Origin of the sequence: Xenorhabdus beddingii, assembly GCF_002127545.1 — a bacterium.
Classification (GTDB): Bacteria; Pseudomonadota; Gammaproteobacteria; order Enterobacterales; family Enterobacteriaceae; genus Xenorhabdus; species Xenorhabdus beddingii.
Genome location: NZ_MUBK01000020.1, coordinates 1 through 89,247 on the forward strand (window position 1 = coordinate 1; position 89,247 = coordinate 89,247).

Below are 89,247 nucleotides of genomic sequence, written 5' to 3' on the forward strand. Positions count from 1 at the left end.
TTAAAAGCCAATGAATAATCACGCTGAGTGCGTTTACTTTCTGATTTCATAACACTCTCCTAAAGAGATGAAGGAAAGTGTCAACTTTATTTAGGACGGGACATTCGAAACAAAAAAGCACTCCCTCAAAAAGAGAAAGTGCTTCTATAACAACATGATCTAAGACTAGGATCAGTTCATGCCGTATTTTTTCAGTTTCTTACGCAGAGTACCACGGTTGATTCCCATCATCAGTGCTGCGCGGGTCTGGTTGCCACGGGTGTATTGCATCACCATGTCCAACAGTGGTTGCTCTACTTCAGCCAATACCAGCTCATACAGGTCATTAACATCTTGACCGTTCAGTTGAGCAAAATAGTTCTTCAGTGCTTGTTTAACTGAGTCACGCAGAGGTTTTTGAGTTACCTGATCTTGTGAATTTACAGTAGCAACGGTTAGTACATCAGAATTTACGCGTTGTTCGAACATAGTTCTGTCAGCTCTTTTCTTTATTTACGCAAAAATTTTCGAAGTATGCCTCCAACGCCTCCAGCTGTTCGCTGGCATCCTCAATGGCGTTGAATGTGCGCCGAAACTGGTCAGCAGGCGCATGTTCCTTGAGATACCAAGATACATGCTTACGTGCAATACGAACTCCTTTGCCTAGACCGTAAAAGTCGTGCAATTCTCGTACATGCTCGCTTATTAAATGCTGCACGTCGCCAAAGGGCATCGGTGGCAGCAATTCTCCTGTTTCCAGATAATGCTGGATTTCCCGAAAGATCCAGGGTCTTCCCTGAGCAGCACGGCCTATCATTAGGGCATCAGCCCCAGTGTATTCAAGCACTGCTCTGGCTTTTAGCGGGTCAGTGATGTCGCCATTGGCAATAATTGGAATGGCAACAGTCTGCTTAACTGTCCGTATATTGTCGTATTCCGCCTCTCCGTTAAACAGGCAGGCTCGTGTCCTGCCATGTATCGTCAGAGCCTGAATACCACAACGCTCGGCCAATTGGGCAATATCTACACAGTTACGTTCTTCCGGTGACCATCCAGTACGGATCTTCAGAGTAACAGGCACGTCAACTGCATTGACTACCGCAGAAAGGATTTTTTCAACCAATTCTGGATAACGCAGTAATGCCGAACCTGCCAGCTTCCGATTCACCTTTTTGGCCGGACACCCCATATTGATATCGATGATTTGAGCGCCATTGTCGACGTTGATTTTCGCCGCTGCCGCCATCTCATCGGGATCACTACCGGCAATTTGTACAGAACGCACTCCGGGTTCGTCGCGATGAACCATACGCAGCCGGGATTTGTCCGTCTTCCAAACCTGTGGGTTAGAAGAAAGCATTTCTGAGACTGTCATTCCTGCTCCCATATGATAGCAAAGAGATCGAAACGGACGATCTGTTATGCCTGCCATAGGAGCTGCAATAAGACAGTTTTTCAACTGGTATTGTCCGATACGCATAGGCGAAGAAAGAGTGGTCAACTGTGACTAAGGGCGCGTATATTACGCATTTTTCACAAGATATGAAAGGCCAAACTTTGAGCGAATCGATATTTATAACGGATTTTTTCCAGTTGATTTTTTAAAAATAGGGTTATTATTGTTAAATAACAATTGGTTACGTGTTATTGATGAAATTTATTATTACCTGTATTTCTAATCACAAAGAGAGCGGATTACCACCAATTGACCTCCTCGGTGATCATTTTAGTGGATAATCTCGCTTTTCAATAGACATTAAGTGATTATTTTTTAATCCCTGTGATACGGCACCACTCTTCTTGTTCCGCTATCGGATCGATAATGAATTCATCGTCATAGGCTTGAGCCACTCCTTCAGCCTGACTTGCCAGAACACCAGACAAGCCCAATAATCCACCCGATTTAGGCAGTGAACCGATGATCGGTGCCAGTTCACGCAGTGGACCTGCCAAGATATTGGCAATCACGATGTCACATTCGAGGTCGCTCGGTTGATCTTTAGACAGGTAGAGGGTCAGTTGGTCAGAGACTCCGTTGCGTTCGGCGTTATCCCGGCTGGCCTGAATTGCCTGCGGGTCGATATCAATCCCGATGGCCTGTTTCGCTCCCAGTTTCAGGGCTGCGATAGCTAAGATGCCTGAACCACACCCGAAATCGATAAGGGTTTTTCCTGCCAGATCCAAGCCATCAAGCCATTGCAGGCACAGGGAAGTGGTCGGGTGAGTCCCCGTCCCGAACGCCAGGCCAGGGTCAAGCATGACATTGACGGCATCGGGTTCCGGCACTTCGCGCCAGCTAGGGCAAATCCACAGGCGCTTGCCAAAACACATTGGGTGGAAGTTGTCCATCCACTCACGTTCCCAGTCTTTATCTTCCAACTGCTCAATTTTGTGGATGAAGTTCTGGCCCAGTTGTGGAACCTGTTCCAATTGGCTCACAACGGCCTTCATATCCATTTCAGCATCGTACAGGCCGATAACGTCGGTATCCCCCCATAAACGGGTTTCGCCCGGCAGAGGCTCAAATATTGGGGTATCGTGGCTATCCTGAAAGGTCACTGATACTGCGCCACTTTCCATTAGCTCATCGCCCAATGCTTCTGCTTGTTGTCCCGTGGTGTTTAATCTTAATTGTATCCAAGGCATAAAAATTCTCTTTTGGTGAATCACTGTATTGTGGTGATAAAACATTGTGGTGATAAAACGTGGAGATAAAATCACGCTGCGATTTTTTGTGTGTATTTATTACCCAGCATATTCCCTATTCCAAATGCCAGTAAACTCAATAACAGTGATGGCACAATGGGATGGAAACCGAGAAGCTGGATCTTGAAAGTCGCCAGCAGCGTATAGCTTGCGGCACCCATCAGCATCGAACTGACAGCTCCGTGGGCATTGGCTTTTTCCCAGTATAACCCCAGCACCAGCGGCCAAAGGAAAACGGCTTGCAGCCCACCAAATGCCAACAGGTTTAGCCAGATGATCATCTCCGGCGGACGCCATGCTGCCAGCAGCAATAATGCGCCCAAAAATAGGGTGGAGTAGCTGGAAATGCGTGAGAGTTTTTTCTCTTGTCTGATCTGGTGTGGAAACAGGTTCAAATAGAGATCTTTGACGATAGTAGCCGAAGATTGCAGCAGTTGGGCATTAATTGTCGACATAATCGCCGCCATGGGCGCAGCCAAAAAAATCCCGGCAGCGACAGGAGGCAGTACGGTAATCATCAGCGTAGGGATCACCTGATCGGGGATGGTCAGATCAGGAATGATCGCCCGTCCCAAGGCACCGGCAAGGTGCATACCGAACATCAGGATTGCCATGACGATTGTGCCAAGAATAATGCCGCGATGAACCGCCTTGCTGTCTTTGTAGGAAATGCAGCGTATGGCGGTATGTGGCAGCCCAATGACACCAAAGCAGACCAGTACCCAGAAAGACGCCATAAATGGCCCGGTGAGGATATTATCAGCCCCTTGGGGAGAAATCAGATTCGGGTCAATAGCGCGCAACGTGGTGACCGCCGCTGACAATCCTCCGGCCTTGTAGATAATGCCTGCCAGCAATAACACGGTTCCCAGCAACATCACCAGCCCTTGTAAGGCATCATTGAGAACGCTGGCCCTAAAACCGCCAAATGCGGTGTAAAGGGCAATCGAAACACCAAAAATCAGCAACCCCGTATCGTAGGGGATACCCGCAGCGGTTTCCAGCAACCGCGCCCCGCCAATGAATTGCACTGTCATGGCACCGACAAAGGCGACCAGCAGGCTTATACTGGCAAACCAGACCAGAAAACGGCTCTGATAGCGCGCATAGAGCATATCATTGAGTGTGACCGCGTTATAACGGCGGGCGAGGATGGCAAATTTTTTACCCAGTACGCTAAGGGAAAGCCATATCGCGGGCAGTTGGATCAGTGATAACAGCACCCAACCGATACCGTATTTATAAGCAGCACCGGGGCCACCAATAAATGAGCTGGCACTGATATAGGTTGCTGTAATGGTCATTGCCAGCACAAAACCGCCCATGGAGCGATTGCCGAGAAAATATTCATTCAGGAATTCGCCGGTTTGTCGGCGGCGATAAGCATAGATTGACAGTATGAAAACTAATGCCAGATATCCGACGAGAGGCAGGATCACTTCACTTTGCATCAACGTCCTCCAGCGGGATGTCCTTGAATATAAACTTCACCATCAGCCAGCAGAGGATGATAAATAAGGCTGGCAGTAGCAGGCAAGCCAGTTCAAACCAGCGGGGTAATCCAGTTAATCCAATGGAATTACTGGGTAAATAGGCACACAGTAGCCAACCCACAAGATAAGCCAGCGTCAGGAATACTGCCCAGCGTGCTTCTTTGTGGGATTGAACAAATCGTCTGTCCATCCGTTCTCCGGGTAACTTACATGAAACAATATGGGGGGAATTGTACGGTAATGCGTGGATTTATTCAGGGAAAAATGTGCCGTGGAAAATGACAATACCGCCCGTGCGGTCACTGAATTCAGGTCTAAATAAAAATCCCATCGACAAAAGATGGGATTTCATTTATTCAAACGCTGAACAAGCGTCAAAAAACCTTACTTCTCATGCAAGCCCAGTTTTTTCTCCAGATAGTGGATATTGGTTCCACCTTGCTGGAAGTGCTCGTCATTCATGATCGCCAGTTGCAGATCAATATTGGTTTTGATGCCATCAATGATCAACTCTGCCAGCGCATTCTTCATACGGGCAATCGCCACTTCACGGGTTTCTCCGTAAGTGATCAGTTTACCAATCATGGAATCATAGTAAGGCGGCACGGTGTATCCTGCATAGATATGGGATTCCCAACGCACGCCAAACCCACCCGGTGAGTGGAAATGGGTGATCTTGCCCGGACTTGGCAGGAAGGTTTTCGCATCTTCCGCATTAATGCGGCATTCGATCGCATGGCCTTTGATTTCGACATCTTCCTGCCTGATGGACAGCGGCATACCTGCGGCAATGCGTAATTGCTCTTTGATCAAGTCAACGCCGGTGATCATTTCAGTCACGGGATGTTCGACCTGAATACGGGTATTCATTTCAATGAAATAGAATTCGCCGTTTTCGTACAGGAATTCGAATGTACCTGCACCACGATAGCCGATTTCAACACACGCATTGGCACAACGTTCACCGATTTTGCGGCGCAGGTCTGTCGAAATACCCGGTGCCGGTGCTTCTTCCACCACTTTCTGGTGACGGCGCTGCATGGAGCAGTCACGTTCAGCCAGATAGAGCGCATTGCCCTGACCATCAGCCAAAACCTGAATTTCAACGTGACGTGGGTTCTCAAGGAATTTCTCCATATAGACCATGTCGTTGTTGAAAGCTGCCTTGGCTTCTGCGCGGGTCATGGCGATGGATTGTTCCAGATCTTTATCGCTGCGCACAACACGCATACCACGACCGCCGCCGCCGCCCGATGCCTTAATGATCACCGGATAGCCGATGCGGTTTGCGATCGTTTTGTTTTTCTCAGCATCATCACCCAATGGGCCATCAGAGCCGGGAACACAAGGTACACCGGCTTTTTTCATGGCACTGATGGCGGAAACTTTATCCCCCATCAAACGGATGGTATCCGCTTTCGGGCCAATGAAAATAAAGCCGGAACGCTCTACCTGTTCAGCAAAATCAGCGTTTTCAGACAGGAAGCCATAACCAGGATGGATGGCCTGTGCACAAGTGATTTCAGCCGCAGAAATAATGGCGGGAATGTTCAGGTAACTTTTTGCTGAAGCCGCCGGGCCGATGCAGACGGTTTCATCTGCCAGCAGGACGTGTTTCAGGTCACGGTCTGCCGCAGAGTGCACCGCAACAGTTTTGATCCCAAGTTCCTTGCAGGCTCTCAGGATACGCAGTGCTATTTCACCACGGTTAGCAATGACAATTTTTTCAAGCATGGGGACGCCTCGTTATTCGATGATGACCAGTGGCTCGTCGAATTCAACAGGTTGACCGTCTTGAACCAGAATCGCTTTCACGATGCCCGTTTTATCCGCTTCGATCTGGTTCATCATTTTCATGGCTTCAACGATGCACAGGCTTTCACCCTGATTGACGTGCTGGCCGATTTCAATGAAAGGTTTCGCATCTGGGCTTGGAGAGCGGTAGAACGTACCCACCATTGGGGAGCGAACAATATGGCCGCTGATTTCTGCCGGTTTTTCAGCGGCGGCTGGCGCAGCCGGAGCGGTTTGTACAGGCTGATGAACTGGCGCAGAAATATATTGCTGTGTGACTGGCATCGCGGGGGCTGCCATCGTGCGGCTGATGCGTACTGACTCTTCACCTTCAGAAATTTCCAGTTCAGAAATGCCTGATTCTTCAACCAGCTCGATCAATTTTTTTATCTTACGAATATCCATGAGTGTGATTCCGTACTCTTATATAAATTAGTTGGATGTTGACAAACGGTTGACCGCTGCCTGTAATGCGAAACTATAACCATCTGCACCTAATCCGCAGATTACGCCGACTGCAATATCGGAAAGATATGAGTGATGGCGGAATGGCTCGCGGGCATGCACATTGGAGAGGTGGATCTCAATGAATGGGATATTCACCGCCAGAAGTGCATCGCGTAGTGCTACACTGGTATGCGTGTATGCCGCAGGGTTAATCAAAATAAAATCAGTGTTGCCCCGCGCCGAATGAATTCTTTCAATCAGTTCAGATTCTGCATTGGATTGCAGATGGGATAATTCGGCTCCCGATTGGTGAGCTTCTTTTGACAGTGTGTTAACGATATCATCAAGCGTTAACTTGCCGTAGGTCTCTGGCTCTCGTGTTCCCAACAGGTTCAGGTTGGGGCCATTCAAGAGTAAAATGCGAAACTTGTCTGCCATTGTGCGGGTATCTCCGGCAATCTGTCAACAATCGACCAAGATAACTCGATGTCAACAGTTTGTCATCTCTTTCTGAACGCTAGATTTGTAAATTTGACGATAAAGCCCGACATTATAAACATATCGTGGCATTTAGCAGCTAAATACTGGTCTTATCAGCACACCTTCACCACGGTTCTGCCGGTAGACTGGTTGTTAATCAACTTATTGGCATGTGCGATCACGTGGTCTAATGCGATCTCATTGGCTGCCTGTTGATAAAAGGAATCCGGCAACAGCGTTTGCAATCGCTGCCAGATAGCAGGCCGTTTCGAAGCCGGCACGGTCACGGATTCCACGCCCTGCAAGCGAATGTTGCGCAGGATAAAAGGCATTACGGTCGTAGGCAACTGGCTGTCACCCGCCATACCACACGCGGCAACGGTGCCGTTATAGTTCACCTGAGCCAGCAAGGTCGCCAATACCGTTCCACCCACAGTATCAATGACACCTGCCCAGCGCTGTTTTTCCAATGGACGCGATGTTTGGTTAAAATGACTGACGGGCAGCACGTCTTTTGCACCCAGCGAAAGCAGGTAATCCTGATTGTCGGGTTTGCTGCTAATCGCGACGACTGAATAACCCAGTTGTGACAGCAGGGTAATCGCCGTACTGCCAACCCCGCCGCTGGCTCCTGTCACGGCGATGTCTCCGCTTTCAGGCGTTACCCCGCCTTGTTCCAGGGCCATGACGCATAACATGGCCGTAAAGCCAGCCGTACCGATGATCATGGCTTGCCGGGAGCTGAGTCCTTGCGGCAATGGCGTCAACCAATCACCAGACACTCTCGCTTGCTCTGCCAACCCGCCCCAGTGTGTTTCTCCCACTCCCCAGCCAGTCAGCAAAACATGTTGACCAATGTGAAAGCGGGGATCTTCGGAATGATGAACCACCCCGGCAAAATCAATGCCCGGCACCATGGGAAATTGGCGGATGATCTTACCCTTACCGGTAATGGCCAGGGCATCTTTGTAATTGAGGGTTGACCAATGGACATCAACAGTGACATCACCGGAGGGTAATTGGGACGCATCAATATCCTGAATGGACGCGGATAATGTGTCGTGTTGGTCAAGCAATAAGGCTTTCATGATCATTTTCCTTTGCTGGGTATCTCGTTGATACGACTCACCTGTTTGGCATCATCGCGATCTTGTTTCATCGCGATCTTGTTTTAACACGATCTTGTTTCAACAGAATATAGATAAAATCGAATAAGCTGAAACGGGTAGGCAACGATATTGTGATAGAGAGTGGAAAAACTGTGATGACTTATTTTTTATTCAGGGTGGCACGGTAAAAGATCATAATATACAGGACAACAATAAGGAGCGTGTGTTTGATAACCGGCTCAGAATAATCCTTATTTTCATCACTTGCCATTGAGGGGAATTGATATTTTTTCATATCCGACTCCTTATCTTGCCAATTATCGATTACTTTTAACTTAGAAAACGGTATATACCCAAAATAATTCGAGTTGCATCGCGGCGGCAAGGGAGCGAATCCCTGGGAGCATAGATAACTATGTGACCGGGGTGAGTGAGCGTAGCCAACAAAGAGGCAACTTGAAGTATGACGGGTATAGAAGCTAGAAAGCGGGATAGCAGCCCCACATATGCACTATAATGTTGGTTTTTTGGTGCATTAGGTGATTTGGGGATGCTGTGATGAGGTTATCGGTGAAATTAACCTATTTTTATGCAGTTTTTTTCTGCTCCGTTAGAGAAAAGTAACGTAGAATATCGTGTTTCTGATGTGAATAACGTAGCCACTTTTATTGAAGTAGTAAAAGTAGTTAATTATGCGCCTTGTCGCTGCTTCATGTGGTTGGTAGAGTAGACGGACAATCTCCGTCCCCAGCTTGCAGGATTATCCTTTCGTTATGTTAAAGAAATTTCGTGGCATGTTTTCCAACGATTTGTCCATTGACTTGGGTACTGCCAATACCCTTATTTATGTCAAAGGTCAGGGAATAGTATTGGATCAACCCTCTGTTGTGGCTATTCGTCAGGACAGAGCCGGTTCACCAAAAAGCGTTGCAGCCGTAGGGCTGGAAGCAAAACAGATGCTGGGACGAACTCCGGGTAATATCGCAGCTATCCGCCCTATGAAGGATGGGGTTATTGCTGATTTTTATGTCACGGAAAAGATGTTGCAGCATTTTATCAAGCAGGTCCACAATAACAGTTTCATGCGCCCAAGTCCGCGCGTGTTGGTTTGTGTGCCAGTTGGGGCGACTCAGGTTGAACGTCGCGCCATTCGTGAATCTGCCCAAAGTGCAGGTGCCCGTGAAGTCTTTTTGATTGAAGAGCCAATGGCGGCGGCAATCGGTGCGGGTTTGCCTGTGTCCGAAGCAACAGGCTCAATGGTCGTCGATATTGGCGGTGGAACCACTGAGGTTGCGGTTATCTCCCTGAACGGTGTTGTTTATTCCTCTTCTGTGCGCATTGGGGGTGACCGTTTTGATGAAGCCGTCATTAATTATGTTCGTCGTAACTATGGCTCCCTGATTGGGGAAGCAACGGCAGAACGTATCAAGCATGAAATTGGTTCTGCTTACCCAACGGATGAAGTCCGCGAAATTGAAGTCCGTGGCCGTAACCTTGCGGAAGGTGTACCACGCAGCTTTACCCTGAATTCCAATGAAATTCTTGAAGCCCTGCAAGAGCCGCTGACTGGCATTGTCAGTGCTGTCATGGTCGCTCTGGAGCAGTGTCCACCGGAATTGGCTTCTGATATTTCTGAGCGTGGTATGGTGCTGACGGGAGGGGGGGCGTTACTGCGCAATCTTGACCGTTTGCTGATGGAAGAAACCGGCATTCCTGTCATTGTAGCTGAAGATCCACTCACCTGTGTTGCCCGTGGCGGCGGCAAGGCGCTGGAAATGATCGACATGCATGGTGGCGATCTGTTCAGCGAAGACTGAAAGTAACTCTGCAAGCTGGGAGGCAAACCGCCTTGATTGACGCCTCCTTGCTGATGGTGCCGGAGTTTTACCATTAATGAGACAACACAACTCAAAAATGCGCAATTTATGAAGCCGATTTTCAGCAGAGGGCCTTCTCTGCAACTACGACTCTTTTTTGCTGTTATTATTGCCATTATTTTGATTGTGGTAGACAGCCGCCTTGGTGTATTCAATAAAGTCCGTAGCTATATGGATACGGCTGTGAGTCCTTTTTATTTTCTTGCCAATGGACCGCGCCAATTTTTGGACAGTATCTCGGAGTCCCTGACTAGCCGCAACCGCCTTGAACTAGAGAATCAAACCCTGCGTAATGAGTTGCGATTGCAGAGCAGTAAGTTGTTGCTGTTGGAGCAACTGAAACAGGAAAACGCCCGTTTGCGGGAATTATTGGGGTCGCCCCTGCGCCGTGATGAACACATGATGGTCTCGCAGGTGATTTCAGGAGGTATGGAGCCTTACCGTGATCAAGTTGTCATAGATAAAGGCGCTAAAGATGGGGTCTATGAAGGGCAGCCCGTGATCAGTGATCGGGGGGTTGTGGGGCAGGTGGTTTCGGTGAGTCAACTGAGCAGCCGGATATTGCTGATTTGTGATCCCACTCATGCACTGCCTGTGCAGGTATTGCGCAATGATACCCGCGTTATTGCGGGTGGCTCTGGGTGTACGGATGATCTCCAACTGGAACCTCTGCCAAGTGATACTGACATTCGCGTGGGTGATGTTTTGGTGACATCGGGTCTGGGAGGACGTTTCCCGGAAGGTTATCCTGTGGCGGTGGTCTCTTCCGTCAAAATCGACAATCGGCGGGCTCATGCCGTTATTCAGGCACGTCCCTTGGCTGAATTGCGCCGCTTGCGCTATCTGTTGTTGTTATGGGGAGCGGATAATAATCCCTCAGAGCCATTACCCCCTTCGGCAGTATACCGTGCTGCCAATGAACGGTTGAAGCATATGCTACCCCAGGTATTGCCAAATCCATCAGAGGAGAAGCCGCAATTGCTGACACCGACATCAGACGAAGCGAAAAATGAACGCCGGGCATTATCATCTGCAACGAAGCCAGCAGATAAGCCAACAGATAAGCCAGCAGAAAAATCAGCACCAAAACCCTCATCAGCCGCTATAGGAAATCGTTAATGAGTCAGTACCATAGCCGAAGAGGTTGGATTATTTGGTTATCTTTCCTGATTGCGATAGTGTTGCAAATTATGCCGTGGCCGGAGCAGTTCTTTATGTTTCGGCCCACCTTATTGATGCTGTGCTTAATTTACTGGTTACTGGCGCTTCCCCACCGTGTCAGTGTGGGGACTGGATTTGTATTGGGTGTGATTACGGATTTATTGCATGGAAGCATTCTGGGAGCTCATGCCCTGGCGTTTAGCGTCATCAGTTTTCTGGTCGCCTTCAAATTCCAGCTCATTCGCAATATGACACTCTGGCAGCAAGCCTTGGTTGTGATGGGGCTTTCAACCCTGATGAACCTCTGCGTTTTTTTAGCCCACATTTTATTGCCGAAGACGGCATTCCACCCAGACGTGTTCTGGAATGGGGTGGTCAATGGTATTCTCTGGCCCTGGCTGTTCTTATTATTGCGGAAAATCCGCCGCCAATTTTCTGTTCGTTAAAGCGGGCGAAACGATGACAAATTAAAATCGCCTGCTGAGATAGACCCTAAGGATGACTCACAATGAAAACCCTTTATTTATCTTCTGGCTCGCCAAGACGACGTGAGCTGGTGGAATTGTTAAATTTTAATTTTGAGATCCTGACCCCTCAGGTCGAAGAGAAATGGCGTGAGGGGGAGTCTCCCGGGCAATATGTCACGCGATTGGCCAGAGAAAAATCACAGGCTGGCGTCGCCATTGCCCCTCATGATTACCCCGTTCTGGGGGCAGATACCATTGTCGTATTGAATAACCGCATCTTGGAAAAACCACGTGATCAACAACACGCCGCTGAAATACTGAGCACGTTGTCAGGCCAGAGCCATCAGGTTATGACGGCTGTCGCTTTATCAAACAGTCAACATACCTTGTGTGAGAAAGTCATTACAGATGTGATATTCCGCCAGTTATCCCAACAAGAAATACAGGAATATATTGCTACTGGGGAGCCAATGGATAAAGCCGGGGCTTATGGCATTCAAGGTAAAGGCGGTTGCTTTGTTAGAAAAATTAATGGCAGTTACCATGCTGTTGTCGGCTTGCCACTGGTGGAAACGCATGAACTAATCACACGATTTTTAGCGTTAGCTGATGGGAAGGACTATTCATGACAGCAGAGTTATTAATCAATGTAACACCATCCGAAACGCGGGTTGCTTATATTGACGGCGGTATTTTGCAAGAAATCCATATTGAACGGGAAGCCAGAAGGGGCCTGGTCGGGAATATTTACAAAGGGCGTGTGAGCCGGGTGTTACCCGGTATGCAGGCGGCTTTTGTGGATATCGGTTTGGAGAAAGCCGCTTTTCTACATGCTTCGGACATCATGCCGCATACTGAGTGTATCGCAGGTGACGAGCGGAAAAATTTCCGTGTCAAGGACATCGCTGAACTGGTACACCAAGGACAGGATTTAATTGTCCAGGTGGTGAAAGATCCCTTGGGTACAAAAGGCGCCCGTTTGACAACGGATATTACGTTACCATCACGCTATCTGGTCTTTATGCCGGGGGCATCGCATGTGGGGGTTTCACAGCGGATAGCAAGCGAAGAAGAGCGTGAACGCCTGAAAAGCATTGTCATGGATTATTGTGATGAGCATGGCGGGTTTATTATCCGTACTGCCGCTGAAGGGGTGGGAACCGAAGAACTGGCACAGGATGCGGCCTTTTTGAAGCGTCTGTGGAGTAAGGTGATTGAACGTAAGAAACGCAATATCACCAAAAATAAAGTCTACGGTGAAGTGGCACTGGCTCAACGTATCTTGCGTGATTTTGTGGGAGCTTCCCTTGCTCGCATTCGGGTCGATTCCCGCCAGACATTTATGCAGTTACAGGAATTTATTGAAGAATACATTCCTGAAATGACCGCCAAACTGGAACATTATCAGGGTAATCAGCCGATATTTGATCTGTATAGCGTGGAAAATGAAATTCAGCGGGCGCTGGAACGTAAGGTGGAATTAAAGTCGGGGGGCTATCTGATTATTGATCAAACGGAAGCCATGACAACCATTGATATTAATACCGGCGCTTTTGTTGGACATCGTAATCTGGATGAGACTATCTTTAATACCAATATCGAAGCAACACAAGCGATCGCCCGGCAATTAAGATTACGTAATTTGGGTGGCATCATTATCATTGATTTCATTGATATGGCTAATGAAGAGCACCGTCGCCGCGTATTGGCTTCCCTGGAGCAGGCATTGGGTCAAGATCGTGTCAAAACCACCCTCAATGGTTTTTCCCAATTGGGTTTGGTGGAGATGACGCGCAAGCGTACACGGGAAAGCATCGAACATATTCTGTGTAATAACTGTCCAACCTGTCAGGGACGTGGCACGGTAAAATCCATTGAAACCGTGTGCTATGAAATTCTGCGTGAAATTGTGCGGGTTAACCGTGCCATTGAGGCAAATCGTTTTCTGGTTTACGCCTCTCCTGCCGTAAGTGAAGCCCTGAAAGGGGATGAGTCCCACTCATTGGCGGAAGTGGAAATTTTTGTGGGCAAACAGGTCAAAGTGCAGACAGAACAACGCTACAGTCAGGAACAATTTGACGTTGTTATGATGTAAAGCGCCCGTTTGCAAAAAGCCTGTTTGTAGAACCCGTTCCGGAACTATTTCCAGAGCTATGCTCAGAGTTCAGAACAATGTTCAAAACAATGTTCAAAACAATGTTCAAAACAATGTTCAAAACAATGTTCAGAACAATAACGCTGACAGTTGACAACCAAGGAGAAATGCGTGAGGCGACTGCCGGGGATATTATTAGCGACAGCCGCAATAGTCATTATCATGGTGGCTTTGCTTGTCAGCGGGTTACGTTTATTCCTGCCACATCTCAACGAATACCGTCAGCCATTGATAGAAAAAATGGCTGGCGTGACGAATATCCCTATCGATATTGGCTACATCACGGGTCATTGGGGATCCTTTGGCCCTAGTCTGGAAATCCGTGATATCAGTGCGAAAGCGGAGCATATCGACATTCATGCCAAAGAGATCAGGCTCTCTCTGGATGTCTGGCGTTCCCTTTTGCAGGGGCGATGGTATTTTCGGGAGTTGTCCTTTTATCAGCTTCAAATGAACTATGACCAGACTCCGTTTGGGCAGGATGGTGAAAGTGCACTATCTGAACCCAATAGCCTCTCTTCCCTGTTTCTGGAACAATTCAATCATTTTGATTTGCATGATAGCCGTTTGACTTTTCCGACGCCATCAGGTGAACAGGCTGAACTGCAATTACCACAAATGACCTGGTTGAATAACAACCATCGGCACCGGGCACAAGGCAGTGTGAATCTGTCTTCGCTTAATGGTCAGGAAGGGGTTGTACAGGTCAAACTTGACCTGAAAGATATCAATGGCGTGCTGGATAGTGGCGTCATTTACTTACAGGCCGATAATATCGATATGCGGCTGTGGTTGAGCCGTTGGTTAAAAGAGAATACCGGGCTGGAAAACGCCCGTTTCAGTTTGGCGAGTTGGATCACCTTGAAGAAAGGGCGAATTGACAGTGGGCGTCTGCAGCTTAAGCAGGGGGAGGCCCACTGGCATATCGGGAGTGAAAAACAGCAGCTTGCAGTGAGTGATTTACGCTTGCAAATGCGCCGTCAGGATGAAGGATGGCTGTTTGATGCCGCCAATCTGGCAAACCTGAAAACTAACGGTCAGCAGTGGCCCGCAGGGAATATCTCGGCCCTGTATCTTAAGGAAGCCCGGCAATATCAGGGCAAAGACCATTGGCGGGTACGGGCTGAGAATATTCAGCTTGAGCGCCTGAGTGGAATATTGCCCCTGCTCTCCTTTGTGACACCCGATATCATCAAGCATTGGCAGCACCTGCAACCGACAGGCATGCTGAATCGCTTTGCCTTCGATATCACACCCGCGCTGCCCGATGACATGGAAATTCGCATGCAATGGCAGGATGTGAGCTGGTTGCGCGGGGAAGCGCTGCCCTCTGTCAGCCATTTCAGTGGCAGATTAGACGGCAGTAAGTCGTCGGGAAATCTCACGTTTGGCCTGAAAAACAGCACCATTGACTATGGCAGCGTGTTTCAGGCTCCGTTTGATATTGCCAGCAGCGAAGGGCAAGTTGCTTGGAAACATGATCAGAATGGCATGGAAATCTGGAGCCAGGGGCTGGACTTACAAGCAAAATCGCTATGGCTGAATGGAAATTTTCATTATCTGCAACCCCACGATGCCCCGCCGGTGCTGAAAATGCTCGCCGGAATTCAGGTGAATGATATCGGTGAGGCATGGCGTTATTTCCCCCGGCCATTGATGGGAAACGCCCTGACAAACTATTTAACGGCGTCTTTGGTCAAGGGAAAAGTTGAGAATGCCACTTTGATTTTTCAGGGCAATCCGCATGACTTTCCCTTCAAACACAACAACGGCCAATTCCAAATCGCTGTTCCCCTGCGTCATGCCACTTTTCAATATCAACCCGACTGGCCGGCTCTATTCGATCTGGATATTGACCTGAATTTCCAGAATAACGGATTACAGATGCAGGCAGCGAAAGTGCGGCTTGGAAAAGTGGACGTCACCCGGGTTTCAGCCGTGATCCCCGATTATGGCAAGCAAAAACTGTTGATTGATGCCAAGTTATCCGGGGACGGGAAGAATATCCACGATTATTTTAATCACAGCCCACTGGCGGATTCAGTCGGCAGTGCACTGGATAATTTGCAACTTGATGGCAGGGTGGATGGCAAACTGCACATGGACATCCCTTTGGCAGAGGGCGAAGTGAATGTAAAGGGAGAGGTCGAGCTAAAAGATACCCAGCTCTTCATCACGCCATTGGATAGCAAAATGGAACACCTTAGCGGCAAATTTCACTTTAAAAATGGGGAACTAAAAAGTGACCGCCTATCTGCCAACTGGTTCGGCAACCCGGTGTCCCTGCGGTTTTCCACTCAGGAGTCAGCAAAACATTATCAGGTTGATGTGGACTTGGATGCACGTTGGCCGGCGAAGACATTACCGGCACTTCCGGCAGAGATCCGCCGTCAGTTGTCCGGAACGCTGAATTGGCGGAGTAACGTGAATATTGCAATACCCCCCAATGATCATTCTTCAAAGAGTGAGGTGAAATATCGTGTTGCTGTCGATGCAGATTTGTCACCTATCAACAGTACATTGCCAGTAAACAGCATATTTCCCGTATCAGACACTAAATTCCTGCAAGCATGGGATAAGATTAATATCCTGGCACAAGGCAATACAAAACAACTCCAGATAAAAGGCTCAATAGGGAAAGGATACCTGTTCAATAGCCAATGGGCGTTGGAAAAAAATCATATCCGATTGCAACGAGGTATTTTGCATCCGGATACGGATACGGATAGCGATAGTGATAGAAATAGTGATAGAAATAGCGATGGGGTTCCGGCCCTGCCGGAAAAATCGTTATTGGCATTAAAATTGCCTGCCATTGACGGTGAAAAATTATTGGCGTTGATCAAGCCCCTGAGTTGGGATTCATCGGGTGACAATAGTTTATTGTGGCCCGGCGAATTCGAGGTTTCATTGCCTTCACTGGATCTGGCCGGGCAGCGCTGGGATAAACCCACCTTCAATATTGTCCAACAGGCTGATGGCATTAAGGTCAATGTAGCGGGACAGCAGATTAATGGCAGCTTATTGATTCGAGACAATAAACAGATTCAGGCATCGATTGACTATCTTTATTACGATCCCTTGTTGACGGCGGGGTCGTCCGTTGAGGCGAAGAAGTTAACGCCGGACCCTGCTTCATCTTCCCACGATCCCTTGAGAAGTTGGTCCCTGAGACGCTGGCCGGAATTGGATATCGCGTGTGCAGAATGCTGGATTTCCGGACTGAAACTCGGCAAAGTATCGGCATCGCTCATACCGCAAGGTGACTCACTGATTCTGACTGATGGGAAAGTGGAAAATAGCGCCGGGAAACTGACCTTGTCTGGCCGTTGGCATGAAAATGGCGCACAAAATGATACCCGGATCAAAGGGCAATTATCGGGGAAAAAATTCGATGATATGGCGGCCTATCTCGGGTTTATCGTCCCGATTGTGGATGCCCCCTTCAAATTTGATTTCAATTTAAAATGGCACGATGTTCCGTGGCAACCCGACTTCAAGACACTGAATGGGACGTTGGCCGGGGACATGAAAAAAGGTGCGATTGCCAAATTGGGGGGTGGCAGAGCCGGGCAATTATTCAGGCTGATCAGTTTTGATGCTTTATTGCGTAAGTTACAATTGGATTTCAGAGACACATTCAGTGATGATTTCAGCTTCGATTCCATCCGTAGCCATGCAACGATAAAAAACGGCATCATGCATACCGATCACTTTCTGATTGATGGATTAGCTGCGGACATCCATGCCTCAGGGATAACTGACTTGGTTCATCGCCAGATCAATATGGAGCTGGTCATTACGCCGGAAATTTCAGCGACGGTAGGGGTAGCGACCGCCTTTGCGGTCAACCCTGTGGCGGGTGCTGCGGTTTTTGCGGCGACAAAAGTGCTGAGGCCGCTCTGGAGCAAAATATCGGTGATTCGTTATCGGCTAACAGGCAGCTTCGAACAACCTAAAATTGATGAAGTTTTACGTCAGCTTAAGGAGAATAAAGAGCCATGAGAAACGACAATGTAGCACTCTTACAGTTATGCAGTGGTGCAAATGTTAAACATAATTTAGCGCAAATTGAACAACAGATTAAGCCATTGTCAGACACAGTGAAACTGGTGCTGACTCCGGAAAACGCTTTATTGTTTGCAGATGTCGAGAGTTATCGTGAACATGCCGAAGTGCAGGGAACTGGCCCATTGCAGCAGGCAGTCAGTGAAATGGCACAACGTTACGGCATCTGGTTGTTGATTGGCTCCATGCCGCTGATCAGTCGGGAAGATCCTTCCCGCATCACAAATAGTAGCTTATTGTTTGATGATCAGGGCGAAATCCGTGCCCGTTACGATAAAATCCACATGTTTGATGTCGATATCAACGATGAACATGGTCCCTATAATGAATCCGCTATTTACCAGCGTGGGGAACACATTACCGTTGTCGATACCCCTGTTGGTCGTTTGGGGATGACTATCTGTTATGATCTGCGTTTTCCGGGGATATTTCAGGCATTGCGCGAACAAGGTGCAGAACTGATCTCTGTGCCGGCGGCTTTTACCCGCCTGACAGGTAAGTCACATTGGGAACCCCTGCTGAAAGCCCGTGCCATCGAGAATCAATGTATTATTTTGGCCCCTGCGCAGGTTGGCGTACATGGCACTTGCAGAACATGGGGACACACAATGGCGGTGAGTGGTTGGGGAGAAATCATCAAGAAAAACCCTCTGACTGTCAGCGCATTACCGCTTAATATCCGGCGGGATAGTTTGATTCTCATACGTGAGCAAATCAAAGTGGTGAAACACAATCGCTTCCGTCCACAACTGACTTCTTTGATAAAAAAGAATACAAATCAAGGTAAAGAGTAATTACTATGAGTTTAACTTACGTCAGTGAACACTTACTGACTGCCAATAATCTGAGTCATCAGGATTTATCTTCTGTTCTGGAGCAATTGGCGGAGCGCCGTCTGGACTATGCCGATCTCTATTTTCAATCCAGTTACCATGAAACATGGGTATTAGAAGACCGCATCATTAAAGATGGCTCCTATAATATTGATCAGGGTGTGGGCGTTCGTGCGGTGAGTGGCGAAAAAACCGGATTTGCTTACGCTGACCAAATCACATTGAATGCACTACAGCAAAGCGCTCAGGCGGCGCGCAGCATCGTTCGGGAAACGGGCAATGGCATTGCGCATACGTTAGGTGCCGTGACACATCAGGCACTTTATCCGGCGGTCGATCCTTTGCAGAGCATGAGCCGGGAAGAAAAAATTGCCTTGCTGCACCGGGTTGATCACATCGCACGGGCGGAAGATCCCCGGGTACAGGAAGTGAATGCCAGCCTGACGGGGGTTTATGAGCAAGTGTTGGTGGCGGCAACCGACGGGACATTGGCGGCAGACATCCGCCCATTGGTACGCCTGTCTGTCAGTGTGTTAGTGGAAGAAGATGGCAAGCGTGAACGTGGTGGCAGTGGTGGCGGTGCCCGTTATGGTTACGAATATTTCCTGCGCACTGAAGAGGGTCAGACGCTGGCAGAGCAATTTGCCCGTGAAGCGGTTCGCATGGCGCTGATCAACTTGTCGGCGGTTGCCGCCCCTGCGGGCACCATGCCGGTCGTATTGGGTGCTGGCTGGCCGGGCGTCCTGCTGCATGAAGCCGTGGGTCACGGTTTGGAAGGCGACTTCAATCGTCGGGGAACGTCGGTCTTCTCCGGTCAGATGGGGCAAAAAGTCGCGTCTGAATTGTGCACGGTCGTGGATGATGGCACGATTGAAGGACGTCGTGGTTCATTGGCCATTGATGATGAAGGCGTTCCGGGACAATACAACGTGCTGATTGAAAATGGCATCCTGAAAGGCTATATGCAGGATAAACTCAATGCCCGCCTGATGGGTGTGGCACCGACGGGTAATGGCCGGCGCGAATCCTATGCACATTTGCCCATGCCACGTATGACAAACACGTATATGCTGGCGGGTCACTCCACGCCAGAAGAGATTATCGCCAGCGTTGATCGCGGGCTATATGCTCCGAACTTCGGTGGTGGTCAGGTGGATATTACGTCCGGTAAATTTGTTTTCTCAACATCGGAAGCGTATTTGATTGAAAACGGCAAAATCACCAAGCCAGTAAAAGGGGCGACCTTGATTGGTTCCGGTATTGAAGCCATGCAGCAGATTTCAATGGTTGGAAATGATTTGGCGCTCGACAAAGGCGTCGGAGTCTGTGGTAAGGAAGGCCAAAGTGTCCCTGTGGGTGTTGGGCAGCCAACCTTGAAGCTGGAGAGCCTGACCGTAGGTGGAACAGCCTGATAATCTCTTAGGCAATCGCCCGCCGTCTTGGCGGGCATAATGAAGAGCTTGAGGTTATCATGAAAAAAAACATATTGGCGGCCGTATGCTTATTTTTGGCCGTTGTCTATATCTTCTTTGCCAAAGGAATTGCACCATTTGGCACGGAGACAACGGGAAAAAGCCCCCTTGTTTCAGAGAAGGTCACCCCACAACAGATTGATGTTCTGACTGAACAGCACCGGGTTGCGGACTACCTTCGTCAACATCACCAATTGCCGGATTATTACATTACGAAAAAACAAGCCCGTCGCCTTGGTTGGAATGCCCGTGAAGGTAACTTATGTCAAGTGTTGCCGGGACGGGCCATTGGCGGCGATCGGTTCTCCAACCGAGAAAAGAAATTGCCGACAGAATCGGGGCGTCACTGGTTTGAAGCGGATGTGAATTATCGGTGTGGGCACCGGGGAAGTGACCGGTTACTCTATTCGAACGATGGCCTGATTTATCTGACGGTTGATCACTACAACAGTTTTACCCGGCTGGAGTAATGACATGAAAAAAGTGGAATTCGATTTTGACCAGATCCCTGATTTAGCGACTTTCTACCGTGAATTCAAGCAGCGTTTTGATCTTGGGGATGATTTTGGCGCTAACCTGGACGCGCTGTGGGATGCCGTAACGGGGGGAATTCAGTTACCTGTTGAAATTAACTTTATCCACTTAACGTCACAGAAACGGATACGTTTTGCATCATTAGTGCTGCTGTTTGAAGAAGCGGAAGAAGAGCTGGAAGGGGAATTACGGTTTAATGTCATAGGCCAGAATTTTTCTGGCGGTTGAAATTTTTTAAGCCACCTGCCTATCAGGTGGCTTTTCAGTCATTATTGATTAATTACATGGCTTTCATCACCGGAAAAATATTTCTCAATATTGTTAAATGCACTTGCAAAATAAATGTCATAACAGCTTTTGGTGACATAGCCGATATGGGGGCTGCAAAGCACGTTATCCCGTTTTAATAAAGCGTGATGGGTATCCCAAATGGGTTCAATATCAAAAACATCCAATGCAGCGAATCCCGGAGTTCCCAAGTCGAGGGCTTTTTCCAGTGCGCCAGTTTCGATCAACCCAGAGCGAGCGGTATTCACCAATAGCGCGGTAGATTTCATGCTGGTGAGATCCGCAAATGTGATACCCCCCAGGGTTTCTGGGACTAACCGTTGATGCAAGGTGATAACATCTGAAGTCCGGAAAAACGCTTCTCTGGAGGCGGGAACGATTAACCTTTCCTGACGGGCTTGATTCTGGGCACGCGGTGATCCCCAAATCTGTACTTTCATGTCAAATGCCTGCGCGTATTTGGCAACAAGCTGGCCTATTTTTCCATAGCCGACTATGCCAAGTGTTTTACCCGCCACGGTATCGCCAAATTCAGTCTGCCAATGGCCTTGTTTCAGCCTGTTTACAGCGGGCACAAATCTGCGTATGGCGCTTTGAATCAATAGCCAGGTTAACTCGGCTGCGGCAATGGGAGAGCCTGCGCCTTCAACGACCGCAATTCCTCGTTGTTGACATAATTCCAGATCGATATTGTAAGCCACTTTACCCGTCTGGCTGATGAGTTTCAGATTGGGTGTCTTGGATAAAAACGCCTCATCAATGAGGGTTCTTTCACGGATCAGTATTAGAGCATCAGCTCTGGATAATAGCGCTTCTGCGTTAGGATCCCGGTCCAGGGCACCAAGACAAACCACTTCAAAGTCACTGTTTTGATGTAAAGCCTGAATGTGTTTTGTGGCATGTTGATAATCATCAGGAATAACAACTAACGGCATTTGCGACATCCTTTGTTCGGGTTGGGTTAACAAAGTAAGGGGGCATAATGGAAATTATTCACACTGCGCTTTCACAATTGAATAACATTAAAGTAAACTTATTAACTTAAGTCAATCTAATAGAATAGAGTGACCTCTTTTCCAATGTTATGATCATCCCTTTGCCACGTAATTATAAAAAACATCACGTACTTACAAAAAATAGAGTCATAAAAAATAGTGAGATAGGTTTATTTTATCTTTTAGGCAGCTATTCTTCTTGATTTAACCAGAAACCGGTTAATTAAAAGATAAAGTTAAATGTTTTACCTACTCTAAAAACTATTTTATATGGAGATTATAATGGCAATTACTTATATATCTAATAGTGATGCTCGATATAATACTTTGAAGAAAGGATTTAATCTTCGTTGGCCTGATAAAAATAATGATGTTTCCGGTGTTTTTATTTGTAATCATGAGCACGAGGTTATTATTGCTGCCCGAAAAGCCGCCGATGAAGGGAAAAGAATTACGGTCCGTAGTGGTGGTCATTGTTATGAAGGGTTTGTTAGCAACAATAACTTCAATAAAAATAAAACATTACAAAAAACGGTGATCATTGATGTTGGCTTGATGACGGGGATTGAATATGAAAAAGATCAAACAATCACCTCTGAGTATGACAAAGATCAAATGAAGTACCGTTTTAAGATTGCCGCAGGAAATCAAAATTGGGAAAGTTATGTGAGACTCTATAAAATATCGGGAAAAACCCTGCCCGGAGGCTCTTGCTATTCTGTGGGTTTAGGGGGGCATATCACCGGCGGAGGGTATGGGTTGCTTTCCCGGAAACAAGGCTTAACGGTTGATTGGCTTTCGGGTATTGATATCATCGTACCTGATTATAATAATTTCTTTAAAACTATCCATGTCAGTCGATATAGTCAAGACACCCATCACAGAAAGCTATTCAAGGCGTGTTGTGGCGCAGGAGGCGGTAATTTTGGCATAATCTTGAATTACTACTTTGAAGATCTGCCTGATGCGCCAAGCAGTGCGGGTTTTATAAAATTAACGTATCCGTGGGAAAATATCCCTAATCCCAGTGCGTTAAAGAAATTTTTGGATGCCTATTTTGCATGGTTTAAAGAAAACGATCAATATTGGGATGATAAAGATGAATCTAAATGCAATGGGGGATTGTTTGCATTGCTAAAAATGCATCATAAAAATAAGGGAAATATCGAGCTGACGATTCAGTATACAGGTAAAAATGGTGATTATAAAAAAGGCGTCAATGATGCACCCTTGTTAGATTTTATCAATACCATGAATCAAGCCTCAAATAATCGTATTTGTACTTATAAGTCAATGGAATTATCTTCTATACATGGCCTGTCAACGCCACAAGTGGATCGGGTTTTATTGGATGATTTTTGTGAAGCGGATAGTCAGCAAATAGATCCTCCCGTCACTACCATGGATTGGTTGCATCTGACACAAAGTATTAATGGTTCTGGTGATAATCAGTATGGGAAATATAAATCAGTTTATCAGAAGGGTGATATTTCAGATGATACTGTCTCACATATTTACCAGTGCTTAACTGAACCTCTTCATCATATCGTGTCACCCAATGCTTTAATCCAGATCAATTCTTATGGTGGCTTTATCAATCAGGCGGATAAAAATAACGAAACTTCAGTATATCAACGGGATTCTTTACTGAAATGGCAGTTCCAGATTTATTGGAAAGATCCCAAGGATGCGGATGCGTGCATTCAATGGATAAGGTTATTGTATTCAGGGTGTTTTCGTCATTATGGCAATAAACCGTATGAGGAATATAATCATATCCAGACCCCATTTCAGGGGTGTTATATCAACTACCCCGATATTGATATGAAATACACTGATGATTCACATAATACTATCGACCCCAGATGGATGGAGCTTTATTATGGGAAAGAACTCTCAAAGGAATTAATTGAGGTGAAAAAGCGATTTGACAGGAATAATATATTCCGACACGAAATGTCAATTCCCGTGGAATAACCTCATGGAATGAACCGCCCTAAAAGGGCGGTGATAAATGGACTATCATATGTGAACCGCTCCTTGGCAGTTCGTCACACTATTTCAGATAGCTCTTTCAGATATTGGAAAATCTGCCGGTAAGATTTCGGTGGTTTGTTGGCCGCCTTCTCTTTCCTGGCATTGCGAACCAGTGCACGAAGCTGCTGGCGATCGGTATGTGGATACAGCGCCACGACTTCTTCAAAGGCATCATCGCCTTCAACCAATTTGTCACGCAGCTCTTCCAGCTTATGCAGAATAACAACTTGCTGGTTGTGACGGTTTTTCAGTTTATCCAACGCCGTGGTGATCGGTTCAGGATCACGGGCACGCAGTAATTTGCCAATCAACTGTAATTGACGGCGTCGGCCTTCACGTTTGATTTTCTGTGCCAGTTCAATGGCTGCCAGTAAATCCTCATCCAGTGGGATCCGCTCCAGTTGGTTTTTGCTGAGTTCAACCAGCTCTAATCCCAACTTTTTCAGTATCTCAGCATCCCGCTTGATTTCACTTTTACTGACCCAGATTATCTCTTCGTCTTCCTCTTCAGCAGGATAATTGTCGAGCCAATCTTCAGGCTGCTTTGCCATAATCGTTTTCCTTCTAAAAAGGCCGGATAAGGTGCATTTTGGAACATGACCTAGCGTCCGGTGGGTGTTAACATCCTAATATTGTGTATTGTAACTGGGAAAATTGCCTGATTGCCACTCGACATTCATGTCATGAACCGGACGAAGGCATTTTTCCTGACTCATTCTCTTTTTAATTCATTGGATTACGGTTAATTAATGATAGTCACCAATCAACAAATCGCAGAGCAGCGTAAGCAACTGGAAAACGCGGTTGCCCATGCTCTGGAATTAGCGAAAGCCGGTTGTGATGCTGCGGAAGTCGCGGTCAATAAAACCACGGGGATTAGCGTCAGCACCCGTTTCAGTGAAGTCGAAAATGTTGAGTTTAACAGCGATGGCGCACTGGGGATCACCGTTTATCACCAACAGCGCAAAGGCAGTGCTTCTTCTACCGATCTCAGCCCAGAGGCGATTGCCCGTACTGTTCAGGCTGCAATTGATATCGCGCGTTATACGTCTCCTGATCCCTGCGCCGGCCCGGCGGATAAGGCATTGTTGGCATTTGAGGCTCCGGATCTGGATCTTTTCCATCCTGCGGATCTGGATGCAGAGACGGCCATTGAGTTAGCGGCTCGTGCCGAGCAAGCCTCATTGCAGGCAGATGGACGCATTACCAATACCGAGGGCGGTAGTTTCAACAGTCATTATGGTATTCGGGTGTTTGGTAATAGTCATGGCATGTTGCAAAGCTACTGTTCAAGCCGTCATTCTATGTCGAGCTGTGTGATTGCTGAACAAGATGGCAATATGGAACGCGATTATGCTTATACCGTGAGTCGCCATTTTGACGACCTGAAATCACCTGAGTGGGTTGGGCAGGAGTGTGCCCGCCGCACGCTTTCCCGTTTGGGCGCACGTAAACTGCCCACGATGAAAGCCCCGGTTATCTTTTCTGCGGAAGTGGCAACCGGATTATTCGGTCATTTGGTGGGCGCGATCAGCGGTAGCAGCATTTATCGTAAGTCTTCTTTCTTGCTGGATAGTCTGGGCAAACAGATTTTGCCTTCGTGGTTAACCATTGAAGAGCATCCTCACCTGCTGCGCGGGATGGCTTCAACGCCATTTGACAGTGAAGGTGTGCGTACAACGCCACGAGATATCATCAAAGAGGGGGTTTTACAGACTTGGCTGCTGACGTCCTATTCTGCCCGTAAGTTGGGGATAGTGAATACAGGCCATGCGGGTGGAATTCATAACTGGCAGATTGCGGGGCAAGGTCTGGATTTTGCGGGCTTGTTGCGTGAAATGGGAACCGGCCTGATCGTGACCGAACTGATGGGGCAAGGTGTGAGTGCCATTACCGGGGATTATTCCCGTGGGGCATCCGGTTTCTGGGTCGAAAATGGCGAAATTCAATATCCGGTCAGCGAGATCACCATCGCAGGCAATTTGAAAGATATGTGGGCGAATATGGTGACAATCGGTAATGATATCGAAACACGCAGTAATATTCAGTGTGGTTCGGTGTTGTTGCCGGAAATGAGTATCGCCGGTCAATAAGGGATACTCAATCAACAACAGCCAGTTCAGTATCACTGGGCTGGCTGTGAGTTAGCGGTGATATTCACCTGCGGCTTCGGGTTGGTAAAGTATTTCCAACACTTTTATCCGGGTTTTCTCGCCGTTAGGTAATTCCCAGGTGATTTCATCATTCACCCGCAAACCCAGAAGAGCAGCCCCCAAAGGCGCCATGACGGACAGATGCTTGGTGCTGTCTTTTAGGGAAGCAGGATAGACCAGTGTGCGAACCCGCTCTTCATTGCTGCCCAGATCAATAAAGCGAATTTCGCTGTTCATGGTGACAACATCGGCTGGGATATCCACCGGAGCCACGATGTCGGCTCTATCCAACTCTTCGTTCAAAGCATCCGCAATGCTGGTATTCGCAAATGCAGGTTGTTCCAACAAGGAATCTAAACGTTCGGCATCCAGCTCATTAATAATGATTTTAGGTTTTTTCATACCACGCTCCAAATTAGGCTCAATACAAAATAACACCCCCGCATCGCAAGGAGGGGGGTGTTATTTTCAAGGTGATTAAAATGATATTAGGCTGTTCTGCCGTGAAAATAAAGAGATCATGATCACGAACTGTTTTGCGTTGTTAATGAAGCAAGGCTTATCCACCGGGGGAAAAAGCACCGTCTGCCATTATATTGAGCCGCAAATTATGCGTCTGTGGTCACGATACGCGGGTTAGTTTCTCCCCAAATGGAAGACAGTTCAACAACATGCATTCCGCCCCATTTCTGAATATCAGACTGGGTGATTTCGTCGTGGCCTTGTTTACCGAAGATAACCACTTCATCGCCACTCTTCACTTCTGGCAGGTCGGTGACATCGACCATGACCGTGTTCATGGAAACGCTGCCGACAACAGGTGCACGGTGACCGTTGATCAGGACATAGGCTTTGTTTGACATGGCAGAGCTAAAACCATCAGAGAAACCCACTGGCAAATTAGCGAGTTTGGAATCACGTTTCAGAATGTAAGTGTTATCGTAGCCGACACCATTACCTTTCGGATAGGACTTAACAGAAGCAACGCGGGTTTTCATCTGAATCAATGGCTTGAATTCTGGGTGGCTGGTGGTCAAAATGCCGTACAGCGCACTCCCAACGCGCACCATGTCGAACTGAGCTTCAGGAACGCTGAGTGATGCAAAAGAGCTTGATGCGTGTAGTGTGATCTCATCCCTTTTCAGGTTGGCGGTTTTGATCAACCAAGAAGTTTGTTCTTTGAAGTTCTTAATGCTATCACGGATCGCATTCAAATCAGTGAATGCATGGTGGCTCATCATGCCGGCCAGTTTCAGGTTCGGTAACTGAGCGATTTTCAGGGCTTCTTGTTTGCCCTGTTCCGTTTTCATTTCCAATCCATTGCGGCTCATGAGGCCGGTGTTCAACATGAGATGGACGCGAATTTCTTTACCGTGTTTTTTAGCCAGGGCAGCAATGGTCTTAGCATGATCCAGATCGCCGATCATCTCTTCCATGTCATAGCCCAGCGTACTTTCGATTTCAGTTACATCAGCGGTACGGACACGTATCAGTTGCCCTTTAAAACCGCTTTCACGCACGATGCGAGCTTCTTCATTACTGGTAATCCCTACGCACGGCACGTTAGTTTTAATGATAGATGGCATCAACAGGTCGATACCATGACCATAGGCATCACCTTTCAGAATCGCACACATTTTAGTGCCTTGATTCAGGTTTTTTTGCACTGTGTGGATATTTTTTTCAAACGTGGTGGTATTGATTTCAACCCAAGCGTTGTTGTTAGTGGCAATACGTTCTGCCTGAGAGTTATCTAAAGAGAGCGCAGGCGCTGCGTGAGCAACACTTTGAAACAGGCTCAGTCCAAGAAGAATTGCCAGTGTAGTTTTATTAAAACGCATGAAGTTCATCTCCAAATTAGGATTTGTGCGTGCAATGCACTGTGTGTAAATGCGTTTTAATGATAAGTTTTTTCTAAATTGATTTCATTAACTCAACTTATTGAAAAGTAACATTTATTGTATATTGCATACTATTTATAAATAGTCAGAATAATTAACTTAGTTAATGATTTTATTTGATAGGTTTTGTTGTCGTTGAAGGATTTGTGTGCGGAATATATGAAGGTTTTTTTATCTTTTGGCAGTCTTAACGACTGATTTTATTTTTTACCGACGTATTTCGGTGTCAATAGGTGGTGATACGGGGAACAATAAATAGCAAGACAGACTGCTGTTTAATATTTTCTGTCTTGATTGAACTCAACATTTTATTGGGTGTCAGTTTGATAGGAAGAGGGTGGTCGATACGGGTACTGTGTGCAATGGAAGTGTATAAGAGGTTGGAACCGCTTTTATGTTTCGTCAAAGCCGGAACTAAATAGCGCAATGATGGCCGCCATGGCTTGCTGTTCATCAGGCCCTGTGGCCTCAACTTCAATATAGCTGCCTTGTTCGGAATCCAGCATCAGCATGGCAATGACGCTGTGGGCTTCGGCTTGGATATGACTGCTATTGCGCAGAATGACCTGCGATTGAAATTGCTGCACAAGATCATGCAGTTTCATCGCAGGCCGGGCATGCATTCCCAGTCGGTTTTTTATTTCGAGTTGCTGTTTGACGGTCATGCTTTTCTTTATGGGTTGATTGATCGCGTTATTTGGGTTGTTCCCTATTTGCGTTTTTCCAGTGTACGGTGGCGAGATTGCACGTTCTTGCCACGGGAACGGAAATAATCAGCCAATTGTTCAGCAACGTAAACGGAACGGTGTTTACCCCCGGTACAGCCGATGGCGACGGTCAGGTAACTGCGGTTATTGGTTTCCAGCATCGGTAGCCAGAGTTCGAGATAGCTGCGCGTTTGGTAAATGAAGTTATGCACTTCTGTATGACGATCCAAAAATGCGGCAACAGGACGATCTAATCCCGTCATTGGGCGCAGTTTAGGGTCCCAGTGGGGGTTTGGCAGGAAACGCACGTCGAAAACATAGTCTGCGTCAATCGGGATGCCATGTTTGAAGCCAAAAGATTCAAATACCATGGTCAGTTCCCGTTCCCGTTTGCCCAATAAACGTGTCCTGAGCATCTCTGCCAGTTCATGGACCGACATTTCAGAAGTATCGATGATCAAATCGGCGCGTGAACGCAGGGGTTCAAGGAGATCACTTTCCTGATCAATCGCACTTTCCAGGGACAGGTTTTTGCTTGATAGCGGGTGTAAACGGCGAGTGTCACTATAGCGACGGATCAGGGTATTACGATCCGCATCAAGAAACAGTAATTGTGGTGAAAAGCTATCCGGTAGTTGCGTCAGGGCTTGTTCGAAAACTTCCGGCGATTCCGGCATGTTTCTGACATCAATGCTAACCGCTGCCGAAATATCGCGTTCAACCAGCGTGTTTGCCAGTTCTGGCAGCAACACGACCGGTAGGTTATCCACGCAATAGAAGCCCATATCTTCCAGCGCACGCAGAGCAACGGATTTTCCAGAACCTGAACGACCACTGACTATCATCAGCACCATGAGGAGACTCCCCTAAATGTTTATAATTGTAATCGCTATTTATTCAGTAATGATATTGTATAGTTCTTCGTCACTCTGTGCGGAGCGCAGACGACGGCAGAGACTTTTATCTGCAAGGCGCTTTGCAATCAATGATAGTGAGTGTAAATGGGTTTGACACTGGTCTGATGGCACCAATAAAGCGAACAGTAAGTCAACAGGTTGATTATCTATAGCATCAAAGGTGATGGGGTGTTCCAGATGTAAAAATACGCCAACGGCATTTTTTGCACATTCTTTGTCCAATTTTCCGTGTGGGATTGCAATTCCATTGCCAATACCCGTTGTCCCCACTTTTTCGCGGGAAAGGATAGCTTCGAATACGGTGTTTTCCGGTAATCCAAGCTGTTTTGATGCCAGCTCACTGATAATCTCTAAAGCTCGCTTTTTACTCGAACAGGGAACGTTGTTACGTGTACATTCGGGTGAAAGCACTGAGCTTAGTGGTAAATCTGTTTCGTTGTTCATTTCTTTATTCACTTAGGGCCTTGTTATACCAGATGCCTGAGTGCGGCATCCGGTATTGATGCACTGTTTCTAGATAGAACAGCCGTAATTCTATAACGGCCCCGTTGCCTGAAAGCTGTTAATGTTGTTTCAATTTACTTTTGTGTTTGGTCAATTGACGTGCCAGCTTATCTGCCAGTGCATCAATTGCCGCATACATGTCTTCATGCTCTGAGGTAGCATGCAACTCACCTCCATTAATATGAACGGTGGCTTCGGCAATTTTCTGTACCTTTTCCACCCGGAGGATGACCTGAATGAGATTAATCTTATCGAAATATTGATCCAGTTTGCCGCATTTGGTGTTCACCATGTTGCGCAATGCTTCTGTGATTTCAATATTGTGGCCTGTAACGTTGAGTTGCATGGTGTTTTCCTTCTCTATGTTGTTCAAACCAGTTCTTTACGTTGGTTTGAAGGCGGGATGGATAACGACTCTCTATATTTTGCGACAGTCCGACGCGCCACCTGAATGCCCTGTTCAGCCAATATACTGGTTAATTTACTGTCACTCAGTGGCTTGGCCGGGTTTTCTGCCGCGACCAGTTTTTTCACCAGGGCACGTATTGCGGTAGAAGAAGCCTCGCCTCCGCTATCGGTATTGACGTGACTGGAGAAAAAATATTTAAGTTCAAAAATTCCTCGTGGGCTATACAGATATTTCTGTGTTGTCACACGGGAAATGGTGGATTCATGCATGTCAACCTGATAGGCGATATCAGCCAGTACCAGCGGTTTCATGTGTTCTTCACCCTGTTCAAAAAAATCTTGTTGCCGTTCGACAATGCAGCTTGCGACTTTCAATAATGTCTCATTGCGGCTTTCGAGACTTTTTATCAGCCACTTGGCCTCTTGCAAATTATTGCGAATGAACAGACTGTCGCTCTCATTATGGGCCTGCTGCCCCAAGGCCGCATAGTGCTGGTTGATGCGCAGACGGGGGATGCTATCGGTATTTAGCCTGACTTGCCAGTTTTCATTTTCTTTTTGCACCAACACATCCGGAATAACATACTCGGATTCACCGGTGTTGACGATCAGCCCGGGTTTCGGCTCCAGTGACTGAATAATATCAATGGCACCTTTTAAGCTGCTTTCTTTTAATTTGCTCCGACGCAATAAGTTACGAAAGTCCCGGTTACCCAGTAATTCAAGGTACTTGCTGACAACGAGTCTGGCGTCGTTCAGGTGGGCGGTCTCTGACGGTAGCATGGAAAGCTGGATAAGCAGGCATTCACGTAGGTCACGGGCAGCGACCCCGATGGGGTCAAAATGCTGTATGCGCTTGAGAACGGTTTCAACTTCTTCCAGAGTGAGCTGATCCTCATCCATACCTATGCTGGCAAGAATTTCTTCGGTAGAAACGGTCAGGTAACCCGTATCATCAATCGCATCAATAATTGAAGTGGCAATGGCGGAATCTGTTTCGGTAAACGGCGTTAATCCGGCCTGCCACATCAGATAATCTTGCAGTGTCTCGGTGGTTTCTCCCTGATAAACGGGAGAGTCATCAATCCCGTAGTCACCGCTGGTTCCGGAAAGTGCGCCAGCGGTGTAAATTTCATCCCAGTGAGTATCCAGAGGCAGATCTTCAGGCATGTTATTTTGTTCAAGTGCTTCACGGGTATCCATTGCTGCTGTTTCAACATCGGATGCATGAAGCTCCTGACTCTCCATTTGCTGGTGATCCATTTGCTGGCTATCCATTTCCTGAATATCCACTTCCTGATGCAGATCATCCTGTTCAAGCAGAGGGTTGGTTTCCAGCGCCTGCTGGATCTCCTGCTGAAGATCAAGCGTGGAAAGTTGCAACAAACGGATGGCTTGCTGGAGCTGGGGCGTCATCGCCAATTGCTGACTGAGCCTGAGTTGCAAACTTTGCTTCATAGCGTTACTGCTTTCTCCTTACCTGGCTTGAAGGGTTCCCTGCACGGCGTCTGGCTGACAAAAGCATGAGGATTAAAGGCGGAAACCTTCACCCAGATAGACGCGCTTGACCTGTTCGTTATTCAGGATTTCATCAGGAGTACCGTGGGCAATCAAGTGGCCTTGACTAACAATATAAGCACGCTCGCAAACATCCAATGTTTCACGGACATTGTGATCCGTGATCAGGACACCCAATCCGCAATCCCGCAGGTGTTGAATAATCTTTTTAATATCCAGTACGGAAATGGGATCAACACCTGCGAAAGGTTCGTCCAACAGGATGAATTTGGGGTCGGCTGCCAGCGCACGGGCTATTTCCACACGGCGGCGTTCACCGCCGGAGAGTGATTGCCCAAGGCTATCACGCAGGTGAGCGATATGAAATTCTTCCATCAACTCTTCTGCCCGCGCTTTGCGTTGTTCCTGATTGAGATCTTTGCGGATCTCAAGGACGGCCATCAAATTGTCCAATACACTCAGACGACGGAAAATCGAGGCTTCCTGCGGCAGGTAGCCGATCCCGCGACGGGCGCGTTCATGCAGGGGCAGCAGACTGATGTCCTCTCCATCAATGGTAATGGAACCCGCATCACGCGGAACAATGCCGACCACCATGTAGAACGTGGTGGTTTTACCTGCGCCATTGGGGCCAAGCAAGCCCACAATTTCGCCTGATTTTACTTTTAGGCTGACATCCTCAACGACCTTACGGCCCTTATAGGCTTTTGCCAGATTTTCTGCGTTCAGTATTGCCATATCTGTGTTTAGTGTAGACATCATAGTATTGCCATAAGTCGTTATTTATGCTTTTTAGGAACATCAGCGCCAGGGGCTTTTTCCTGTAGCTGGGCAGGCAACAGGACAGTGGTGACACGTTTACCTTTATCACTAAAGGCTTCCATCTGTTGTGTTGGTACCAGATAGGTGATCTTATCGCCCTTGATGTTACTGTCTAGCTGTTCAAGATAGGCGTTACCGGTCAATGTAATCAGCTCGTTATCCATCTCATAGCGCATCTTTGATGCGTGCCCTTTGATGGGCTTGCCATCATCCTGCAATTGGTAGAAAGTCGCCGGGTTACCGTAAGCCTCCATCACCGTCTTATTCGAGTCCCCGTTCGGGCGGGTGACAACGACTTTGTCAGCATGAATATCGATCGAGCCTTGTTTTACAACAACACTGTCCGTAAATGTGGCAACATTTCCCGTTAAATCCAGAGACTGTCTCGCCGAGTCGATGGTAATCGGTTTTTTCGTATCATCTTTCAAGGCCAATACCGGCAAGCTAACGGCAAAAAGTGTACTGGCAATAGCGGTATTACGGATTAGGTTGTTCATGTGGAATCTCATAGTGAGTAGTCACCTTTTCAATCAGTTCAGCAGTTTTATTTCTCAGATTGCCACGCATTTTCATGCCAACAGATTTTATCCCGACACCGGTGAGGGTGACTTGGTCATCGGATGCGACATCTTGTGTTGTGAGATTGACGGTCGCATTATCTGTTGTGATCCGTTGCAATTGTGACGCGTCGGTCAGGCTATCCACTTGGACATCCCCATACAGGTAGAGCATTTTGTCATTGGTTAGTTTGGCTTGATTGGCTCGTACTGTCCATGTGTCTACTGGGGTTCCTGGGTGGCTATTGGGATCAAATGTTGTCAATACGGGATTGGTAAACCAGGTCAGTTTCGTTGTTGCATAGTTTTTGACATCATCCGCAACCAGCTTGTAAACCAGTTTACCTTCCGGATCATAAACAAAAGTCGTGGCCTCCCGTGTTTGATAAGTGGGATAACCATCATCTACGACGGGGGATGAAGTATCATCATTGACATGCGATAAATTCCAGCCAATCAGCGCAAGCGCGATCAGTACCAGTATTGCGATCAGCCAGGATTGAATTTTGCTCATTCTTTTTTCAATTTTAATTTATATGGATAACCCTTTGGCACCTTCCAGCTTATTCTGAGCGAAGAGCACCAAATCACAAAGTTCCCTGACTGCACCACGACCACCGGCAATCCGGGTGACATAATCAGCCTTTGGCAACAGCAGTGGATGAGCATCAGCAACCGCGGCAGATAACCCAACCTGCACCATGACAGGCCAGTCAATCAGGTCATCACCTATATAGGCAACTTGATCTGGCTGTAACGCTAGTTTATCCAACAGTTCCTGATACGCCAAAATCTTATCGTTCTGGCCTTGGTAAAGATAGGTAATGCCTAATGTTTTTGCGCGATCCTCCAGCAATTTTGCTTTGCGGCCAGTAATGATGGCAACTTCAATGCCGGAAGTGATTAAACAACGAATGCCATAGCCATCACGGACATTAAAGGTTTTCAGCTCTTCCCCTTCGTTGCCCATATAAATCAGCCCATCAGACATCACGCCATCAACATCACAAATCAGAAGACGAATGTGACTGGCTTTTTCGATAATTTCTTTGCTAACCGGACCATAACAGGTGTCCAGATACTCTTTTTGACTCATTAAGGCATTCTCTTAAGGTTTTTTGCACTTAGTTTAATGGTTTTATACGACGCCGGCTTGTAAAAGGTCGTGCATATGCAATACGCCAAGCAATTTGTCTCCTTCTGTCACCAGCAGGGAAGTAATGTGGCGCGACTGCATCAAATTTAATGCGTCAACGGCCAGTGCATTGGGCTTGATTCGTATCCCCCCGGCGGTCATAACATCAGCGATTTTTGCATGGTTTAAATCGATACCCATATCGAAAACACGGCGTAAATCCCCATCGGTAAAAATCCCGTTGATCTGCATGTCATCATCGCAGATAACCGTCATACCCAGCTTCTTGCGAGTGATTTCCAACAACGCTTCACGTAACGTCGCAGTACGGGGAACCCGGGGAATATCATCACCCGTGGTCATTAAATCACTGGTCAACAACAGGAGCTTGCGTCCCAATGTGCCACCGGGATGGGAAAGCGCGAAATCCTCAGCAGTAAAACCACGGGCTTGCAACAGGGCAACGGCCAGGGCATCTCCCATCACGAGCGTTGCGGTGGTGCTGGTGGTCGGAGCCAGCCCCAATGGGCAAGCCTCTTGTGGGGTTTTAATGCACAAATGGATGTCGGCGGCTTTTCCCATACTGCTGTTATGATGATTTGTCATGCAGATCAGCGGGACTTTTTGTCGCTTGAGAACAGGAACCAACGCCAGAATTTCATTCGCTTCACCGGAGTTGGAGATAGCCAGAACGATATCTTTTGCGGTTACCATGCCGAGATCACCGTGGCTGGCCTCGCCGGGATGGACAAAGAAAGAGGGAGTGCCCGTGCTGGCAAAGGTTGCTGCGATTTTTCGCCCGATGTGGCCGGATTTACCCATTCCCATGACAATGACTTTTCCTTCACAGCCAAACATCAATTCACAGGCCCGGCTGAAATCGTCATTGATGTATTGCTCCAGACCTGCCAGCCCGTCGAGTTCGATCTGTAATACTTTTTTACCTGCTTGCTGAAAATCGATCTTAGGCATTTTTATTTCCCTCTCTTTTCCCATTCAATCGGCAATTAATGAGTACCGTAATAATTAGAAACAAAAAGTACGACAAAATAAATGATAAAACAGCTTAATAACAGGATGCCGTTTAATCGGTTCAATCGATGTTTTCTTCCCAGACAGAATACCGTGAATAATAGACTGGCTGCCATCATGACCCAAAAATCCCGGGAAAAGGCTTCCGGGGATATGACGCTGGGGGAAAGGATGGCGGGAATACCCAATACGAGGGTAATATTGAACACATTAGAGCCAATGATACTGCCTATCGCCATATCATTCTCACCTTTTATGGCTGCAGCAATGGCCGTGGCGAGTTCAGGCAAACTGGTTCCCACGGCAAGGATGGTCAGGCCGATGATCAGTTCGCTGACGCCATAAATACGGGCAATCACGGTTGCGTTGTCAATGACCATGCGGGTAGCAATGGGGAGAATAATTAAACCCAAAACCACCCAAAGCAGTGCAATCCCCTTGTTGCCTTCGACAGGCAATTCTGCATTTCGTTCCTGAGTATAACTATCACCACCATCATCCTGGGATAACGCCGTCATTTTGATCATCAGGGCGATGAAGAAGAGGGCTGAAAGCAACAGCAGGATACCATCCAGACGGCTCAGATAGTTGTTGGACAGCATATAGCCTGCAAATGCGGTGATCACTATCATCAGAGGCACTTCCCGCCGCAGGATATTGGATTTCACCGTGATTGGCCGAATGAAAGCCGCAGCGCCCGTAATCAGCAACAGGTTAGTAATATTGGAACCAATGGCATTGCCCACGGCCATGTCCGGCAGACCGTCTGAAATTGCTGTGATAGACACCATGAGTTCTGGTAGTGAGGTTCCGATACCCATAATGATCAAGCCAATAACAAATGGCGAAATTTTCAGGGCGCGGGCAAAAACCGCAGCACCATAAACCAATCTATCGGAACCATATACTAGTAAAATCAACCCGGTAATAAGCAGTAAAATAGTCAGAAACATGGGGGCGCCTTAAATAAAATTCATTTCGAGCATAATGCTAATAATGGTTGATTTCTAAACATGAAATGTTTATTCAGCTAGACTTATACATTCTGACGGTCAAGAGATAAAAAGTAAAATTTGTCGCAACTTTGCTAACGCAAATTGGGCAATTTTTTTGTAGTATGCATCATGGTGTATTTAAATACAGTAACAAAGACAGTTCTATTCAATGGTTAGGGGCTATCAATAATGAGTCAACAAACGGCAAATCTAATTGAGATCTGCGGTATGTATTTCACCCGAGGTCAACGCCCGATTTTTGCTGATATTAATCTGACCGTCCCGAAAGGAAAAGTTACCGCCATCATGGGGCCTTCCGGTATTGGAAAAACCACCTTGCTGCGTCTGATTGGCGGGCAAATTCGCCCTGAGCGCGGTGAAATCTGGTTTGATGGCGATAATATTCCCGCGTTGTCCCGTCCACGCCTTTATGCTGCCCGCAAGAAAATGAGCATGTTATTTCAGTCAGGGGCATTGTTTACTGATCTGAATGTTTTTGACAATGTGGCTTTTCCCTTGCGCGAGCATACCCAACTGCCTGAAGCGTTGATTCACACCACCGTAATGATGAAATTAGAAGCGGTGGGGCTGCGTGGGGCTGCGCACTTGATGCCATCAGAACTGTCTGGTGGCATGGCAAGGCGAGCGGCACTGGCGAGGGCAATCGCACTCGATCCTGACTTAATCATGTTTGATGAACCGTTCGTCGGTCAAGACCCGATCACGATGGGGATTTTGGTCAAGCTGATCGATGAGCTTAACCACGCGCTTGGTGTTACGTGTGTCGTGGTTTCCCACGATGTGCCTGAAGTCCTGAGTATTGCTGACTATGCTTATATTGTGGCTGAACGGCAAGTGATTGCAGAAGGGACTCCGGAACAACTGAAAACGAATCAGGATCAACGGGTACGGCAATTTCTTGATGGCATCGCTGATGGGCCTGTACCTTTCCGTTTCCCTGCCGGGGATTACAAAACTGAGTTATTAGGATAATGGAATGTTGATGTTAATACGGGCATTGGCTGCGTTGGGCCGGCGTATGATTGAGGCTACGGCTTCATTCGGTCGTGCGGGTTTCATGCTGTTCAGTGCAATTATGGGTAAGCCTGAGCCTGCCAGACAATGGGGACTATTGCGTCAGCAGCTTTATAGCGTGGGTGTGCAATCTTTGCTGATTATTGTGGTTTCAGGGTTGTTTATCGGTATGGTTCTGGCATTGCAGGGTTATCTGGTTCTGACGACATTTAGTGCTGAGGGCAGCCTCGGCATGATGGTGGCGTTATCACTGTTGCGTGAACTGGGACCTGTCGTGACTGCGCTGTTATTTGCGGGACGAGCCGGTTCAGCCCTGACCGCAGAAATTGGACTGATGAAAGCCACGGAACAGATTTCCAGCCTGGAAATGATGGCCGTTGACCCGCTGCGTCGAGTCATTGCCCCACGCTTTTGGGCGGGTTTTATCAGTATGCCTTTGCTGTCGCTGATTTTTGTTGCTGTTGGGATCATGGGCGGCGCGATAGTCGGTGTAGATTGGAAAGGCATTGATGGAGGCTTTTTCTGGTCGTCCATGCAATCAGCGGTGGAATGGCAAAAAGACTTGCTTAACTGTTTTCTCAAAAGTGTCGCTTTTGCCATCACAGTAACGTGGATTGCTCTGTTTAATGGTTATGACGCTATCCCAACATCAGAAGGGATCAGCAGGGCAACGACGCGCACCGTAGTTCATGCGTCGTTGGCGGTATTGGGTTTGGATTTTGTGCTGACGGCACTGATGTTTGGGAACTAATTTGATGCAAAACAAGAAAAATGAAATTTGGGTTGGGGCTTTTGTCTTGATTGCGCTGGCTGCAATTATTTTCTTATGTCTGAAAGTGGCGGATATCCGATCTTTCGGCAGTCAGCCAACCTATCGGGTATATGCGGCCTTTGACAATATCGGTGGCCTGAAAGTGCGTTCACCGGTGAAAATTGGTGGCGTGGTGATTGGTCGTGTGCAAAAAATCTGGCTGGATCACAAGACCTATACCCCACAAGTTGAACTGGATATTTTCACGCAATACGACAATATACCCAATACCAGCTCGCTTTCTATCCGAACCGCCGGATTGCTGGGTGAACAATATATTGCACTCAATATCGGGTTTGATGACCCTGATTTAGGCTCTGCCATCTTGCAAGACGGGGATAAGATTGAAGATACCAAGTCAGCGATAGTACTTGAAGATTTGATAGGTCAGTTCTTGTATAAGAGTGGTAGCGGAAATCAGGAACCCTCCGCTTCGACATCTGGACAAGCCCATTAACCAGTAAACCACCGTATTAGGAGAGATAACAGTTATGTTTAAGCGATTACTCATGGTTGCGCTGCTTGTGGTTGCGCCATTGGCCAGCGCTACGGATCAAACCAATCCCTATGCCCTGATGAAAGATGCGGCAGAAAAAACGTTTACCCGCTTGGCGAATGATCAGCCACAGATCCGGGCGAATCCAGACATTTTGCGTCAGATTGTGCGTCAAGAATTGTTGCCTTATGTGCAAATAAAATATGCGGGGGCACTCGTACTGGGTCCTTATTACAAACAAGCGACACCTGAGCAGCGTGACGTTTATTTTAAGGCGTTTGAGTCCTATCTGGAGCAAGCCTATGGTCAGGCTTTGGCGATGTATCATGGGCAAAATTACCAAATCGCCCCAGAGCAGCCATTGGATGACAAAAACATCGTGGCTATCCGGGTCACCATTACGGATGCTAACGGCCAGCCGCCGGTTCGTTTGGATTTCCAATGGCGCAAAAACAGTAAAACGGGTTACTGGCAGGCTTACGACATGATTGCCGAAGGCGTGAGTATGATCACAACCAAACAGAATGAGTGGGCGGATATCCTGCGCCAGAAAGGGATTGATGGACTGACTGAGCAATTGGCCATCAGCGCGAAAACCCCGATCACGTTAGAAAAGAAAAATTGATATGGAAAAAGGGACTCTTGATAGCGGCACTGTCGGCACAGAAACGGCCAATCAGGACACAGTAAGCTGGGAAAAAACGGGAAATACTCTGTTTCTGCAAGGAACATTGGATCGTGACAGCTTACTTCCTCTTTGGCAACAAAAAGACCGTGTACTGGAGGACGTCGATAATATTGATGTTTCTCAGCTTAATCATGTGGATTCCACCGGGTTGGCTCTTTTTGTGCGCCTAAAAGGAGAGTTTCAGCAAAATGGCAGAATTCTGACACTTTCAGGTGTGGGAGAACGTCTGGAAACGTTGATCACCCTGTATGGTCTGCAAAGTCTTCTGGGCAATAACCCGCCCAAAGCGTAATCTCCCTTTCGATAATCAGCGCCCTTGTAAGTGATCATCTTACAGGGGCGTTTTTCTTTGGTTTAAGAGTCGTCTGGATTCCATTAGGATAGGCATCTACTATTATTTTTTAACGACGTTCTTTTTTCAACGACGTTCTTTTTTAACGGCGAATGTGAGCAATTTATGGATACTGATGAAATTAAAAAAGTGCTGATAGAAAATTTAGCACTTGATGAAGCTATCGTTAGCGGTGATGGCAGCCATTTTCAGGTTATTGCCGTCGGGGCAATTTTTGATGGCCTGAGCCGTGTCAAACAACAGCAGACTGTTTACGCTCCTCTGATGGAATACATCGCGGATAACCGCATTCATGCGTTGTCAATCAAAGCCTATACACCTGAACAGTGGCAACGTGACCGCAAACTTCAGGGATTTTGAGGCTGTTGGCTTCGCCGCGAACAGCACAATTTGAATTAAACAAGAGGATCATGACAGATGGATAAATTTCGTGTGAAAGGGCCTACCTGCCTGTCGGGAGAGGTGACTATTTCCGGGGCAAAAAATGCCGCCTTACCAATTATGTTCGCCGCGTTGCTGGCAGAAGAACCTGTTGAATTACAGAATGTTCCTGAATTGAAAGATATTGATACCACCATCAAATTGCTTAATCGCCTGGGAACAAAAGTAGAACGCAATGGCTCCGTTTTTGTTGATGCCAGTGGGGTCAACGAATATTGTGCGCCTTATGAGCTGGTTAAGACAATGCGGGCCTCCATTTGGGCATTGGGGCCGCTGGTGGCGCGATTTGGTCAGGGACAAGTCTCTTTGCCGGGCGGCTGTGCTATTGGGGCACGCCCCGTTGATCTCCATATATCCGGGCTGGAGCAACTCGGTGCGAAAATCGTGCTGGACGAAGGTTATGTCAAAGCCTCTGTGGATGGTCGTTTGAAAGGTGCCAGCATTGTCATGGATAAAGTCAGTGTTGGGGCAACCGTGACGATTATGACGGCGGCAACTTTGGCGGAAGGCACCACGACGATTGAGAATGCAGCGCGTGAACCGGAAATTGAAGATACGGCTAATTTCCTCAATACATTGGGAGCAAAAATCAGTGGCGCAGGTACTGATCGCATTGTGATTGAAGGGGTTGAACGTTTAGGGGGTGGCGTCCATCGCGTGCTGCCTGATCGTATTGAAACAGGAACTTTCCTGGTGGCTGCCGCGATTTCCCGTGGCAAAGTGATTTGCCACCATGCCAAACCCGATACACTGGATGCCGTTTTAGCGAAATTGCGTGAAGCGGGTGCGGATATCAAAGTGGGAGAGGATTGGATTAGCCTTGATATGCACGGCCAGCGTCCTAAAGCAGTCACATTCCGCACCGCCCCGCATCCGGGCTTTCCGACAGATATGCAAGCGCAATTCAGCCTGCTGAATATGGTTGCAGAGGGGGCAGGAATGATTACTGAAACTATCTTTGAAAATCGCTTTATGCATATCCCTGAGTTAATTCGCATGGGCGCGCGGGCAGAAATCGAGAGCAATACCGTGCTGTGCCTCGGTGTTGAAACATTGTCGGGTGCTCAGGTGATGGCGACGGACTTGCGTGCCTCTGCCAGTTTAGTGCTGGCTGGTTGTATTGCAGAAGGGATCACCGTTGTCGATCGTATTTATCATATCGACCGGGGTTACGAGCACATTGAAGATAAGCTGCGTGGCCTTGGGGCGAATATTGAGCGCATTAAGTCAACGGATTAAACGGAATTAATGCCTTCCCTCGCCTCATATAGGGAGAGGTGAGGGAAGCTGAAAATATACTTTTTACTTTTCTTTCACGTACCGCTCAGGTTTTGAGTGCGTGGATTTTCAGGATACCCATTTTATTCGCCGTCAAATTCATCAATGGTGACGTTTAGCGTGAGGGTCGTTCCATTGCGCAATACGGTGACGGGGACAACGCTGCCCGGATGGATCTCTGCAACTTTATCCATCGTTTCAGTTGGTGAAATGGCCGGTTGGTGATTGACGTTGGTAATGATATCTCCCACCTTGATCCCGGCTTTTTCGGCCGGGCCACCCGGAGCAACCTGAAAAACCCGCATGCCTTGTATTTGATTGATATTGCTGCCTGATGAACGGATATAGGGCAGCTCTCTGGCCGTGATACCGATATATCCCCTAATGACCCGCCCATCACGGATCAATTTCTGCATGATGGTGGTAGCCAGTTTGGTTGGAATGGCAAACCCCAATCCTTCAGGTGTAGTACCAAACTCTGACTTATCAAATGTTAACGTATTGATGCCGACTAACTCTCCCTGCGTATTGACCAGAGCACCCCCAGAGTTGCCCTGATTAATTGAGGCATCGGTTTGCAGGAAATTTTGGCGGCGTGTTGGGCTGAGTCCAACCCGCCCGGTTGCACTAATAATGCCTTGCGTGATGGTTTGTCCTAAATTGTACGGATTGCCGATAGCCAGCACGATATCGCCTACATGAGCGACACGTTTGGGATTGATTGGGATCACAGGGAGATCTGTGGCGTTAATTTTCAGGACTGCCAAATCTGTTGGGCCATCTGAGCCGACTAACAGCGCTTCATAAAAACGCCCGTCTTGCAGGGCGACGATGATCGAACCTGCCTTATTGATGACATGCTTATTCGTCAGAATATAGCCCCGTTCGCTCATAATGACACCAGAACCTAAGGGGCGAAGTTCCCGGCTTTCATGAGATAAGCTACCCATACTGCTGCTATAGATATTGACAACCGCAGGTGCAGCGCGCCGAACGCCCTGACTAAAACTGTAAATTTCATTACTGGAGTTATCGCGCAGGAGGTTTTTCAAGCCATTGGGTTGCAGGGAAGGGATGGAGATCAGCAAAATGGCTGCAATCAATAAACCTATTAGTATAGAGCGCAATAACTTGATCAGCATGGCATTATTCAGTAATAAATGATTAAAAGAAGAATAGCATAGAAGCGGACAGACACAGTTATTATGCTGTGTCTGTCGTATACCCGCCATACTTCAAGTTGCCTCTTTGTTGGCTACGCTCACTCACCCCGGTTACCGTCTTTATAAACATAGAGTTAGCTATGCTCCCGGGGATGAGATTCTTTGCCGCCGCGATGCAACTCGAATTATTTTGGGTATAGATATTTTAGTTAATATTAAATTGATTAATTACGTAGCAATAGATAAACGTTATCGTCACCACGCAAAACGTTCAGTGCGATAACAGAAGGTTTACCCTCAGTGACTTTGCGTAATTCACTAATACTCCGCACGCGAACATTATTGGCACCAACAATTAAGTCATCTTTCTGCAAACCAGATATTGCCGCAGGCGAATTTTGGGCAATGGAGTCCACCTTGATGCCTTGAGTGCTTTTTACGGTGGCATTGCTCAGGGTTGCACCTTGCAGGGCCACACTCAGTTTTTCTGCTTTGGTTGACTGACCATCACTGTTATCCAATGTTACGCTGACTTCGAGCGGCTTTCCTTTTCGCAGCAGACCAATTTTAACGTCTTTGCCGGGAACTGTTGTACCAATCTTCGCCCGCAACTCAGCGAAACTATTGATTCTCTTGCCATCAAAGGAAACCAGAACATCACCGGGCTTGATACCTGCTTTAGCGGCTGCCGATTTAGGGATCACTTCGCTGACAAACGCTCCCTGTTGTGCATCAATGCTGAGTGCCTTAGCAATATCGGCAGTCATTTCGGTGCCTTTTATACCGAGTATGCCACGTTTGACTTCTCCATTGGCAATGAGCTGTGCCGAGAGGTTTTTGGCCATATTACTTGGGATAGCAAAACCGATACCGACGTTACCACCGCCCGGAGCGATAATGGCGGTGTTAATACCGACTAACTCCCCTTTCAGGTTAATCAGCGCCCCACCGGAGTTACCACGGTTAATTGAGGCATCGGTCTGGATAAAGTTTTCCAGACCTTCCAAATTCAGTCCACTACGGCCAAGAGCGGAAATGATCCCGGATGTCACGGTCTGCCCCAGCCCAAATGGATTGCCGATGGCAACGGCATAATCCCCGACGCGCAGTTGGTCGGAATCCGCGAATTTGATGACAGTCAGATTCTTGGCATCTTTTAGCTGTAAAAGTGCGATGTCAGTTTGTGGATCGCGCCCAACCAGTTTTGCGGAGTATTCGCGGCCATCGTTTAATTGGACACGTATTTTATCTGCATTTTCGACAACATGACTATTCGTCAGCACATAGCCTTTATCTGAATCAATGATAACGCCAGATCCTAACCCCTTGAATGGACGGCTTCGCTGTTCTTGCGGAGGAAAAGCGGGTCCAAAGAAGAATTGGAAATCTTCAGGTAATTGAAGTTGTTGGTTTTGTATTTCAGTACCCGAAACATGCACAGTGACAACAGAAGGAAGCACTTTTTCCAGCATGGGGGCGAGACTGGGTAACCCTTGGGAGGCTACGGCAGCAGGTAATGCCGCATTACTTACCACTGGAATTGAAGCTAAAGACAGTCCAATACTGATAGCGAGTGCGCTGAGCAATGTGTTTTTTCTTTTCATTGAATACGTTCTCTTAATGCTTAAGCCAGAAAAAGGGAATCGTACTTAAGAGACCTATCCTGTCGGGGCGTTTTACTGTCCCGGAAATTACGCTTATCGGGATAGGTTCCAAGCATAATGGATTCGATGCTGTTATGACTACTGATTATTCAGCAAAGTTCACTAATAATGTAGTTTCAAAGAATTTATTTACAGGTATTTACGTGAATTCACGCTTGATGAGCCGTGATATCCCATGCTACCACGGCAAAAAAATTTATTGTTTTTTATCTTGGATAGGGCGGAACAGGCCGGACGCGCCCTCAGAATAATCGCGGGGAGGCTTGTCCGATGCCACTTTATTTTTCACGGCGTCGGGTTCACTCAGGCGATAATTGAAAGGATTATCTTGTATTGGCATATCAGGCGTCAGTTCGTTGGAACTTTTAGCCATGTGTTGATATAACTGACGATAATCGCGAGCCATATTATCAAGTAACTCAGCGCTGCGGGAGAAATGGCTGACCAGCTCTTTGCGGTACTCGTCCAACTCCGCCCGGTTTTTCTCCAATTCTGCTTGTAGTTCATTTTGTTGGCGTAACTTTGAGCTGCCAAAACGGGCAGCCAGCGCGCCGACGATAAAACCAATGATTAATCCGATCAGTGCATATTCCCAAGTCATGGCAACTCCTTTAGTCACACCATTGTTCTACAATATCATTACTACCACTATAACCGTTAATTTAGTCAGAGTGGAATATTGATTATTAATTAATTTATGCATCATCTAATGTGTTAATTTCATACAGATTTGCTAGGGTATGCAGCAATTATATCCGATAGATTTCAAGTTGTGGCACCGCCAACAAGCAAAAATATGTAAAGAAACCGGGTAACGGGCCATCATCCCTGTAGTAAGTCATGGGGGGTGAGAAAACAGATAATGAACTGAAATCAGAGGAGTTTGGTGCGACTCTTATCAGTATGTGATACATGCCGGGAATAAAAAATTTTTAAGGATTATGACTTCCATGTTACCGATTACACCTTCATCTCTCTATCAATCTGCGTTGTCTGAGGGGCAGTATCAGCCTGATGATGTGCAGCGCAATACGGTTGCACGGCTGGATACGCTTCATCACGATATGATGAATGCCAGTCCGGGGCATTCTCCCCAGCCCAATGGTTTGAAAGGCATGAATAGTCTGAAAGGCCTGTTTGGCCGGTTCTTTGGCCGACAAGCCCCTGGGCCGCGTCGTCCTGTTCAGGGGCTTTATATGTGGGGAGGTGTTGGGCGTGGGAAAACATGGTTGATGGATATGTTTTTCCAGAGTTTGCCCACAGAGCGAAAACTGCGTCTCCATTTTCATCGTTTCATGCTGCGGGTACATGAAGAGTTAACTGCTCTGCAAGGGCATGAAAATCCTCTGGAAGTCGTGGCTGACGGTTTCAAGGGGCAGACGGATATACTCTGTTTCGATGAGTTTTTTGTTTCTGACATCACGGATGCCATGATCCTCGGAACTTTGCTGGAAGCCCTGTTTGCGCGGGGCATTGCATTGGTCGCCACATCCAATATTCCACCTGATGATCTGTACCGGAATGGATTGCAGCGCGCCCGGTTTTTGCCTGCCATTGAGCAAATAAAAAAATATTGCGATGTCATGAATGTCGATGCGGGCATTGATTATCGGTTGCGGACGCTCACACAAGCACACCTCTATTTGACGCCATTGTCGGAAGAAAATCGGCAGGAGATGCGCCACATGTTCCAACGTCTGGCTGGGCGAGAAGGCGAACCGAATCCGGTCCTGGAGATTAATCATCGCAGTATGCCTGCCATCAGTAGTGTGGATGGGGTATTGGCTATCCACTTTAAAACTTTGTGTGAAGATCCCCGCAGCCAGTTGGATTACATTGCATTATCGAAACTTTATCATTCTGTACTGCTGCATGACATGCCAGTCATGACTGCCTCAGATGAAAGTGCTGCACGGCGCTTCATTGCACTGGTTGATGAATTTTATGAACGGCATGTGAAGCTCATCATCAATGCAGAAGTCACAATGGAACAGATGTATCAGGGGGAATTATTGACGTTTGAGTACCGACGCTGCCGATCCCGATTACAAGAAATGCAAAGCGAGGAGTACCTGAAACTCCCCCATTTACCCTGATCTATTTATTCTTGTGGAGGAAGGCAACATCGGCCAACGGGATAATTATTGAATTTGGGGTCGATTTTTTATGATGACTTCTCTATAATCTTGCGACCCCACGTTACAGCAGAATTTTTTTTCCCAAAAAATCTGCATTAGTGCCGGCATAGGCTATTCGAAGGGGTAGGTTTGCTGGACAAGAGTCGTGTGAACCTCAAAAACAGTTTCTGAACATCGAGTGTTCACCAACGTGTAACTTATAATTGGGTAAGCTTTAATGAAAACTTTTACAGCTAAACCAGAAACCGTAAAACGCGACTGGTATGTTGTTGACGCAGATGGCAAAACATTAGGCCGTCTTGCAACTGAAATAGCTCGTCGCCTGCGCGGCAAGCACAAAGCGGAATATACTCCGCACGTTGATACTGGTGACTACATCATTATTGTTAACGCAGAAAAAGTTGCTGTAACTGGCAACAAACGTGCTGACAAAATTTATTATCACCACACTGGCCACATCGGTGGTATCAAGCAAGCGACCTTTGAAGAGATGATTGCCCGCCGTCCTGAGCGTGTCATTGAAATCGCGGTTAAAGGCATGCTGCCAAAAGGGCCACTGGGTCGTGCAATGTACCGTAAACTGAAAGTTTACGCGGGCAGCGAGCACAACCACGCGGCACAGCAACCACAAGTTCTGGACATCTAATCGGGATTATAGGCAATGGCTGAAAATCAATACTACGGCACTGGTCGCCGCAAAAGCTCTTCCGCTCGTGTCTTCATTAAGCCAGGTAGCGGTAACATCGTAATCAACCAACGCAGCCTCGAAGTTTACTTCGGTCGTGAAACTGCGCGTATGGTTGTTCGTCAACCTCTTGAGCTGGTTGAAATGCTGGGCAAACTGGATCTGTACATCACTGTTAAAGGTGGTGGTATTTCTGGTCAGGCAGGCGCAATCCGTCACGGTATCACCCGTGCACTGATGGCTTATGACGAGACTCTGCGTTCTGATCTTCGCAAAGCTGGCTTCGTTACTCGCGATGCTCGTGAAGTTGAACGTAAAAAAGTGGGTCTGCGCAAAGCACGTCGTCGTCCACAGTTCTCCAAACGTTAATTTATTGCCACCCTTGTGGCATTGGATTAAAGTTGAAAACCCGTCATTCAATGGCGGGTTTTTTTTACATCATGAGATTTTTACTCTTCGATAATGCGCTATTTTTAGGTAAAAAATAGCATATTAAAGAAACAAATCTTCAGACTCCAATATTTCATCATTAATTCTCGATGTACTTCCCCACAAAATGTGCAAAATCTGGTAAACTAGTAACAATTTTTTGCCTTATCCATGAGTTTGCCTGATTTGGCAGAGGTATACCCAAGGGATTTCAAGATGCAGCCAACACAGCGGTAACTTGAAAGATGAAGGGATAGATAACCTCGGATAATAAGTGCGAAACAGGATGAGAATATGAGCGAGAATAGCCGCTGTTCATTGAGGGGCTGTTCGTTCCTTTTTTTAGATAAACTTGGAGGTTTTCATGGCTGTCGCTGCCAACAAACGTTCGGTAATGACTCTGTTTTCCGGCCCGACCGACATTTTTAGCCATCAAGTGCGAATTGTACTGGCGGAAAAGGGGGTCAGCGTTGAGATTGAACACGTTGAAGCAGGTAACTTACCTCAGGATTTGATTGATCTCAATCCTTACCAATCGGTTCCTACCCTCGTTGATCGTGAGCTGACTCTGTATGATTCTCGCATCATTATGGAATATCTGGATGAGCGTTTCCCGCATCCACCACTCATGCCTGTGTATCCCGTCGCTCGTGGCTCCAGCCGCCTGATGATGCATAGAATTGAAAAAGATTGGTATTCCCTGATGTACAAAATTCAGGAAGGGAGTGTTCAGGAAGCTAATGCAGCACGGAAACAGCTTGCTGAAGAATTGCTGGCTATTGGGCCTATTTTCAGAGAAATGCCATTTTTCATGAGTGAAGAATTCAGCTTGGTAGACTGTTACCTGTCTCCGTTGCTGTGGCGTTTGCCTGTTTTGGGTGTTGAATTGTCAGGCCCTGGTGCAAAAGATCTTCAAGTCTATATGCAGCGCGTATTTGAGCGTGACGCTTTCTTGGCTTCATTGACGGAAGCAGAGCGTGAAATGCGTTTACAATCACGGAGTTAATTTATGGAGATGACCCAAATGTCTCCACGTCGTCCTTATCTCTTGCGAGCACATTATGAGTGGTTGTTGGATAATGAAATGACCCCGCATATTGTTGTGGATGTTAGCTTGTACGGAGTCAATGTTCCGCTGGAATATGCGCAGAACGGGCAAATCATCCTAAATATCTCGCCCAGGGCAGTTGGTAATTTGGAATTGACTAACGATGAAGTCAGATTCAATGCCCGTTTTGGTGGCGTAGCCCGTCAGGTTAATGTCCCAATGGCGGCGGTTCTTGCGGTTTATGCCCGTGAAAATGGTGCAGGCATGATGTTTGAACCCGAATTCGCCTATGAAGGGGATATCGAGTCAGAACAAACAGACTCGCCGGTAGCCGATAATCTGGTACTTCTCCACGACAATAAAATTTCTCGTGGCAATGATTCACCAGATGATGAGCCACCTCAACCGCCTCAGCCACCAAAAGGCCGCCCAACATTGCGTGTCGTAAAATAATTGCGTGTCGTAAAATAATTGCGAAGCGAACTATATACTCACTGGATTTCAAGATGCAGTCAACAAAACTGCAACTTGAAAGACGGCGAGCATATATATCAACCCAGATTTCAGCGCATAAAGCAGCAGTTTGAAGTATGAAAGGGATAGCAATAATATGAAAATAAAGGAGATCTTATTCTCCTTTATTTTTTAGAAAGTTATTTTTTAGAAATGTTTATTTGGCATTAAAAATAAGTACTGGACGATTTCTCAAGTTCCCACAAGCAATTTTCAATATTATCCCAATTTTTTCTAAGATCAGACTTTTCAACGGTTTTTAGGCTACGCAGCGCATTTTTAGCGAATGTTTGCTTTTGCGCTAATCCCGTTATCGTAGTAGGAATATGACAGATATCCATGAATGAGATCGTGCGATGCTTGCTTGTCAGCGCTAATACTTCGGTGGGATTGTTAACTAAAGCCAGTGATAGGGCATTGATGGTCTGCTTTGTGAACTCTGGATGGAGATTGGGGGATAATTTAAAGGCCACCTTTAGCCATTGGCTATCACCTGTTGATATGTTATGAATAATCCTGCTCCAATCCCGCCTTTCGCCTAATTCAGCTACAACAGAGTTCACCCCTCTTTCCTGCAACTGCTGCATAATTTCTTCGGGTGTAGATAATCCGGCAGCCGAGGGAAAACTTATCAAGGATATCAAAGATAAGAAGAGTATCTGTGTAGGTAAGCGCATATTTCTTCCTGTTATTATCATTTTAATGTCTTTTAATTCATTGCTATTTAATCAGTAACACCATGAGATTTTTTCTGCGAAAAAAATGAACCTTGTTGCTGTATTACGGTATTGCACTCTTGTTGTATTGCTGTAACGAGAGGGTGATTAAATTGGAATATTTAACTTTAGGATATAAGAATAGTCGCATAAATCCAAAAAATACAATCAACATGGTAGTAAGAAAAAAATAAAAAACAGGAATTTTTTAACTTATTGAGATTTTCTCCGGCAAAAAGCCGGAGAAGTGATTGGAAGGATGAAGGGGGAGGGATTAAATACTATTTTGCAAGGTAATCGGGTCTTCAAGGTAATCAAGAATGCCGGACGCGGCTTTTCTGCCTTCAGCGATGGCGGTGACGACTAAGTCAGAACCACGCACAGCATCTCCGCCTGCGAATATTTTGGGGTTGCTGGTCTGGAAAGGTAACTCACTGGCGTCCGGGGCGACAATGCGTCCTTTTTGATCGCGTTCGACCTGATGTTCATCCAGCCAGCTCATGGTGTGAGGTTTGAAGCCAAATGCCATAATCACAGCATCCGTTTCTATCAGGAATTCGGAACCTTGAATGATTTCGGCTTCTCGACGGCCTTTTTCATTCATGGCCCCAAGCTGGGTTTTCACAACTTTGACACCACACACTTGCCCACGACTGTTAACCTCAACGCAAATGGGCTGGAGATTGAAACGAAACTCAACACCTTCCTCTTTGGCATTTTTCACTTCCCGGCGGGAACCCGGCATGTTTTCTTCATCCCGCCGATAGGCACAGATAACACTGGCAGCCCCTTGGCGAACCGAAGTGCGGACGCAGTCCATTGCCGTATCACCCCCTCCCAGAACCAAAACACGTTTACCTTTCATATCAACATAAGGTTGTTCTGGCAGAGAGGGATAACCCATCAGTTGACGAGTATTGGCGATTAAAAAAGGCAGGGCATCATAGACCCCGTCTGCATCTTCGTTTTCCAGCCCACCGTGGATGGATTGGTAAGTGCCAACGCCGAGAAATACGGCATCAAACTCTTTTGTGAGTTCGGTCAGCGTAATGTCTTTACCTATCTCTGTATTTAAGCGGAACTCGATACCCATCTCGGAAAACATCTCACGGCGGCGGATCATCACCTCTTTTTCCAGCTTGAAAGCGGGAATGCCAAATGTGAGCAAGCCACCAATTTCAGGATGACGATCATAAACCACCGCTTGTACACCGTTACGGGTCAAAACATCTGCACAGGCCAACCCTGCCGGGCCAGCCCCAATCACCGCGACACGTTTGCCTGTCGGGGTTACCTGCGACATATCGGGTTTCCAGCCCATAGCGATAGCCGTGTCGTTAATGTAGCGTTCGATGTTACCGATGGTAACCGCCCCAAAGTCATCATTCAGCGTACAGGCCCCTTCACACAGGCGATCTTGCGGGCAAACCCGACCGCAGACTTCTGGCAGGCTGTTAGTCTGGTGTGATAATTCTGCGGCTTCAATGATGCGCCCTTCATTGGCGAGTTTCAGCCAGTTTGGAATATAGTTATGGACAGGGCATTTCCATTCACAGTACGGGTTACCACACGCAAGACAGCGGTCTGCCTGTGCTTGTGCCTGAATTCCTGAAAATGATTCATAGATTTCTACAAATTCTATTTTTCGGATTTTCAACGGTTTCTTCGGCGGATCGACACGCTGTAAGTCGATAAATTGATAAACATTCTGACTCATTATTGACTATATGAACGCATCCCGTTTGCAAGACAAAAGTGACGTTGACATCGACGGTAGGTTGCAGCTCTATATCCGGCCTTATTGCAGCCGGGGCTGCGGGCCTCGATGTAATCCGCTGACTGGCTCCTCATTCTCCTGACGAGCTTTACGCTCTGTCAATCATTCAGGTTTAGCCAGTCACGGTCTTACCTGTCTTTGTCATCATTTATTTTTGCCTCAGCACTCTTTCTGCATCCATCCTTGTGGTTAAAAAAGTTAAGGTTGGACAGCGAAACGCCTCAATAAGGCCTGACACTGACGTAATCGTTTTGGTATTCCCGCTGATGGGCTATCAGCGCCCAAACGGTACGGGCCAGCTTATTCGCCATCCCCACGATTGCCACACAGGCCGGGCGCCGTTTTCTCAGTTCTGTCACCCACGGCGACGGCGTTTTCGTGAGCAAAGTGGCGGCTCTTGCACCGTGGATAAAGAGGGTTCGCAGATAGACATCCCCGCGTTTACTGATCCCCCATAATTGGGTCCGCCCCCCCGTTCCCGTTTGTTTCGGTACTAATCCCAGATAGGCGGAAAATTCTCTGCCCGACCGGAAAGCACTGGCTTCTCCCATCGTGGCAATCAGGATGCCGACACCGGGAATTTTCATGATCCGCTGGCAATCGGCATTTTGTTTTGCCCACGCAATCAGTTGCTTTTCCACCTGTTCAATTTGTTCATCGATGTCGTTCAGACGGTGATATTGTTCTTCCAGGAGGTCAAGCAGGAACGGGGCCAGTTTTTCCCTTAACCGCTCAAGCACTTCCGGCATCGCTTTATCTAGGGAGGCTCTTCCCTTATGCAGGGTTTCACCAAATTCCAGCAGCAAACCATGTAACGCATTGATTTGCGCGGTTCTGAATTTCACTAATTGGCGGCGCATTCGGTGTAATGACAAGATAGCCTGTTGTTCTTCGTTTTTGACCGCCACCGATTTACCGGGTTGCTGAACGGCCATCCAAATGGCCCGGGCATCCATCACATCGTTTTTGTTTCCCATCCGGAATGCTTTGACAAATCGGGCCTGAAGCAAACGCACTTCATGGCCTAGCTTCCTCAGTTCCCGCGCCCAATAATGCGCACCGCCACAGGCTTCCATGCCAATCAAGCAAGGCTGTCGGTTACTGAAGAACGTTAAAAAATCACCTCGTCGCAACTGCTTATCAATGACTTCACCGGTATATTCATCAACAAAATGAATTTGCATCAAATGTTTTGCAATATCGACGCCAAAAGGAGTAAATTTCATGAGTGGATCCTCCAGTCATCAGGGAGCGACAGGCTCCCACATTTAGGCACTATAAGGCCGGAAATCTGAGAGGATCCACACCTCATCTCTCAATTCCAGCACAATGCCGATGGCTAAGTGGGTGGGATGCGTTCATTACATTCTCCTTACTGTGCCTGAACCCGCAATTCCGCTGAAGAACGGCTACGGTGTCCCAACAACGCGCTGATATCACTGGATTTAGGCTTAACCAGCGCAAACTTATTGACCCATTGTGACCAATTCTCCAACAGGCTTTCACCCTGTTGAGAACCCGTCAGACGGACATGTTCGGTGATTAATCCCCGCAGGTGCTCCTGGTGAATGGTCAGGGAGCCCATGGAGAGGACTTCCACCAGCTCAGGATTAACCCGTTTGCGGAAATCATCGGATTCATCAAGCACATAAGCGAACCCGCCAGTCATGCCAGCCCCGAAATTGACGCCGGTACTGCCAAGAACGCAGACAATACCGCCCGTCATGTATTCACAGCCGTTATCGCCGATCCCTTCAATCACCGTGAGGGCGCCGGAATTACGTACTGCGAAGCGTTCACCGGCACGTCCGGCGGCAAACAGTTTTCCACCTGTGGCACCATAAAGGCAGGTATTACCGATAATGGTGGCTTCGTGACTCTTGAATGCGGAACCAACCGGAGGCCGGATGACGATCCGTCCTCCGGCCATCCCCTTACCGACATAATCATTGGCATCGCCGGTTAAGGTCAGTTCAACCCCACTCGCATTCCAGACACCAAAACTTTGCCCTGCTGTACCGGTGAAATGCAGTTTGATCGGATCGGCCGCCAGCCCCTGATCGCCATATCGTGCCGCAATCTCACCAGAGAGCGATGCACCTACAGAGCGGTCGGTATTTTGAATGTCAAAATAGAACGTTTTACTCTGCGAATTTTTCACATAAGGCATGGCGTGAGTCACGATTGACTTATTCAACTCACCGTGATCAAAAGGCGGGTTATCTTCGGTGCAATATAAATCTTTACCTGCATGAGGCGTGGCGGTTTCCAGCAACGGCGCAAGATTGAGCTTGCTTTGCTTGGCAGAAATCCCTTCAAGGATATCCAGTAAATCGGTGCGGCCAATTAAATCAATGAGTTGTCTCACACCTAATTGTGCCATCAGCTCCCGTGTTTCCTGCGCAATAAAGCGGAAGTAATTGATGACCCTTTCCGGCAGGCCGTGATAGTGAGATTGACGCAGTTTTTCATCTTGTGTTGCTACACCTGTCGCACAGTTATTTAAGTGGCAGATACGCAAATACTTACAGCCGAGGGCCACCATTGGGCCAGTCCCAAAACCAAAACTTTCCGCCCCTAAAATAGCGGCCTTGATGATATCCAGACCGGTTTTCAACCCCCCATCAACCTGAAGGCGGATTTTATGGCGCAGCCCATTGGCAACCAGTGCCTGTTGGGTTTCCACCAGTCCCAATTCCCACGGACAGCCGGCATATTTTACCGAAGACAGGGGACTTGCCCCGGTTCCACCGTCATAACCGGCAATGGTAATCAAGTCGGCGTAGGCTTTGGCGACACCGGTGGCGATCGTTCCCACCCCCGGCTCAGAAACTAATTTGACCGAAATCAGCGCCTTCGGGTTCACTTGCTTAAGATCGAAAATCAGTTGAGCCAGATCTTCGATGGAATAAATATCATGGTGCGGTGGCGGAGAAATCAGCGTGACACCCGGTACGGAGTAGCGCAATTTAGCGATATAAGGGGTGACCTTATCCCCCGGTAACTGACCGCCTTCTCCCGGTTTTGCACCTTGTGCGACCTTTATCTGGATCACATCGGCGCTGACCAGATACGCGGGTGTCACGCCAAATCGTCCAGACGCAACCTGCTTAATGCGGGACACTTTTTTTGTGCCGTAACGAGCGGGATCTTCCCCGCCTTCGCCGGAATTGGAGAACCCCCCCAGTGCATTCATCGCTTCTGCCAGCGACTCGTGGGCTTCAGGGCTGAGTGCACCAATCGACATGGCGGCGGTATCAAAACGCTTGAACAGTGCTTCGGCGGGTTCAACATCCTCAATGGCGATGGGTTCACCCTTAGGGGCAATGGCCAGTAAATCCCGCAGCGTCGTGACAGGCCGTCCGTTCACCAGGGCTGTGTATTTTTGGTAATCGCTATACTTGCCACTGTGAACCGCAGCCTGCAATGTGTTAACGACATCGGGGTTATAAGCGTGATATTCCCCATTATGAACATATTTCAGCAGCCCTCCCTGATCGATGGGATGGCGATGTAACCACGCCCGTTTGGAAAGGTTACGCAGGTCTTGCTCAAAATCACTGAAATCCGCCCCTCCAATCCGGCTGACCACACCATTGAAACAGATATTCGTCACATCCGGGTGCAGACCGACAGCCTCGAATAATTTAGAACAGCGATAAGAGGAGATGGTAGAGATGCCCATTTTGGACATAATCTTATACAACCCTTTATTGACACCGTTGCGATAATTCAGCATAACGCGGGCATAGGGCGTATTGATTGTGCCGTCATCCACCATTTTACCCAGTGATTCATACGCCAGATAAGGGTAGACAGCGGTAGCACCAAAGCCGAGCAAGACAGCAAAATGATGCGGATCACGTGCACTGGCCGTTTCTACGATCAAATTGGCATCGCAGCGCAGGTTTTTCTCAACCAAACAGTGCTGGATGGCACCGACAGCCATCGGAGCAGGGATGGGCAGTTTCTCTGATGAGATATTGCGATCGGATAGCACCAGCAATACCGCGCCATTGCGGACGAGTTCTTCTGCCCTTTCACATAAGGTGGAAACGGCGTTCTTAAGGCTGGTTTCCTGTGGATTGAAAGTCAAATCCAGTGTATCCGCACGATAGTAGGGTTCTTGCTGTGTCGTAAGCTGCACGAAATCTGAATAAAGCAGAACGGGAGATTCAAAACTCAGCCGATGTGCCTGTCCTTCCGCTTCACAAAAGACATTCATTTCCCGCCCGATACGGGTAGCCAATGACATCACATGGGCTTCGCGCAGGGGATCGATGGGAGGGTTGGTGACTTGGGCAAATTGTTGGCGGAAATAATCGTAGATGATACGCGGGCGGCTGGAAAGGACGGCAAACGGCGTATCATCCCCCATTGAGCCTGTGGCTTCCTGGGCATTTTCGCCAAGGGTACGGATAACCTGATCCAGTTCCTCGCTGCTGTAGGCAAATTGCTTGTGATACGTTGCCAACCGCCGATCATCCAAATCCCGCTGGCCGACCTGATCTTCCGGCAACTCCTCAAAGGGCGTCAAACGCTTAACATTCTTTTCCAGCCACTCTTTATAAGGATGTCTGCCTTTCAAATCATGATCAGTTTCAGCGGAATGCAGAATGCGGCCTTCATAGGTATCTATGACCATTAACTCACCCGGCCCGACCCGGCCTTTCTCCACAACTTCATCGGGCTGGTAATCCCAAATCCCGATTTCAGAAGCACAGGTAATCAGCTTATCCGTGGTGATCACATAACGGGCAGGACGCAAGCCATTGCGATCCAGATTACAGGCCGCATAACGTCCATCAGAAATAACGATGCCGGCCGGGCCATCCCACGGCTCCATATGCATGGAATTGAAATCGAAGAATGCGCGCAGGTCGTCATCCATATCCGGGTTATTCTGCCATGCCGGTGGAACCAGTAGTCGCATGGCGCGAATTAAATCCATGCCGCCATTGAGGAACAGTTCCAGCATATTATCCAATGAACTGGAGTCTGAGCCGGTTTCATTAACAAAGGGGGCTGCGGTATGCAAATCAGGGATCAGCGGTGTACGGAACTTATAGGCTCTGGCCTTAGCCCATTCACGGTTGCCCGTAATGGTATTGATTTCCCCGTTATGGGCCAGATAACGGAAGGGTTGCGCCAGAGGCCAACGGGGAACCGTGTTAGTTGAAAAACGCTGGTGGAACAAACAGATAGAAGATTCCATCCGTAAATCAGCCAAATCCGGATAGAAACGCGGCAAATCAGCCGCCATGCACAGCCCTTTATAAATCGTGACCAGATTAGACAGGCTGCAAATATAAAAATCGTGGTCGGTGATCCGTTTTTCTATGCGGCGTCGGGCAACAAACAACCGACGTTCCAGATCTTGTGAGCGCCATCCCGCAGGGGCATTGATAAAAATTTGCTCAATGCGGGGGAGGCTTGATAGGGCAATCTCCCCCAAAACATCGCGATTGATGGGAACTTCCCGCCAACCCACAATGGATAAGGTTTCGTTTTGTAATTCTTGTTCAATAATGTCACGGCATGATTGCGCTATTTTGGCATCCTGACTCAGAAACAACATGCCGACCGCATAGTTTTTGGCCAGCCGCCATGACTGCTCGCTGGCAACCATTTGAAAAAAGCGATCGGGCTTTTGCATTAATAAGCCACAACCATCGCCGGTTTTTCCATCCGCTAAAATCGCGCCTCGGTGCTGCATCCGAGCCAAGGCATGGATGGCTGTACGCACCACTTTGTGACTGGGTTCTCCTTCAATATGTGCGATTAACCCAAAACCACAGTTATCTTTTTCCTGCAAGTTATTAGACAACATCTTATTATACAACATTGTAATGCTCCCCAAGTTCTGTCCAACTCTCACATCACTCGCGAGATGATATCGATATGTTATTTTCTACAGGCGTCTGATTTGCGCCCTCAGTCAAACGCCACTTGTTTTTATTGGCAATAACAAGTTTATTGGCAATAACAAGCGGTAAATCAAAAGGATGTTATGTCATGTTGTGTCACTGCATATATTGTGTCACTGCATATATTGTGTCACTGCATAAATATGAGTCGGGGGATTATCCGACAGGTGATTTTCAGTGAATTCCCAACTTAGCGATAAAAAGAGGGCAGGTCAAATCGTATTAAATCAGGTTTTTTGCGAGGTTAATTTAGTTATCAAATTGAATTTAATCGATAAATAATGCTGTTTTGTATTTTGTGACCAAGATCATAGGGTTGATATGATGTGAGCTATATCACTAAAATTACCACATTATCTATTTTAGATATGCTTTGAAATGTGATTTAACTGGAATTTAAATCTTGTTTTTTGAAGAATGATAGAATTATATTGTGTATTTTTGGAGTGACAAGGATAAATAATTGATTGTTTTTTGTTCCAAAAAATAAATTGAAAGTTTGAGTGAATAATTATTCTGTTTTTGTGTCTTTTTATTCCACCTGGGTATTGGGGATGATATCCCTCAACGAAGTTGGGTCTTTTTTAAGTTATGATTCAATCTGGTGACTTTGACTAGGAATGATTTTACTGGGAGCGGTTATGAAGCTAATTCGGGGGCTTGCCCAATATTATGTAGATTTGATGATGAAGTTAGGGTTGGTGCGTTTTTCGATATTACTTGCATCTGCGCTAGTTATTCTTGCGATCGTGATGCAAATGGCCGTTACCTTTGTACTGCATGGAGAAGTACAGCGCATTGACTTAATTCGCTCCGTCTTTTTTGGTTTGATGATTACCCCTTGGGCCGTTTACTTTCTTTCTATCGTCGTGGAGCAACTCGAAGAATCCCGCCAGCGTTTATCCAGTCTGGTCGCTAAACTTGAAGAGATGCGTCAGCGTGATGCGATATTGAATCTCCAACTCAAAGAAAACATTGCTCAATTGAATCAAGAAATCAGCGACAGGGAAAAAGTGGAAAAAGCCCATCTGGTATTGCTGGATAAACTTAAATTGGAAATGGAGCATCGTGAAAAAACGCAGATTGAGCTTGAACAACAGTCAGTGCTACTGCGCTCATTTCTAGACGCTTCGCCGGACTTGGTTTATTACCGTAATGAAGACAATGAATTTTCCGGCTGTAACCGAGCGATGGAACTGCTGACGGGTAAAAGCGAAAAACAGCTTATTGGCCTGACCCCGACGGAAGTTTACGATGAAGAAATTGCCAGCAAAGTGATGGAAACGGATGAAAAAGTCTTCCGCCACAATGTCTCCCTGACCTATGAACAGTGGCTGGTTTATCCCGATGGACGCAAAGCCTGTTTTGAACTCAGAAAAGTCCCGTTTTATGATCGTGTTGGAAAACGACATGGATTAATGGGATTTGGCCGCGATATAACGGAGCGTAAGCGCTATCAGGATGCTTTAGAGAATGCCAGCAGGGATAAAACCACTTTCATCTCCACGATTAGCCATGAGCTTCGTACGCCTTTAAATGGCATCGTCGGCCTGAGCCGAATTCTGATGGACACCGAGCTGACACCAGAGCAGTGTAAATATTTGGAAACCATCCATGTCAGCGCTATCACTCTGGGTAATATTTTTAACGATATCATTGAACTGGATAAGATAGAGCGGCGCAAAATCCAGCTAGATAATCAGCCGATCGATTTCACGGGCTTTATGGTGGATTTGGAGAACATTTCAGGGTTACTGGCGCAGCCCAAGGGGCTTAAATTCGTGCTTGAACCGGAACCGTCATTGCCGGTCAAGGTGTTGACTGACGGAACCCGCTTGCGACAAATCTTATGGAACTTGATTAGCAATGCGGTGAAATTTACTCCGAAAGGGGAAATCCGGGTTCATATCCGGCGTGAAGCAGGGGATCGCCTGTTATTTGAAGTGACAGATTCTGGCATCGGTATTCCCGCTGATGAGCTGGAGAAAATCTTCGCCATGTATTATCAGGTGAAAGACAGTGCCGGTGGACGCCCTGCAACCGGAACGGGAATTGGCCTGGCTGTTTCGAAGCGCCTTGCCCAAAGCATGGGAGGCGACATTGTTGTGACAAGCTCGCCGGGTAAAGGTTCTTGCTTTACTTTGTCTGTGGTGGCCCCGACCCTTGATGAACATGTTGAAGGCAAAGCCGAACCCGATACCCTGCCCCTCCCTGCACTCAACATTTTGTTGGTGGAAGATATTGAACTGAACGTTATTGTTGCCCGTTCGGTACTGGAAAAACTGGGAAATAGCGTTGATGTTGCCATGAATGGCCATGATGCACTGGCCATGTTTGATCCTGATGAATATGACTTAGTGTTATTGGATATCCAATTGCCGGATATGACAGGGCTTGATATTGCGCGTCAGTTACACCAGCGCTACTCCTCACAATCCTTACCCCCATTGATCGCCCTGACAGCCAATGTCTTAAAAGATAAAAAAGAATATCTTGAGGCGGGGATGGATGATGTCCTCAATAAGCCGCTTTCCGTCAAAGAGTTGACCGCTACGATGGAAAGATATTGGGGCAAGTCATCTGAATCTGGCCGCCAATTACAACAGACTGATATTGAGATGAAAGATGAAGCGCGGCTCGATACGGAAATGCTTAACCAATATATTGAATTGGTTGGGCCAAAAATGGTTGCTGACAACCTGACCATTTTTGAAACCATGATGCCAGGTTACCTTGCCTTGCTGGATTCAAACATGACCGCCAGAGATCAAAAAGGCATTACTGAAGAGGCACATAAGATCAAGGGAGCGGCAGGCTCTGTTGGATTGCGTCACTTGCAGCAGTTGGCCCAACAGATTCAGTCACCTGATTTACCGGCATGGTGGGATAATGTTCAGGAGTGGGTGGATGAGTTAAAGCTGGAGTGGAAGAATGATACAGAAACATTGAGAAATTGGTTGTCGGGCGCTACAAAAAAATAACTCCAACCGAAGTTGGGGTGCGCTAATACTGCGCCAACACCAGGGAAACTTATTTACCCGCTTATCTAAGATTTATTTTCAGTGCGAGTAATGAAAGAATTCTTCCATACAGAACACAGGTACCAACATAGCAAAGATAAGATTTTTTGTTACAAGATTCATTAAAATCTGTGATGAAGATTGGTGTTTAACCCTCTAAGGGGTTAAGCATTAATCTACTACAAATGGAGAGGAATATGAAATCTGTTGCCGTTATATTAAGTGGATGCGGAGTGTACGACGGAAGTGAAATCCACGAATCAGTCCTGACAATGCTCTCTTTAAGCCGTCTTGGGGCCAAAGTGTCTTTTTTTTCGCCTGATGAAGTACAACATCATGTTATTAATCACCTTAATGGTGAAGAACAGCAAGAAAGCCGCCATATTATGGAAGAATCCGCCCGTATAACACGGGGAAATATGCAGCCTTTATCTAAAGTGGATATTAATGAGCTGGATGCTTTAATTATTCCAGGAGGATTTGGCGCAGCCAAAAATTTATGTAATTTCGCATATAAAGGATCAGATTGCGAAATAAATAAAGAATTATTAACTATTGTGCAGTCAATGCATCAACAAGGCAAGCCGATGGGGTTTATATGCATTGCACCTGTTATGGTCGCTAAAATATTAGGTAAACCGATAAAAGTCACCATTGGCAATGATCCCGAAACGGCAGCTCAGATAGAGAAAATGGGCGGTATACACGTTGACTGTCCAGTTGATGATATTGTCGTTGATTTTAAAAACAAAATTGTGACAACGCCAGCCTATATGCTCGCTGAGTCTTTGTCTCAGGCAGAAAAAGGGATTGATAAATTGGTTAAGAAAATATGGGAAATGATTGAGTAATAGGATGAGAAATCCTTTTTCAATATTGTGGCGCTGGCTGAAAAGAATTGTCGCATGGATCACAGTTCTATGGATCGTTGCAGTCATCTCATTTTCATTTTTGCCGGTGCCATTTTCCATGGTGATGATGGAGCGACAAATGGGCGCCCTAATGTCAATTAATTTATCTTATGTTTCGCGCTCATCATGGGTCGATCAGAATCAAATTTCACCTTATATGACATTAGCCGTGATTGCCGCCGAAGATCAAAAATTCCCAAAACATTGGGGATTTGATTTTGACGCTATCGAAACGGCAATAGAACATAACAAAAAATATCAGACCCGAATGCGGGGTGCATCGACGATTTCCCAGCAAACCGCCAAGAATTTATTTTTGTGGGAAGGGCGTAGTTGGGTAAGAAAGGGATTAGAGGTGGGAATGACCACGGTACTGGAATTACTGTGGTCAAAGAAACGTATTTTGACGGTTTATCTCAATATTGCGGATTTCGGCAATGGCATTTTTGGTGTGGAGGAAGCGGCCCGGCATTATTTCGGTAAATCCGCCAAACAATTAACCGCGTCTGACGCCGCCTTGCTTGCGGCCGTATTGCCAAACCCCCACCGTTTTAAAGCCAATGCCCCGTCCGCTTATGTATTGAAACGCCAGCAATGGATTTTACGGCAAATGCAGTTGTTGGGAGGAAAAAATTATCTTACGCAAAATAAACTACGGTAAGGGCGGCGAAAAAAAACCGTAGAACGCAGTCTTGCCGATGCGAAATAACATCACGGGCATCGCTATGCTCATTTTCGCGGTTTGTCAGCAGTCTGTGGCGTGATATTCATATCACGCTATCACCCGCCATCTCTTCACCCGTCTATCACCATCCCGAAATATAGAAACCCCCATTTTGATTTTTCAAAACAACATGATTTGTTACTCTTTATTTAAAATATGTGTAAATAATAGTTATCAAAATGTGTCATTTTATGGTGTGTTTAGGTGGCGCAACAGGTAATGGTTTTGATTAAACACGCTTTTTTGATGAAAATCTAAAAATCAGCCCGTCTTTTTAATCTATCCCTGTTCTCAGAAAACGATCACTTTGATGGTTTCAACCCGCCTACGCAATAAAAAACATAAGGACTGGTATTTTTGCAAATCAACAATAGGTGATAACTAAGATGAAGAAGCGATATGAAATCCCTCGGAGTGCACTGACTACCGCACGTTTATCAGTTAAAACCCAGCCACGAGTACTTTATCACGCCATAGCTTGCTGTTTGGCAGCAACCAGCTTTGGCGCTTATGCGGAAAATTATGTTGAGAAAGGGCGGCTTGGCGATCCTGCCAGTTGGCATACCCCTGAGTTTGTCGCTGAATGGGGACTTGGTGCTATTCACGCTGACGCAGCCTATGCCAGAGGTTATACCGGTAAGGGGATCAAGCTGGGAATATTCGATCAGGTGGTTTATGCCAAACATCCTGAATTTGTGGGCAAAGACAAAGTCATCAACTTAGTGACTTCTGGGATACGTGAATATACTGATCCCTACATTAAGGTGAAAAAGGGTGATTCATTCAGTTATGGTGGAACACCATCCGTGAATGGGTACGGCAAGTTAGGGGCGCATGGTGTCCATGTTGCGGGGATTGCAGCGGGTAGCCGGGATGGTGGAAAAATGCATGGAGTAGCCTATAACGCCCAAATAATCGGTGCTGATAACGGCGATCCCGGCCCCGAAGATGGCATCATCTTAGGCAATGATGGTGGTGTTTACCAAGCTGGTTGGAATGCGCTGATAGAGAGTGGCGCTCGCATTATTAACAACAGTTGGGGGATTGGTATTGCTAAGGAACTTGAAAAGGGCGGAAAAGATCCTGACGCCGCTCATTTTACCTTAGCGGAGGCCCAGAAGCAGTTCGACGCAATCAAGCCAATTTTGGGTACAAAACCGGGTGGTGCATATCAGGGGGCAATTGATGCTGCACACAGCGGAATTGTAACGGTTTTTGCCGCCGGTAATAGTTATAACTACAGTAACCCAGATGCCATCGCGGGTCTGGCGTGGTTTGTGCCAGATATTGCACCAAACTGGTTAACAGTCGCCAGTTTGCAACAAGATCCAAATAGTACCAATAGTGAGCCTTATTCCATCAGCAGTTTCTCCTCCCGCTGCGGTTATACTGCCAGCTTTTGTGTTAGTGCCCCCGGTACCAAGGTATATAGCTCAATTATTAAAGGCACTGGGATGGATGATATTACTACTGATTATGATGCTTACAGCGGTACTTCAATGGCAGCACCACATGCTGCTGGTAGCATCGCGGTATTAATGGAGCGTTTCCCATATATGACTGGCGCCCAGGTAGCCTCTGTACTTCGTACTACGGCGACTGATATGGGAGAGAAAGGCATTGACGAAATTTACGGTTGGGGATTGATCAATCTCGGTAAAGCGATAAATGGCCCGGGTATGTTCTATACCGCCGAAGATATTCCTGAAAAGTTCCGCATTCCAGATCCTGATGGTGTAGCCTACGGCAATGGTCAGTTTGTTGCTGATATTCCGGGTATCGGTGCTGTACTCGATAAGGATAAACCGACTGAACGTGTCTGTAATACAGGCTTATGTGCTCAGGATCAATGGAGTAACGATATCAGTGGTCATGGCGGGCTAACTAAACAAGGCAAAGGTGAACTGATCCTCAGTGGTCAGAATACCTATTCTGGCTCGACGTTGGTTAAACAGGGATTACTGAATGTTAGCGGGAGTATTTCTTCCACCGTTTCGGTAATGGAAAGTGGTGTTCTTGGTGGAAATGGTACGGTTGGGGAGCTCAATGTACAGCATGGTGGTACTGTTGCACCGGGTAACGCCATTGGTACACTTAAAGCTACCGAAAAAATAACTTTTGAACCGGGTTCTCACTACGTTGTTGAAATCGCCGCTGATGGGCGTAGCGACAGCATTCAGGCTGAAAAAAGTGTACAGATCAATGGAGGGAAGGTTGCTGTTTCGCTTGAAAATACGGATAACTTGCTCTCCTTTAAAGAAGTGCGAAGCCTGACAGGTCAGCAATACAATATCCTTAATGCGAAACAAAATATTAACGGCCGCTTTGATAACGTCGTTCCGAATTATCTCTTCCTTGGCACTAAATTATCTTATCAGCCCAGTAAAGTGGCTCTTCATGTTGGACGTAATGATACTGCTTTTGCGGATGTGACTAAGACTCAGAATGAACATGCATTGGCAGATGCCATTGATACCCTTGGAAAGGGTAATCCAGTCTACGAAAGTATTCTGACGAGTCGTTCTGCGGAGCAGGCCCGATATGCAATTCGTCAGCTTGATGGACAGATCCATGCCGATATTGCTTCTTTGCTGGTTAACGACAGCCGTTATTTGCGCGATACCTTAAATGCTCGTTTGAATCAGACCGAAGGCCGTTCATTTTCACCTGATATTCATGGCGATGATAACGGTGCATGGGTCCGGTTGCTTGGTGCATGGAGCCACGCTTCTGGTACAGAAAATGCGAGTGGCTATCAGGCTTCCAACTATGGTGTATTCTTGGGCGCGGATACCCTTATTGATGAATATAGCCGTCTTGGTATAGCGACTGGTTACACCCGCACTTCTCTTGACGGTGGCAACAGTGCTACTGCTGACAGTAATAACTATCATCTTGCTCTTTATGGTGATCGTCAGTTTGGTGATTTTGCTTTGCGTACCAATGGCGGATTGACGTGGCATCGTATTGATACCAAACGCGCTATCAGCTACGGCAATCAGCATGACCATGAGAATGCAAAATATAGCGGGCGAACAGCACAAATATCTGCGGAACTTGCTTACCATCTGCCAGTAGGGGCTGTGGATCTGGAGCCATTTGTTAACCTGGCATATGTTAATTTCCGCAATGAGGGCATTAACGAGGATGGCGCTGCCGCAGCATTCCGTGGCAATAGCCAACATACTGATGCGACACTCTCCACATTGGGATTGCGCGCAAATCATCACTGGCAGACTTCATGGGGATCTTCAATAGCCTTAAATGGAGAATTAGGTTGGCAGCACCAGTATGGTGAGCGTGAACGAGCAACAGCTTTGTCGTTCCGTGGCAGCAACACGACGTTTTTGACCCGTAGTGCACCCGTTTCCCGTGACGGTATGGTGTTGAAAGCGAATGCGGAAATGAGCGCAAGTAACAACGTGTCATTTACTTTTGGCTATAGCGGGCTGCTGTCAAGTAGTCATCAGGATAATAGTATGAATATCGGTTTTAAATGGCAATTTTGATGATGGGCTGGGTGTAAGTATCTGATAAAACCAGATGAACTATGTGGGGTCAGCAATGCTGACTCCACAATAATTCAATGTGAATTCAGGTCACTGACCTGCTTTAAGTTTTTGGAAGTATTCTTCGTACAGGATATTGGCGTTGCCAACATCATTCTGCCACTCCCCTTTTTGGATCACCGCTTCATCGGGATACAGAGATTTATCTTCTGTCATTTCTTTCGGCAGTAATTTTTTCGCGGCCAGATTCGGGGTTGGATAACCAATTTTCTTGGCAACTTGCGCCGCAATTTCTGGACGCAACAGGAAGTTAATCAGCTTCATGGCGCCTTCAATATTCTTGGCATTGGCAGGGATTGCCAGACTGTCCATCCAGAAAATCCCGCCTTCTTTCGGCCAGATAATATCAACGGGTGTGCCAGCCTGACGAGCCACATAAGCTGAACCCGTCCACATCATACCGATATCAACCTCACCTTCCATAAATGGATTGGCTGGGTTGTCAGAGTTAAATGCCAGTACGTTTGGCACCAGTTTTCTCAGTTCCTGATAAGCCGCTTCAATCTCTTTCGGATCGGTGGTATTGCCGGAATAACCTAACTTCAACAATGCCATCTGGAAGACTTCACGGGCATCGTCAGTCAGGACTATGCTGTTTTTGTAGTCAGGTTTCCAAAAATCCGCCCAGGAGGTGAAGTTTTTGGGATCAACATTCTCGTTGTTGACGCCAATTGCCGTGGCTCCCCAAATATAAGGGATCGAATAATCGTTATTCGGGTCAAAAGATTTATGCAGCAAATTAGGATCGAGATTATGGAAGTTGCTCAGTTTGCTTGTGTCGATTTTGTGCAGCATCCCTTCTTTACTCATTTTTGAGACAAAGTAAGTGGATGGAACCACTAAATCATAAGCGCCGTCTTTATAGGTTTTCAGCTTGGTGTACATGCTCTCATTGGATTCATAGGTAGAATAAATCACCTTAATCCCTGTTTCTTTGGTGAACTGGTTGAGCAAACCAGGCGGAACGTATTCAGTCCAGTTGTAGAAATACAGCGTCTTGCCATCATTAGCGGCAACGGCATTCACCGGAACCATACTTAATGCCATCATCCCAGCGGCTAACAGATAAAACCACTTTTTCATGTTATGTTTTCCACACAGTTAGTGCGTTAGTATCGTATATAGGTTTCGCTTGAACCTACCCCCCAAAAAACGGCTATTATAGGAGCGACATTTCATGGGGTAAAGTGACTTATTTCTTGCTGAATTAACGGTTACGAAAGAAATTCTGATTGATTGGGGAAAAGGTACAACAATTGATGAGAAGCAAGCGTGGTCAACCTGCAACCACGCTTAAAAGAAGATTAAGATTTACCTGTGCGATCACGCATCACAAATTGGCTAATCAATACCAAAACCAGCGACATAAGTAACAAAATCGTTGCCAATGCGTTCACTTCCGGCGAAACCCCGACTTTTACCATCGAATAGATCTTGAGTGGCAGGATTTCATAACTTGGCCCCGTTACGAATGAGGAAACCACCACATCATCCATCGACAACGTAAAGCTCAGCAGCCAACTCGCCATGACTGCCGGCATCGCCAGCGGCAGGATGATTTTACGCAGGATGGTTAATTCCCCGGCGCCCAAATCGCGCGCCGCTTCCAGCATTTTGACGTCGAAGTCTTTCAGGCGGGAATAAACCGTGACAACCACAAACGGCAAACAGAAAGTAATATGCGAAAACAGCAGTGACCAGAACCCAAGTGAGATGCCGAGCAGCATAAACAGCACCAGTAATGAAATCGCCATGACAATATCCGGCGACATCATCACCACAAACAGCATCCCGCCAACAAATTTTTTGCCGCGGAACGAGTAACGATACAGTGCTACCGCCGTCAGGGAGCCTATCAACGTGGCAAACGTGGCGGAGGCTACTGCCATCGTCAGTGAGTGGCCTGCCGCTTGCAGCAGGCTGTCATTGGAGAACAACAGACTGTACCACTCGGTGGTAAAACCCTGCCAGCTAACGCCAAAGCGTGACTGGTTAAACGAGCTGACCAGCAGAATAATCATTGGGATATACAGATAAGCATAAACGAGGGTCATGAAACCCCCGCGCAAAAGGCGTCCGATCATTCCAGTTCTACCTTCTTGTTCAGCAGCTTAGCCGCACGATAGTAAACCAACAGCATCAGCCCCATGACCAGCGTCAAACAGATGCTGGTCGCCGCCCCAAACGGCCAGTCGCGGATATTCAGGAATTGGCTCTTAATCACGTTACCGATCAGCAGGTTCTTCGCGCCACCCATCAGGTCAGCCACGTAGAACAGCCCCATCGCGGGCAGCAATACCAGCAAACAACCGGCAATAATGCCCGGCATCGTCAGGGGGACGATAATGCGGATAAAGGTCTGCAATTTCCCGGCACCTAAATCGCGCGCCGCTTCCAGACAAGCATTATCCAGCTTCTCAATACTGGAATAGAGTGGCATCACCATAAAGGGCAGCAAGATATAAACCAGCCCCAGCACAACCGCTTCGGGGGTATACATAATGCGCAACGGTTTATCGATAATCCCGCCCCACAGCAGAAAATCATTCAAATAGCCACGGGTACTGAGGAACATCTTCAAGCCATAAATACGGATTAATGAGTTCGTCCAGAACGGTACAATCAGCAGGAACAGCATGAGCGGACGCAGTTTCTTCGGCATACGTGCCAGAAAAAAAGCGAACGGATAGCCAATCACCAGACAGCACAATGTCGCCACAATCGCCATATTCAGCGAGTGCAGCAACACTTCGGCGTACAATGGATCGAACAATCGCGTGTAGTTGTCCAGCGAAAATACCATCTGTACCAGATTGGCATCATCACGGGTCAGGAAGCTGGTTCCGATGATCATCAGGTTCGGCAGAAAGACGAACAGCATCAGCCACGACACCACGCCCGTAATAACGATATTCTGGAATAGCTTACGCGTCTTCTTCATCGATCAGCACAACCTCCCAGCTTTCTACCCAAGTGACGGCGATCTTCTGGTTTAGGGAATGGTCAACATCAGGATCATCTTCATTGAAGAATTCACTGACCATCACCATCTTGCCATTTTCCATTTCGACCACTGAATCCAGTGTCATTCCCTTGTAGTTACGTTCACGGACATAACCAATCAAACCCGAAACCTGCTCACCGTTATTGATCTCTTCCACGCGCAGGTCTTCCGGGCGCAGCAATACTTTCAGCGTTTGCCCGACGGTCACCGGCAGCGAAGTGAAAATATCACACTCGTGGCCTTCGACATTCGCGCGTATCCGCTGTTCATCAATACGATGCAACACTTCGGCATCAAAGATATTGATTTCGCCGATAAAGCGGGCAACAAACAGGTTTTTCGGCTCTTCATAAATTTCACGCGGAGAGCCATCCTGTTCGATACGTCCATCACGCATAACCACAATGCGGTCTGACATGACCAGGGCTTCTTCCTGATCATGGGTCACGAAGATAAAGGTAATGCCGAGCTTGCGCTGGAGCGCTTTCAGCTCATTTTGCATCTGCTTGCGTAACTTGTAATCGAGCGCGGACAGGGATTCATCCAGCAACAGGACTTTGGGTTTATTCACAACCGCACGGGCAATCGCCACACGCTGCTGTTGACCGCCGGAAAGCTGGGCGGGTTTGCGCTGGGCAAACGCTTCAAGCTGAACCATGCGCAATGCTTCCTCAACACGCGGAGTCATCTCTTTTTCCGGTGTTTTCTGCATTCGAAGGCCAAAAGCGACGTTTTCAAATACGGTCATGTGGGGGAATAAGGCATAACTTTGGAAGACCGTATTAACATGGCGGTGCTCGGCAGGAATATCAGTAATATCCTGTCCTTCCAGTAAAATTTTGCCGCAGCCCGCCTCTTCCAGCCCAGCAATCAGGCGGAGTACGGTGGTTTTGCCACAACCGGATGGGCCAAGAATGGTCAGGAATTCGCCATTGTTGATGGTCAGATCGAGCTGTGAAATAACTTGTTTACCGTCGAAGCCCTTACTCAAGGCTTTCAGTTCAACGAGTGGTGTCAGAGAGGTATTCTCAGTCATTTATGCTATCATCTATCCCTTGGAATAATGCAGATAGAACCGCCACGGGAAAAGACTGTGTCAGCTAGCGGGAGGCATCATTTCTCCGCTAAAGCTCAAAGCCAGTGGCGCCGGTTGAAATTACGAAGCGCGCATAATAAACGCAGTAAGCCCAAATTGAAAGCCGAAACAATGACAATATGTCATTTTTTATTATCATTTAATGAATAGAAACATGGCGTACCATTTTGAACCTTGTTTTTCGGGTTGAAAATAATTTCTTGTTGAATGTTTTTCAATCAAAAAAGGGGAGGGGGCGTTCATTGCCATGGAATAACGCTCTTGCTGCCGCGCGGCAACTCGAATTATTTTGGGTATAATTTGGGTATAAATAGACGGGTATCAACTGGGTTTATTGAGAAATCGCAGTACAACGTTCATTGTACTGCGATATTGCACTGCTATTTATAGGGTTATTAATCCGCGTGTATCGTAACCCATGTTACGGATTCAGGCGTGCTATTTCCTGCTTGTGTTTCTTTTCACTTAACATAACGAACAACAGCAGAATAACCGCCAGCGCGCTGCCGCCGATCATAATCATAAAGCCGCCATCCCAACCGAAGAAGTCAACGGTGTAACCCACGATGGCGCTGGCTGCCACAGACCCCCCCAGATAGCCAAATAAACCGGTAAAACCGGCGGCTGTTCCGGCGGCTTTTTTCGGTGCCAGTTCAAGAGCGTGCAGGCCAATCAGCATCACCGGGCCATAAATCAGGAAGCCGATAACCAACATGCAGATCATATCGACATTTGGGTTTCCTGCCGGGTTCATCCAGAATATGACTGTGGCGATAGTCACCAGTATCATAAAGAAGACACCCGTTGCACCCCGGTTGCCTTTGAACACTTTGTCAGACATCCAGCCACACAGCAGCGTACCCGGAATACCGGCATACTCATACAGGAAGTAAGCCCAGGACGATTTATCCAACGCAAAATGCTTCACTTCTCTCAAATAAGTCGGTGACCAGTCGAGGATGCCGTAACGCAACAAATAAACGAATACGTTGGCAATCGCGATCATCCACAGCAATTTATTCGGCAGAATGTACTGCATGAAAATCTCTTTTGCCGTCAGTTCGCTTTCATCTTTTTCTGTGTAATCCGGTGGATAGTCATTTTTGTACTCTTCGATTGGCGGTAAACCACAAGATTGCGGGGTGTCGCGCATCAAAGAGAAAATAATGATAGCCACGAGGATAGCCGCAAATGCCGGCATATACAGTGCGGCTTTCCAGTCATTGAACCAAGCCATCCCCAGCAGGAACAATAATGGAGGCAGACCACCGCCAACGTTATGGGCACAGTTCCAGACAGAAACAATCCCCCCACGCTCTTTCTGTGACCACCAGTGAACCATCGTGCGTCCGCAGGGAGGCCAGCCCATACCCTGGAACCAGCCGCAGAGGAACAACAGAACAAACATAATAGCAATACTGGATGTTGCCCACGGTACGAAGCCCATAAACAGCATGACCGCCGCCGCCAGTATTAGACCCGCAGGTAAGAAAACACGCGGATTCGAGCGGTCGGATACGGAACCCATGATGAATTTCGAGAATCCGTATGCAATTGAAATACCTGACAGGGCGAAACCCAGATCACCTCTGGAGAAGCCTTGTTCTATCAAATAAGGCATTGCCAAGGCAAAGTTTTTCCTGACCAGATAGTAGGCTGCATAGCCAAAAAAGATCCCCATAAAAATTTGCCAGCGCAAGCGACGATAGAGTGGATCTACTTCTTGCGCAGGCAACCGGGCTTTATGGGGAGCCGGTTTAAAAATACTTAACATGTTTGTCTCCACATGACGTTTGTATGAGCGCCTTACCACCGTTGAGCGGTGATAATATTAAACGAAAAATTTCTACTAAATATTTTCTATATCGAAGCTAATATTAGCTAAAACAACATAATATAACTGTGAGGTATCACCAACATAGAGATATAATTTCGCAAGGTGGGCGATTTTGAGTGATTTACTGGGTTTTTTAAATACAATTTATTCATATTATTGTGATGCTCGTCACAATAAAAGGCTTTGCTTGTTATTTTTGTACGTTTGAGGTTCGTTTCTGTTCTTTATCACGCAAAGGCTTATTATTTTCAGGGAAATTCTTCCGGCGCAGTAAATCATCATAAAGTCATATAAATATAACCGGCATAAATAAATACCTTTTTATAATAGTGATACATTTCAACTCTTGAAGATCCCTGATTCCCCGCACCGCAGGGAGTAAGGATGGATTCTACAATTTTGAGATGTCATTTATGATGTTGTATTAACGTAATTTAATAAAGTAGACGGTGGCATTAAATTGTCTCAATTCAAGCTGTTTTTACAGTTTCATTGATGTCATCATTTAAATGACATTTTATTTTTTGTGTGTGATTTTCTTTTTATTTACCTGTCTGGCGTTTTTTATAACAGGATTACAAATAAAGTGTTTGAAATTAAAATTCAAAAATAATAGATATTACTACAAATAGTTATTCATGCTCATGACCGTAGTTAACATGCCGTATCGGATAACTGTTTTATAAGTTAAAAGAAGTAATATCAATATGTTAGTTGGATGTGTTCAGGCTGTATAGGCGTAATACATTCTGTTCCTCCACTGAAATACTGGATTTATATAAATTGATTATTTAATTCATTTAAGATTACAAAATAATACTAATTAATATATTTGATAAATTACTGATGATTTTTTTGCAGTTTATTTTTATGATTCAGTTTATGTCTCATAAAGTATTTATAAATGCGTGATGTAGACCAAAACTGAAAAATAACGACTACCAGCATTGATGCCTCCATTCATCATAAAAAATGATGAAAAAAGGAGGCTCAGAATGAGAACATCATTATGAATACTCATACACACAAGGCAATATTACACACAGCATTTACTGGGCAAAAATCTTCTCCTGTTGGCGCGGCTGCAATAGAGAGTCATCTCAGTTGCATGACGGCCGCACTAGAACCGTGGTTTGACAATGTTCCCTCCCGGTTGGCTGAATTGGCAAAAAGTGGCAAAAGAGACCAAAAGCGGTTGGAAGACGTTGCGGAACGGTTGAATGCCAGTTATGACAAAGTACAGCCGCAAACAGAGACTGAAAAACGTGTTTATACCATCTGGTGCCACTTACTGGAGACGGACGCCTTCGGGGTGACGGATGATTTCTTCCAGATTGGCGGGAATTCTATCCTTGTCGCCCGCATGATAGAAAATATTGAAAACGCATTCTCACTGAGGATACCGATTGCCGGCATTTATGTTGAACCGACAGTGGCCAGAATTGCGGCCATTTTGGATGAAATACGGGCTGCGTATCAGGCTAACCCTGCCCAATTCGTGGGAACTTATCATAGTGAAGCGTTAATTCGTCAACATGCTGAAACGCTTGAGAATGATGTCTACCTGAAAGAAAGTGTGCGTCCTGATGGGCTGATTCATGCCAACTGGTATCAACCGGATACGATATTGCTGACAGGGGCGACCGGATATCTTGGGTTGCATTTGCTGGAGCAATTATTGAAACAGACCTCAGCCAGAGTTATCTGCCTGTGCCGTGCATCGGATAAGCAGCATGCCCGCGACAGAATCCGGGATGGCTTCAAACACTACCGGATTGATGTCGGTCATGGGCTTGAGCGTGTGGATTTTGTTATCGGTGATTTAGGGCTGCCACGTTTTGGTTTACTCCCGGAGACGTGGACTCAGCTTGCAGAAAGTGTTGATGTTATTTATCACAATGGGGCGCTGGTTAACTTCATCTATCCTTATAGTGCGCTGAAAAACATCAATGTTGATAGTACCAGAACCGCATTGGCGCTGGCCTGTACGGCACGTTTGAAACATCTCCATTATGTTTCTTCCGTGAACGCCCTGTTTGCGACCGAATCACCTCGTCCTTATCTGGAAGATGATCGTGCCATGAGCGAATCAGTGCGTGATCCTTCCGGCTATTCGGGGAGTAAGTGGGTAGCTGAGGGCATTATCAATATTGCCCGCAAACGGGGCGTGCCGGTGAGTATTTACCGTCCGGGCCTGATCCTTGGGCACACCCGCACAGGCGCGGCACAAGGCAATGATTATCTGGTTGCATCCTTGAAGGGTTATCTGACCATGGGCTTTTATCCTGATCATGCTCTGTTGCTGGATATTGTGCCGGTGGATTATGTGGCGGCATCGCTGGTGCACATCTCCGGGCAACCGGAATGCAACGGAAAATTCTTTAATTTGTTTAACCCGGAACAAATTTCTACCCGGCAATTTTTCGACTGGGTGCAGGATTTTGGCTACATTCTCAACCCGGTCCCGTTTTATGAGGGTAAAGAGCAGATCCTTACGCTGGATGATACGCACCCCTTGTATCCCTTGATCCCGCAGATCAGGGATATGACCAGCAGACCTTATCGTGCACTGGACCCTGCCTATATCGACGAAATTCACCCTGAATTGGAGTTGAGGAATACGTTGTCAGGGCTGGCTGGAAGTGACATTCGTTGCCCGACAATAACGGCTGAATATGTCCATCAGATATTGCGCTATCTGATTGGTGCCGGATTCTTACCGGCTACCTTGTCAGAACACTTCAAGAAGGAGGCTGTCGCATGAAACCGTTAGCAGGAGATGATGGCATGAATTGGAGGGGGGTCATTAATGCCAAAAAACAGTATTCGGTCTGACCGGAGCCAACAAAATAGATGACGGGCTTATTATCAATCATCATTAATCACAGTGATTAATCACTGTCATGGGCATGTTTCTACGGGATCATGCCCGTTTTTTATTCTCCTTTTTCATTTCTGTTTGCGACCTGAACGGTTCATCAAAGCGTGATATTTATCACGATATGGACTTTTTTATGTCAACTCATGCGCGTTTCTCGCTCGTTATTGTTCCTTATCAAACAAAGAACAGGGGCATTGTCTATATTTTAGCTATCCCAAATCTATCCCAACAAGACATTGACTGGCCGGATACGTGACTGGCACAGAAGTGGAAGAGGAGCATCTCCAATGAACGGCTCTCCTGTAACAGAAACCGATGTCATTATTATTGGCGGGGGCGCGACCGGTGCAGGAATTGCAAGGGATTGTGCCCGCCGTGGCTTACGCTGCATTTTATTGGAACGTCATGATATTGCCACCGGAGCGACGGGGCGTAATCATGGTTTGCTGCATAGTGGAGCGCGTTATGCAGTCACGGATAGCGAATCGGCAAAAGAGTGCATCAAAGAAAACCGAATTCTCAAGCGCATTGCCCGCCATTGCATTGAAAAAACGCAGGGTTTGTTTATTACCTTGCCGGAAGATCCTTTGGACTATCAGCAGACTTTCATCTCGGCGTGTGAGAAAGCAGGAATTGAGGCACAGGCAATGGAGCCAGAACAGGCGCTGCGTCTGGAGCCTGCGGTGAATCCTGATTTAATCGGGGCAGTGAGAGTACCCGATGGCACCGTCGATCCATTCCGGTTAACCGCTGCCAATATGCTGGATGCGAAAGAGCATGGGGCACAAGTACTGACCTATCATGACGTGATGGGATTGATCCGCCAAGGAGACAAAATTACCGGCGTTCATGTCTATGATCATCAACATACCTGTCTGTATGACATTCATGCGCCGATTGTGGTCAATGCCGGCGGCATTTGGGGACAAAAAATCGCGGAATATGCCGATTTGAAAGTGCGGATGTTCCCGGCAAAAGGAGCATTGCTGATCCTTGGGCACCGGATCAACAACATGGTGATCAACCGTTGTCGCAAACCGGCTGATGCCGATATTCTCGTCCCCGGTGACACCATTTCATTGGTGGGGACTACCTCCACGCGTGTTGAATATGATCAGATCGACAAGATGTTCGTGACACCGGAAGAGGTGGATATTTTGATCCGTGAAGGATCACGGCTGGCACCTCAACTGGCGAAAACGCGCATTTTACGTGCCTATGCGGGGGTGCGCCCTTTGGTGGCCAGTGATGATGATCCTTCTGGCCGTAGTGTCAGCCGTGGAATAGTTCTGCTCGATCATGCTCAACGTGATGGCCTGGAAGGATTCATCACCATTACCGGCGGAAAACTGATGACCTATCGATTAATGGCGGAATGGGCGACAGACAAGGTTTGCGAAAAACTGGGTGTGACCGCAAGTTGTACGACTGCGCAAGAGCCTTTGCCCGGTTCATGGGCTACCGCCGAGCAGACATTGCGCACGGCGGTGGCCTTACCGGCACCCATTCGTGGATCTGCCATATATCGTCATGGTGATCGTGTAGGCAACTTGTTGAGTACGGAACGGTTGGACAAAAGTTTGGTATGCGAATGTGAAGCGGTCACTGCGGGAGAAGTCCGTTATGCGACCGAATCCTTAACCGTCAATAACCTGTTGGATTTACGTCGCCGGACGCGGGTTGGGATGGGTACTTGTCAGGGAGAACTTTGTGCCTGCCGTGCGGCAGGGTTACTCAACCGTCTTGGTGTCACCACCGGGCAGGAATCTGAACAGCAATTGGTGCATTTTCTCAACGAGCGCTGGAAAGGCATTCGTCCAATCGCTTGGGGAGATGCATTACGGGAAAGTGAATTTACCCGTTGGATTTATCAGGGACTGTGCGGCTTGGACGAAGAAGCCATTAATAACCTGCCAACAGCGGAGGCCAACGATGAAATTTGATGTGGTGATTATTGGTAGTGGATTAGCCGGACTGGCGTGTGGCATCCGGTTGGCGGAGGCCGGGAAGTCCTGTGCGATTGTCAGTGCTGGTCAGAGTGCACTCTATTTTTCATCCGGTTCGATGGATTTTCTCTCCCATTTGCCTGATGGCCGTCAAGTCACCCATCCTTTGGCTGCCCTATCTGAACTGGCGAAGCAGGCACCGACACATCCTTATAGCCGCATTGGAGAAAAAAAGGTGGCCTCGCTCATTTATCGTGCGGAAGAGCTGCTGAGGGAAAGCGGATTAACCCTGACCGGATCGGCTTCACAGAATCACTATCGCATTACGCCGCTTGGCCGTCGGCGCATGACATGGTTAACTCCGGCACGTGTTCCCACCCTCGAATTGGAATGTCCATTTCCTTGTAAAAAACAGCCTTATAAAAAACAGCCTTGGGAAAATGTTGCCGTCATCGGTATTGAAGGATTTTTGGATTTTCAACCCAACATGGTTGCCAGTGCGTTACAAAAGCAGGGGATTAAAGCACAAGCCCAAGAAGTTCATTTAGCTATTCTGGACAGATTACGTGACAATCCGAGTGAATTCCGTGCGGTGAATATCGCCCGTCTGCTGGATTTACCGGAAAATGGGTCTTTGCTGGCAGAAGAAATTCGTCGGCTGTCGAAAGGGCATGATGCCATTATTTTACCGGCTTGTATCGGGCTGGAATCTGATCAAATCGTCGAAAACTTACAGATACAGGTAGGAAAACCCGTTTATTTGCTGCCGACATTACCCCCTTCCTTGCTGGGCATCCGTATCAATCAGGCGATGGGGGATCGATTCCATCAATTTGGCGGCATGGTCATGGTGGGGGATGCCGTGAATGGCGTAGAGATGGAGCATAACCGCATTACGGGTGTTTACACGCGAAATCATGGTGATATTCCGTTGCGGGCGTCTCATGTCGTTTTGGCGACCGGCAGCTTTTTCAATAATGGCCTGAAAACCGAATTTGATCGCGTTTATGAACCCTTGCTGGGACTGGATTTGCTGGAAAATCCTGCGCGTGGGCAATGGACGCGGCAAAACCTCTTTGCCCCCCAGCCTTACCTGAAATTTGGTGTCAACACGGATGAATATTTACGGCCATTGAAAGCGGGCAAAGCGATCGCGAACCTCTATGCAGCGGGATCGGTATTGGGAGGATATGACCCGCTGGCTGAAGGTTGTGGTGCGGGTGTTTCTTTACTGAGCGCCCTGTTTGTTGCTGAACAGATTATTTCTGAGGCCGTAACGGAACCCAAGAGCGGGAAATCGAGGCAGCCTGAGCAAATCAGCGGGGGGGAGGTGACGCAATGAGTATTTTCGACAACAGTTTTGAAAGTTGTATTAAATGTACTGTATGTACAACTTATTGCCCGGTTGCCAAAGTGAACCCGCTCTATCCGGGGCCGAAACAGGCTGGCCCTGATGGGGAGCGCCTGCGTCTCAAAGATCCGGCACTGTATGATGAAGCGCTGACATACTGCACCAATTGCAAACGTTGTGAAGTCGCCTGTCCCTCTGATGTGAAGATTGGTGACATCATCCAGCGGGCAAAAGCCAATTACCATCCACACCGCCCTAAACTGCGGGATGCCATCCTCAGTCATACGGATCTGATGGGAACGTTATCCACTCCGTTTGCGCCCGTCGTCAACGCGGTAACCAGTCTGAAACCGATGCGTCATCTGCTGGATAAAACCTTAAAAATTGACCATCGGCGCGAACTGCCAAAATATTCCTTCGGGACATTTCGCCGTTGGTATCGCAAACAAGCGGAAATTCAATCGCAATTTAAGGAGCACGTGGCCTATTTTCACGGTTGCTTCGTCAATTACAATCATCCGCAATTGGGAAAGGATTTACTGAAAGTTTTTAACGCGATAGGCATCGGCGTCCAATTGCTGACCCGGGAAAAATGCTGTGGTGTCCCCCTGATCGCCAATGGCTTTATTGAACAGGCAAAACGTCAGGCGCGTGTCAATCTGGCCTCTTTGACCGAAAGCGTCATAGAGCGTCAAATCCCGGTGGTAGCGACTTCATCCAGTTGCACCTTTACCCTGCGCGATGAATATCCACATATTTTAGAGGTAGATACCCGGCCTGTGCGCGATCACGTGGAATTGGCCACGCGCTATCTCTATCGTCTGCTGGATAAAGGACATGATTTACCCTTGAAACCTACACTGCTGAAAGTGGCTTATCACACCCCGTGCCACATGGAAAAAATGGGCTGGGCGGCCTACTCTATTGAATTGATCAAGCGCATTCCGGGCATTGAATTGATGATCCTTGATTCTCAATGTTGCGGTATTGCCGGTACTTACGGCTTTAAGGCGGAAAACTATGACGTTTCCCAAGGGATTGGCGCGAATTTATTTCGCCAGATTGAAGCAAGCGGTGTCGATTTGGTCATTACAGATTGCGAAACCTGTAAATGGCAGATAGAAATGTCCACCAGCAAAAAATGCGAACACCCGATAAGTTTGCTGGCACGGGCGGTGGATTCAGGGAGCTAGATCCCACGGGTGAGTCAATTAGGTGGGCTATTCGCCTCATTTTGTGAGGCGAATAATGGCTAAAGCTCTCTCATGTAAGAGTAGTAAAACAAATTTTGAATAAGTTATCTGTTTAATTTATTGCATTAAATGATAATTTCAGTGTTATGTATTTACATCTTCTATATTTTATATTCAAAGTCATTTTAATGATAAAAAGCTTAATTAATTCTACTGGATTGGCTATTATATATTAATTATTTAAATATTAATGGACTGCATATAATGAATGATAGAAATAAAAATGGAAATGCGACAATCTATGACTATCTTGCTGATCATCTCAATGGTAAATTGCCGATTAATCAATTAAGGCCACAACATCCTTATTTGAGTGAAACTTTAGGGCTAAAAGAAATCCTTGAAGGTAATCATGAGCATATTTTTCTTTGTTCCACACAGGATGCGTATAACATATGGGAGGATCTTTCGGGGATTATTCGCAATCATAGAAAAGAAATAGAAGGAGTTATAGATACAGCTACTACATATCTAGGTAATGCGAAAGATACCAACGCAACTATTAGGAATGTCGGTAAGCTTGCCAATGTGACAGGTTTTCGTTCAGCATTTGATGCTATCTCGAACTTGAAGTTTCTTGGAATCAAGGCCATTTCTTATAAGGACAGATTAGGAAAGGAGTATATTAAGATAACTGGTTATCCTGGGATTAGGCGTATTTTGAATGGAACTCGATATAGACCGAGTAATACAGAAGTAACACAAATTGGTATCGGTAAAATGGGAACTAATAGTAGTATCCTCCAAGGAATGAAGTTTAGTGTTTATACTTCATTGGGATATCGACCATTAGAATTTATATTTAAAGATGAAGTAGATACTGTAAGATTATTTGCAAATATCACTATGGACATGGCAAAAACCATAGTTATCGCTTCAGCCTCTAAGCTAGCTGCAGGAACATTAGTTAAAATTGCGGCAGTAAGTTTAGCCGGATCCCTTATTATAGGCGTAGCGATAGGTATTTTTTTGGTGATTGCAGTTAATGAACTAGACAAAAAATTTGATTTAACAGGTAAATTGGATAATTTTTTAAGAGATATTGCGAAAAATCATAAAAAGATATCCTCTGATTTAGGAATGCAAGGGCAATTGTTACACGTTAAGAAATGGTAGCTTTCCAATATCTAAAGAGTTATTTTAGGTTAAAATTTATTCATTTTACTTAGGGTTACTTTTTTATGGTTTAGTATCAAAAGTAAGCAGAGAATACTTTTTAGGAAAGAAATGTGTCCCAGATTAGACATTTAATAATGAGTGGAAACCTAGGTAGACATGAAAAAAATTAAGGAATATATACTTGACAATATAGGTGGGAAATTATTAATGGTGTTTCTTTTATGCTACCCATCTACTGTTTCTATAAAGAATATCCTTAGTCATTTGCAATATCCCAAGATCATTGAATATTCACCGTTGAGTGCAATTGCTGTTGCTTCTTACCCTTTGATTATCATCGCCGCAGTTTTTACATTTTTGCCATTATCCAGGCTCTCTGGCAGTAAGATTTTTAATAAAATATTCAAAGTGGTTATTGGTATCTCGCTGTTTTTTATTGCATTGGCTATTGTGTTTAATATCTACTTTACCGCTACTGTGGTGGAAAAAGGTTATACCAAATGCTCTTTTGGGAACTCTCGTTTCAATATGATGACTGTGTATGCACAAGATGCCAATGAATGCTTAAAACGCAAGCATATACAGGATATTAAGAATTAAGTTTTTCAAGATAACCATCCAGTGTATTGTTTTTACTTAAAGTGGCTTATCACAATCCGGGCCACATGGAAAAAATGGACAGGTGGGCTATTCGCCTCATTTTGTGAGGCGAATAGAGTTGTTATTTGCCTCACTCCATGAGTAGAATGGTTCAACTTTTGGCATCATAAGGTGAAATTCAATGTGGATATGGGAACAAGAAAATTGGCCAGATTTTCAATGGAATGAGCCTGTTCTGACACCTTTGTTGCGGGAGATTCATTTTAATCAGGGGTTATTGTTGGGAAGAGCTGGCGCTGAAAACATAGAGCAGGCGACATTGGATAATCTTCTTGCCAACATTCTCTATTCCTGCGAAATAGAAGGTGAAAAGCTAAATGCGGTATCCGTTCGTTCTTCATTGGCAAATCGATTAGGCATCAGTGAAGCTAAACCCTATCCAACTGACGAACAATCCGATGGTATGGCTGAAATTGTTTGTGATGTGGTGGAAAGATATGACAACCCACTGACGCTTGAACGTATTTTGAAATGGCATGAATTGATGTTTCCCGAAGGTTACACCTTGTTTAATCCCATCAGGGGAGGGCAGTTGCGGCATGGAGGAATGGAAGTCATTTCTGGCAGAATAGATAAACCTATTATTCATTTTGAAGCGCCACCCGCCGAAAAATTGCAGGGGGAAATGGCAAAATTTATCGCATGGTTCAATCAATCTCGTTGCGAGCTGAATCTTGATCCTATCTTGCGTGCAGCAATCATACACTTATGGTTTGTCACATTACATCCATTGGAGGATGGCAATGGACGTGTTACACGTTTCTTGACTGATTTAGTATTGGCGCAGGGAGAAAACCGTTCAATCCGGTTTTATGCTATGTCAGTGAGTATTTGTGAACGCCGCAAGCAATATTATGAAATACTGGAACAGACTCAGCGCAATAGCTTGGATATTACCGATTGGATGGTATGGTTTCTGCAAACATTGAATGACACCCTTATTGCTAAATTAAAGCAAATTGATGATACAGTGAAAAAGACCCGATTCTGGCGTTGTATCGATCAAAGTCAGCTTAGTGGAGAACAGGTCAAGGTTCTGAATAGAATGTTGGATGGTGATTTTCAGCAAGGTATTAACAGTAGCCAATATCAGAAAGTTGCTAAAGTCAGCCGGGCAACCGCGACCCGACATTTAAACCATCTGATAGAGCTTGGTTGTCTGGAAAAGACTGAGGCTGGTGGCCGTAGTACGCGTTATGTCATTCATCATATTTGAATCTATTTTAAGAAGCATGCTGGCTAAATGTGCCCGAAAGGCGGAATAGCTCATAATATGCATGTTCATGACCTCACAACATTGATGTACCTATCATTGTACGTGCACAATGATAGGTGCTCAAGTATTATACAGGCAACATTATTTGGCGGTTTTATTGCGGTAAAATCTCACATCCATCACTTAATACAACCAATCCTGCCCCATTCGGTCAGCGGCCAAAATTGCGGCATAAACCTGCTCTGGCGTTACGGTAAATGGCATATTGTGGATGGTTTCCCCTCCAGCGCAGCTCGCTATGGCAACCTGCATGATTTTTTGATGCAGTTTTTCATTATCACGCAAGCCCAGTTGTTCCAATGTGACTGGCAGACCCACCTGTACACAGAAATCGAGCACGGTTTCCAGCTCTTCACTTGAGCTGTTTTCCAATACCAATTGTGTCAGAGTGCCGAATGCCACTTTTTCTCCGTGATAAAGATGGTGACACTCTTCCAACACCGTAAAACCATTGTGGATGGCATGAGCCGCAGCCAGACCCGCACTTTCAAAACCGATGCCGCTGAGATAAGTGTTTGCCTCAACAATATTTTCAACCGCCGGTGTGCTGACCCCGGCTTCCACGGCAAGTTTTGCTTTGTAGCCTTCGGCCAGCAAGGTTTCATAACACAACTTGGCCAATGCCAAACTTGTGGTGGATGTTGCACCGCCAGCCATAGTGGGTTTATGGGCAGAACTACTGGCTCGCGCCTCAAAATAGGTGGCGAGCGCATCCCCCATGCCGGCCACAAACAGGCGAATCGGTGCCTTGGCAATGATATTGGTATCCATCAGCACAATATTCGGGTTTTGCGGGTAAATCAGATAACTGTCGAATTCGCCCAGTTCGGTATACAAGACGGAAAGGGCGCTGGTGGGGGCATCGGTTGAAGCCAGGGTAGGGGCAATAATCACGGGAATTTTGGATTCGTGAGCGATCGCTTTGGCGGTATCAAGGTTTTTTCCACCCCCCAGCCCAATCACAGCCTGACACTGATGACTTCCCAGAATAGCCGACAGACGCTGAATTTCACTCCGGCTGCACTCACCGTTAAAGATTTCGAAGTGGCTGGTGACTTCGTGTTCTTCCAGACTTTTGCTGACGGTATCCCCAATAAGACTCATCACGAAATTATCGGCAATCACGAAGACGTGGTCAGCAAGCATTTTGGTGTATCGACCAATGTGAGATAGCGCACCTGGCCCTTGGATATATTTGGATGGAGACTGGATCACTTTCAGCATAAGAGATATTCCTTCTTCACTGGAAACTACGCATGGGTGTCACAATACTGGCATGTGGCGGGTCACAGGCGATTTATGTGTTTGCCTGTCCATCAATACTATACGGTACTATACGACAAAATATACAGAGGAGTGATGAATAAAAGCCGGAAATGTGCGCTCCGAAACACCCCTTTTCCCGGAAGATCCCCCGATTCGGGGGAACCCTCATTAGATTTTGGCCAGCTTTTTATCTGCGGTTTGAGCGAAAAAGCATTTCAGGATTAAATTCAACAGAATGCCATACGCCGGTAGGAAGAAAAGCAGACAGATAAACAGCTTGAAAGCATAATCCACCAAGGCAATTTCTACCCAATGCGTTGCCATAAACGCATCAGTACTGCGGTAAAACGCGATAAAGAAAAAGGCCAGCGTGTCGAGCATATTACCGAAAAACATGGCGGCAGCCGGTGCTATCCACCAGCGGCTTTTTTGGCGCAGGCGATTGAAGACACCGACATCCAATATTTGACCAAGCACATAGGCCATAAAGCTGGCGCTTGCAATACGGGCGACCAACACGTTAAAGGTTCCCAATGTTTCGAGTCCTTGCCATGTTCCCTGAAAAAACAGCGCTGAAATCAGATAAGAGATCAACAAAGCGGGGAGCATGACGGAGGTAATGATCCGGCGAGCCAGAGGTGCACCATAAATGCGCACGGTCAGGTCGGTCGCCAAAAAGATAAAGGGAAAGGTAAATGCCCCCCACGTGGTATGAAAACCAAAAATAGAGATGGGTAATTGCACCAGATAGTTACTGGAAGTAATGATCAGAATGTGGAAAAGCGAAAGCCCGATCAACGCCGAGGCCCGCTGCTGCGCGGTCAATTGGAACATAGTGTACCTTTTTGGTGAATGGGGTAAGGGAACCCAAAAATAAACGTACCTGAAAAATCAGGGGACATAAATCATACGTGGGTTATACAAGAAAAGTAAAGTACGGCAGTTGGCGATGTTTTGTAATATAATCCGCTGCCATAGATTGTTTGAACCTACAGAGATTGTTATGTCCGATGTTTTTGCCAATCCTGACAAAAAACTTGATACGCTGGGATTACGTTGCCCGGAACCCGTCATGATGGTACGTAAGACCGTCCGCCATATGAATGCCGGGCAGACCTTATTGATCATCGCGGATGATCCGGCGACAACCCGCGATATTCCCGGCTTCTGTCGTTTTATGGATCATGCGTTGATCGCGCAGGAGACGGAGCAAACACCTTATCGGTATTTGCTCAGAAAAAGTGAAAGAGCTTAGAAATCGCTTAAATTGAAATATATCGCGTCATTGACTGGCAGAAACAGAGGGCTGTGCTAGGCTTTAAATATGGTGTTTAGTCACAATTATCACCTCGCTGAATACCATCTTTCTTTTTTCCTTAATAGCAATCTTGAGTAATTGTAATTTTGGAAAGGTGCGCATTCGCACCTTTTCAATTTGTTACTTTTTGCTATTTCTTATTTCTCTTAAATGATCACTTCTGGGATTTCACTCTCAGCAGCCGGATTGCGTTTGCCGTGACCAATGCCGTCGCGCCCGAATCAGCCAGAACCGCCATCCATAGCCCGGTGATGCCCAATAGACTGGTGATCAGGAATATGGCCTTTAAGCCTAACGCAATCGTGATATTTTGGCGGATGTTGTAATGGGTTGTGCGAGACAGTGCGATAATTTCAGGTAAACCGGTCAGGCGATTGTGTGTCAGCGCGGCATCCGCCGTTTCCAATGCCACATCCGTTCCGCTGCCCATGGCAACCCCGATACTGGCTGCTTTCATCGCTGGAGCATCGTTGATGCCATCACCCACCATCATGGTGTGATGTTGCTTGTTCAACTCCGTCACTGCTTTCACTTTATCTTCTGGTAATAATCCTGCCCGATAATCGATACCCAGTTGACCGGCAATCGCCGCCGCCGCACGAGGATTATCCCCGGTGAGCATAACGGCCTCGACACCTTGTTTTTTCAGGATGCGGATGGCCTCTATGGCATCCTGACGCAAGGTATCCTGCATGGCGATTAACCCCATGAACTGTTTATCCTGCATGACAGCAACCGCCGTTTTGCCCCGGTTTTCCAGTTCTGTGACTCTTTGCTTCCAATGCTCAGATAACGTATTTTCCGGTAATCGCTCTGGGGAGGAGACGAGTATTCTCTGTCCTGACAATAGCCCTTCAACGCCGATCCCGGCCAGTGCCTTACGCTGCTCCGCCTCGATAATTGTCACTCCCCTGTTTTCTGCGGCGTTAAGGATGGCTTTGGCCAATGGGTGATGGGAGCCACTTTCTACCGCCCCGGCCAGTGCCAGCAAGGTTTCCGCGCTGATGCTCTCCACGGGTTCAACCTCCGTGACCTGAGGCTTGCCTTCGGTCAGGGTTCCGGTTTTATCCAGTGCAATGGTGGTCACGGCCCCCAGTTGCTCTAAGGCCGCCCCGCCTTTGATCAGGGAACCACGGCGGGTCGCTGCGGCCAGTGCGGAAGTAATCGCGGCAGGCGTCGAAATAACCAGTGCGCAAGGACAGCCAATCAACAGTAGGGTCAGACCCCGATAGATCCACATTTCCCACGAACCGGCAAACAACAACGGCGGGGGAAGGACGACCAGTGCTGAGAACAAGATAATCAGCGGGGTATAGATGCGACTGAATCGGTCGATAAAGCGCTCAATGGGCGCACGGCGCTCTTCTGCTTCCTCAATCAATTGGAGAATGCGGTCAATGGCGTTATGCCCCGGTTCAGAAATCACTTGCATCTGTACGGCACTATCGACAGAAAGGCAACCCGCAGCCACCTTTTCTCCCTGTGACCGTTCAACAGGAACCGATTCCCCCGTCAGGGCGCTTTCATCGAAACTGGCAAATGGACTGAGCAGTTCGGCATCGGTGGGCAAACGGGCTCCTGGGGCTATCTCAATAATATCGCCAGAACGCAGTTCCGCTGCCGATACGATTTTCTTTTGTCCATTTTTAACCAATAAGGCTTGGTCAGGCACCAATGCCATCAAGGCACTGACACCCCGACGGGCACGTCCGGCGGCATAGGATTCCAGCACTTCTCCTAGCTTGAAGAGCAGAATGACCATAGCAGCTTCAGCAGTGGCATCAATGAACAGGGCGCCGATGGCAGCAACACTCATCAATGTTTCAATGGCGAAGGGAGTCCCTGAGCGAATCAATTTGATGGCTTTGGTTGCAACGGGGTATAACCCAATGAGCGTGGTAATGATGAAAGCAATTTGCCCGGCGGGAGCACTGACGCTTGAGATTCCCCAACTGATGAACATCAAGACGACGAGAATAAGGATGGGGGAAAATGTTTTCCAGTGATTGGCTGCCGGAGGCAATTTGGATACGGGATCTGCTTCCTTGATTTCAAAGCCAGCCTGCCTGACGGCCTGTTCGACGGCAGAACGAATATCGACATCAGAATCGACCACCAGTTTCTCTGTTGTAAACAGTACCTTGACCTGTTTGGCTGCCGGGAGTTTTCTGACGGCATTCTCGATTTTCCCTGCGCAGCTTGGGCAATCCATGCCATTGATGATCCAATTGAAACGCTGGTTTGCCGTTAATTCGAGGGGTGTCGTATCCTGAATGGCATGGGCATGATCGTGTGAGCAATGTGCCCCATCATGTTCATGATTATGGGAATGATCATGAGAATGGTGAGAATGACCGTGACCTGTTTCATGAAGATCGAGCTGTGATTGCTTATGTTTTTTGTCGGTGGATAACATAGGCGACCTCTCAAATAGAGTTAATTTGGATTAGTTAAGATTAACTCTACACTCTGGAGTTAACTCCAGAGTCAAATTTAATAAAATAGTCCGTGGTGGAAAGTGACTGCTCTACGGCTTTTTATTCTGCTGCTGCTTTTTCTGCCAAGCCAGTAGTTCAAAAACACCGAAAAAGAAAATCTTGGTCTGGAGGAAACCGGATAATTTTTGATCCTTAGGCTGGGAATTTGTCAGTAACAGTAATTGAAATGCGTGCATGACCACGGTGAAGACCATGGCGATATCCATAAAGTATCTTAATGGCTTCGGGAAAGGGTAAAACAAATTGAAGATCATGATCCCCCAAACGAAAATCATGATAATTCTTCCTAATTGAATAAACATCATCGACTCCAAAATCGTATTTAAGCAAGCCGGACACCCCATTACGGGTGGCGGGTATACAATCGATAGGCAACTTGACCGGCAACCTTTTCCCTATGTAATTGCCAGTTTGCAGGAACTTCTGACGCAGCAGATTCTGATTCGGCCTCAACATAAATCCAGCTTTCTGCTGCCAGCCAGCCATTGGCTTCCAGTAAATGGATGGCTTCAGTGAGCATGCCTTGACGGAATGGAGGATCGAGAAAAACCACATTAAACGGTGTTCCTTCCCCATTGAGATATTGTAGTGCATTACCTTGCACAACATTGGCATTCTCAGCGTTCAGCGAGACTAAATTCGCTGATAACTGTTTCGCCACATTGCGATCATATTCAATCAACGTTGCGTGGCTTGCATAACGTGATAGAGCCTCAAATCCGAGCGCCCCGCTACCTGAAAAACAATCCAGACAACGAGCTCCCTGAATGGTTGGCATAAGCCAGTTAAAGAGTGTCTCACGGACACGATCCGTGGTTGGACGTAGCCCGTTGCTATCAGGAACCGGCAATTTTCTGCCGCGCCATTTTCCGCCGATAATGCGAATTTGCCCTAAAGACGCGCGCTGTGGTTTTTTGGTCATAATTTACATAACTTAAGCAGTTGTCATCCGGTATCACTCAATAATACTGAGTGGAGACAAAAAGTGAGTGAAAATGAAGAAACCCATTGATTAATTTACCACGAAATCCGCGATAGATATGTGTTGTGGTGTGATGAAAATGTTAGACTGGATTTTATCACCGTTAAAACCTATCTCAGTGGGCATATTTGTTAATAACGCCATAATTAACCGCGAGGAGTGTAGTGGCCGATGGCAAAAGAGAAAAAAAAAGGTTTCCTTTCTTGGCTTGGACTTGGTCGTCAAGATAAGAACCCGCAAGAAGAACAAGCTGAACAAGAAAAACTGGCTGCCGAAGACGCCGCCCGTCGCGCAGCAGAAGAAGTAGAACAACAACGTCTGGCCGCAGAAGCCTCCCGTGCCGCAGCAGAAGAAGCAGAGCAACAACGTTTGGCCGAAGAAGCCGCCCGTCGCGCCGCAGAAGAAGCAGAACAACAACGTCTGGCCGAAGAAGCTGTCCGTCGCGCCGCAGCAGAAGCAGAGCAACAACGTCTGGCCGAAGAAGCTGTCCGTCGCGCCGCAGCAGAAGCAGAGCAACAACGTCTGGCTGAAGAAGCCGCCCGTCACGCCGCAGAAGAAGCAGAGCAACAACGTCTGGCTGAAGAAGCCGCCCGTCGCGCCGCAGCAGAGGCAGAACAACAACGTCTGGCCGAAGAAGCCGCCCGTCGCGCCGCAGCAGAAGCAGAACAACAACGTCTGGCTGAAGAAGCTGTCCGTCGCGCCGCAGCAGAAGCAGAGCAACAACGTCTGGCTGAAGAAGCCGCCCGTCGCGCCGCAGAAGAAGCAGAGCAACAACGTCTGGCTGAAGAAGCCGCCCGTCGCGCCGCAGCAGAGGCAGAACAACAACGTCTG

General features: G+C 47.0%; 78 protein-coding genes and 1 pseudogene. 37 read left to right on the top strand and 42 right to left on the bottom strand.

Going from position 1 to position 89,247, the window contains the following annotated elements; translation table 11 throughout:
- Positions 1–171 precede the first annotated feature (171 nt).
- The 10 genes from fis to Xbed_RS20515 form a co-directional block, all read right to left on the bottom strand.
- Positions 172–468 carry a DNA-binding transcriptional regulator Fis gene (gene fis, locus Xbed_RS12235; protein ID WP_010847912.1) on the bottom strand — a complete coding sequence of 99 codons (297 nt, stop codon included), beginning with the start codon at positions 466–468 and terminating at the stop codon, positions 172–174.
- A 7-nt stretch (positions 469–475) separates the two neighbouring features.
- Positions 476–1,459 carry a tRNA dihydrouridine synthase DusB gene (gene dusB / locus Xbed_RS12240; protein ID WP_086113205.1) on the bottom strand — a complete coding sequence of 328 codons (984 nt, stop codon included), beginning with the start codon at positions 1,457–1,459 and terminating at the stop codon, positions 476–478.
- A 284-nt stretch (positions 1,460–1,743) separates the two neighbouring features.
- Positions 1,744–2,625: a 50S ribosomal protein L11 methyltransferase gene (prmA, locus tag Xbed_RS12245; protein WP_086113206.1), complete on the bottom strand. Its 882-nt coding sequence runs from the start codon at positions 2,623–2,625 to the stop codon at positions 1,744–1,746.
- Between the two features lie 71 nt (positions 2,626–2,696).
- Positions 2,697–4,136, bottom strand: coding sequence for a sodium/pantothenate symporter (gene panF / locus Xbed_RS12250; RefSeq protein ID WP_086113207.1), 1,440 nt, complete (start codon positions 4,134–4,136; stop codon positions 2,697–2,699).
- Positions 4,126–4,368: a YhdT family protein gene (locus Xbed_RS12255; protein ID WP_086113208.1), complete on the bottom strand. Its 243-nt coding sequence runs from the start codon at positions 4,366–4,368 to the stop codon at positions 4,126–4,128. The genes panF and Xbed_RS12255 overlap by 11 nt, the downstream gene beginning before the upstream one ends.
- Positions 4,369–4,562: 194 nt before the next feature.
- Entirely contained in the window at positions 4,563–5,912 is a 1,350-nt protein-coding gene (accC, locus tag Xbed_RS12260; protein WP_086113209.1) for an acetyl-CoA carboxylase biotin carboxylase subunit, read from the bottom strand.
- Between the two features lie 12 nt (positions 5,913–5,924).
- Positions 5,925–6,377, bottom strand: a complete 453-nt coding sequence (accB, locus tag Xbed_RS12265; protein WP_086113210.1) for an acetyl-CoA carboxylase biotin carboxyl carrier protein — start codon at positions 6,375–6,377, stop codon at positions 5,925–5,927.
- 27 nt (positions 6,378–6,404) lie between these two features.
- Positions 6,405–6,857, bottom strand: a complete 453-nt coding sequence (gene aroQ, locus Xbed_RS12270) for a type II 3-dehydroquinate dehydratase (protein WP_086113211.1) — start codon at positions 6,855–6,857, stop codon at positions 6,405–6,407.
- Between the two features lie 155 nt (positions 6,858–7,012).
- On the bottom strand, positions 7,013–7,987 hold the full coding sequence (acuI, locus tag Xbed_RS12275) for an acrylyl-CoA reductase (NADPH) (protein WP_086113212.1): 975 nt from the start codon (positions 7,985–7,987) through the stop codon (positions 7,013–7,015).
- A gap of 181 nt (positions 7,988–8,168) precedes the next feature.
- Positions 8,169–8,303 (bottom strand): hypothetical protein, encoded by a 135-nt coding sequence (locus tag Xbed_RS20515; protein WP_279625522.1) that lies wholly within the window; start codon positions 8,301–8,303, stop codon positions 8,169–8,171.
- Positions 8,304–8,781: 478 nt separating this feature from the next.
- Between Xbed_RS20515 and mreB the strand changes: the two genes are divergently transcribed.
- From mreB to Xbed_RS12325, 10 genes are all read left to right on the top strand, one after another.
- Positions 8,782–9,825: a rod shape-determining protein MreB gene (mreB, locus tag Xbed_RS12280; RefSeq protein ID WP_086113213.1), complete on the top strand. Its 1,044-nt coding sequence runs from the start codon at positions 8,782–8,784 to the stop codon at positions 9,823–9,825.
- A gap of 108 nt (positions 9,826–9,933) precedes the next feature.
- Positions 9,934–11,004, top strand: a complete 1,071-nt coding sequence (gene mreC, locus Xbed_RS12285; RefSeq protein ID WP_086113214.1) for a rod shape-determining protein MreC — start codon at positions 9,934–9,936, stop codon at positions 11,002–11,004.
- Positions 11,004–11,492: a rod shape-determining protein MreD gene (gene mreD / locus Xbed_RS12290; RefSeq protein ID WP_086113215.1), complete on the top strand. Its 489-nt coding sequence runs from the start codon at positions 11,004–11,006 to the stop codon at positions 11,490–11,492. Before mreC ends, mreD begins: the two co-directional genes overlap by 1 nt.
- Before the next feature lie 62 nt (positions 11,493–11,554).
- Positions 11,555–12,142 carry a Maf family protein gene (locus Xbed_RS12295; RefSeq protein ID WP_086113216.1) on the top strand — a complete coding sequence of 196 codons (588 nt, stop codon included), beginning with the start codon at positions 11,555–11,557 and terminating at the stop codon, positions 12,140–12,142.
- A complete protein-coding gene (rng, locus tag Xbed_RS12300; protein WP_086113217.1) occupies positions 12,139–13,608 on the top strand; it encodes a ribonuclease G in 1,470 nt (489 codons plus the stop codon). The genes Xbed_RS12295 and rng overlap by 4 nt, the downstream gene beginning before the upstream one ends.
- Before the next feature lie 171 nt (positions 13,609–13,779).
- Complete coding sequence (gene yhdP / locus Xbed_RS12305; protein WP_086113218.1) at positions 13,780–17,673, top strand: AsmA2 domain-containing protein YhdP; 3,894 nt, start codon at positions 13,780–13,782, stop codon at positions 17,671–17,673.
- The gene (gene nit1 / locus Xbed_RS12310) at positions 17,670–18,530 is read left to right on the top strand and encodes a deaminated glutathione amidase (protein WP_086113219.1); all 861 of its coding nucleotides are present in this window, start codon (positions 17,670–17,672) and stop codon (positions 18,528–18,530) included. Before yhdP ends, nit1 begins: the two co-directional genes overlap by 4 nt.
- Positions 18,531–18,535: 5 nt before the next feature.
- Complete coding sequence (gene tldD, locus Xbed_RS12315) at positions 18,536–19,981, top strand: metalloprotease TldD (RefSeq protein ID WP_086113220.1); 1,446 nt, start codon at positions 18,536–18,538, stop codon at positions 19,979–19,981.
- A gap of 59 nt (positions 19,982–20,040) precedes the next feature.
- Complete coding sequence (locus tag Xbed_RS12320; RefSeq protein ID WP_086113221.1) at positions 20,041–20,511, top strand: ribonuclease; 471 nt, start codon at positions 20,041–20,043, stop codon at positions 20,509–20,511.
- Positions 20,512–20,515: 4 nt separating this feature from the next.
- Positions 20,516–20,803, top strand: a complete 288-nt coding sequence (locus tag Xbed_RS12325) for a barstar family protein (RefSeq protein WP_086113222.1) — start codon at positions 20,516–20,518, stop codon at positions 20,801–20,803.
- 41 nt (positions 20,804–20,844) lie between these two features.
- Here the strand turns inward: Xbed_RS12325 and Xbed_RS12330 are convergent, their stop codons facing one another.
- Positions 20,845–21,798: a D-2-hydroxyacid dehydrogenase family protein gene (locus Xbed_RS12330; protein WP_208612238.1), complete on the bottom strand. Its 954-nt coding sequence runs from the start codon at positions 21,796–21,798 to the stop codon at positions 20,845–20,847.
- Positions 21,799–22,140: 342 nt separating this feature from the next.
- Here Xbed_RS12330 and Xbed_RS12335 point away from each other — a divergent pair, with 342 nt between their 5' ends.
- The gene (locus tag Xbed_RS12335) at positions 22,141–23,835 is read left to right on the top strand and encodes an FAD-binding oxidoreductase (RefSeq protein ID WP_167371904.1); all 1,695 of its coding nucleotides are present in this window, start codon (positions 22,141–22,143) and stop codon (positions 23,833–23,835) included.
- Positions 23,836–23,909: 74 nt separating this feature from the next.
- Here the strand turns inward: Xbed_RS12335 and yjgA are convergent, their stop codons facing one another.
- Positions 23,910–24,446: a ribosome biogenesis factor YjgA gene (yjgA, locus tag Xbed_RS12340; protein ID WP_086113225.1), complete on the bottom strand. Its 537-nt coding sequence runs from the start codon at positions 24,444–24,446 to the stop codon at positions 23,910–23,912.
- A 198-nt stretch (positions 24,447–24,644) separates the two neighbouring features.
- Here yjgA and pmbA point away from each other — a divergent pair, with 198 nt between their 5' ends.
- Positions 24,645–25,988: a metalloprotease PmbA gene (gene pmbA / locus Xbed_RS12345; RefSeq protein WP_086113226.1), complete on the top strand. Its 1,344-nt coding sequence runs from the start codon at positions 24,645–24,647 to the stop codon at positions 25,986–25,988.
- A 51-nt stretch (positions 25,989–26,039) separates the two neighbouring features.
- Here the strand turns inward: pmbA and rnk are convergent, their stop codons facing one another.
- From rnk to Xbed_RS12410, 13 genes are all read right to left on the bottom strand, one after another.
- A complete protein-coding gene (gene rnk / locus Xbed_RS12350) occupies positions 26,040–26,450 on the bottom strand; it encodes a nucleoside diphosphate kinase regulator (protein ID WP_086113227.1) in 411 nt (136 codons plus the stop codon).
- A 206-nt stretch (positions 26,451–26,656) separates the two neighbouring features.
- Entirely contained in the window at positions 26,657–27,889 is a 1,233-nt protein-coding gene (gene alr / locus Xbed_RS12355; protein ID WP_086113228.1) for an alanine racemase, read from the bottom strand.
- A gap of 452 nt (positions 27,890–28,341) precedes the next feature.
- Positions 28,342–28,614, bottom strand: a complete 273-nt coding sequence (npr, locus tag Xbed_RS12360) for a PTS phosphocarrier protein NPr (protein ID WP_086113229.1) — start codon at positions 28,612–28,614, stop codon at positions 28,342–28,344.
- A 44-nt stretch (positions 28,615–28,658) separates the two neighbouring features.
- Positions 28,659–29,510, bottom strand: coding sequence for an RNase adapter RapZ (gene rapZ, locus Xbed_RS12365; RefSeq protein WP_086113230.1), 852 nt, complete (start codon positions 29,508–29,510; stop codon positions 28,659–28,661).
- 39 nt (positions 29,511–29,549) lie between these two features.
- A complete protein-coding gene (gene ptsN / locus Xbed_RS12370; protein ID WP_086113231.1) occupies positions 29,550–30,017 on the bottom strand; it encodes a PTS IIA-like nitrogen regulatory protein PtsN in 468 nt (155 codons plus the stop codon).
- A 118-nt stretch (positions 30,018–30,135) separates the two neighbouring features.
- Positions 30,136–30,423 carry a ribosome hibernation promoting factor gene (gene hpf, locus Xbed_RS12375; protein ID WP_086113232.1) on the bottom strand — a complete coding sequence of 96 codons (288 nt, stop codon included), beginning with the start codon at positions 30,421–30,423 and terminating at the stop codon, positions 30,136–30,138.
- Between the two features lie 23 nt (positions 30,424–30,446).
- Positions 30,447–31,943 carry an RNA polymerase factor sigma-54 gene (gene rpoN / locus Xbed_RS12380; protein ID WP_086113233.1) on the bottom strand — a complete coding sequence of 499 codons (1,497 nt, stop codon included), beginning with the start codon at positions 31,941–31,943 and terminating at the stop codon, positions 30,447–30,449.
- Between the two features lie 72 nt (positions 31,944–32,015).
- A complete protein-coding gene (gene lptB / locus Xbed_RS12385; RefSeq protein WP_086113273.1) occupies positions 32,016–32,741 on the bottom strand; it encodes an LPS export ABC transporter ATP-binding protein in 726 nt (241 codons plus the stop codon).
- A gap of 41 nt (positions 32,742–32,782) precedes the next feature.
- A complete protein-coding gene (gene lptA / locus Xbed_RS12390; RefSeq protein WP_086113234.1) occupies positions 32,783–33,322 on the bottom strand; it encodes a lipopolysaccharide ABC transporter substrate-binding protein LptA in 540 nt (179 codons plus the stop codon).
- The gene (gene lptC / locus Xbed_RS12395) at positions 33,303–33,896 is read right to left on the bottom strand and encodes an LPS export ABC transporter periplasmic protein LptC (protein ID WP_086113235.1); all 594 of its coding nucleotides are present in this window, start codon (positions 33,894–33,896) and stop codon (positions 33,303–33,305) included. Before lptC ends, lptA begins: the two co-directional genes overlap by 20 nt.
- An 18-nt stretch (positions 33,897–33,914) precedes the next feature.
- Positions 33,915–34,478, bottom strand: coding sequence for a 3-deoxy-manno-octulosonate-8-phosphatase KdsC (gene kdsC / locus Xbed_RS12400; RefSeq protein ID WP_086113236.1), 564 nt, complete (start codon positions 34,476–34,478; stop codon positions 33,915–33,917).
- Between the two features lie 42 nt (positions 34,479–34,520).
- Positions 34,521–35,489, bottom strand: coding sequence for an arabinose-5-phosphate isomerase KdsD (gene kdsD, locus Xbed_RS12405; protein ID WP_086113237.1), 969 nt, complete (start codon positions 35,487–35,489; stop codon positions 34,521–34,523).
- Positions 35,490–35,524: 35 nt separating this feature from the next.
- A complete protein-coding gene (locus Xbed_RS12410) occupies positions 35,525–36,502 on the bottom strand; it encodes a calcium/sodium antiporter (RefSeq protein WP_086113238.1) in 978 nt (325 codons plus the stop codon).
- 231 nt (positions 36,503–36,733) lie between these two features.
- Here Xbed_RS12410 and mlaF point away from each other — a divergent pair, with 231 nt between their 5' ends.
- From mlaF to murA, 7 genes are all read left to right on the top strand, one after another.
- On the top strand, positions 36,734–37,537 hold the full coding sequence (gene mlaF, locus Xbed_RS12415; protein WP_086113239.1) for a phospholipid ABC transporter ATP-binding protein MlaF: 804 nt from the start codon (positions 36,734–36,736) through the stop codon (positions 37,535–37,537).
- A gap of 10 nt (positions 37,538–37,547) precedes the next feature.
- Positions 37,548–38,330 (top strand): lipid asymmetry maintenance ABC transporter permease subunit MlaE, encoded by a 783-nt coding sequence (gene mlaE, locus Xbed_RS12420; RefSeq protein ID WP_086113274.1) that lies wholly within the window; start codon positions 37,548–37,550, stop codon positions 38,328–38,330.
- Between the two features lie 4 nt (positions 38,331–38,334).
- The gene (mlaD, locus tag Xbed_RS12425) at positions 38,335–38,847 is read left to right on the top strand and encodes an outer membrane lipid asymmetry maintenance protein MlaD (RefSeq protein WP_086113240.1); all 513 of its coding nucleotides are present in this window, start codon (positions 38,335–38,337) and stop codon (positions 38,845–38,847) included.
- A gap of 34 nt (positions 38,848–38,881) precedes the next feature.
- Positions 38,882–39,511, top strand: a complete 630-nt coding sequence (gene mlaC / locus Xbed_RS12430; protein WP_086113241.1) for a phospholipid-binding protein MlaC — start codon at positions 38,882–38,884, stop codon at positions 39,509–39,511.
- A gap of 1 nt (position 39,512) precedes the next feature.
- On the top strand, positions 39,513–39,866 hold the full coding sequence (gene mlaB / locus Xbed_RS12435) for a lipid asymmetry maintenance protein MlaB (protein ID WP_086113242.1): 354 nt from the start codon (positions 39,513–39,515) through the stop codon (positions 39,864–39,866).
- A 165-nt stretch (positions 39,867–40,031) separates the two neighbouring features.
- Positions 40,032–40,286, top strand: a complete 255-nt coding sequence (gene ibaG / locus Xbed_RS12440) for a BolA family iron metabolism protein IbaG (protein ID WP_086113243.1) — start codon at positions 40,032–40,034, stop codon at positions 40,284–40,286.
- Positions 40,287–40,343: 57 nt separating this feature from the next.
- Complete coding sequence (gene murA / locus Xbed_RS12445; protein ID WP_086113244.1) at positions 40,344–41,606, top strand: UDP-N-acetylglucosamine 1-carboxyvinyltransferase; 1,263 nt, start codon at positions 40,344–40,346, stop codon at positions 41,604–41,606.
- 122 nt (positions 41,607–41,728) lie between these two features.
- On the opposite strand, the gene degS is transcribed toward murA, so the two are convergent.
- The 3 genes from degS to zapG form a co-directional block, all read right to left on the bottom strand.
- On the bottom strand, positions 41,729–42,787 hold the full coding sequence (degS, locus tag Xbed_RS12450) for an outer membrane-stress sensor serine endopeptidase DegS (RefSeq protein ID WP_086113275.1): 1,059 nt from the start codon (positions 42,785–42,787) through the stop codon (positions 41,729–41,731).
- A 245-nt stretch (positions 42,788–43,032) separates the two neighbouring features.
- Entirely contained in the window at positions 43,033–44,412 is a 1,380-nt protein-coding gene (degQ, locus tag Xbed_RS12460) for a serine endoprotease DegQ (RefSeq protein ID WP_086113246.1), read from the bottom strand.
- 256 nt (positions 44,413–44,668) lie between these two features.
- On the bottom strand, positions 44,669–45,073 hold the full coding sequence (gene zapG / locus Xbed_RS12465; protein ID WP_086113247.1) for a Z-ring associated protein ZapG: 405 nt from the start codon (positions 45,071–45,073) through the stop codon (positions 44,669–44,671).
- A gap of 349 nt (positions 45,074–45,422) precedes the next feature.
- On the opposite strand from zapG, the gene zapE reads away from it, so the two are divergent.
- From zapE to sspB, 5 genes are all read left to right on the top strand, one after another.
- Positions 45,423–46,568, top strand: a complete 1,146-nt coding sequence (gene zapE, locus Xbed_RS12470; protein ID WP_086113248.1) for a cell division protein ZapE — start codon at positions 45,423–45,425, stop codon at positions 46,566–46,568.
- A 259-nt stretch (positions 46,569–46,827) separates the two neighbouring features.
- On the top strand, positions 46,828–47,256 hold the full coding sequence (gene rplM / locus Xbed_RS12475; RefSeq protein WP_038259580.1) for a 50S ribosomal protein L13: 429 nt from the start codon (positions 46,828–46,830) through the stop codon (positions 47,254–47,256).
- A gap of 15 nt (positions 47,257–47,271) precedes the next feature.
- Positions 47,272–47,664 carry a 30S ribosomal protein S9 gene (gene rpsI / locus Xbed_RS12480; protein ID WP_010847761.1) on the top strand — a complete coding sequence of 131 codons (393 nt, stop codon included), beginning with the start codon at positions 47,272–47,274 and terminating at the stop codon, positions 47,662–47,664.
- 424 nt (positions 47,665–48,088) lie between these two features.
- Positions 48,089–48,730 carry a stringent starvation protein SspA gene (gene sspA / locus Xbed_RS12485; protein ID WP_074023381.1) on the top strand — a complete coding sequence of 214 codons (642 nt, stop codon included), beginning with the start codon at positions 48,089–48,091 and terminating at the stop codon, positions 48,728–48,730.
- A gap of 3 nt (positions 48,731–48,733) precedes the next feature.
- A complete protein-coding gene (gene sspB / locus Xbed_RS12490) occupies positions 48,734–49,225 on the top strand; it encodes a ClpXP protease specificity-enhancing factor (RefSeq protein ID WP_086113249.1) in 492 nt (163 codons plus the stop codon).
- 227 nt (positions 49,226–49,452) lie between these two features.
- Here sspB and Xbed_RS12495 read toward each other — a convergent pair whose 3' ends face one another.
- From Xbed_RS12495 to gltB, 4 genes are all read right to left on the bottom strand, one after another.
- On the bottom strand, positions 49,453–49,962 hold the full coding sequence (locus tag Xbed_RS12495; RefSeq protein ID WP_086113250.1) for a hypothetical protein: 510 nt from the start codon (positions 49,960–49,962) through the stop codon (positions 49,453–49,455).
- A gap of 313 nt (positions 49,963–50,275) precedes the next feature.
- The gene (locus tag Xbed_RS12500; protein WP_086113251.1) at positions 50,276–51,718 is read right to left on the bottom strand and encodes an FAD-dependent oxidoreductase; all 1,443 of its coding nucleotides are present in this window, start codon (positions 51,716–51,718) and stop codon (positions 50,276–50,278) included.
- Between the two features lie 281 nt (positions 51,719–51,999).
- Positions 52,000–53,004 (bottom strand): IS110 family RNA-guided transposase, encoded by a 1,005-nt coding sequence (locus tag Xbed_RS12505; RefSeq protein WP_086113252.1) that lies wholly within the window; start codon positions 53,002–53,004, stop codon positions 52,000–52,002.
- A gap of 146 nt (positions 53,005–53,150) precedes the next feature.
- Positions 53,151–57,608, bottom strand: coding sequence for a glutamate synthase large subunit (gltB, locus tag Xbed_RS12510; protein WP_086113276.1), 4,458 nt, complete (start codon positions 57,606–57,608; stop codon positions 53,151–53,153).
- Positions 57,609–58,391: 783 nt separating this feature from the next.
- Here gltB and arcB point away from each other — a divergent pair.
- The 4 genes from arcB (at position 58,392) to Xbed_RS12530 (ending at position 65,869) form a co-directional block, all read left to right on the top strand.
- Positions 58,392–60,686, top strand: coding sequence for an aerobic respiration two-component sensor histidine kinase ArcB (gene arcB, locus Xbed_RS12515; RefSeq protein ID WP_422641359.1), 2,295 nt, complete (start codon positions 58,392–58,394; stop codon positions 60,684–60,686).
- Positions 60,687–60,922: 236 nt separating this feature from the next.
- A complete protein-coding gene (elbB, locus tag Xbed_RS12520; protein ID WP_086113253.1) occupies positions 60,923–61,576 on the top strand; it encodes an isoprenoid biosynthesis glyoxalase ElbB in 654 nt (217 codons plus the stop codon).
- A gap of 4 nt (positions 61,577–61,580) precedes the next feature.
- Complete coding sequence (gene mtgA / locus Xbed_RS12525) at positions 61,581–62,297, top strand: monofunctional biosynthetic peptidoglycan transglycosylase (protein WP_086113254.1); 717 nt, start codon at positions 61,581–61,583, stop codon at positions 62,295–62,297.
- A 449-nt stretch (positions 62,298–62,746) separates the two neighbouring features.
- Positions 62,747–65,869: an autotransporter outer membrane beta-barrel domain-containing protein gene (locus Xbed_RS12530; RefSeq protein ID WP_086113255.1), complete on the top strand. Its 3,123-nt coding sequence runs from the start codon at positions 62,747–62,749 to the stop codon at positions 65,867–65,869.
- 90 nt (positions 65,870–65,959) lie between these two features.
- Here Xbed_RS12530 and potD read toward each other — a convergent pair whose 3' ends face one another.
- From potD to glpT, 5 genes are all read right to left on the bottom strand, one after another.
- A complete protein-coding gene (gene potD, locus Xbed_RS12535; protein WP_086113256.1) occupies positions 65,960–67,012 on the bottom strand; it encodes a spermidine/putrescine ABC transporter substrate-binding protein PotD in 1,053 nt (350 codons plus the stop codon).
- Between the two features lie 221 nt (positions 67,013–67,233).
- A complete protein-coding gene (potC, locus tag Xbed_RS12545) occupies positions 67,234–68,013 on the bottom strand; it encodes a spermidine/putrescine ABC transporter permease PotC (RefSeq protein WP_086113257.1) in 780 nt (259 codons plus the stop codon).
- Positions 68,010–68,870 carry a spermidine/putrescine ABC transporter permease PotB gene (gene potB, locus Xbed_RS12550; RefSeq protein WP_086113258.1) on the bottom strand — a complete coding sequence of 287 codons (861 nt, stop codon included), beginning with the start codon at positions 68,868–68,870 and terminating at the stop codon, positions 68,010–68,012. The genes potC and potB overlap by 4 nt, the downstream gene beginning before the upstream one ends.
- Positions 68,854–69,969, bottom strand: coding sequence for a spermidine/putrescine ABC transporter ATP-binding protein PotA (gene potA / locus Xbed_RS12555; protein ID WP_086113259.1), 1,116 nt, complete (start codon positions 69,967–69,969; stop codon positions 68,854–68,856). The genes potB and potA overlap by 17 nt, the downstream gene beginning before the upstream one ends.
- 481 nt (positions 69,970–70,450) lie before the next feature.
- Positions 70,451–71,803 (bottom strand): glycerol-3-phosphate transporter, encoded by a 1,353-nt coding sequence (gene glpT / locus Xbed_RS12560; RefSeq protein WP_086113260.1) that lies wholly within the window; start codon positions 71,801–71,803, stop codon positions 70,451–70,453.
- A gap of 1,072 nt (positions 71,804–72,875) precedes the next feature.
- Here glpT and Xbed_RS12565 point away from each other — a divergent pair.
- From Xbed_RS12565 to Xbed_RS12595, 7 genes are all read left to right on the top strand, one after another.
- On the top strand, positions 72,876–74,630 hold the full coding sequence (locus Xbed_RS12565; RefSeq protein ID WP_244182488.1) for a thioester reductase domain-containing protein: 1,755 nt from the start codon (positions 72,876–72,878) through the stop codon (positions 74,628–74,630).
- Between the two features lie 404 nt (positions 74,631–75,034).
- Entirely contained in the window at positions 75,035–76,690 is a 1,656-nt protein-coding gene (gene glpA / locus Xbed_RS12570; RefSeq protein WP_086113261.1) for an anaerobic glycerol-3-phosphate dehydrogenase subunit A, read from the top strand.
- Entirely contained in the window at positions 76,680–78,035 is a 1,356-nt protein-coding gene (gene glpB / locus Xbed_RS12575) for a glycerol-3-phosphate dehydrogenase subunit GlpB (protein ID WP_086113262.1), read from the top strand. The genes glpA and glpB overlap by 11 nt, the downstream gene beginning before the upstream one ends.
- Positions 78,032–79,237 carry an anaerobic glycerol-3-phosphate dehydrogenase subunit GlpC gene (gene glpC, locus Xbed_RS12580; protein WP_086113263.1) on the top strand — a complete coding sequence of 402 codons (1,206 nt, stop codon included), beginning with the start codon at positions 78,032–78,034 and terminating at the stop codon, positions 79,235–79,237. Before glpB ends, glpC begins: the two co-directional genes overlap by 4 nt.
- A 264-nt stretch (positions 79,238–79,501) precedes the next feature.
- Entirely contained in the window at positions 79,502–80,413 is a 912-nt protein-coding gene (locus Xbed_RS12585) for a hypothetical protein (protein ID WP_086113264.1), read from the top strand.
- A 159-nt stretch (positions 80,414–80,572) separates the two neighbouring features.
- The gene (locus tag Xbed_RS12590) at positions 80,573–81,016 is read left to right on the top strand and encodes a hypothetical protein (RefSeq protein WP_086113265.1); all 444 of its coding nucleotides are present in this window, start codon (positions 80,573–80,575) and stop codon (positions 81,014–81,016) included.
- Positions 81,017–81,197: 181 nt separating this feature from the next.
- The gene (locus Xbed_RS12595; RefSeq protein WP_086113266.1) at positions 81,198–82,292 is read left to right on the top strand and encodes a Fic family protein; all 1,095 of its coding nucleotides are present in this window, start codon (positions 81,198–81,200) and stop codon (positions 82,290–82,292) included.
- A 183-nt stretch (positions 82,293–82,475) separates the two neighbouring features.
- On the opposite strand, the gene Xbed_RS12600 is transcribed toward Xbed_RS12595, so the two are convergent.
- Together Xbed_RS12600 and Xbed_RS12605 are read right to left on the bottom strand one after the other, a co-directional pair.
- Positions 82,476–83,576, bottom strand: coding sequence for a glycerol dehydrogenase (locus tag Xbed_RS12600; protein ID WP_086113267.1), 1,101 nt, complete (start codon positions 83,574–83,576; stop codon positions 82,476–82,478).
- A 210-nt stretch (positions 83,577–83,786) separates the two neighbouring features.
- Positions 83,787–84,452, bottom strand: coding sequence for a 7-cyano-7-deazaguanine/7-aminomethyl-7-deazaguanine transporter (locus Xbed_RS12605; RefSeq protein WP_086113268.1), 666 nt, complete (start codon positions 84,450–84,452; stop codon positions 83,787–83,789).
- A gap of 169 nt (positions 84,453–84,621) precedes the next feature.
- Here Xbed_RS12605 and tusA point away from each other — a divergent pair, with 169 nt between their 5' ends.
- Positions 84,622–84,873: a sulfurtransferase TusA gene (gene tusA, locus Xbed_RS12610; RefSeq protein ID WP_086113269.1), complete on the top strand. Its 252-nt coding sequence runs from the start codon at positions 84,622–84,624 to the stop codon at positions 84,871–84,873.
- 217 nt (positions 84,874–85,090) lie between these two features.
- Here the strand turns inward: tusA and Xbed_RS12615 are convergent, their stop codons facing one another.
- From Xbed_RS12615 to rsmD, 3 genes are all read right to left on the bottom strand, one after another.
- Positions 85,091–87,352: a zinc/cadmium/mercury/lead-transporting ATPase gene (locus tag Xbed_RS12615; RefSeq protein ID WP_086113270.1), complete on the bottom strand. Its 2,262-nt coding sequence runs from the start codon at positions 87,350–87,352 to the stop codon at positions 85,091–85,093.
- 111 nt (positions 87,353–87,463) lie between these two features.
- Positions 87,464–87,736 carry a DUF1145 family protein gene (locus tag Xbed_RS12620; protein ID WP_086113271.1) on the bottom strand — a complete coding sequence of 91 codons (273 nt, stop codon included), beginning with the start codon at positions 87,734–87,736 and terminating at the stop codon, positions 87,464–87,466.
- A gap of 41 nt (positions 87,737–87,777) precedes the next feature.
- Positions 87,778–88,356 (bottom strand): 16S rRNA (guanine(966)-N(2))-methyltransferase, encoded by a 579-nt coding sequence (rsmD, locus tag Xbed_RS12625; protein ID WP_086113272.1) that lies wholly within the window; start codon positions 88,354–88,356, stop codon positions 87,778–87,780.
- A 231-nt stretch (positions 88,357–88,587) separates the two neighbouring features.
- Here rsmD and Xbed_RS12630 point away from each other — a divergent pair.
- Positions 88,588–89,247: pseudogene (locus Xbed_RS12630) on the top strand (signal recognition particle-docking protein FtsY); the annotation flags it as partial.

Bases quoted from the DNA above. Each gene is read 5' to 3' on its own strand.
- fis (WP_010847912.1), bottom strand. From the start codon at position 468: ATGTTCGAACAACGCGTAAATTCTGATGTACTAACCGTTGCTACTGTA.
- dusB (WP_086113205.1), bottom strand. From the start codon at position 1,459: ATGCGTATCGGACAATACCAGTTGAAAAACTGTCTTATTGCAGCTCCT.
- prmA (WP_086113206.1), bottom strand. From the start codon at position 2,625: ATGCCTTGGATACAATTAAGATTAAACACCACGGGACAACAAGCAGAA.
- panF (WP_086113207.1), bottom strand. From the start codon at position 4,136: ATGCAAAGTGAAGTGATCCTGCCTCTCGTCGGATATCTGGCATTAGTT.
- Xbed_RS12255 (WP_086113208.1), bottom strand. From the start codon at position 4,368: ATGGACAGACGATTTGTTCAATCCCACAAAGAAGCACGCTGGGCAGTA.
- accC (WP_086113209.1), bottom strand. From the start codon at position 5,912: ATGCTTGAAAAAATTGTCATTGCTAACCGTGGTGAAATAGCACTGCGT.
- accB (WP_086113210.1), bottom strand. From the start codon at position 6,377: ATGGATATTCGTAAGATAAAAAAATTGATCGAGCTGGTTGAAGAATCA.
- aroQ (WP_086113211.1), bottom strand. From the start codon at position 6,857: ATGGCAGACAAGTTTCGCATTTTACTCTTGAATGGCCCCAACCTGAAC.
- acuI (WP_086113212.1), bottom strand. From the start codon at position 7,987: ATGAAAGCCTTATTGCTTGACCAACACGACACATTATCCGCGTCCATT.
- Xbed_RS20515 (WP_279625522.1), bottom strand. From the start codon at position 8,303: ATGAAAAAATATCAATTCCCCTCAATGGCAAGTGATGAAAATAAGGAT.
- mreB (WP_086113213.1), top strand. From the start codon at position 8,782: ATGTTAAAGAAATTTCGTGGCATGTTTTCCAACGATTTGTCCATTGAC.
- mreC (WP_086113214.1), top strand. From the start codon at position 9,934: ATGAAGCCGATTTTCAGCAGAGGGCCTTCTCTGCAACTACGACTCTTT.
- mreD (WP_086113215.1), top strand. From the start codon at position 11,004: ATGAGTCAGTACCATAGCCGAAGAGGTTGGATTATTTGGTTATCTTTC.
- Xbed_RS12295 (WP_086113216.1), top strand. From the start codon at position 11,555: ATGAAAACCCTTTATTTATCTTCTGGCTCGCCAAGACGACGTGAGCTG.
- rng (WP_086113217.1), top strand. From the start codon at position 12,139: ATGACAGCAGAGTTATTAATCAATGTAACACCATCCGAAACGCGGGTT.
- nit1 (WP_086113219.1), top strand. From the start codon at position 17,670: ATGAGAAACGACAATGTAGCACTCTTACAGTTATGCAGTGGTGCAAAT.
- tldD (WP_086113220.1), top strand. From the start codon at position 18,536: ATGAGTTTAACTTACGTCAGTGAACACTTACTGACTGCCAATAATCTG.
- Xbed_RS12320 (WP_086113221.1), top strand. From the start codon at position 20,041: ATGAAAAAAAACATATTGGCGGCCGTATGCTTATTTTTGGCCGTTGTC.
- Xbed_RS12325 (WP_086113222.1), top strand. From the start codon at position 20,516: ATGAAAAAAGTGGAATTCGATTTTGACCAGATCCCTGATTTAGCGACT.
- Xbed_RS12330 (WP_208612238.1), bottom strand. From the start codon at position 21,798: ATGCCGTTAGTTGTTATTCCTGATGATTATCAACATGCCACAAAACAC.
- Xbed_RS12335 (WP_167371904.1), top strand. From the start codon at position 22,141: ATGGCAATTACTTATATATCTAATAGTGATGCTCGATATAATACTTTG.
- yjgA (WP_086113225.1), bottom strand. From the start codon at position 24,446: ATGGCAAAGCAGCCTGAAGATTGGCTCGACAATTATCCTGCTGAAGAG.
- pmbA (WP_086113226.1), top strand. From the start codon at position 24,645: ATGATAGTCACCAATCAACAAATCGCAGAGCAGCGTAAGCAACTGGAA.
- rnk (WP_086113227.1), bottom strand. From the start codon at position 26,450: ATGAAAAAACCTAAAATCATTATTAATGAGCTGGATGCCGAACGTTTA.
- alr (WP_086113228.1), bottom strand. From the start codon at position 27,889: ATGCGTTTTAATAAAACTACACTGGCAATTCTTCTTGGACTGAGCCTG.
- npr (WP_086113229.1), bottom strand. From the start codon at position 28,614: ATGACCGTCAAACAGCAACTCGAAATAAAAAACCGACTGGGAATGCAT.
- rapZ (WP_086113230.1), bottom strand. From the start codon at position 29,510: ATGGTGCTGATGATAGTCAGTGGTCGTTCAGGTTCTGGAAAATCCGTT.
- ptsN (WP_086113231.1), bottom strand. From the start codon at position 30,017: ATGAACAACGAAACAGATTTACCACTAAGCTCAGTGCTTTCACCCGAA.
- hpf (WP_086113232.1), bottom strand. From the start codon at position 30,423: ATGCAACTCAACGTTACAGGCCACAATATTGAAATCACAGAAGCATTG.
- rpoN (WP_086113233.1), bottom strand. From the start codon at position 31,943: ATGAAGCAAAGTTTGCAACTCAGGCTCAGTCAGCAATTGGCGATGACG.
- lptB (WP_086113273.1), bottom strand. From the start codon at position 32,741: ATGGCAATACTGAACGCAGAAAATCTGGCAAAAGCCTATAAGGGCCGT.
- lptA (WP_086113234.1), bottom strand. From the start codon at position 33,322: ATGAACAACCTAATCCGTAATACCGCTATTGCCAGTACACTTTTTGCC.
- lptC (WP_086113235.1), bottom strand. From the start codon at position 33,896: ATGAGCAAAATTCAATCCTGGCTGATCGCAATACTGGTACTGATCGCG.
- kdsC (WP_086113236.1), bottom strand. From the start codon at position 34,478: ATGAGTCAAAAAGAGTATCTGGACACCTGTTATGGTCCGGTTAGCAAA.
- kdsD (WP_086113237.1), bottom strand. From the start codon at position 35,489: ATGCCTAAGATCGATTTTCAGCAAGCAGGTAAAAAAGTATTACAGATC.
- Xbed_RS12410 (WP_086113238.1), bottom strand. From the start codon at position 36,502: ATGTTTCTGACTATTTTACTGCTTATTACCGGGTTGATTTTACTAGTA.
- mlaF (WP_086113239.1), top strand. From the start codon at position 36,734: ATGAGTCAACAAACGGCAAATCTAATTGAGATCTGCGGTATGTATTTC.
- mlaE (WP_086113274.1), top strand. From the start codon at position 37,548: ATGTTAATACGGGCATTGGCTGCGTTGGGCCGGCGTATGATTGAGGCT.
- mlaD (WP_086113240.1), top strand. From the start codon at position 38,335: ATGCAAAACAAGAAAAATGAAATTTGGGTTGGGGCTTTTGTCTTGATT.
- mlaC (WP_086113241.1), top strand. From the start codon at position 38,882: ATGTTTAAGCGATTACTCATGGTTGCGCTGCTTGTGGTTGCGCCATTG.
- mlaB (WP_086113242.1), top strand. From the start codon at position 39,513: ATGGAAAAAGGGACTCTTGATAGCGGCACTGTCGGCACAGAAACGGCC.
- ibaG (WP_086113243.1), top strand. From the start codon at position 40,032: ATGGATACTGATGAAATTAAAAAAGTGCTGATAGAAAATTTAGCACTT.
- murA (WP_086113244.1), top strand. From the start codon at position 40,344: ATGGATAAATTTCGTGTGAAAGGGCCTACCTGCCTGTCGGGAGAGGTG.
- degS (WP_086113275.1), bottom strand. From the start codon at position 42,787: ATGCTGATCAAGTTATTGCGCTCTATACTAATAGGTTTATTGATTGCA.
- degQ (WP_086113246.1), bottom strand. From the start codon at position 44,412: ATGAAAAGAAAAAACACATTGCTCAGCGCACTCGCTATCAGTATTGGA.
- zapG (WP_086113247.1), bottom strand. From the start codon at position 45,073: ATGACTTGGGAATATGCACTGATCGGATTAATCATTGGTTTTATCGTC.
- zapE (WP_086113248.1), top strand. From the start codon at position 45,423: ATGTTACCGATTACACCTTCATCTCTCTATCAATCTGCGTTGTCTGAG.
- rplM (WP_038259580.1), top strand. From the start codon at position 46,828: ATGAAAACTTTTACAGCTAAACCAGAAACCGTAAAACGCGACTGGTAT.
- rpsI (WP_010847761.1), top strand. From the start codon at position 47,272: ATGGCTGAAAATCAATACTACGGCACTGGTCGCCGCAAAAGCTCTTCC.
- sspA (WP_074023381.1), top strand. From the start codon at position 48,089: ATGGCTGTCGCTGCCAACAAACGTTCGGTAATGACTCTGTTTTCCGGC.
- sspB (WP_086113249.1), top strand. From the start codon at position 48,734: ATGGAGATGACCCAAATGTCTCCACGTCGTCCTTATCTCTTGCGAGCA.
- Xbed_RS12495 (WP_086113250.1), bottom strand. From the start codon at position 49,962: ATGCGCTTACCTACACAGATACTCTTCTTATCTTTGATATCCTTGATA.
- Xbed_RS12500 (WP_086113251.1), bottom strand. From the start codon at position 51,718: ATGAGTCAGAATGTTTATCAATTTATCGACTTACAGCGTGTCGATCCG.
- Xbed_RS12505 (WP_086113252.1), bottom strand. From the start codon at position 53,004: ATGAAATTTACTCCTTTTGGCGTCGATATTGCAAAACATTTGATGCAA.
- gltB (WP_086113276.1), bottom strand. From the start codon at position 57,608: ATGTTGTCTAATAACTTGCAGGAAAAAGATAACTGTGGTTTTGGGTTA.
- arcB (WP_422641359.1), top strand. From the start codon at position 58,392: ATGAAGTTAGGGTTGGTGCGTTTTTCGATATTACTTGCATCTGCGCTA.
- elbB (WP_086113253.1), top strand. From the start codon at position 60,923: ATGAAATCTGTTGCCGTTATATTAAGTGGATGCGGAGTGTACGACGGA.
- mtgA (WP_086113254.1), top strand. From the start codon at position 61,581: ATGAGAAATCCTTTTTCAATATTGTGGCGCTGGCTGAAAAGAATTGTC.
- Xbed_RS12530 (WP_086113255.1), top strand. From the start codon at position 62,747: ATGAAGAAGCGATATGAAATCCCTCGGAGTGCACTGACTACCGCACGT.
- potD (WP_086113256.1), bottom strand. From the start codon at position 67,012: ATGAAAAAGTGGTTTTATCTGTTAGCCGCTGGGATGATGGCATTAAGT.
- potC (WP_086113257.1), bottom strand. From the start codon at position 68,013: ATGATCGGACGCCTTTTGCGCGGGGGTTTCATGACCCTCGTTTATGCT.
- potB (WP_086113258.1), bottom strand. From the start codon at position 68,870: ATGAAGAAGACGCGTAAGCTATTCCAGAATATCGTTATTACGGGCGTG.
- potA (WP_086113259.1), bottom strand. From the start codon at position 69,969: ATGACTGAGAATACCTCTCTGACACCACTCGTTGAACTGAAAGCCTTG.
- glpT (WP_086113260.1), bottom strand. From the start codon at position 71,803: ATGTTAAGTATTTTTAAACCGGCTCCCCATAAAGCCCGGTTGCCTGCG.
- Xbed_RS12565 (WP_244182488.1), top strand. From the start codon at position 72,876: ATGAATACTCATACACACAAGGCAATATTACACACAGCATTTACTGGG.
- glpA (WP_086113261.1), top strand. From the start codon at position 75,035: ATGAACGGCTCTCCTGTAACAGAAACCGATGTCATTATTATTGGCGGG.
- glpB (WP_086113262.1), top strand. From the start codon at position 76,680: ATGAAATTTGATGTGGTGATTATTGGTAGTGGATTAGCCGGACTGGCG.
- glpC (WP_086113263.1), top strand. From the start codon at position 78,032: ATGAGTATTTTCGACAACAGTTTTGAAAGTTGTATTAAATGTACTGTA.
- Xbed_RS12585 (WP_086113264.1), top strand. From the start codon at position 79,502: ATGAATGATAGAAATAAAAATGGAAATGCGACAATCTATGACTATCTT.
- Xbed_RS12590 (WP_086113265.1), top strand. From the start codon at position 80,573: ATGAAAAAAATTAAGGAATATATACTTGACAATATAGGTGGGAAATTA.
- Xbed_RS12595 (WP_086113266.1), top strand. From the start codon at position 81,198: ATGTGGATATGGGAACAAGAAAATTGGCCAGATTTTCAATGGAATGAG.
- Xbed_RS12600 (WP_086113267.1), bottom strand. From the start codon at position 83,576: ATGCTGAAAGTGATCCAGTCTCCATCCAAATATATCCAAGGGCCAGGT.
- Xbed_RS12605 (WP_086113268.1), bottom strand. From the start codon at position 84,452: ATGTTCCAATTGACCGCGCAGCAGCGGGCCTCGGCGTTGATCGGGCTT.
- tusA (WP_086113269.1), top strand. From the start codon at position 84,622: ATGTCCGATGTTTTTGCCAATCCTGACAAAAAACTTGATACGCTGGGA.
- Xbed_RS12615 (WP_086113270.1), bottom strand. From the start codon at position 87,352: ATGTTATCCACCGACAAAAAACATAAGCAATCACAGCTCGATCTTCAT.
- Xbed_RS12620 (WP_086113271.1), bottom strand. From the start codon at position 87,736: ATGTTTATTCAATTAGGAAGAATTATCATGATTTTCGTTTGGGGGATC.
- rsmD (WP_086113272.1), bottom strand. From the start codon at position 88,356: ATGACCAAAAAACCACAGCGCGCGTCTTTAGGGCAAATTCGCATTATC.